The 112,619-nt window shown below is 71.7% G+C and carries 104 protein-coding genes, 2 tRNA genes and 1 riboswitch; of the genes, 44 read left to right on the top strand and 62 right to left on the bottom strand.

Going from position 1 to position 112,619, the window contains the following annotated elements; genetic code table 11:
* Window positions 1-11 precede the first annotated feature (11 nt).
* Window positions 12-368, bottom strand: coding sequence for an NADH-quinone oxidoreductase subunit A (locus AB4Y78_RS12495; RefSeq protein WP_007925610.1), 357 nt, complete (start codon window positions 366-368; stop codon window positions 12-14).
* 127 nt (window positions 369-495) lie between these two features.
* Between AB4Y78_RS12495 and AB4Y78_RS12490 the strand changes: the two genes are divergently transcribed.
* From AB4Y78_RS12490 to AB4Y78_RS12470, 5 genes are all read left to right on the top strand, one after another.
* Complete coding sequence (locus tag AB4Y78_RS12490) at window positions 496-2,148, top strand: M20/M25/M40 family metallo-hydrolase (RefSeq protein WP_441715382.1); 1,653 nt, start codon at window positions 496-498, stop codon at window positions 2,146-2,148.
* Between the two features lie 152 nt (window positions 2,149-2,300).
* Window positions 2,301-2,705, top strand: coding sequence for a DUF4870 domain-containing protein (locus tag AB4Y78_RS12485; protein WP_441715380.1), 405 nt, complete (start codon window positions 2,301-2,303; stop codon window positions 2,703-2,705).
* A complete protein-coding gene (locus tag AB4Y78_RS12480; protein ID WP_259910432.1) occupies window positions 2,702-3,154 on the top strand; it encodes a hypothetical protein in 453 nt (150 codons plus the stop codon). Before AB4Y78_RS12485 ends, AB4Y78_RS12480 begins: the two co-directional genes overlap by 4 nt.
* A 201-nt stretch (window positions 3,155-3,355) precedes the next feature.
* Window positions 3,356-5,227 carry a 2-oxoacid:acceptor oxidoreductase subunit alpha gene (locus AB4Y78_RS12475; protein WP_007925606.1) on the top strand — a complete coding sequence of 624 codons (1,872 nt, stop codon included), beginning with the start codon at window positions 3,356-3,358 and terminating at the stop codon, window positions 5,225-5,227.
* Between the two features lie 2 nt (window positions 5,228-5,229).
* Entirely contained in the window at window positions 5,230-6,330 is a 1,101-nt protein-coding gene (locus AB4Y78_RS12470) for a 2-oxoacid:ferredoxin oxidoreductase subunit beta (protein ID WP_441715377.1), read from the top strand.
* Between the two features lie 94 nt (window positions 6,331-6,424).
* On the opposite strand, the gene AB4Y78_RS12465 is transcribed toward AB4Y78_RS12470, so the two are convergent.
* Window positions 6,425-7,732 carry a D-arabinono-1,4-lactone oxidase gene (locus AB4Y78_RS12465; protein ID WP_441715375.1) on the bottom strand — a complete coding sequence of 436 codons (1,308 nt, stop codon included), beginning with the start codon at window positions 7,730-7,732 and terminating at the stop codon, window positions 6,425-6,427.
* A complete protein-coding gene (locus tag AB4Y78_RS12460; RefSeq protein ID WP_441715373.1) occupies window positions 7,729-8,889 on the bottom strand; it encodes an alanine racemase in 1,161 nt (386 codons plus the stop codon). Before AB4Y78_RS12460 ends, AB4Y78_RS12465 begins: the two co-directional genes overlap by 4 nt.
* Window positions 8,890-9,043: 154 nt before the next feature.
* On the opposite strand from AB4Y78_RS12460, the gene AB4Y78_RS12455 reads away from it, so the two are divergent.
* The 4 genes from AB4Y78_RS12455 to AB4Y78_RS12440 all read left to right on the top strand — a co-directional run bounded on the left by AB4Y78_RS12455 (window position 9,044) and on the right by AB4Y78_RS12440 (window position 12,969).
* Window positions 9,044-11,185 carry a PhoX family protein gene (locus AB4Y78_RS12455; protein ID WP_441715372.1) on the top strand — a complete coding sequence of 714 codons (2,142 nt, stop codon included), beginning with the start codon at window positions 9,044-9,046 and terminating at the stop codon, window positions 11,183-11,185.
* Between the two features lie 66 nt (window positions 11,186-11,251).
* On the top strand, window positions 11,252-11,998 hold the full coding sequence (locus tag AB4Y78_RS12450) for a class F sortase (protein ID WP_441715370.1): 747 nt from the start codon (window positions 11,252-11,254) through the stop codon (window positions 11,996-11,998).
* A 32-nt stretch (window positions 11,999-12,030) separates the two neighbouring features.
* Window positions 12,031-12,573 (top strand): EamA family transporter RarD, encoded by a 543-nt coding sequence (rarD, locus tag AB4Y78_RS12445; protein WP_441715369.1) that lies wholly within the window; start codon window positions 12,031-12,033, stop codon window positions 12,571-12,573.
* 39 nt (window positions 12,574-12,612) lie between these two features.
* Window positions 12,613-12,969 carry an EamA family transporter gene (locus AB4Y78_RS12440; protein ID WP_441715367.1) on the top strand — a complete coding sequence of 119 codons (357 nt, stop codon included), beginning with the start codon at window positions 12,613-12,615 and terminating at the stop codon, window positions 12,967-12,969.
* Window positions 12,970-12,991: 22 nt separating this feature from the next.
* Here AB4Y78_RS12440 and AB4Y78_RS12435 read toward each other — a convergent pair whose 3' ends face one another.
* The 17 genes from AB4Y78_RS12435 to AB4Y78_RS12355 all read right to left on the bottom strand — a co-directional run bounded on the left by AB4Y78_RS12435 (window position 12,992) and on the right by AB4Y78_RS12355 (window position 32,143).
* Entirely contained in the window at window positions 12,992-13,996 is a 1,005-nt protein-coding gene (locus AB4Y78_RS12435; RefSeq protein ID WP_441715365.1) for a polyprenyl synthetase family protein, read from the bottom strand.
* A 4-nt stretch (window positions 13,997-14,000) separates the two neighbouring features.
* Window positions 14,001-15,566: an NADH-quinone oxidoreductase subunit NuoN gene (gene nuoN / locus AB4Y78_RS12430; RefSeq protein WP_306512632.1), complete on the bottom strand. Its 1,566-nt coding sequence runs from the start codon at window positions 15,564-15,566 to the stop codon at window positions 14,001-14,003.
* On the bottom strand, window positions 15,566-17,212 hold the full coding sequence (locus AB4Y78_RS12425; protein WP_441715363.1) for an NADH-quinone oxidoreductase subunit M: 1,647 nt from the start codon (window positions 17,210-17,212) through the stop codon (window positions 15,566-15,568). Before AB4Y78_RS12425 ends, nuoN begins: the two co-directional genes overlap by 1 nt.
* On the bottom strand, window positions 17,212-19,095 hold the full coding sequence (nuoL, locus tag AB4Y78_RS12420) for an NADH-quinone oxidoreductase subunit L (protein ID WP_441715361.1): 1,884 nt from the start codon (window positions 19,093-19,095) through the stop codon (window positions 17,212-17,214). Before nuoL ends, AB4Y78_RS12425 begins: the two co-directional genes overlap by 1 nt.
* A 10-nt stretch (window positions 19,096-19,105) precedes the next feature.
* Window positions 19,106-19,405, bottom strand: a complete 300-nt coding sequence (nuoK, locus tag AB4Y78_RS12415) for an NADH-quinone oxidoreductase subunit NuoK (RefSeq protein ID WP_441715359.1) — start codon at window positions 19,403-19,405, stop codon at window positions 19,106-19,108.
* Entirely contained in the window at window positions 19,402-20,169 is a 768-nt protein-coding gene (locus AB4Y78_RS12410) for an NADH-quinone oxidoreductase subunit J (RefSeq protein WP_441737176.1), read from the bottom strand. The genes nuoK and AB4Y78_RS12410 overlap by 4 nt, the downstream gene beginning before the upstream one ends.
* Window positions 20,166-20,876, bottom strand: a complete 711-nt coding sequence (nuoI, locus tag AB4Y78_RS12405; RefSeq protein WP_441715356.1) for an NADH-quinone oxidoreductase subunit NuoI — start codon at window positions 20,874-20,876, stop codon at window positions 20,166-20,168. The genes AB4Y78_RS12410 and nuoI overlap by 4 nt, the downstream gene beginning before the upstream one ends.
* Window positions 20,842-22,245 (bottom strand): NADH-quinone oxidoreductase subunit NuoH, encoded by a 1,404-nt coding sequence (nuoH, locus tag AB4Y78_RS12400; RefSeq protein ID WP_441715354.1) that lies wholly within the window; start codon window positions 22,243-22,245, stop codon window positions 20,842-20,844. The genes nuoI and nuoH overlap by 35 nt, the downstream gene beginning before the upstream one ends.
* The gene (locus tag AB4Y78_RS12395) at window positions 22,242-24,614 is read right to left on the bottom strand and encodes an NADH-quinone oxidoreductase subunit G (protein ID WP_441737173.1); all 2,373 of its coding nucleotides are present in this window, start codon (window positions 24,612-24,614) and stop codon (window positions 22,242-22,244) included. The genes nuoH and AB4Y78_RS12395 overlap by 4 nt, the downstream gene beginning before the upstream one ends.
* Complete coding sequence (gene nuoF, locus AB4Y78_RS12390; RefSeq protein ID WP_441713959.1) at window positions 24,611-25,933, bottom strand: NADH-quinone oxidoreductase subunit NuoF; 1,323 nt, start codon at window positions 25,931-25,933, stop codon at window positions 24,611-24,613. The genes AB4Y78_RS12395 and nuoF overlap by 4 nt, the downstream gene beginning before the upstream one ends.
* Complete coding sequence (nuoE, locus tag AB4Y78_RS12385; protein WP_441713957.1) at window positions 25,930-26,787, bottom strand: NADH-quinone oxidoreductase subunit NuoE; 858 nt, start codon at window positions 26,785-26,787, stop codon at window positions 25,930-25,932. The genes nuoF and nuoE overlap by 4 nt, the downstream gene beginning before the upstream one ends.
* Window positions 26,787-28,139, bottom strand: a complete 1,353-nt coding sequence (locus AB4Y78_RS12380) for an NADH-quinone oxidoreductase subunit D (protein WP_007925570.1) — start codon at window positions 28,137-28,139, stop codon at window positions 26,787-26,789. Before AB4Y78_RS12380 ends, nuoE begins: the two co-directional genes overlap by 1 nt.
* The gene (locus AB4Y78_RS12375; RefSeq protein WP_387354799.1) at window positions 28,139-28,957 is read right to left on the bottom strand and encodes an NADH-quinone oxidoreductase subunit C; all 819 of its coding nucleotides are present in this window, start codon (window positions 28,955-28,957) and stop codon (window positions 28,139-28,141) included. Before AB4Y78_RS12375 ends, AB4Y78_RS12380 begins: the two co-directional genes overlap by 1 nt.
* Window positions 28,954-29,541: a NuoB/complex I 20 kDa subunit family protein gene (locus AB4Y78_RS12370; protein ID WP_007925568.1), complete on the bottom strand. Its 588-nt coding sequence runs from the start codon at window positions 29,539-29,541 to the stop codon at window positions 28,954-28,956. Before AB4Y78_RS12370 ends, AB4Y78_RS12375 begins: the two co-directional genes overlap by 4 nt.
* 19 nt (window positions 29,542-29,560) lie before the next feature.
* On the bottom strand, window positions 29,561-29,923 hold the full coding sequence (locus tag AB4Y78_RS12365) for an NADH-quinone oxidoreductase subunit A (RefSeq protein ID WP_007925566.1): 363 nt from the start codon (window positions 29,921-29,923) through the stop codon (window positions 29,561-29,563).
* A 78-nt stretch (window positions 29,924-30,001) separates the two neighbouring features.
* Window positions 30,002-31,312 (bottom strand): geranylgeranyl reductase family protein, encoded by a 1,311-nt coding sequence (locus AB4Y78_RS12360; RefSeq protein WP_387354795.1) that lies wholly within the window; start codon window positions 31,310-31,312, stop codon window positions 30,002-30,004.
* A 138-nt stretch (window positions 31,313-31,450) separates the two neighbouring features.
* Window positions 31,451-32,143 (bottom strand): demethylmenaquinone methyltransferase, encoded by a 693-nt coding sequence (locus AB4Y78_RS12355; RefSeq protein WP_441713954.1) that lies wholly within the window; start codon window positions 32,141-32,143, stop codon window positions 31,451-31,453.
* A gap of 41 nt (window positions 32,144-32,184) precedes the next feature.
* Here AB4Y78_RS12355 and AB4Y78_RS12350 point away from each other — a divergent pair, with 41 nt between their 5' ends.
* Window positions 32,185-33,486, top strand: coding sequence for an isochorismate synthase (locus tag AB4Y78_RS12350; protein WP_259910213.1), 1,302 nt, complete (start codon window positions 32,185-32,187; stop codon window positions 33,484-33,486).
* Window positions 33,487-33,490: 4 nt separating this feature from the next.
* Here AB4Y78_RS12350 and menD read toward each other — a convergent pair whose 3' ends face one another.
* The 7 genes from menD to AB4Y78_RS12315 all read right to left on the bottom strand — a co-directional run bounded on the left by menD (window position 33,491) and on the right by AB4Y78_RS12315 (window position 40,738).
* On the bottom strand, window positions 33,491-35,200 hold the full coding sequence (gene menD, locus AB4Y78_RS12345) for a 2-succinyl-5-enolpyruvyl-6-hydroxy-3-cyclohexene-1-carboxylic-acid synthase (protein WP_441713952.1): 1,710 nt from the start codon (window positions 35,198-35,200) through the stop codon (window positions 33,491-33,493).
* Window positions 35,201-35,227: 27 nt separating this feature from the next.
* Window positions 35,228-36,679 carry a hypothetical protein gene (locus AB4Y78_RS12340; RefSeq protein ID WP_282071786.1) on the bottom strand — a complete coding sequence of 484 codons (1,452 nt, stop codon included), beginning with the start codon at window positions 36,677-36,679 and terminating at the stop codon, window positions 35,228-35,230.
* Window positions 36,676-36,972 carry a hypothetical protein gene (locus AB4Y78_RS12335; RefSeq protein ID WP_282071784.1) on the bottom strand — a complete coding sequence of 99 codons (297 nt, stop codon included), beginning with the start codon at window positions 36,970-36,972 and terminating at the stop codon, window positions 36,676-36,678. Before AB4Y78_RS12335 ends, AB4Y78_RS12340 begins: the two co-directional genes overlap by 4 nt.
* 86 nt (window positions 36,973-37,058) lie before the next feature.
* On the bottom strand, window positions 37,059-38,048 hold the full coding sequence (locus tag AB4Y78_RS12330; RefSeq protein WP_441737170.1) for an o-succinylbenzoate synthase: 990 nt from the start codon (window positions 38,046-38,048) through the stop codon (window positions 37,059-37,061).
* Window positions 38,045-38,452 carry a VOC family protein gene (locus AB4Y78_RS12325; protein ID WP_007925548.1) on the bottom strand — a complete coding sequence of 136 codons (408 nt, stop codon included), beginning with the start codon at window positions 38,450-38,452 and terminating at the stop codon, window positions 38,045-38,047. The genes AB4Y78_RS12330 and AB4Y78_RS12325 overlap by 4 nt, the downstream gene beginning before the upstream one ends.
* 10 nt (window positions 38,453-38,462) lie before the next feature.
* Window positions 38,463-39,452, bottom strand: coding sequence for a GTP pyrophosphokinase (locus AB4Y78_RS12320; protein ID WP_441713947.1), 990 nt, complete (start codon window positions 39,450-39,452; stop codon window positions 38,463-38,465).
* A 23-nt stretch (window positions 39,453-39,475) separates the two neighbouring features.
* Window positions 39,476-40,738 carry an Nramp family divalent metal transporter gene (locus AB4Y78_RS12315; RefSeq protein ID WP_441713945.1) on the bottom strand — a complete coding sequence of 421 codons (1,263 nt, stop codon included), beginning with the start codon at window positions 40,736-40,738 and terminating at the stop codon, window positions 39,476-39,478.
* Window positions 40,739-40,812: 74 nt separating this feature from the next.
* Here AB4Y78_RS12315 and AB4Y78_RS12310 point away from each other — a divergent pair, with 74 nt between their 5' ends.
* Genes AB4Y78_RS12310 through AB4Y78_RS12295 form a run of 4 tightly spaced genes read left to right on the top strand, consistent with a single transcriptional unit; the run spans window position 40,813 to window position 45,294 of the window.
* Entirely contained in the window at window positions 40,813-42,234 is a 1,422-nt protein-coding gene (locus tag AB4Y78_RS12310) for a GntP family permease (RefSeq protein ID WP_282071781.1), read from the top strand.
* Between the two features lie 42 nt (window positions 42,235-42,276).
* Window positions 42,277-43,233, top strand: a complete 957-nt coding sequence (locus AB4Y78_RS12305; RefSeq protein ID WP_259910204.1) for a 1,4-dihydroxy-2-naphthoyl-CoA synthase — start codon at window positions 42,277-42,279, stop codon at window positions 43,231-43,233.
* Entirely contained in the window at window positions 43,233-44,381 is a 1,149-nt protein-coding gene (gene menE, locus AB4Y78_RS12300; protein WP_441713942.1) for an o-succinylbenzoate--CoA ligase, read from the top strand. The genes AB4Y78_RS12305 and menE overlap by 1 nt, the downstream gene beginning before the upstream one ends.
* 22 nt (window positions 44,382-44,403) lie before the next feature.
* The gene (locus AB4Y78_RS12295; RefSeq protein ID WP_441713940.1) at window positions 44,404-45,294 is read left to right on the top strand and encodes a 1,4-dihydroxy-2-naphthoate polyprenyltransferase; all 891 of its coding nucleotides are present in this window, start codon (window positions 44,404-44,406) and stop codon (window positions 45,292-45,294) included.
* A 27-nt stretch (window positions 45,295-45,321) separates the two neighbouring features.
* Here AB4Y78_RS12295 and AB4Y78_RS12290 read toward each other — a convergent pair whose 3' ends face one another.
* The 7 genes from AB4Y78_RS12290 to rsmI are packed head-to-tail and all read right to left on the bottom strand — an operon-like array spanning window position 45,322 to window position 51,132.
* Window positions 45,322-45,627: a DUF4229 domain-containing protein gene (locus tag AB4Y78_RS12290; RefSeq protein WP_282071775.1), complete on the bottom strand. Its 306-nt coding sequence runs from the start codon at window positions 45,625-45,627 to the stop codon at window positions 45,322-45,324.
* A gap of 14 nt (window positions 45,628-45,641) precedes the next feature.
* The gene (ccsB, locus tag AB4Y78_RS12285; RefSeq protein WP_441713937.1) at window positions 45,642-46,604 is read right to left on the bottom strand and encodes a c-type cytochrome biogenesis protein CcsB; all 963 of its coding nucleotides are present in this window, start codon (window positions 46,602-46,604) and stop codon (window positions 45,642-45,644) included.
* Window positions 46,601-48,163 carry a cytochrome c biogenesis protein ResB gene (gene resB / locus AB4Y78_RS12280; protein WP_441713935.1) on the bottom strand — a complete coding sequence of 521 codons (1,563 nt, stop codon included), beginning with the start codon at window positions 48,161-48,163 and terminating at the stop codon, window positions 46,601-46,603. The genes ccsB and resB overlap by 4 nt, the downstream gene beginning before the upstream one ends.
* Window positions 48,163-48,900, bottom strand: a complete 738-nt coding sequence (locus tag AB4Y78_RS12275) for a cytochrome c biogenesis CcdA family protein (protein ID WP_441713933.1) — start codon at window positions 48,898-48,900, stop codon at window positions 48,163-48,165. The genes resB and AB4Y78_RS12275 overlap by 1 nt, the downstream gene beginning before the upstream one ends.
* Entirely contained in the window at window positions 48,900-49,490 is a 591-nt protein-coding gene (locus AB4Y78_RS12270; protein ID WP_128277256.1) for a TlpA disulfide reductase family protein, read from the bottom strand. The genes AB4Y78_RS12275 and AB4Y78_RS12270 overlap by 1 nt, the downstream gene beginning before the upstream one ends.
* Window positions 49,491-49,500: 10 nt before the next feature.
* Window positions 49,501-50,277: a histidine phosphatase family protein gene (locus AB4Y78_RS12265; RefSeq protein ID WP_128277257.1), complete on the bottom strand. Its 777-nt coding sequence runs from the start codon at window positions 50,275-50,277 to the stop codon at window positions 49,501-49,503.
* 18 nt (window positions 50,278-50,295) lie between these two features.
* Window positions 50,296-51,132, bottom strand: coding sequence for a 16S rRNA (cytidine(1402)-2'-O)-methyltransferase (gene rsmI / locus AB4Y78_RS12260; RefSeq protein ID WP_441713928.1), 837 nt, complete (start codon window positions 51,130-51,132; stop codon window positions 50,296-50,298).
* 44 nt (window positions 51,133-51,176) lie between these two features.
* On the opposite strand from rsmI, the gene AB4Y78_RS12255 reads away from it, so the two are divergent.
* The 6 genes from AB4Y78_RS12255 to AB4Y78_RS12230 all read left to right on the top strand — a co-directional run bounded on the left by AB4Y78_RS12255 (window position 51,177) and on the right by AB4Y78_RS12230 (window position 56,357).
* A complete protein-coding gene (locus AB4Y78_RS12255) occupies window positions 51,177-52,727 on the top strand; it encodes a dolichyl-phosphate-mannose--protein mannosyltransferase (protein WP_441713926.1) in 1,551 nt (516 codons plus the stop codon).
* A gap of 41 nt (window positions 52,728-52,768) precedes the next feature.
* On the top strand, window positions 52,769-54,289 hold the full coding sequence (locus tag AB4Y78_RS12250; protein WP_441713924.1) for a TM0106 family RecB-like putative nuclease: 1,521 nt from the start codon (window positions 52,769-52,771) through the stop codon (window positions 54,287-54,289).
* A gap of 6 nt (window positions 54,290-54,295) precedes the next feature.
* Window positions 54,296-55,048 (top strand): DUF3152 domain-containing protein, encoded by a 753-nt coding sequence (locus AB4Y78_RS12245; protein ID WP_441713922.1) that lies wholly within the window; start codon window positions 54,296-54,298, stop codon window positions 55,046-55,048.
* Between the two features lie 147 nt (window positions 55,049-55,195).
* Window positions 55,196-55,675 (top strand): hypothetical protein, encoded by a 480-nt coding sequence (locus AB4Y78_RS12240; RefSeq protein ID WP_441713920.1) that lies wholly within the window; start codon window positions 55,196-55,198, stop codon window positions 55,673-55,675.
* The gene (locus AB4Y78_RS12235; RefSeq protein WP_441713918.1) at window positions 55,672-56,202 is read left to right on the top strand and encodes a YcnI family copper-binding membrane protein; all 531 of its coding nucleotides are present in this window, start codon (window positions 55,672-55,674) and stop codon (window positions 56,200-56,202) included. The genes AB4Y78_RS12240 and AB4Y78_RS12235 overlap by 4 nt, the downstream gene beginning before the upstream one ends.
* Window positions 56,199-56,357 (top strand): hypothetical protein, encoded by a 159-nt coding sequence (locus AB4Y78_RS12230; protein ID WP_441713916.1) that lies wholly within the window; start codon window positions 56,199-56,201, stop codon window positions 56,355-56,357. The genes AB4Y78_RS12235 and AB4Y78_RS12230 overlap by 4 nt, the downstream gene beginning before the upstream one ends.
* 21 nt (window positions 56,358-56,378) lie before the next feature.
* Here AB4Y78_RS12230 and AB4Y78_RS12225 read toward each other — a convergent pair whose 3' ends face one another.
* The 3 genes from AB4Y78_RS12225 to AB4Y78_RS12215 all read right to left on the bottom strand — a co-directional run bounded on the left by AB4Y78_RS12225 (window position 56,379) and on the right by AB4Y78_RS12215 (window position 57,641).
* On the bottom strand, window positions 56,379-56,588 hold the full coding sequence (locus tag AB4Y78_RS12225; protein ID WP_441713963.1) for a dihydrofolate reductase family protein: 210 nt from the start codon (window positions 56,586-56,588) through the stop codon (window positions 56,379-56,381).
* A 407-nt stretch (window positions 56,589-56,995) separates the two neighbouring features.
* Window positions 56,996-57,505, bottom strand: coding sequence for a DUF1990 family protein (locus AB4Y78_RS12220; RefSeq protein WP_441713914.1), 510 nt, complete (start codon window positions 57,503-57,505; stop codon window positions 56,996-56,998).
* A 60-nt stretch (window positions 57,506-57,565) separates the two neighbouring features.
* Window positions 57,566-57,641 (bottom strand) — tRNA-Ala (locus AB4Y78_RS12215).
* 86 nt (window positions 57,642-57,727) lie between these two features.
* Between AB4Y78_RS12215 and AB4Y78_RS12210 the strand changes: the two genes are divergently transcribed.
* Window positions 57,728-59,017: an AI-2E family transporter gene (locus AB4Y78_RS12210; RefSeq protein WP_441713913.1), complete on the top strand. Its 1,290-nt coding sequence runs from the start codon at window positions 57,728-57,730 to the stop codon at window positions 59,015-59,017.
* Between the two features lie 4 nt (window positions 59,018-59,021).
* Here the strand turns inward: AB4Y78_RS12210 and AB4Y78_RS12205 are convergent, their stop codons facing one another.
* From AB4Y78_RS12205 to AB4Y78_RS12195, 3 genes are all read right to left on the bottom strand, one after another.
* Window positions 59,022-59,852 (bottom strand): hypothetical protein, encoded by an 831-nt coding sequence (locus tag AB4Y78_RS12205; protein WP_128277259.1) that lies wholly within the window; start codon window positions 59,850-59,852, stop codon window positions 59,022-59,024.
* 26 nt (window positions 59,853-59,878) lie between these two features.
* Complete coding sequence (locus AB4Y78_RS12200) at window positions 59,879-60,412, bottom strand: GNAT family N-acetyltransferase (protein WP_441713911.1); 534 nt, start codon at window positions 60,410-60,412, stop codon at window positions 59,879-59,881.
* Window positions 60,413-60,542: 130 nt separating this feature from the next.
* The gene (locus AB4Y78_RS12195; RefSeq protein ID WP_441713910.1) at window positions 60,543-61,940 is read right to left on the bottom strand and encodes a UTP--glucose-1-phosphate uridylyltransferase; all 1,398 of its coding nucleotides are present in this window, start codon (window positions 61,938-61,940) and stop codon (window positions 60,543-60,545) included.
* Window positions 61,941-61,965: 25 nt separating this feature from the next.
* Here AB4Y78_RS12195 and AB4Y78_RS12190 point away from each other — a divergent pair, with 25 nt between their 5' ends.
* The 5 genes from AB4Y78_RS12190 (at window position 61,966) to AB4Y78_RS12170 (ending at window position 65,305) form a co-directional block, all read left to right on the top strand.
* Window positions 61,966-62,544: a 5-formyltetrahydrofolate cyclo-ligase gene (locus AB4Y78_RS12190; RefSeq protein WP_441713909.1), complete on the top strand. Its 579-nt coding sequence runs from the start codon at window positions 61,966-61,968 to the stop codon at window positions 62,542-62,544.
* On the top strand, window positions 62,541-64,064 hold the full coding sequence (locus tag AB4Y78_RS12185) for a potassium/proton antiporter (protein ID WP_441713908.1): 1,524 nt from the start codon (window positions 62,541-62,543) through the stop codon (window positions 64,062-64,064). The genes AB4Y78_RS12190 and AB4Y78_RS12185 overlap by 4 nt, the downstream gene beginning before the upstream one ends.
* A gap of 10 nt (window positions 64,065-64,074) precedes the next feature.
* A complete protein-coding gene (locus tag AB4Y78_RS12180; RefSeq protein ID WP_040881078.1) occupies window positions 64,075-64,347 on the top strand; it encodes an FmdB family zinc ribbon protein in 273 nt (90 codons plus the stop codon).
* A gap of 41 nt (window positions 64,348-64,388) precedes the next feature.
* Window positions 64,389-64,823 (top strand): hypothetical protein, encoded by a 435-nt coding sequence (locus tag AB4Y78_RS12175; protein WP_007926682.1) that lies wholly within the window; start codon window positions 64,389-64,391, stop codon window positions 64,821-64,823.
* Between the two features lie 113 nt (window positions 64,824-64,936).
* On the top strand, window positions 64,937-65,305 hold the full coding sequence (locus AB4Y78_RS12170) for an MscL family protein (protein ID WP_007926681.1): 369 nt from the start codon (window positions 64,937-64,939) through the stop codon (window positions 65,303-65,305).
* A gap of 96 nt (window positions 65,306-65,401) precedes the next feature.
* Here AB4Y78_RS12170 and AB4Y78_RS12165 read toward each other — a convergent pair whose 3' ends face one another.
* From AB4Y78_RS12165 to AB4Y78_RS12155, 3 genes are read right to left on the bottom strand one after another with little or no spacing between them, the layout of a single operon-like run.
* A complete protein-coding gene (locus AB4Y78_RS12165) occupies window positions 65,402-65,584 on the bottom strand; it encodes a hypothetical protein (RefSeq protein WP_007926680.1) in 183 nt (60 codons plus the stop codon).
* Window positions 65,581-69,234 carry a hypothetical protein gene (locus AB4Y78_RS12160; RefSeq protein ID WP_441713907.1) on the bottom strand — a complete coding sequence of 1,218 codons (3,654 nt, stop codon included), beginning with the start codon at window positions 69,232-69,234 and terminating at the stop codon, window positions 65,581-65,583. The genes AB4Y78_RS12165 and AB4Y78_RS12160 overlap by 4 nt, the downstream gene beginning before the upstream one ends.
* 10 nt (window positions 69,235-69,244) lie before the next feature.
* Window positions 69,245-70,471 carry an MFS transporter gene (locus AB4Y78_RS12155; RefSeq protein WP_441713906.1) on the bottom strand — a complete coding sequence of 409 codons (1,227 nt, stop codon included), beginning with the start codon at window positions 70,469-70,471 and terminating at the stop codon, window positions 69,245-69,247.
* A gap of 54 nt (window positions 70,472-70,525) precedes the next feature.
* Between AB4Y78_RS12155 and AB4Y78_RS12150 the strand changes: the two genes are divergently transcribed.
* The 7 genes from AB4Y78_RS12150 (at window position 70,526) to mnhG (ending at window position 77,104) form a co-directional block, all read left to right on the top strand.
* Window positions 70,526-70,597, top strand: a tRNA-Arg gene (locus AB4Y78_RS12150).
* Between the two features lie 422 nt (window positions 70,598-71,019).
* The gene (locus AB4Y78_RS12145; protein ID WP_441737166.1) at window positions 71,020-73,839 is read left to right on the top strand and encodes a Na+/H+ antiporter subunit A; all 2,820 of its coding nucleotides are present in this window, start codon (window positions 71,020-71,022) and stop codon (window positions 73,837-73,839) included.
* Window positions 73,836-74,279, top strand: a complete 444-nt coding sequence (locus tag AB4Y78_RS12140) for a Na(+)/H(+) antiporter subunit C (protein WP_007926673.1) — start codon at window positions 73,836-73,838, stop codon at window positions 74,277-74,279. Before AB4Y78_RS12145 ends, AB4Y78_RS12140 begins: the two co-directional genes overlap by 4 nt.
* On the top strand, window positions 74,276-75,907 hold the full coding sequence (locus tag AB4Y78_RS12135; RefSeq protein ID WP_306512574.1) for a Na+/H+ antiporter subunit D: 1,632 nt from the start codon (window positions 74,276-74,278) through the stop codon (window positions 75,905-75,907). Before AB4Y78_RS12140 ends, AB4Y78_RS12135 begins: the two co-directional genes overlap by 4 nt.
* On the top strand, window positions 75,904-76,467 hold the full coding sequence (locus AB4Y78_RS12130) for a Na+/H+ antiporter subunit E (protein ID WP_441713904.1): 564 nt from the start codon (window positions 75,904-75,906) through the stop codon (window positions 76,465-76,467). The genes AB4Y78_RS12135 and AB4Y78_RS12130 overlap by 4 nt, the downstream gene beginning before the upstream one ends.
* Window positions 76,464-76,730 (top strand): monovalent cation/H+ antiporter complex subunit F, encoded by a 267-nt coding sequence (locus AB4Y78_RS12125; RefSeq protein ID WP_007926667.1) that lies wholly within the window; start codon window positions 76,464-76,466, stop codon window positions 76,728-76,730. The genes AB4Y78_RS12130 and AB4Y78_RS12125 overlap by 4 nt, the downstream gene beginning before the upstream one ends.
* Window positions 76,727-77,104 (top strand): monovalent cation/H(+) antiporter subunit G, encoded by a 378-nt coding sequence (gene mnhG / locus AB4Y78_RS12120; RefSeq protein ID WP_007926665.1) that lies wholly within the window; start codon window positions 76,727-76,729, stop codon window positions 77,102-77,104. The genes AB4Y78_RS12125 and mnhG overlap by 4 nt, the downstream gene beginning before the upstream one ends.
* 67 nt (window positions 77,105-77,171) lie before the next feature.
* Here mnhG and AB4Y78_RS12115 read toward each other — a convergent pair whose 3' ends face one another.
* The 3 genes from AB4Y78_RS12115 to AB4Y78_RS12105 form a co-directional block, all read right to left on the bottom strand.
* Window positions 77,172-78,044: a C40 family peptidase gene (locus tag AB4Y78_RS12115; protein WP_441713903.1), complete on the bottom strand. Its 873-nt coding sequence runs from the start codon at window positions 78,042-78,044 to the stop codon at window positions 77,172-77,174.
* Window positions 78,045-78,046: 2 nt separating this feature from the next.
* A riboswitch (cyclic di-AMP (ydaO/yuaA leader) is annotated at window positions 78,047-78,226 on the bottom strand.
* A 113-nt stretch (window positions 78,227-78,339) separates the two neighbouring features.
* Window positions 78,340-79,050 carry a metal-dependent transcriptional regulator gene (locus AB4Y78_RS12110; RefSeq protein WP_128277262.1) on the bottom strand — a complete coding sequence of 237 codons (711 nt, stop codon included), beginning with the start codon at window positions 79,048-79,050 and terminating at the stop codon, window positions 78,340-78,342.
* A 43-nt stretch (window positions 79,051-79,093) separates the two neighbouring features.
* The gene (locus tag AB4Y78_RS12105; RefSeq protein ID WP_441713902.1) at window positions 79,094-80,290 is read right to left on the bottom strand and encodes an MFS transporter; all 1,197 of its coding nucleotides are present in this window, start codon (window positions 80,288-80,290) and stop codon (window positions 79,094-79,096) included.
* Window positions 80,291-80,332: 42 nt separating this feature from the next.
* Between AB4Y78_RS12105 and AB4Y78_RS12100 the strand changes: the two genes are divergently transcribed.
* From AB4Y78_RS12100 to AB4Y78_RS12090, 3 genes are read left to right on the top strand one after another with little or no spacing between them, the layout of a single operon-like run.
* Window positions 80,333-81,058 carry a hypothetical protein gene (locus AB4Y78_RS12100; protein ID WP_441713901.1) on the top strand — a complete coding sequence of 242 codons (726 nt, stop codon included), beginning with the start codon at window positions 80,333-80,335 and terminating at the stop codon, window positions 81,056-81,058.
* Window positions 81,055-81,795, top strand: coding sequence for an SDR family NAD(P)-dependent oxidoreductase (locus tag AB4Y78_RS12095; RefSeq protein WP_441713900.1), 741 nt, complete (start codon window positions 81,055-81,057; stop codon window positions 81,793-81,795). Before AB4Y78_RS12100 ends, AB4Y78_RS12095 begins: the two co-directional genes overlap by 4 nt.
* A gap of 1 nt (window position 81,796) precedes the next feature.
* Window positions 81,797-83,098, top strand: coding sequence for a hydroxyacid-oxoacid transhydrogenase (locus tag AB4Y78_RS12090; RefSeq protein WP_441713899.1), 1,302 nt, complete (start codon window positions 81,797-81,799; stop codon window positions 83,096-83,098).
* A gap of 97 nt (window positions 83,099-83,195) precedes the next feature.
* Here AB4Y78_RS12090 and AB4Y78_RS12085 read toward each other — a convergent pair whose 3' ends face one another.
* The 5 genes from AB4Y78_RS12085 to pdxH all read right to left on the bottom strand — a co-directional run bounded on the left by AB4Y78_RS12085 (window position 83,196) and on the right by pdxH (window position 90,719).
* Window positions 83,196-83,489, bottom strand: a complete 294-nt coding sequence (locus AB4Y78_RS12085) for a hypothetical protein (protein WP_007926655.1) — start codon at window positions 83,487-83,489, stop codon at window positions 83,196-83,198.
* A complete protein-coding gene (locus AB4Y78_RS12080; RefSeq protein ID WP_128277265.1) occupies window positions 83,486-83,803 on the bottom strand; it encodes a hypothetical protein in 318 nt (105 codons plus the stop codon). Before AB4Y78_RS12080 ends, AB4Y78_RS12085 begins: the two co-directional genes overlap by 4 nt.
* Window positions 83,804-84,350: 547 nt before the next feature.
* On the bottom strand, window positions 84,351-84,692 hold the full coding sequence (locus AB4Y78_RS12075) for a hypothetical protein (RefSeq protein ID WP_007926653.1): 342 nt from the start codon (window positions 84,690-84,692) through the stop codon (window positions 84,351-84,353).
* Window positions 84,689-89,833 (bottom strand): DUF6531 domain-containing protein, encoded by a 5,145-nt coding sequence (locus tag AB4Y78_RS12070; protein WP_441713898.1) that lies wholly within the window; start codon window positions 89,831-89,833, stop codon window positions 84,689-84,691. The genes AB4Y78_RS12075 and AB4Y78_RS12070 overlap by 4 nt, the downstream gene beginning before the upstream one ends.
* 181 nt (window positions 89,834-90,014) lie before the next feature.
* Window positions 90,015-90,719, bottom strand: a complete 705-nt coding sequence (gene pdxH / locus AB4Y78_RS12065; RefSeq protein WP_282070661.1) for a pyridoxamine 5'-phosphate oxidase — start codon at window positions 90,717-90,719, stop codon at window positions 90,015-90,017.
* A gap of 91 nt (window positions 90,720-90,810) precedes the next feature.
* Between pdxH and AB4Y78_RS12060 the strand changes: the two genes are divergently transcribed.
* Window positions 90,811-92,820 (top strand): acyltransferase family protein, encoded by a 2,010-nt coding sequence (locus AB4Y78_RS12060; RefSeq protein WP_441713897.1) that lies wholly within the window; start codon window positions 90,811-90,813, stop codon window positions 92,818-92,820.
* A 3-nt stretch (window positions 92,821-92,823) separates the two neighbouring features.
* On the opposite strand, the gene AB4Y78_RS12055 is transcribed toward AB4Y78_RS12060, so the two are convergent.
* Window positions 92,824-94,788 carry an acyltransferase family protein gene (locus tag AB4Y78_RS12055; RefSeq protein ID WP_169330618.1) on the bottom strand — a complete coding sequence of 655 codons (1,965 nt, stop codon included), beginning with the start codon at window positions 94,786-94,788 and terminating at the stop codon, window positions 92,824-92,826.
* Window positions 94,789-94,909: 121 nt separating this feature from the next.
* On the opposite strand from AB4Y78_RS12055, the gene AB4Y78_RS12050 reads away from it, so the two are divergent.
* Genes AB4Y78_RS12050 through serC form a run of 3 tightly spaced genes read left to right on the top strand, consistent with a single transcriptional unit; the run spans window position 94,910 to window position 98,009 of the window.
* Complete coding sequence (locus AB4Y78_RS12050; RefSeq protein WP_441713896.1) at window positions 94,910-96,016, top strand: citrate synthase 2; 1,107 nt, start codon at window positions 94,910-94,912, stop codon at window positions 96,014-96,016.
* Between the two features lie 14 nt (window positions 96,017-96,030).
* Window positions 96,031-96,882, top strand: a complete 852-nt coding sequence (locus AB4Y78_RS12045; RefSeq protein ID WP_441713895.1) for an LppX_LprAFG lipoprotein — start codon at window positions 96,031-96,033, stop codon at window positions 96,880-96,882.
* Window positions 96,883-96,887: 5 nt separating this feature from the next.
* Window positions 96,888-98,009 carry a phosphoserine transaminase gene (gene serC, locus AB4Y78_RS12040; RefSeq protein ID WP_282070657.1) on the top strand — a complete coding sequence of 374 codons (1,122 nt, stop codon included), beginning with the start codon at window positions 96,888-96,890 and terminating at the stop codon, window positions 98,007-98,009.
* 96 nt (window positions 98,010-98,105) lie between these two features.
* On the opposite strand, the gene AB4Y78_RS12035 is transcribed toward serC, so the two are convergent.
* The 5 genes from AB4Y78_RS12035 to AB4Y78_RS12015 form a co-directional block, all read right to left on the bottom strand.
* A complete protein-coding gene (locus tag AB4Y78_RS12035; RefSeq protein WP_441713894.1) occupies window positions 98,106-99,389 on the bottom strand; it encodes an MFS transporter in 1,284 nt (427 codons plus the stop codon).
* Window positions 99,386-99,823, bottom strand: a complete 438-nt coding sequence (locus AB4Y78_RS12030; protein ID WP_282070655.1) for a MarR family winged helix-turn-helix transcriptional regulator — start codon at window positions 99,821-99,823, stop codon at window positions 99,386-99,388. Before AB4Y78_RS12030 ends, AB4Y78_RS12035 begins: the two co-directional genes overlap by 4 nt.
* Window positions 99,824-99,985: 162 nt before the next feature.
* Window positions 99,986-101,467 carry an NCS2 family permease gene (locus AB4Y78_RS12025; RefSeq protein ID WP_441713893.1) on the bottom strand — a complete coding sequence of 494 codons (1,482 nt, stop codon included), beginning with the start codon at window positions 101,465-101,467 and terminating at the stop codon, window positions 99,986-99,988.
* Window positions 101,464-102,228 (bottom strand): DUF3027 domain-containing protein, encoded by a 765-nt coding sequence (locus tag AB4Y78_RS12020; protein WP_259910041.1) that lies wholly within the window; start codon window positions 102,226-102,228, stop codon window positions 101,464-101,466. Before AB4Y78_RS12020 ends, AB4Y78_RS12025 begins: the two co-directional genes overlap by 4 nt.
* 1 nt (window position 102,229) lies before the next feature.
* On the bottom strand, window positions 102,230-102,625 hold the full coding sequence (locus AB4Y78_RS12015) for a cold-shock protein (RefSeq protein WP_007929209.1): 396 nt from the start codon (window positions 102,623-102,625) through the stop codon (window positions 102,230-102,232).
* Between the two features lie 126 nt (window positions 102,626-102,751).
* Here AB4Y78_RS12015 and AB4Y78_RS12010 point away from each other — a divergent pair, with 126 nt between their 5' ends.
* Both AB4Y78_RS12010 and AB4Y78_RS12005 read left to right on the top strand, forming a co-directional pair.
* The gene (locus AB4Y78_RS12010) at window positions 102,752-104,062 is read left to right on the top strand and encodes an MFS transporter (protein WP_007929207.1); all 1,311 of its coding nucleotides are present in this window, start codon (window positions 102,752-102,754) and stop codon (window positions 104,060-104,062) included.
* 14 nt (window positions 104,063-104,076) lie between these two features.
* A complete protein-coding gene (locus AB4Y78_RS12005; protein ID WP_441713892.1) occupies window positions 104,077-106,278 on the top strand; it encodes a helicase-associated domain-containing protein in 2,202 nt (733 codons plus the stop codon).
* A 30-nt stretch (window positions 106,279-106,308) separates the two neighbouring features.
* On the opposite strand, the gene AB4Y78_RS12000 is transcribed toward AB4Y78_RS12005, so the two are convergent.
* Window positions 106,309-107,247: a hydroxymethylglutaryl-CoA lyase gene (locus AB4Y78_RS12000; protein WP_441713891.1), complete on the bottom strand. Its 939-nt coding sequence runs from the start codon at window positions 107,245-107,247 to the stop codon at window positions 106,309-106,311.
* A gap of 66 nt (window positions 107,248-107,313) precedes the next feature.
* Here AB4Y78_RS12000 and AB4Y78_RS11995 point away from each other — a divergent pair, with 66 nt between their 5' ends.
* Both AB4Y78_RS11995 and AB4Y78_RS11990 read left to right on the top strand, forming a co-directional pair.
* A complete protein-coding gene (locus tag AB4Y78_RS11995; protein WP_259910045.1) occupies window positions 107,314-107,637 on the top strand; it encodes a hypothetical protein in 324 nt (107 codons plus the stop codon).
* A 2-nt stretch (window positions 107,638-107,639) separates the two neighbouring features.
* Window positions 107,640-109,277 (top strand): DNA repair helicase XPB, encoded by a 1,638-nt coding sequence (locus AB4Y78_RS11990; protein WP_259910046.1) that lies wholly within the window; start codon window positions 107,640-107,642, stop codon window positions 109,275-109,277.
* A gap of 37 nt (window positions 109,278-109,314) precedes the next feature.
* Here the strand turns inward: AB4Y78_RS11990 and ehuA are convergent, their stop codons facing one another.
* The 4 genes from ehuA to ehuB are packed head-to-tail and all read right to left on the bottom strand — an operon-like array spanning window position 109,315 to window position 112,373.
* Window positions 109,315-110,094: an ectoine/hydroxyectoine ABC transporter ATP-binding protein EhuA gene (gene ehuA / locus AB4Y78_RS11985; RefSeq protein WP_007929201.1), complete on the bottom strand. Its 780-nt coding sequence runs from the start codon at window positions 110,092-110,094 to the stop codon at window positions 109,315-109,317.
* 13 nt (window positions 110,095-110,107) lie between these two features.
* Entirely contained in the window at window positions 110,108-110,791 is a 684-nt protein-coding gene (locus AB4Y78_RS11980) for an amino acid ABC transporter permease (RefSeq protein ID WP_238148197.1), read from the bottom strand.
* Window positions 110,791-111,492 carry an ectoine/hydroxyectoine ABC transporter permease subunit EhuC gene (gene ehuC, locus AB4Y78_RS11975; protein ID WP_265230713.1) on the bottom strand — a complete coding sequence of 234 codons (702 nt, stop codon included), beginning with the start codon at window positions 111,490-111,492 and terminating at the stop codon, window positions 110,791-110,793. The genes AB4Y78_RS11980 and ehuC overlap by 1 nt, the downstream gene beginning before the upstream one ends.
* A complete protein-coding gene (gene ehuB / locus AB4Y78_RS11970) occupies window positions 111,489-112,373 on the bottom strand; it encodes an ectoine/hydroxyectoine ABC transporter substrate-binding protein EhuB (RefSeq protein ID WP_007929197.1) in 885 nt (294 codons plus the stop codon). The genes ehuC and ehuB overlap by 4 nt, the downstream gene beginning before the upstream one ends.
* Window positions 112,374-112,619: the final 246 nt, after the last annotated feature.

The raw sequence follows: 112,619 nt of genomic DNA, 5'->3' as shown, positions 1-112,619 counted from the left end.
CGGTCACCACCTCAGGTCCACCGCAGCAGCCCGCGGCGCACGGCGTGCACGAGACCCAGCAGGACGACCCCGATGAAGATCGCCACCTCGAGCAGGCTGACGAGCCCGAGGTCGGTGCGCAGCACGAGGGCCCACGGGAAGAGGTAGACCGCGTCGACGGCGAAGACGACGTAGAGGAAGGCGTAGGCGAGGTAGCGCACCCGGGTCTGGGCCCAGTCCTGCCCGACGGGGTCGACACCGGACTCATAGGTCGTCAGCTTGGCGCGGGTGGGGGCCGCAGGGGCGATGAGGCGACGGGCGGTGTAGGCCGCGACGACGAGCAGCACGCCCACGACGAGCGTGCCGGCGACGACGAGGTAACCATCCACGCCCCGCACCCTATCCGCGCCGCCCGCCGAATCGGCGCCGGCAAGGCCACCACGGCGAGGCCCGATCCTCTAGGTTGCGACCCACCAGGTGGGCAACTTCGCCTACCGACCACGGGAGGAAAGACACGTGCGATCACGTACAGCAGCCGCCACCGCGGCCGCCGCGACCGCTGCCCTGGCACTCGCCACCGTCGCCACGGGCCCGAGCCACGCGGAGGAACCCACCGCGTCGGACCGGATGACCACCGCAGTCACCGTCGAGGGGGTCACCGAGCACCTGCAGGCCCTGCAGGACATCGCCGACGCCAACGACGGCAACCGCGGCGCCGGCACCTCGGGCTACGAGGCGAGCGCCGCCTACGTCGAGGAGACCCTCGAGGAGGCCGGCTACACGACGCAGCGGCAGGAGTTCTCCTTCGTCTACGAGGAGGTCCACGAGGACAGCCTGACGGAGGTCACCCCCGACGCGCGGACCGTCGAGGCGGTCCCGATGTCGTACAGCCAGCCGACCCCCGACGAGGGCGTCTCCGCCGAGCTCGTCGCGCCGAGCACCGCCACCGGCTGCACCGCCGACGAGTACGACGGGGTCGACGCCACCGACAAGATCGCCATCGTCGAGCGCGGCGTGTGCCCCTTCGGCGACAAGGCCATCGCGGCCAAGGCCGCCGGCGCTGACGCCGTGATCATCGCCAACAACACCGACGGCGTGCTCAACGGCACTCTCGGCGGCGTCGACGAGGACGGCGTCCCGGCCACCGGCATCACCCAGTCCGAGGGCGCGGCCCTGCTCGCCAAGATGGAGAGCGGTCCGGTGACGATGAAGCTCGTGCTCACCAAGACGATGGAGGAGCGCCAGACCTTCAACGTCATCGCGGAGACCGACGAGGGCAGCAGCGACGACGTCGTCATGGTCGGCGCCCACCTCGACAGCGTCCACGACGGCGCGGGGATCAACGACAACGGCTCCGGCACGGCGGCGATCCTCGAGACCGCGGTCCAGCTCAAGGCGGTCGGCGGCCAGCACCGCAACAAGGTGCGCTTCGCCTTCTGGGGCGCCGAGGAGCTCGGCCTGCTCGGCTCCGACCACTACGTCGCCGACCTGCAGGCCAACGACCCGCAGGGGCTGGAGAGCATCTCCTCCTACCTCAACTTCGACATGGTGGGCTCGCCCAACCACATCATCGGTGTCTACGACGCCGACCAGTCGACCTACGAGGCCCCGGTCGAGGTGCCCGAGGGCTCCGCCGACATCGAGGCCGTCCTCACCGACTACTTCGACGGCATCGACCAGGCCTGGGTCGACACCGAGTTCTCCGGGCGCAGCGACTACTCCGCCTTCATCGCGGCCGGCATCCCGGCCTCCGGTCTCTTCACCGGGGCCGACGGGATCAAGACGCAGGAGGAGGTGGCGCTCTTCGGTGGCACCGCGGGGATCCAGCACGACCCCAACTACCACACGCCGCAGGACGACATCGACAACATCAACAGCGAGGCGCTCGACGTCAACAGCGACGCCATCGCCCACGCGACGATCACCCTCGCCGAGCCGGTCGTCGAGGACCCCGGCACCGACGAGCCGGGCACCGACGAGCCGGGCACCGACGAGCCCGGCACCGGCGAGCCCGGCACCGGCGAGCCGGGCACGGAGGTGCCGGAGCGTCCCGACGTCGTCCAGACCGACGGCACCGGCACGGGTGGCGGCGCGGCCGGCGCCCTGCTGCTCGCCGCGCTCGGCGCGGGCGGCGTCCTCGTGGCCCGACGGCGGGCGCTGCAGGACTGACCCGGTCGCAGCACGGGCGAAGGGGGACGGCGCGGCCGTCCCCCTTCGTCGTGCCGGGGTGGGGCTGGCCCCACCGCGACCCGGCGGCGCACCGCATGGTCCCGGCACCCTCCGAGCGGGCAGAGTTGACCCCGACACCACAGGAGGCACCCATGACCGAGCACCCGCAGACCCCGCCCCAGCAGGGGGCGCCCTACACCCCGCAGCCGCTCTCGCCGACCGAGGAGCGCAACCTCGGGTTGATCGCCCACCTCGTGCCCGCGGTCCTGCTGCCGCTGAGCGCCGGCACCCTGGGCTTCCTCGGGTCGCTCGTCATCTACCTCATGTACAAGGACCGCGGGCCCTTCGTCCGCCAGCACGCGGCCAACAGCCTCAACGTGCAGATCATCACCGCGATCCTGCTGCTGGCCTCGACCGTGCTGATGATCGTCTTCATCGGCTTCCTGAGCTACGGTCTCGTCATCGTCGTCGCGACCGTCATCCACGTCATCGGCGCGGTCAAGGCCAACAACGGCGAGTGGTGGACCCCACCGCTCACCCCGCAGCTGGTGAAGTGACCGCGAGCGCGACCGGGGTCGTCGTCGCCGGGCACGGCGTCGCCTCCGGCCGGGCGGGCGACTCCCCCTTCGCCGCCGGGACGATCGAGCTCCAGGCACCGCACTTCCGGGCGCGGGGTCTGGAGCTCTCGGCGTACCTGCTCGCGACGGTCAACGTCGACCTCGCGCCGTGGCGGCTGGTCCTGCGGCAGCCGCGGTGGACCTTCGCCGACGTCGAGTGGACCCGGGTGCACCCGCCGGAGACCTTTTCCTTCGTCGAGTGCACGGTGACCCGTGCCGGCGCCGCCGTCGACGGGCTCGTCTACCACCCGCACCCGGAGACCAAGCCGATGCACCACCAGCCGTCGACGGTCGTCGAGCTGCTGCTGCCGCACCTGCCGGGGCTGACGCCGGGCGAGACCCTCACGCTGCAGGTCGACCCGCGTCAGGCCGTGCTCACCGACCGGTGACGAGCACCTCGGTCAGCTCGGCATCGACCCGGCGGCTCCGGACCCCCTTCGGCGTGGGTCCGGAGCCTTCGTCCATAACGTGACGTTATCCATCTCATAACGTGACCGACTGAAATCGGAAGGCAGGTCCGCCTTACCATGGACGGACGCCCCGGGGGACCCCGCGGCACGACCGACCTGCAAGGGGCACGACCACCCACCATGAGCAGCACAGCGACAGCCCAGGCCAAGGACCGCGTCATCATCCGCTTCGCCGGTGACTCCGGTGACGGCATGCAGATGACGGGAGACCGGTTCACCGCCGACAGCGCCGCGCTGGGCAACGACCTGTCGACCCTGCCGAACTTCCCCGCGGAGATCCGCGCCCCCCAGGGCACGATCCCGGGCGTCAGCTCCTTCCAGCTGCACTTCGCCAGCTGGGACATCCTCACCCCGGGCGACGCCCCCGACGTGCTCGTCGCGATGAACCCCGCGGCCCTCAAGGCCAATCTCGCCGACGTGCCCCGCGGCGCGACGATCATCGTCAACACCGACGAGTTCACCACGCGCAACCTCAAGAAGGTCGGCTGGACCACCAGCCCGGTCGACGACGACACCCTCGAGTCCTGGCACGTCCACGCCCTGCCCCTGACGTCGATCACCGTCGAGGCGCTCGCCGACTTCGACTCGCTGACGCGCAAGGAGAAGGAGCGGGCGAAGAACATGTTCGCCCTCGGCCTGCTGTCGTGGATGTACTCGCGCCCGACGAGCGCGACCGAGGACTTCCTCACCTCGAAGTTCGGCGCCAAGCCCGACATCCTCGCCGCCAACCTCGCCGCCCTGCGCGCCGGCTGGAACTACGGCGAGACGACCGAGGACTTCGCCGTCCCCTTCACCGTCGCAGCCGCACCCACCCCGCCCGGCACCTACCGCAACATCACCGGCAACACCGCACTCTCCCTCGGCCTCGTCGCCGGTGCGCACCGCGCCGGCCGCCCGCTCGTGCTCGGCTCCTACCCGATCACTCCTGCGAGCGACATCCTCCACGCCCTCTCCGGCTTCAAGCGCCACGGCGTGACGACCGTGCAGGCCGAGGACGAGATCGCCGGCATCGGCGTCGCGCTCGGCGCCTCCTTCGGCGGCGCGGTCGGGGTGACGACGACGTCCGGCCCGGGCGTCGCGTTGAAGTCGGAGACGATCGGCCTGGCCGTGAGCCTCGAGCTGCCGCTCGTCATCGTCGACGTCCAGCGCGGCGGGCCCTCGACCGGCCTGCCGACCAAGACCGAGCAGTCCGACCTGCTGCAGGCGATGTTCGGCCGCAACGGCGAGTCGCCCGTGCCGATCATCGCCCCGCAGACCTCGGCCGACTGCTTCGACGCGGCCCTGGAGGCCGTGCGGATCGCGACGGTCTACCGCACCCCCGTCTTCGTGCTCTCCGACGGCTACCTGGCCAACGGTTCCGAGCCCTGGCAGGTGCCGCAGGTCGCGGACCTGCCGAGCTTCCCCGCCGAGCTGGCCACCGAGCCCAATGCCACGGACGCGAAGGGCAATCCCACCTTCCACCCCTACGTCCGGGACGAGGCGACGCTGGCCCGCCCGTGGGCGGTGCCCGGCACGCCCGGTCTCGAGCACCGCATCGGTGGCATCGAGAAGGACGCCGTCACCGGCAACATCTCCTACGACCCCGACAACCACGACCTCATGGTCCGCACCCGCCAGGCCAAGGTCGACAAGATCGCCGACTCCATCGGCGACCTCGAGGTCGACGACCCGAGCGGCGAGGCCAAGGTCCTCGTCCTCGGCTGGGGCTCGACCTACGGGCCCAACCTCGCGGCGGTGCGCCGCCTGCGCTCGGCCGGCAAGGCCGTCGCCCACGCGCACCTGCGCCACCTGAACCCCTTCCCGGCCAACACCGGCGAGGTCCTCGCCCGCTACGACCGCGTCATCGTCCCCGAGATGAACCTCGGGCAGCTGGCGATGCTGCTGCGCGCGAAGTACCTCGTCGACGTCCGGTCCCACACCTCGGTCCGCGGCCTGCCCTTCAAGGTCGCCGACCTGGCCGAGGTCATCGACGCAGCCCTCCAGGAGGTCTGAGCATGAGCATCGATCTCGGCATCCCCACGGTCGCCTCCGGCACGGACGGCGTCCCCACCCTCCCCGAGGGCGAGAAGCAGACCCGCAAGGACTTCGCCTCCGACCAGGAGGTGCGCTGGTGCCCGGGGTGCGGCGACTACGCCATCCTCGCGGCCGTCCAGGGCTTCCTGCCCGAGCTGGGCCTGCGCAAGGAAAACATCACCTTCGTCTCCGGCATCGGCTGCTCCTCGCGGTTCCCGTACTACCTCGACACGTACGGCATGCACTCGATCCACGGTCGCGCGCCGGCGATCGCGACGGGTCTGGCGACGAGCCGCCCCGACCTGTCCGTGTGGGTCGTGACGGGTGACGGCGACGCCCTCTCGATCGGTGGCAACCACCTCATCCACGCGATGCGGCGCAACGTCAACATGACGATCCTGCTCTTCAACAACCGCATCTACGGCCTGACCAAGGGGCAGTACAGCCCGACCTCGCAGCCGGGCCTGGTGACGAAGTCCTCGCCGATGGGCAGCGTCGACGCCCCCTTCAACCCGATCTCGCTCGCGCTCGGCGCGGAGGGCACCTTCGTCGCGCGGACGATGGACTCCGACCGCAAGCACCTCACCGAGGTGCTCAAGGCGGCGGCCGCCCACCGCGGCACGTCGATCGTCGAGATCTACCAGAACTGCCCGATCTTCAACGACGGCGCCTTCGAGCTCATCAAGGACGTCGAGCAGCAGAAGGCACGCCTGGTCCACCTGCGCGACGGCGAGCCCGTCGCCATCGGTGACGAGGGCGAGCGCGAGCTGCTGGTCCGTGGCGAAGGGGGGTCCGTCCGCTTCGTGCCGGAGGCCGAGGTCGCCGGCCAGGGCCTCGCCGACCACGTCGTCGTCCACGACGTGACGCTCTCCGACCCGAGCCAGGCCTTCTCGATCAGCCGGCTCGACTCCGAGTCGATGACGCACGTGCCGATGGGCATCTTCCGCGCGGTCGAGCGCCCCACCTACGACGACCAGACCCGCGCCCAGGTCGAGTCGGCGGTCGACCTCGCCGGCGGCCCGGCCACCGACGACGACCTCCAGTCCCTGCTCCACGGCAAGGACACCTGGACCGTCGAGTGACCCCGCGCGCATTTCCCTAGGGAAATACGGACCCAGGGCGCATTTCCCTAGGGAAATACGGACCCAGGGCGCATTTCCCTAGGGAGATGCGCGGTCAGGGGCCGAGCACGCGGTCCAGGTAGTCGTTGGTCAGGACCCGCTCGGGGTCCAGCCGGTCCCGCAGGGCGACGAAGTCGCCGTGACGCGGGTAGAGGTCGGCGAGCTGCTCGGCGCCCAGGCCGTGCACCTTGCCCCAGTGCGGGCGGGCGGCGTGCGCTGCCACGATCTCCTCGAAGGCCGCGAAGTAGGCCCGGTGGTCACCCCGGTGGTACTGGTGCACCGCGACATAGGCATTGGCCCGCTCGTACCCCGTCGACAGCCACATGTCGTCGGGCGCGGCCACCCGCACCTCGACGGGGAAGCTGATCGGCTCGCGGTGCCGCTCGACCCAGGCGACGAGGTCGGTGAGCACGTCGGCGACGGCCTCGCGCGGCACGGCGTACTCCGACTCGACGAAGCGCACCGTCCGCGGCGTCACGAAGACCTCGTGCGAGGGCGCCGTGTACGACCGCTCGGTGAGCGCCCGGGCCGCGACCGCGTTGAAGGGCAGCACCGCCCGCGGCACCGCGGTGAGCACCCGGTTGGCCGCGCCGAAGACGGTGTTGGACAGCAGCTCGTCGTCGAGGCGACGCCGCCAGGGGGCGAGCGGCTCGTCGACGTCGTCGGCGACGAGGTCGTTGGCCTTGGTCTGCACCCGCCGCGTCCCGGGGAACCAGTAGAGCTCGAAGTGCCGGTGGGCGTCGAAGTGCTCCTGGATGCGCGGCAGCACCGCGTCGAGCGAGTCCGGCCGCTCGACCGCCCGCAGGCGGTAGGCCGGCAGGCAGGCCAGCTCGATCTCGGTGACCACCCCGAGGGCCCCGAGGCCGACGCGGGCCGCGCCGAAGAGCTCGGGGTCGCTCTCGTCGACCCAGCGGCTCGCGCCGTCGGGGGTGACGAGGCGCAGACCGACGATGCCGGCGGACAGCCCCGGCAGGGTGGCCCCGGTGCCGTGCGTGCCGGTCGAGGTGGCCCCGGCGAGGGTCTGGGCGTCGATGTCGCCGAGGTTGGGCATGGCCAGCCCCAGCAGGTCGAGGGCCCGGTTGAGGACGCGAAGGGGGGTCCCCGCCAGCACCCGCACGCGGCCGGTGGCCCGGTCGGCGGCGATGATGCCGCTCAGGTGCCTCAGGCTCAGCCGGGTGTCGCCGGCCTGCGCGATGGGCGTGAAGGAGTGCCCGCTGCCGACGGGGCGGATCCGCCGCCCGGCTGCGGCGCTCGAGTGCACCATCTCGACGAGCTCGTCCTGGGTGCGCGGGCTGAGCACGGCCGCCGAGTCGGTGACATTGCCCGCCCAGTTCGACCAGCTGGCGCTGTGGCGGCCGGTCATCCGAAGGTCCTTCCCTCGCCGCGGTAGGTCGGGACGACGTCGACGACCTCGTCCCCGCTGATGACGACGTACTCGTCGAAGCGCTCGGCGAGCTCGCCCGCCTTGGCGTGCCGCCACCACACGCGATCACCGATCGCGAGGTCACGAGCGGCCTTGCCCCGCAGGGGAGTCTGCACCTCACCTGCACCCTCGGTGCCGATGAGTCGCAGGCCCTCCGGGTGGTGCACCGACGGGACCCTCGAGTCCCCGGCCGGCCCCGAGGCGATGTAGCCGCCGGAGAAGCAGGTGACGACGTCGGCCGCCGGGCGCCGCACGACGGGCAGGGCGAAGGCCACCGCGGGGTGCGGGGTGAAGGCGTCGTAGCCGTCGAAGAGCGTCGGCCCGATGAGCCCGGACCCCGCGGCCAGCTCGGTGAGCGAGGGGTCGGCCCCTGCCACCTCGAGCGAGCCGGTGCCACCGCCGTTGACGATCTCCAGCGGGCCGACGACGGACTCGACGGCCGAGCGCACCCGACCGCGACGGCGTCGCAGCGAGGCATCGCTGCGTGCCTTGACGAGCCGGACCGCCGGCGAGCTGTCGGGCAGCCCGGCGATCTGGGCGTCGTAGAACATCACGCCGACGACGGCGAAGCCGGCCGCCCACGCGGCCTGCGCGACCTTCGCCGCGGCCCGCGGGCTGCGCGTGGGGCTCCGCCGCACCCCGAGGTGGACCGGGCCGATACGCAGGGAGGCGTCGACGTCGACGACGACGCGCAGCGGGACCCCCTTCGGCAGCCAGCGGCGCAGCGCGTCGACGTGCTCCAGCGAGTCGACGACGACGGAGACCTGGGTCAGAGCATGCTCGTCCGCGGCCAGCCGGTCCAGCGCCTCCCGGTCGGTCGTCGGGTAGGCGACGAAGACATCACGCACGCCCTCGCCCACGAGCCACAGCGCCTCGGGAAGGGCGTAGGACATCACCCCCGCGAAGCCCTCGCGGCGGGCCAGCGCCCGCTCGAGCAGGTACCGCACCCGGATCGACTTGCTCGCCACCCGGATCGGCCGGCCGGCAGCCCGCCGCACGAGGTCGGCGGCATTGGCGTCGAAGGCATCGAGGTCGACGACGGCGAAGGGGGCCGACCGCCCGGCCGTCGCCCGGTCCCACACAGCAGCTCTGCTCACGCCATTGATGTTACCCGCAGGTCACTACATGTGACATTCGGGTGAGCGTCACCTGCACGCCACCTCGGCGACGCCCGGGGTGACCTTCGCCTCCCTAGGTTTTCGCCCGTCCCTTGCGCCACCCCGCCCACCCCGGGCCCTCGGAGGAGAAGTCATGACGCCACCCCGCAACGACCGCACCCTGCTGCCGCTGGCCGCAGGCCACCGGGACGGCGGCCGCTCCGCCGCCACCTGCCTGTGGAAGTGCAACGACGCGTGCAGCAAGCCGGTCCCCAACACCTCGGACAACGAGTACTTCGGTGACGTCGTGGCCGCGTCGCGCCGCTCGGTGCTCAAGGCCGGTGGCGCCGCCGCCGCGCTCGCCGGTCTGACGACCGCCGCCGGCACCGCGCTCGCCGAGCCCGCCGTCGCCGCCCCCGGGCCGGGCAAGACCGCCCCCTTCGGCTTCACCGGGATCGACCCGGTCAACGCCGGCACCGACGAGGTCGTCGTGCCCGAGGGCTTCCGCTGGGCCCCGATCATCGCCTGGGGCGACCCGGTCCTCGCCGGTGCCCCCGCCTTCGACTTCGACCACCAGACGGCCGCCGCCCAGGCCGGCCAGATGGGCTACAACTGCGACTACGTCGGCGTCCTGCGCAACGGCAGCGCCAACCAGGCCGTGCTCGTCGTCAACAACGAGTACACCAACAACGAGCTGATGTTCCACGGCTACACCGACGCCGCGTCGCTCACCGACGACCAGGTGCAGATCACGATGAACGCCCACGGCATGACCGTCGTGGAGATGACCCGCAAGAACGCCAACAGCAAGTGGGTCTACACCAAGGCGGCCCCGCTCAACCGACGCATCACCGCCGAGACCCCCTTCGAGCTCGTCGGTCCGGTCCGCGGCAGCGACCTCGTCAAGACCTCCGCCGACCCGGCCGGCACGACGCCGCTCGGCACCTTCGGCAACTGCGCCGGCGGCACCACCCCGTGGGGGACCATCCTCTCCGGCGAGGAAAACTTCAACGGCTACTTCACCCAGCCGGCCGCACCCTCCGACGACCTGGCCGGCGAGGCCGCCGCCCGCTACGGCCTGGCCGGTGGCAGCGCCGCGCAGCACAACTGGGACCGCCTCGACGACCGCTTCGACCTGACCAAGGAGCCCAACGAGGCCCACCGCCACGGCTGGATCGTCGAGGTCAACCCCTTCGAGCCCGACGCCAAGCCGCGCAAGCTGAGCGCGCTCGGCCGCTTCAAGCACGAGGGCGCCAACGTCGTCGTCGCCGGCGACGGCCGGGTCGTCGTCTACATGGGTGACGACGAGCGCTTCGACTACATGTACAAGTTCGTCTCCGCGGCCACCTACGTCGAGGGCGACGTCGCCGCCAACCGCACGCTCCTCGACGAGGGCGACCTGTACGTCGCGAAGTTCACCGGCAACGGGACCGGGGGCGGGCTCCACGACGGCACCGGCGAGTGGCTGCCCCTCGTCGTCGACGGCGAGTCCCAGGTCGACGGCATGAGCCTCGAGGAGGTCCTCGTCTTCACCCGGCTGGCCGCCGACAAGGTCGGCCCGACGAAGATGGACCGCCCCGAGGACGTCGAGGTCAACCTCGTCAACGGCCGCGTCTACGCCGCCCTGACCAACAACTCCAAGCGCGCTCCCGGTCAGGTCGACGAGGCCAACCCCCGCGCGGAGAACAAGCACGGTCAGGTCCTCGAGATCACCCCGCGCTCGGGCGACCACACGGTCACCGGCTTCGACTGGAAGCTCGTGCTCATCTGCGGCGACCCGAGCGACCCGGAGACCTACTTCAACGGCTACGACAAGTCGCAGGTCAGCCCGATCTCCTGCCCCGACAACGTCGCCTTCGACAGCTCGGGCAACCTGTGGATCTCGACGGACGGCAATGCGCTCGGCCACTGTGACGGCATGTACCTCATGCCGCTCGAGGGCGAGCACACCGGCCACCTGCAGCAGTTCCTCTCCGTCCCGGCCTTCTCCGAGTGCTGCGGCCCGCTCATCGAGTGGGACGACCGCGTCGTCTTCGCGGCGATCCAGCACCCGGGCGAGGACGACGGCGCGAGCACGACCAATGTCCGCAGCCGCTTCCCCTACACGGGCAACACGCAGCCGCGTCCCGCGGTGATCATGGTGTGGCCCGAGGCGAGCAACGAGCCGAAGCCCCCGAAGGAGCCCAAGCCCCCGAAGGAGCCCAAGCCCCCGAAGGAGCCCAAGCCGCCCAAGGGCCACAAGCCCCCGAAGGGCGACACGCCCCGCGGCCCGGTCATCGAGACCGACCGCGTCTGACCCCACCACCCGGGCGGGCCGTCCGCGACCGCGGGCGGCCCGCTCCCCCATGACAAGGTGAGACCCATGCCCCGCCACCGCCCCTCCCGCCGCGCTCTCGCCGCCGGCGCCCTGCTCGCCCTGGCCGTCACCGGCTGCGGGGCGGGTGGTGACGACCCGCAGCCGTCCGGGACCTCCCCTTCGTCATCGGCGACGTCGAGCACGAAGGGGGCGACCCCCACCTCGTCGTCGACCGGCGCCACCTCGTCGTCGGGCACCTCGAGCACGAGCCATGCCCCCGACCCCGACGTCACGGTGACGCCTGCGGCCGACGCGCCGCAGACCGCCGCCGAGGCGAAGGCCGGCCGGTCCGCTGCCGACGCCTCCGCCCCCGCGACCACGCTGAGCATCCCCGCGGTCGGCCTGTCGACGAAGATCGGTCCCCAGGGCCTGCGCGACGGCAAGGTCAACCCGCGCGCCGGCGAGGTCATCTGGTTCACCGGCTACGACCGGGTCCGGCCGGGGGCCACCGGCACGACCGTCATCGCCGGCCACGTCATCTCGGGCGGGAGGGCCGACTCCTTCGCCGCCCTCGAGCAGCTGTCCAAGGGCGACGGCGTCGTCCTGTCCTACCCCGGCGGAGCCCACCTGCGCTTCGAGGTGACGAGCACCGACATCGTCGACAAGGACGAGCTGACGACGAGCCAGGACGTCTGGGGGGACAACTCCGACACCCGCCGGATCGTCCTCGTCACGTGCGACGACGAGCTCGGCTTCCGCACCGACGGGCACCGCAAGGCCAACTTCGTCGCCGTCGCAGAGCTGCCCGCCTGAGGCCGGACCGGCGGCGGGAGTAGCCTCGGCCGGTGACCCCTCAACGTGACGCGCGCGGCGTCCTCGCCGCCTGGCTCGCCTACGGCATCTGGGGGCTCTTCCCCCTGTACTTCCACGCTCTCCGGCCGGCCGGCGCCGAGGAGATCCTCGCACACCGCGTCATCTGGACCTTCGTGCTGTGCGTGCTCGTCCTGCTGCTGCGCCACGAGCTGGTGGCCCTGCTGCGGCAGCTGCGCGGGCGCCTCGCCCTGGGCGTCGGTATCGCCGCCTACCTCATCGGCGTCAACTGGTTCGTCTACGTCTACGCGGTCGGCACGGGGCGGACCAACGAGGCGGCCCTGGGCTACTTCCTCAACCCGATCGTCACGGTCGCCCTCGGGGTGCTCGTGCTCGGCGAGGGGCTGCGCCGCCTGCAGTGGGTCGCGGTGGCGATCGGCGCGATCGCGGCGCTCTACCTCACGGTCGCCGGCGGCGGGCTGCCGTGGATCTCGCTGGTCCTCGCGCTGAGCTTCGGTGGCTACGGCCTGACCAAGAAGCGCCTCGGGGCGACCCTGCCGGCGCTCCAGTCGCTCTAGGCGGAGACGATCTTCCTCCTGCCGCCCGCGCTCGCCCTCGTGTGGTGGCTGGGCGCCGGGGGCGAGTCGACCTTCACTATCGACACCCCGTGGCACCCGCTGCTGCTCGTCTCGGCCGGCGTCGTCACCGCGATCCCGCTCCTGCTCTTCGCCGAGGCGGCCCGACGCATCCCGCTCGTGACGATCGGGCTGATCCAGTTCATCACCCCGGTGCTGCAGCTCGTCGTGAGCGTGACGCTGCTCGGCGAGCACCTCGAGCCGGCCCGGTGGGTGGGCTTCGCGATCGTGTGGGTGGCGCTGGCCTGCCTCACGGTCGACTCGCTGCGCACGGCCCGTTGCCGGCGCCGCCCCGCCCCGGGCGAATGCGAGTCGCTGGAGCCGGTCGAGCCGGTCTGATCGGGCCTCAGGGCGGGCCGGATCAGCCGACCCGGTGGACCACGCCTTCCATGAGGGCGACGAGAGCCGTCTTGGCGTCGCTCTCGGGCAGGCCGGCGAGCGAGTCGGTCGCCCGCCGCCCGACGGCGAGGGTCTCCTCGCGGGCCTGCGCCATCGCCGGGTGGCGCCGCAGCAGCTCCAGGGCCCGCTCGACCCGCTCGGGCTCCTTGAGCTCCGAGCGCAGCAGCTCCTGCAGCTCGGCGTCGGCCGGGTCGGTGGAGGCGAGCGCGTTGAGCACCGGCAGGGTCCGCTTGCCCTCGCGCAGGTCGGTGCCGGGCGTCTTGCCCGTCTCACCGGACTCGCTCGCGATGTCGATGAGGTCGTCGGCGAGCTGGAAGGCGACGCCGAGGTGCTCGCCGTACTCCGTGGCCAGCTCGACGACCTCGGGGCTGCACCCGCCGTACATCGCGCCGTAGCGGGCCGCCGTCGCCACGAGCACCCCGGTCTTGTCGGCGAGCACCCCGCGGTAGTACTCGCGCGGGTCGGTGCCGTCTGGGCAGGGGCGGTCGTCACGGATCTGGCCCGAGCACAGGCGGATGAAGGTCTGCGCCTGGATCTTCACGGCGTCGGCACCGAGGTCGGCGATGATGTCCGACGCGGTGCCGAAGAGCAGGTCGCCGACCAGGATCGCCGTCGAGTTGTCGTAGCGGGCGTTGGCGCTCGGGGCCCCGCGGCGCAGGTCGGCCTCGTCCATGACGTCGTCGTGGTAGAGGCTCGCGAGGTGGGTCAGCTCGACCCCGGCCGCGGCGGCGATGACCCGGTCGTTGATCCCCTCGCCGAGCTCGGCGACGAGCATGGTGAGCATGGGGCGAAACCGCTTGCCGCCGGCCTTGGCCAGGTGGAGGTTGGCCTCGGTGATGAAGTCGTCCTCGCTGCGGGTGCGCTCGACGATGAGCGCCTCCACCTGCTCGAGACCGGCCTGGAGGCGGGAGGTCAGGTCCGTGCTCGCGCCCGGGAGGGCGAGCACGGGCGGCGTCGAGCTGGTCACTGCGTCACCTCGTGATGAAGATGCTGGACTGCTCGGCTAGCTCGAGCAGCGGGCCCGGGAAGACACCGAGGGCGATCGTAGCGATGACGCCGATGACGATGACCACCAGGGACAGCGTGGCGGGTGCGGCGGCGGTCACCTCGCCCGTCGGCTCGGTGAAGAACATGAGCACGATGATGCGCACGTAGACAAAGGCGGTGATCGCCGACATGAGCACGCCGATGACGACGAGGACGACGCCGGCCAGGCCGGCGTGCTCGACCGCCGGGAGGAAGGCGACGACCTTGGAGGTGAACCCCGAGGTGAGCGGGATCCCGGCGAAGGCGAGCATGAAGAGGGCGAAGGCACCGGCGAGGTAGGGGTGGTTGCGCCCCAGACCGGCCCACTGGGACAGGTGGGTGGCCTCCGCGTCGCGCTCGCGCACGAGGTTGACGACGGCGAAGGCGGCGATCGTAGTGATGCCGTAGGCGACGACGTAGAAGAGCACACCCTCGACCGCCGAGCGGTCGAAGCTGATGAGCGCCACGAGGATGAAGCCGGCGTGGGCGATCGAGCTGTAGGCGAGCAGTCGCTTGATGTCGGTCTGGGTCACCGACAGCACCGAGCCGGCGACCATCGTCAGGGCGGCGATGACGATGACGCCCGTCCGCCACTCCCACCGGGTCGTCTCGAGCCCGACGTAGACCAGGCGCAGCAGCGCGCCGAAGGCGGCCGCCTTGGTGCACGCGGCCATGAAGCCGGTGACGGGGCTCGGGGCGCCCTGGTAGACGTCGGGCGTCCACGAGTGGAAGGGGACGGCGCCGACCTTGAAGAGCAGCCCGACGAGGACGAGGACGACACCCGGGAGCAGCAGCCCCTCGAGCTCGCCGGTGGAGGTCGTCGCCGCGGCCGCGATCTCCGGCAGGCCGATCGACCCGGCGTACCCGTAGAGCAGGGCCGCGCCGAAGAGGAAGAAGCCGGAGGAGAAGGCGCCGAGGAGGAAGTACTTCAGCGCCGCCTCCTGGGAGAGCAGCCGACGGCGGCGGGCCAGGCCCGACATGAGGTAGAGCGGCAGCGACAGCAGCTCGAGCGCGACGAACATCGTCAGCAGGTCGTTGGCCGCGGGGAAGAGCAGCATGCCGGCCAGCGCGAAGAGGGCCAGGGGGAAGACCTCGGTCGTCGACCAGCCCTTGCGGGCGGCCTGCGCCTCGAGGTCGGAGCCCGGGCTCGCCGCACCCATGGGGGTGAAGGCATCGGCGCTGTCGCCACCGAGGCGGTCGGCCATGACGAGCAGGCCGAGCCCGCCGAGGACGAGCAGGGCGCCCTGGAGGAAGCGGGTCGGGCCGTCGACCGCGACGGTGCCGCCGACGGTCACCCCGACGTGGTCACCGGTGAGGAAGAGCAGCGTGGCCATGGAGGCGACCACGGACAGACCCGTCACGGCGAGGTGTGCGACGTGCTTCGCCCCGCGGGGGACGAAGGCCTCGACGAGGACACCGACGAAGGCACCGACGAGCAGCACGATCATGGGCGCGAGGGCCTGGTAGCTGATGTCGACGGCCTCGAAGGCCTCGGGCACGGTGGGGGGCATCAGTGGTCACTCCCGGAGTCGAGCTGGAGGCCGGCGGGCACGGTCGGGATCGTGTCGCCGACCCCGACGATCTCGAGCGTGCGCTCGACCGCCGGGTTGAGCACCTCGAGGGCCGGCCCGGGGAAGAAGCCGAGCACGACGAGGGCGACGACGATCGGGGCGACGACGGCCTTTTCCCGCCAGCCGAGGTCGGGCACGGCGGCGGCGAGGACACCGGGGCGACGCCCTTCGTCGAGGTCGGCACGGACGAAGGGGAGCTCGCTCGCCTCGTCGGTGGCCTCCTGCGCGTCGGTCCCGGCGGTGCCGACGACCGGCGGCGGGCCGGTGAAGACCCGCTTGTAGAAGAGCAGGACGTAGATCGCGGCGAGCACGACACCGAGCACGGCGAAGGCGGTCGCGACCGGCTCGCGGGGCCAGGCACCGGCGATGACGAGGAACTCCGAGACGAAGGTCGACAGACCCGGCAGCGAGAGCGTCGCCAGGCCGGAGAGGAGGAAGACACCGGCGAGCACCGGGGTCACCCGCTGCCAGCCGCCGTAGGCCTCGATGTCCTGGCTGCCGCGGCGCGCGATGAGCATGCCGGCGACGAGGAAGAGGCCGGCCGTCGCGAAGCCGTGGTTGACCATGTAGAAGTTGGCGCCGACCTGGGCCACCGAGGTGAAGGCGAAGATGCCCAGGACGATGAAGCCGAAGTGGCTCACCGAGGTGAAGGCGATCAGACGCATCATGTCGCGCTGGCCGATGGCCAGGATCGCCCCGTAGAGGATCGAGACGACCGCGAGGGTCACGACGACCGGGGTCGCCCACAGGCTGGCCTCGGGGAAGAGCTGGAGGCAGAAGCGCACCATGCCGTAGGTGCCGACCTTGTCGAGCACGCCGACGAGCAGGGTCGCCACGGCCGGGCGGGAGGCCGCCGCCGCGTCGGGCAGCCAGGTGTGGACCGGCCACATCGGCGCCTTGACCGCGAAGGCGATGAAGAAGGCGATGAAGAGCCAGCGCTCGGTGCTGCCCCCGATCTCCAGGCCGGTGAGGTTGGCGACGAGGAAGCCGTCGGGTCCACCGGGGCCCTGCAGGTACAGGGCGATGACCCCGACGAGCATGATGAGCCCGCTGGTGAGGGAGAAGAGCAGGAACTTCACGGCTGCGGCCTGGCGGTGCGCGCCGCCGTACATCCCGATGAGGAAGTACACCGGGATGAGCATCGCCTCGAAGAAGACGTAGAAGAGGAAGACGTCGGTCGCGGCGAAGACGCCGATCATGAAGGGCAGCAGCACGAGCAGCAGGGCGAAGTAGCCCTTGTGCCAGGCCCCGCCCTCGGGGGCGTCGTCCCACGCGGCGAGGATGCACACCGGCACGAGGACGAGCGCCATGAGGATGAGCGCGAGCGAGATGCCGTCAACGCCGAGCGAGTAGCTGACGCCGAGCTGCGGGATCCACTCGTGCTGCTCGACCATCTGGAACTGCTCGGTGCTGCCGCGGGTGAAGCTCGTCGCGGTCGCGATGATGCCGAGCACCAGGGTGACCAGGGCGGAGCCCAGAGCGATGGGTCGGGCGAGAGCCGCACTGCTCGACGGGAGGACCGCCACCACGGCCGCGCCGGTGAGCGGCACGACCATGAGCAGGGAGAGCCAGGGCAGGTCGTTCATCAGTTGATCACCCACAGGGCTGCGAGGAAGACGACGACGCCGGAGAGCATCGTCAGGGCGTAGGAGCGGGCGAAGCCGTTCTGGGCCCGCCGCAGCCAGCTCGACGCCGACTCGATGCCGCGGGAGAGCCCGCCGACGCCGGCGCCGTCGATACCGCCGGTGTCCATGGACACCAGACCGCGGGTCAACGAGATGCCGGGCCACTGGAGCAGGGTCGCGTTGAGCTCGTCCTGGTAGAGGTCGGCCCGGGCGGCGCGCGTGAGGGCCGAGCCCTCGGGCGCGACCTGCGGGACCTCGCGGCGGCCGTAGACGAGCCAGGCCCACACGGCGCCGATGGCGACGACGACGAGGGTGCCGGCCATGAGGACCGGGATCGGCAGGACCGGCTCGTGGTGCTCGACGTGGCCGAGCACCGGCTCGAGCCAGGTCGTGATCGGCGCGACGGTCGCGAGGACGAGACCGAGCAGGGCCGAGCCGACGGCGAGGACCATCATCGGGATCGTCATCGTCAGCGGCGACTCGTGCGGGTGCACGTCGTCGGTCCAGCGGCGCTTGCCGTGGAAGGTCATGAAGAACAGGCGCGACATGTAGAAGGCCGTGATGCCGGCACCGATGAGCGCGGTGAGCCCGAAGACCCAGGGCCGCCAGCCCTCACCGACGAAGGCGGCCTCGATGATCTTGTCCTTGCTCCAGAAGCCGGCGAAGGGGGGCACCCCGAGGATCGCCAGCCAGCCCAGGCCGAAGGTCACCCAGGTGATCTTCATGACCGCCGAGAGCCCGCCGAAGCGGCGCATGTCGACCTGGTCGCCCATGCCGTGCATGACCGAGCCGGCGCCGAGGAACATCCCGGCCTTGAAGAAGCCGTGGGTGATGAGGTGGAAGATCGCGAAGGCGTAGCCGACCGGGCCGAGGCCCGCGGCGAGCATCATGTAGCCGATCTGGCTCATCGTCGAGGCGGCCAGGGCCTTCTTCATGTCGTCCTTGGCGCAGCCGACGACCGCACCGTAGACGAGGGTGATCGCACCGACGATGACGACGGCGAGCTGCGCATCGGGCGCGGCCTCGAAGACGTGGTGGCTGCGCACGACGAGGTAGACGCCGGCGGTGACCATCGTCGCGGCGTGGATGAGCGCGGAGACGGGGGTCGGGCCGGCCATGGCGTCACCGAGCCAGGACTGGAGCGGGAACTGCGCCGACTTGCCGCACGCACCGAGCAGGAGGAGCAGGCCGATCGCGGTGACGGTGCCCTCCCCCGCGCCGCCCACGGTGGCGCCGACGGTCGCGATGTCGAGCGTGCCGAAGGTCGCGAGCATGAGCGTCATCGCGAGGATCAGGCCGACGTCACCGATGCGGTTGGCGATGAAGGCCTTGTTGGCCGCGGTCGCGTAGGCGGGGTTGTGGTTCCAGAAGCCGATGAGCAGCCACGACGCGAGGCCGACGCCCTCCCAGCCGACGAAGAGCAGCAGGTAGGAGTCGGCGAGGACGAGCACGAGCATCGACGCGACGAAGAGGTTGAGGTAGGCGAAGAAGCGTCGCTTGTCCGGGTCGTGCTCCATGTACCCCAGCGAGTACACGTGGATGAGCGAGCCGACGAAGGTGATGAGCAGGACGAAGGCGAGCGACAGCGGGTCGACGACGAGGCCGGCGGTGACGTCGATGTTGCCGGCGGGCACCCAGTCCCACAGCTCGAGCCGGCCCGACCGGTCGTGGGCGTCGGTGCCGAGCATCCCGACGAAGATCGCGGCGCCGACGGCGAAGGAGCCCCACGACAACGCGGTCGCGAGGAGCGGGCCGAAGGAGTCGGTGAGCCGGCCGCCGAGCAGGAGCACGGCGGCGCCGAGCAGCGGCAGCGCGACGAGCAGCCAGGAGAGTTCGGTGAGCAAGGTGACTCCCTTACAGCTTCAGCAGGTTGGCGTCGTCGACCGAGGCCGACCGGCGGGCACGGAAGACGGCCATGATGATGGCCAGTCCGACGACGACCTCGGCAGCCGCGACGACCATGACGAACATGGCGATCACCTGGCCCTCGACCGACCCGTGCATGCGGGCGAAGGTGACGAAGGCGAGCGAGGCGGCGTTGAGCATGAGCTCGATGCCCATGAAGACGACGATCGCATTGCGCCGCAGCAGCACGGTCGCGCTGCCGATCGTGAAGAGGATGACCGCGAGGTAGATGTAGTTCATCGGGCTCATCGCTCCTGCCCCCCGTCGGTCGTGGTCTCGGCGTCCTCGAGCTGGGTGTACCGCGTCGGCGTGGTGACCTGGTCGCGGGCGACGAGCACCCGGTTGAGCGAGAGCTCGCTGATGCTGCCGTCGGGCAGCAGCGCCGGGGTGTCGACGGCGTTGTGCCGGGCGTAGACGCCGGGGACGGGCAGACCGGCCAGGTGCTTGCCGGAGCGGAAGCGCTGGTCCATCCACTCCTTCTGCGTCGGCTTGGCGATGATCCGCTCGCGGTGGGCGAAGACCATGGCGCCGATCGCGGCGACGGTGAGCAGGCCGGCCGTCACCTCGAAGAGCCAGACGTACTTGCCGAAGACGAGGTAGGCGATCGCCTCGACGTTGCCCGGGTTGGTGTTGACCTCCGCGAGCGAGGGGTCGCCGGAGTAGGAGACCCGGCCGATGGCGCCGCAGAGCAGCGCGACGACGGCGAGCGAGAGCACGAGGGTGAGCACGCGCTGGCCCTTGAGCGTCTCGACGAGGGAGGACGAGTGGTCGACACCGACGAGCATGACGACGAAGAGGAAGAGCATCATCACCGCGCCGGTGTAGACGAAGATGTGCACGACCCCGAGGAAGTCCGCCTCCTGCAGGAGGTAGAAGACGCCGAGGACGATCATCGTCGTCACCATGCCGATGGCCGCGTGCACGGCCTTGCGGGCGAAGAGCAGGGCCAGCGCGCCGGGGACGGCGATGCAGCTGAGGACCCAGAAGACGACGGCCTCACCGGTGCCGGTCATCGGGCCTCCTCCGTGTCGTGGCCGCTCGCGTCGTGGCCGCTCGCGTCGTGGCCGCTCGCGTCGTGGCCGCTCGCGTCCGAGCCGCTCGCGTCGCGGTCGCTCGTGTGCTGGTCGACCCACCGACGCTGCTCGTCGGTGGCCGTCGCGACCTTGCCCTGGTAGTAGTCGCGCTCCTCCGTGCCGGCGACCATCGGGTGCGGCGGCGGGAGCATCCCCTCCTGGAGGGGCGCGAGCAGCTGCTCCTTGGTGAAGATCAGGTCGGCGCGGTTGTTGTCCGCGAGCTCGTACTCGTTGGTCATCGTCAGCGCCCGCGTCGGGCAGGCCTCGATGCACAGGCCGCAGAAGATGCAGCGCAGGTAGTTGATCTGGTAGATGTGCCCGTACCGCTCACCGGGGCTGAAGCGCAGCCCCCGCTCGTCGTCGTTGCCGCGGCCCTCGACGAGGATCGCGTCGGCCGGGCAGGCCCAGGCGCACAGCTCGCAGCCCACGCACTTCTCGAGACCGTCCGGGTGACGGTTGAGCTGGTGCCGGCCGTGGAATCGCGGCTGGGTGGGCCACTTGACCTCGGGGTACTCCTGGGTCGCCACCTTGCGAAACATCGTCGCGAAGGTGACCCCGAAGCCCGCCACGGGGGCGAAGAGGTCGGCGAAGAACCCTCCCTTGGCGTCGTCGTCAGCCACGGTGCTCCTCCTCGGAGGTCGGCGCATTGGTCGTCGTGGACGGGGTGGGCGCCGGCGCGGAGCCGATGGCGGCGCCGGCCGGGGGCGCCTCGACGAGGCGCTGCCCGGGCATCGGGGGCACGGGGTAGCCCCCGGCCCACGGGTCGATCTCGTCGGGCACCTCGGCCGCGGCCCGCTCGGCCTGCGAGCGCGCCTCGACCTTGCTCTCCCAGATCCACGTGGACCCGAGGACGAGCACGCCGAGCACCGAGACGATGATCAGCGAGGAGACGGGGAACTCGACGCCGAGGAGGCCGACGGTGCCGTCGCCGAAGAAGCCGGCGTCCGCGCCGCGGATGAAGGCGACCGCGATGACCCAGGCGACGGTGACGGGGATGAGGAACTTCCAGCCGAAGCGCATGAACTGGTCGTAGCGGGTCCGGGGCAGGGTGCCGCGCAGCCAGACGAAGAAGTACATGAAGAGCCACAGCTTGACGGTGAACCACAGCAGGCCCCACCAGCCGGTGTTGAGCATGCCGTCACCGATGGCGGCGATGCCGGGAGGGGCCTGCCAGCCACCGAGGAAGAGGGTCGTCGCGAGCGCCGAGACGGTGAACATGTTGATGTACTCCCCGAGGAAGAACATCGCGAAGCGCATCCCGGAGTACTCGGTGAAGTAGCCACCCACGATCTCGCCCTCGCCCTCGGCGAGGTCGAAGGGCAGCCGGTTGGTCTCGCCGACCATCGTGATGACGTAGATGACGAAGGAGACGCAGGCGGGGACGACGTACCAGAGGTCGCTCTGGGCGGCGACGATCTCACTCGTGCTCATCGAGCCCGCGTACATGAAGACCGCCACGAGGGCCAGGCCCATCGCGATCTCGTAGGAGATGAGCTGGGCCGTCGCGCGCAGGCCACCGAGCAGCGGGTAGGTCGACCCGGCGGACCAGCCACCGAGGACGATGCCGTAGGCCGCGACGCCCGCGACCGCGAGGACGAGCAGCGCGGCGACCGGCAGGTCGGTCAGCTGCAGCGGGGTGTGGTGGCCAAACATCCACACCATCCCGCCGAGCGGCATGATCGAGAAGGCGACGAAGGCCATCGACGCGAAGATCACCGGGGCGATGGTGAAGATCAGGGCGTCGGCCCCCTTCGGCCGCACGTCCTCCTTGAGCATCGACTTCATGCCGTCGGCGAGGGTCTGCAGCAGGCCGAAGGGGCCGTTGCGGTTGGGGCCGGGACGCTGCTGCATCCGGCCGATGACGCGGCGCTCGAACCAGATGACGAGCAGCACGGAGACGAGCAGGTAGACGAAGAGGAAGAGCGCCTTGACGAGGGAGAGCCACAGGGGCGTGTCGCTGAAGTCGGCGGCCACCGGCTTGTCGGCCGCGGCGACGAGGAGGTCGAGCCCCGTCATGCCGCACCCCCCTTCGTCACGGAGACGATGGCTCCGGCCTGTCCGGCGAGGCCGCGCAGGTCGCAGCTCTCGGAGTTGGTCGGCAACCACACGACGTGGTCGACCATGTCGTGGATGGCGACGGGCACGGTGACCCGCAGGTCCTCGCCGCTCACGGTGACGAGGTCACCGTCGACGATGCCCATCCCCTGCGCGGTCACCGGCGAGATGAGGGCGCGGGGCGCCTTCGCGGTGCCGGCGAGGAAGGGTTCGCCGTCCTGCAGCGAGCCCTTGTCGAGCATGAGCCGCCAGGTGGCGAGCACGAGCTCGCCGACACCGGGCTCCGGGACGGGGGCGCGACGCACCCGCGGCGGGTAGCCCTCGGCGCGCGGCGTGACCGTGTCCTCCATCGAGCGGCGGGCCTCGGCGGTCGTGCGCGTGCCGAGGAAGGCGCCCATCTCGTCGGCGAGCATGTGCAGCACCCGGTGGTCGGGCAGGGCGCTCGTCGCGAGCGCCGCCTCGAAGGGCCGCACTCGGCCTTCCCAGTTGACGAAGGCGCCGGCGCGCTCCGCGTGCGGAGCGACGGGCAGGATGACGTCGGCGTGCTCGGTGACGCTGCTCGGCCGGATCTCGAGGGAGACGACGAAGGCCCGCTCGATGGCCTGCGCGGCCCCCGGCAGTCCGAGGTCGTCGACGTCGACACCGCCGACGAGCAGGGCGCCGACGCGGCCGTCCGCCGCAGCGGCGACCATGCCGGCCGTGTCACGGGCTCCGGCATCGGGCAGGCACCCGGCCTCGATGGCGCCCCGCTCGCCCGCGCGACGCGGGACCCAGGCCAGGCGCGCGCCGGTCGCCGTGGCGAGCTCGGCGGCAGCGGCGAGCGCGCCGGGCACGGTGGCCAGACGCTCGCCGACGAGGATGATCGGTCGCTCGCCCCGCAGCGCGGCGTGGGCGGCGACGACCGGGTCGGTGTCGGTGCCGGGGCCGATCTCACCGGCGAGCGCGGTGAGCACCTCGGTCTCGGTGCCGGGCGCGCTCGGGATGAGGGTGCCGCCGAGCTTGTCGAGACCACGGGTGGCCAGGGGGGCGACGGAGTAGACGGCGGTGCCGGCTTTGCGGTGCGCCTTGCGCAGGCGCAGGAAGAGGATCGGGCTCTCCTCCTCGGGCTCGAGCCCGGCGAGCAGCACCGAGCCGGCGCGGCCGATCTCGTCGTAGGTCACGCCCGTCTCAGGCGTCGTGCCGGCGACGTGGCGCAGCAGGAAGTCGCGCTCGTCCGCCGAGTGCGGGCGGGCCCGGTGGTCGATGTTGCCCGTGTGCAGCACCGTGCGGGCGAAGGCGGCGTAGGCGTGAGCGTCCTCGACGCTCACCCGGCCGCCCACGAGGACGCCGTGGTCGGTGGCGGCGCGCAGTCCGGCCGCGGCGGCGGCCAGGGCCTCCCGCCAGGAGACGACCCGCAGCTCACCGTCGGCGTCGCGGACCATCGGCAGCTGGAAGCGGTCGCCGAGGTCGGCCGAGACGAAGGCCCAGCGGCCCTTGTCGCAGTTCCACTCCTCGTTGACCTGCGGGTCGTTGCCGGCCAGGCGCCGCAGGACGGTGCCGCGACGGTGGTCGGTGCGAAGGGAGCAGCCGTCGGCGCAGTGCTCGCAGACGTCGGGGGTGGAGACGAGGTCGAAGGGTCGGGAGCGGAAGCGGTAGGCCGCCCCGGTCAGCGCCCCCACCGGGCAGATCTGCACGGTGTTGCCCGAGAAGTAGGACTCGAAGGGCTGCTCCTCGTAGATCCCGACCTGCTGCAGGGCGCCCCGCTCGACGAGCGCGATGAAGGGGTCGCCGGCGACCTGGTCGGAAAAGCGGGTGCAGCGCGCGCACAGGACGCACCGCTCGCGGTCGAGCAGCACCTGCGAGGAGATGTTGACCGGCTTGGGGTAGGTGCGCTTGACGTCCTCGAAGCGCGAGGTCGCCCGGCCGTTGCTCATCGCCTGGTTCTGCAGGGGGCACTCGCCACCCTTGTCGCAGACCGGGCAGTCGAGCGGGTGGTTGATGAGCAGCAGCTCCATGACGCCCTGCTGCGCCTTGTCGGCGACGGGCGAGCTGTGCTGCGTGCGCACGACCATGCCCTCGCTGACGGTCATCGTGCAGCTGGCCTGGGGCTTGGGCATCGGCTTGACGTTGCCCTCGCGGTCGGGCGTCGCGACCTCGACGAGGCACTGCCGGCAGGCGCCGACGGGCTCGAGGAGGGGGTGGTCGCAGAAGCGCGGGATCTGGATGCCCGCCTCCTCGGCCGCCCGGATGACGAGGGTGTCCTTGGGGACCTCGACCGGCACCCCGTCGATACTCACCGTGACCAGCTCGGGGGTCGCGGGGGCGGTGTTCTTGTCGCTCGTGACGGTCATGCGTTCACCTGCGCGCTGTCGTGGTGGGCGAAGAGCGTCGAGGCGGCCGGCGGAAAGAGCTCGGCGGCCGGGGTGTGGCAGCCGGCCTCGAACTCCTCGCGGAAGTGCTTGACCGCCGAGGTGATCGGGCTCGTCGCGCCGTCACCGAGGGCGCAGAAGGAGCGCCCGAGGATGTTGTCGCAGATGTCGACGAGCTTGTCGATGTCCTCGGGGGTGCCCCGGCCGTGCTCGATCCGCTCGAGGATCTGCGCGAGCCACCACGTGCCCTCACGGCACGGCGTGCACTTGCCGCAGGACTCGTGCTTGTAGAAGTCGGTCCAGCGGCTCACGGCGCGCACGACCGAGACGGTGTCGTCAAAAATCTGCAGTGCGCGCGTGCCGAGCATCGACCCGTGCGCGGCCACCGACTCGAAGTCGAGGGGCACGTCGAGGTGGGCGTCGGTGAAGATCGGCGTGGACGACCCTCCGGGCGTCCAGAACTTCAGCGGGTGCTCCGGGTCGCGCATGCCCCCGGCCATGTCGATGAGCTCGCGCAGGGTGATGCCGAGCGGTGCCTCGTACTGACCGGGCCGCTTGACGTGGCCCGAGAGGGAGAAGATGCCGAAACCCTGGGACTTCTCGGTCCCCATGTCGGAGAACCAGTCGGCCCCCTTGCCGACGATGAGCGGCACCGAGGCGATGGACTCGACGTTGTTGACCACCGTCGGGCGGGCGTACAGACCGGCGACGGCCGGGAAGGGGGGCTTGAGACGGGGCTGGCCGCGGCGCCCTTCGAGGGAGTCGAGCAGGGCCGTCTCCTCACCGCAGATGTAGGCACCGGCACCGGCGTGGACGGTGACGTCGAGGTCGAAGCCGCTGCCCTGGATGTCCTTGCCGAGGTAGCCGGCCGCGTAGGCCTCCTCGACCGCGCGCATGAGGCGGCGGTAGACGTGGACGACCTCGCCGCGCAGGTAGATGAAGGCGTGGTTGCAGCCGATGGCGGAGCTCGTGATCGCGACGCCCTCGACGAGGAAGTGCGGGGCGGCCATGAGCAGCGGGATGTCCTTGCACGTGCCCGGCTCGGACTCGTCCGCGTTGACGACGAGGTAGCGGGGGCCGCCGTCCGGCGGGGGCAGGAAGCCCCACTTCATGCCGGTGGGGAAGCCGGCGCCGCCACGACCGCGCAGGCCGGAGTCCTTCATCGTCTGCACGAGGTCGGAGGGGTCCTCGCCGAGGGCCCGGCGCAGGGCGGAGTAGCCGTCGTGCTCCTCGTAGGTGGCCAGGGCCCACGACTGCGGGTGGTCCCAGAACCTCGTGAGGATCGGCGTCAGCGTCGTCATGCCTGCCCCTCCTTGCCGTCACTCGTCGGGCGCTCGTCCGGCTCGTTGGCCGGGGTGTCGACGGAGGTCTGCTCGCCGGTGGCGGTGCCCTCGGTCGACGCGTCGTTGGTCGGCGCCGCGTCGGGGGTGGCGTCGCCGCTGTCGGGAGCCGTCCACCCTTCGCGTCGCGCCAGCTCCACCCCGCGAAGGGAGGCCGTCCCGGCTCCGACGCCCTCGTCGGCCAGCCCGTCGGGGAAGCCGGCGAGCACGCGCGAGACCTGCTTGAAGGTGCACACCCGGCTCGGCCCGCGCGTCGGCGCCACCGGCGCACCGGAGCGCAGGTCGTCGACGAGCTGCACCGTGGAGTCGGGGGTCTGGTTGTCGAAGAACTCCCAGTTGGTCATGACGACCGGGGCGTAGTCGCACGCCGCATTGCACTCGATGCGCTCGAGGGTGATCTTGCCGTCCTCGGTCGTCTCGTCGTGGCCGATGCCGAGGTGCTCGCTCACCGTCTCCCAGATCGCGTCGCCGCCCATGACCGCGCACAGCGTGTTGGTGCACACGCCGACGGTGTAGTCGCCATTGGGGTGGCGCTTGTACTGGGTGTAGAAGGTCGCGACGCCCGAGACCTCGGCCGTCGTCAGCCCGAGGGCGCTCGCGCAGAAGTCGATGCCCCGGCCGGTGACGTAGCCGTCGATGCTCTGCACGAGGTGCAGCAGCGGCAGCAGCGCCGAGCGCCGCTGCGGGTACCGGGCGATGACCGCCTTGGCGTCCGTCGACAGCTGCTCGAGGACGTCCGCGGGGTAGGGCTCCTTGCTCTCCGACGGCACGTGCAGGTGCCCCGAGGCGGTCTGCTCTCCGTAGTGGTTGACCATCAGCGGTCCACCCCTCCCATCACCGGGTCGATCGAGGCGACCGCGACGATGACGTCGGCGAGGTTGCCCCCTTCGCACATGGCCGCGACGGCCTGCAGGTTGTTGAAGCTCGGGTCCCGGAAGTGGGCCCGGTAGGGGCGGGTGCCGCCGTCGGCGACGACGTGGCAGCCCAGCTCCCCCTTCGGCGACTCGATGCCGACGTAGGCCTGCCCGGGCGGCACGCGGAAGCCCTCCGTCACCAGCTTGAAGTGGTGGATCAGCGACTCCATCGAGGTGCCCATGATCTCGCGGATGTGGTCGAGGCTGTTGCCCTGCCCGTCGCCACCGACCGCCAGCCGGGCGGGCCAGGCGATGCGCTTGTCGGCGACCATCGTCTCGCCGGGGTGGCGCTGCAGCTCGTCGGTGACCTGCTCGACGATCTTCAGGCTCTCGCGCATCTCGTCGAGGCGGATGCACAGGCGGTCGTAGGCGTCGGCACCCGTGCGGGTGATGACGTCGAAGTCGTACTTCTCGTAGCCGCAGTAGGGCGTCAGCTTGCGCAGGTCGTGCGGCAGGCCGGTCGAGCGGAGCACCGGACCGGTGATGCCCAGCGCGGTGCACCCGGTGAGGGAGAGGACCCCGACGTCCTTGGTGCGGCCCTTGAGGATCGGGTTCTCCAGCAGCAGCTTTTCCAGCTCGCCGATGCCCTTGCGCACCTGCGGCACCATCTCGCGGATCTTGTCGATCGCGCCGTGCGGCAGGTCCTGGGCGACACCGCCCGGGCGGATGTAGGCATTGTTCATCCGCAGGCCGGTGATGTTCTCGATGACCGACAGGATCCGCTCGCGCTCGCGGAAGCTGATCGTCATGATCGTCGTCGCGCCCATCTCCATGCCACCGGTGCCGAGACAGATGAGGTGGCTGGAGATGCGGGTCAGCTCCATCATGAGCACCCGGATCGCGCTCGCGCGCTCGGGGATGTCCGCCGTGATGCCGAGGACCTTCTCGATCGCCAGGCAGTACGCGGCCTCCTGGAACATCGGCGTCAGGTAGTCCATCCGGGTGCAGAAGGTGACCCCCTGCGTCCAGGTGCGGAACTCCATGTTCTTCTCTATGCCGGTGTGCAGGTAGCCGATGCCTGCGCGGGCCTCGGTGACCGTCTCGCCGTCGAGCTCGAGGATGAGCCGGAGCACCCCGTGGGTTGACGGGTGCTGCGGGCCCATGTTGAGGACGATCCGCTCCTCGGGGTTCATCCCGAGCTCGCCCATCTCCTGGTCCCAGTCGCCGCCGGAGACGTTGACGACGTGACCCTCGGCGAGGTCGTCGGCGCCGGGAGTGGCATGCACCCCGGTGTGCGTGCGTGTGCGAGCCATCAGCTGTACGACCTCCGCTCGTCGGGCGGCGGGACGGTGCCGCCCTTGTACTCCACCGGGATGCCACCCAGCGGGTAGTCCTTGCGCTGCGGGTGCCCGGCCCAGTCGTCGGGCATGAGGATGCGGGTGAGCGCCGGGTGCCCGTCGAAGACGACACCGAACATGTCCCACGTCTCCCGCTCGTGCCAGTCGGCCGCGGGGTAGGTGGCGACGACGCTCGGGATGTGCGGGTCGGCATCCGGCGCGGTGACCTCGACCCGCAGGCGGCGACCGCCGTGGGTGATCGAGAGCAGGTGGTAGACGACGTGCAGCTCCGCGCCCTCGTCCTGGGGGAAGTGCACCCCAGAGACCGACATGCACATCTCGAAGCGCAGGTCCGGGCGGTCGCGCAGCGCCCGCATGACGACCGGCAGGTCCTCGCGGCGCACGTGCAGCGTCAGCTCGTCGGCGTGGACGACGACCCGCTCGAGCAGGTCGCCACCCGTGGCGTCGGCGAGCCGGTCGACGACCTCGTCGTACCAGCCGCCGTAGGGGCGCTGGGCGGCGCCGGGGAAGGCGACGCTCGTGCGCAGCCCGCCGTAGCCCGAGGTATCCTGCCCCTCCCGGGCACCGAACATCCCGCGACGCTCGTCCCGCACGACGGGGGCGTGCGCGGGGTCGACCTCGCCGGCCCCCTCCCCTTCGACGTTGCTGTACTCGACCGGCTGGTTGCCGCCGGTCAGGCCCTGCGTCGACGGGAAGCCCTTGTTGGCCGTGCCGCTCAGGCCGACGCCGTCCGGGTGGACGCCCTCGGCGGGCGTGTCGAGCTCGTCACTCATGCGAGGAGGTTCCTTCCGAGCAGGCCCTCGTGGTCGTGCGTCGGGGGCTGCAGCTCCGTCGGGGTGGCGCCCAGCGCGGCCTGCTCGGCGGCGCGGGCAGCGGCGACCCGGTTGACCCCCAGCGGGGTGCTCTGGATCTGCTCGTGCAGGGTGATGATCGCGTTGAGCAGCATCTCCGGCCGCGGCGGGCAGCCCGGCAGGTAGATGTCGACGGGGATGATGTGGTCGACGCCCTGGACGATCGCGTAGTTGTTGAACATGCCGCCCGAGCTGGCGCACACACCCATCGAGATGACCCACTTCGGGTTGGCCATCTGGTCGTAGACCTGGCGCACGACCGGGGCCATCTTGTTGCTCACGCGACCGGCGACGATCATCAGGTCGGCCTGGCGCGGCGTCGCCGCGAAGCGCTCCATGCCGAAGCGGGCCAGGTCGTAGTGCGGCGTGCCGACGGCCATCATCTCGATGGCGCAGCAGGCCAGCCCGAAGGTCGCGGGCCAGATCGACGCCTTGCGCATGTAGCCCGCAAGGTTTTCGACGGTCGTCAGCGCGATCCCGGCCGGCAGCTTCTCTTCGATCCCCATTGATCCTTCTCCGTCCTCGTCAGTCCCACTCGAACCCACCGCGACGCCACACGTAGGCGTCGGCGATGAAGAACGCGTTGAACAGGAAGAGCACCACGGCACCGAGCGTGAACGCCCCCAGCTCGTCGAAGGCGACGGCGAAGGGGTAGAGGAAGAGCGCCTCGATGTCGAAGATGATGAACAGCATGGCGGTGAGGTAGTACTTCACCGGGAAGCGGCCGCCCTCCTCCGCCTGCGGTGTCGGCTGGATGCCGCACTCGTACGCCTGGGCCTTGGCGACGTTGTACCGCGCCGGACCGACGACGAGACTCGTCCCGACCGACACCAGGGCAAAGCCGAGGCCGAGCGCGAAGAGGATGAGCAGCGGGATGTACGGGTTCATCACTGCGCCTCGCTTCCTGATCTGTGATGCACGCCACGCACGATCCTAGGGGTGACCCGCGACACGATCGCGGCCGGCTCACGCATTGGGGGCCACCTTCGTCATGAGGTGCACCAGACGGTCGTCGAGACCGCCGCCCTTCTCCTCCGGCAGGTTGGCCATGAGCTTGAGCATGAACTTCATGAGCGTCGGCCGCGGCAGGCCGTACTTCGTCGCCAGTCGCATGATCTCGGGGCGGCCGATGAGCTTGGCGAACTGCGCGCCGAGGGTGAAGTAGCCACCGTGCATGTCCTTCATCCGGCCGATGTACGAGGCGAGCACCCGCTCGCGCTCCGCCGCGCTCGGCCGCGCCAGCGCCTGGACGATCGTCTCGGCCGCGGCGTGCCCGGCCTCGAGCGCGTAGTCGATGCCCTCGCCGTTGAAGGGGTTGACCATGCCACCGGCGTCGCCGACGAGCATGAGGCCGTCGGCGTAGAGCGGCTGCCGGTTGAAGGCCATGGGCAGGGCCGCGGCGGTGATCTCGCCGGTGATCGTGTCCTCGTTGATGCCCCACTCCGCCGGCATCGTCTCGACCCAGCGACGCATGACGTCCTTGTAGTCGGTGCGGCCGAAGGCCTCGGAGGTGTTGAGGACACCCAGGCCGACGTTGGAGCGACCGTCACCGAGGCCGAAGAGCCAGCCGTAGCCCGGCATGAGGATGCGCCCCCCTTCGGGCGTCGTCGACCACAGCTCGAGGTGGCTCTCGAGGTAGGCGTCGTCGTGACGGGGGGTCTCGTAGTAGGCGCGCACCGCGACGGCCATCGGCCGGTCCTCGCGCTTCTCGCGGCCCATCTTCACCGACAGGCGGGAGGAGACGCCGTCGGCGGCGACGACGACCGGCGCCCGGTAGGTCTCGGTCTCACCCGTCGCGCGGCCCCGCTCGTCGACGACCTTGGCGACCACGCCGACGATGCGGCCGCTCTCGTCGCGGACTGGCTCGGAGACGTTGCGCCCCTCGAGCAGCTCGGCACCGCACGCCGCGGCGTGCCGGGCCAGCACCTCGTCGAGGTCCGCACGGGCCCGGACCATGCCGTACCCGGGGAAGGAGGTGACGTCCGGCCAGTCGAGCTGCAGCCGCATGCCGCCACCGATGATCCGCAGGCCCTGGTTGCGGGCCCACCCGTCCGTCTCGGACAGGGGCACACCGAGGTTGATGAGCTGGCGCACCGCGCGCGGGGTCAGGCCGTCGCCGCAGATCTTGTCGCGGGGGAAGCGTGACTTCTCGAGCAGGACGACGTCCTTGCCCGCCTTCGCCAGCCAGGCGGCGGTGGCGCTGCCACCCGGCCCGGCTCCGACGACGATGACGTCGACACTGCGGTCACCATCGGCCGCAGGCAGTGCACTGGTCACGGAAGTTCCTCAGCTGCTTGTGAAGCATTTCACGATCGCGGGAGACACTACCCGCCGGAAACCTTGCCGCTCACGCAGGTACACCTAACCTTTGGTCGCCCGGTCCCGTGGTCGCGTTCAGGCTTCGCTCGTGCCTCGCTACGCCTTCACCGCTCGATGGAGCGCGACGACCCCACCCGTCAGGTTGCGCCACTCCACCTCGGACCACCCGGCGCCGGCGACCATGCGGGCGAGCGGCTCCTGCGCGGGCCAGCTCTGGATCGACTCCGCGAGGTAGACGTAGGACTCCGGGTTGGAGCTCAGCCGCCGCGCGACGGGCGGGAAGGCCGCCATGAGGTACTCCGAGTACACGGTGCGGAAGGCCTTGTTGACCGGCTGGCTGAACTCGCAGATGAGCAGCCGACCCCCCGGCCGGGTCACGCGCAGGAACTCCTCGAGCGCCACCTCCGGCCGCACGACGTTGCGGAAGCCGAAGGACATCGTCACGACGTCGAAGGAGGCGTCGGCGAAGGGGAGGCGGGTCGCGTCGGCGGCGGTGAAGTCCAGCTGCGGGCTCTGCTTGAGCCCCTGCCGCAGCATCCCGAGGGAGAAGTCGGCGGAGACGACCTGGGCGCCCGCACGCCGCAGCGGCAGCGAGGAGCTGCCGGGGCCGGCGGCGATGTCGAGGATCCGCTCACCCGGCCCGGGGTCGATGGCCGCGAGGACGGCCCGACGCCACAGCCGCGTCTGACCCAGCGACATGACGTCGTTCATCAGGTCGTACTTCGCGGCGGTCTCGTCGAACATCGCGGCGACGTCCTTGGGGTCCTTCTGCAGGGTGGCGCGGCTCATGTCCTCATCTTCGCACCCGCGGTCGTAGGCTGTTGCCCGCCATGACCTCACCTTCGCCTGCCGCCGACCCCACCCCCGTCGGCACCCCGCACCCCGCGCTGGTCGTGCGCACCGTCTCCGTCCCCGTCTCGCGCGTCGGCGACCTGCTCGCCCTCCTGCCCGAGCCGCAGGACGCCGGCGACATCGTCTCGTGGGTCCGCAGGGGCGAGGGCTTCGTCGGGTGGGGCCGGGTCGCGACCTTCCGCGCCACCGGTGCCGACCGCTTCGAGCGCGCCCAGGAGTGGTGGCGGGCCGTCACCGCCGAGGCCATCGTCCGCGACGACGTGGACGAGCCGGGCACCGGCCCGATCGCCTTCGGCTCCATGGCCTACTCACGTCGGTCGGAGACCGAGTCGGTGCTCGTCGTCCCCGAGGTCGTCGTCGGCCGCCGGGGGGACCTCGCCTGGGTGACGACCACGACGACCGACGCCACGGTGCCGCCGGCCGACGAGCCGCTCACGCCGCAGCCCGCCCCGACCAGCCCCGGCGAGGTCGACTTCGTCGACCGTGACCTCGACGCCCCCTCGTGGGCGCTCGCCGTCGAGGAGGCCGTCGCCCGGATCAGCGCCGGAGCGCTCGACAAGGTCGTGCTCGCCCGAGCCGTCCAGGCCAGCGCCTCCCGCCGCATCGACCCGCGGTGGGTCCTCACCCGGCTCGCGGAGGACTACGACACGACCTGGGTCTTCGCCGTCGACGGCCTCGTCGGCGCGACGCCCGAGATGCTCGTGCGCCTCGAGCGCGGGCTGGTCACCTCCCGCGTCCTTGCCGGGACGATCCGCCGCACCGGGGACGACAGCCACGACCTGGCCCTCGCCGGGTCGCTCGCCCGGAGCAGCAAGGACCTCGAGGAGCACGAGTACGCGGTGCGGTCGGTGGCCGACGCGCTCGCCGCGCACACGTCGTCGATCAACGTGCCGGACTCCCCCTTCGTCCTCCACCTCAACAACGTCATGCACCTGGCGACGGACGTCGCCGGCGTCGTCGACGACCGGTCGACCTCGCTGGCCCTCGCCGCCTCGCTGCACCCCTCCGCCGCCGTGTGCGGCACCCCCACCCGTGACGCCGACGACGTCATCGCCGAGCTCGAGCAGATGGACCGCGGGCGCTACGCCGGCCCCGTGGGCTGGATGGATGCCTCCGGCGACGGCGAGTGGGGCATCGCGCTGCGCTGCGGGTGGTACGAGAGCGCGCAGTCGCTGCGGCTGTACGCCGGCTGCGGGATCGTCGCCGGCTCGGTGGCGGCCGACGAGGTCGCCGAGTCGATCGCCAAGCTGCTACCGATGCGCACCGCGCTGGGCGGCTGAGTCCTCAGCCGAGCGCCGCGGCCACGGCGGCCCGCACCCGCTGGCCGGCTGCCCGCCGCCCGCTGCCGCTCACGGGCACCCGGATGACCCGGATGCCCGGGCTGGGCTGACGGAGCAGCCCGGCGAGCTCGTCGGTGGTCCAGGCGGTCGTCGCCGGCACGCCGTGGGCCGCGCAGAGCAGACCGATGTCCGTCCCGGTGGGCGTGGTGAAGAGCCTCGACAGCGACCCCGCGAGCTCCGGCGCGCCGTACTCGAGCGTGGTGAAGATGCTGCCGCCGTCGTCGTCGAGCACGACGATCGTCAGGTCCGGCCGCGGCTCGGCGGGGCCGATGAGCAGGCCGTTGGCGTCGTGGAGGAAGGTCAGGTCCCCGAGCAGCGCGACCGTCGGCGCGGGGCGGGAGAGGGCGAGCCCGATCGCCGTCGAGACGCAGCCGTCGATGCCTGCGAGCCCCCGGCTGGTGACGACCTCGACATCGGGCCGTGGGTGGGCGACCCCGTGGGCGAGGTCGCGGGCGACGCTCGAGCTGCCGACGAAGAGCGCGGCGCCCGGCAGCAGCGTCTCGTGCAGGGCGCGAGCGGTCGCGGGCCCACCGGCCTCAATCGGGACGGCGGCGGCGATCCGCTCTCCGGCCTCCAGCCAGGTCCTGGCGAAGGGGGTCACCCCCACCTCCTCCCCCGTGAGCCGCAGTGCGGCGAAGGGGTGGACCGCGGAGGCCGCGTGCGCGGCATCGGCCCAGCCGTCCGCGCCGGGCTCGCCGGAGGTGACGACCTCGACGCGCAGCCCGGGGGCGCGGGTAAGCGCCGGGACGGACCGGCCGAGGGTCGGTCGCCCGACGACGAGCAGGCGCCGGGGCAGGTGCTCCCCCACCCAGTCGGTCGCCGTGAGGAGCAGGTCGCCGTGGGGCAGGACGAGGTGGTGCGTGCCCGGCCCCGGCTCGGCGATGACCGGGGCGCCGTGGTGGGCGGCCCAGTCGAGGGCCGCCCGTCGCTGCTCGGCGGTGGGCAGCTCGCCGATGACGACGAGCGTGTCCGGCTCGTGCGGCAGCGGTGACCCGGCCCCGTCGGTCACGGTCGCGGGGGCCGGCAGCTCCACCCGGGGGCAGGCGTCCGACGGCTCGGGAGCCGCCGGGTCCGGGCCCGCCGACCCGACGAGCGACGCCGGGGCCAGCGGGTCACGGTAGGGCAGGTCGAGGTGCACGGGGCCAGCGGACCCGGGTCCTGCCAGGGCGCCGGTGGCCGCCGCGACGGCCCGCGCGGCCGCGGTGCGCCAGGCCGGCTCCTGCCTGGCGGGGTCGCTCGGCGTCTCGAGCTCGAGCGCGAGGCGCACGTGGCCGCCGAAGACCCCGACCTGGTCGGTCGCCTGGTTGGCCCCGACACCACGCAGCTCGGGGGGCCGGTCGGCGGTGAGCAGCAGCAGCGGCACGGCACCGTGGTGGGCCTCGAGCACGGCGGGGTGGAGGTTGGCGACGGCGGTGCCGCTCGTCGTGACGACGGCGGCGGGGCGTCGTGAGGTCTTCGCCAGACCGAGCGCGAGGAAGGCTGCGCTGCGCTCGTCGACACGAACGTGCAGCCGCAGCCGGCCCTGCCGCTCGAGCTCGTGCGCGGCGTACGCGAGCGGCGCCGAGCGGGAGCCGGGGCAGAGGACGAGCTCGCCGACACCGAGTCGGACGAGCTCGTCGAGGAGCACGCGGGCGCCGGTCGTCGAGGGATGCACCCGCACGATCCTGCCACCGCACGGATCTCACCGGCGCGCGACGTCGTAGTCGGTCGTCACCGTCGCCCCGGGACCGTCGCCGAGGTAGGGCACCGCGTCGGCGCGCCAGGCGGTGATCGACGGGTCGTCGCTGGCGTCGACGAGCTGCGCGGTCTCGGCGTAGCGACCGTTGTCGTGGGCCTGCGTCGCCCGCCCGTCCTCGCCGAGCTCGTCGGCGAGGGAGCGCTCGACCGTCACCCAGCTCGCCCGGTCGGGGTTGTCCGCCCCCTCGAGCGCGGGCACGGGGTCCTCGGTGTGCTCGATGCTGAGGACCGAGACCTCCGGTGGCACGTCGAGCGAGGCGATCGGTGCCCCCGAGGTGACGACGTGGGTAACGCCGAGGCGATCGCGCAGGCGCGGGTCCGCGGCGAGCGCCGCGGCGACGAGTCCGCCCTGGCTGTGACCGGTCAGCATGACGCGCGGCGGCCCGGTGTCGCCGACCCGGCGGCGGGAGTCCTCGAGCGCGCTCACCACGGCCGTCATCGTCGCGGTCTGCCGCCCGGCGACGAGGAGCACGTTGCTCGTCATGTCCCACGGGTTGTCGCCCGACCTCGGGTCGAAGGTCTGGGTGCCGGGCACGTCGACGACCCACGCCCACCCGCCGTCGGGCTGCGGGATCCCCGTGACGCGCACCCGAGACCGACCCGACGTCGGCCCGTCCCCCGCGACGAGATCGGCGATCCCGCGCGGGCGCACCCCGACCTGCGGCTCGCGGGCGCGCACGGTCGCGTGCCGCCCGGACTCGTCGAGGACCACCCCGCGCGTCGCGGCGAGCACGACGCCGAGCGCCTCCGTCTGGGTGCGCGGCGGGTAGACGGCCCCGGCTCGTCCGCTGCGCCAGGCGAGCCACAGCCCGAGTACCGGCAGTCCCTGCCCGAGTCCGAGCAGGAGCCCGTCGAGGCCGTCGGCGGCGGCCGGGACGATCCACGGGTGGTCGAGCACGATCTGGTCGATCCCCTCGCCGAGCCCCAGACCGACGCCCACCACGGCGTCGCGCGCGCCGGGGACCGCGAGCACGAGCGGGACGACCGGAGCGACGGCCAGCCCGACGCCGAGTGCCACGGGGGCGATCGTGCGCCCCACCCAGGCACCCGCCTGCGTCGCGATGCCGTCGGCGAGCGACTCCACCGCCTCCTCGGCCCCGCGGTAGGTCCGGACCGCCGTCGTCGTCGCGAGCGCGGTCGCCGTGACGTCAGCAGCGGCACCGGCGGCACCGTGCGGCCCGATGCAGCCGAGCAGCGCACCCTCGGCGGCGAGGTACTCCACCGGGGCGAGCAGCCCGGCCAGCGCGAGCCGGGGGTCCGTGGCGGCGAGGCCGATCGACGCCGCGACCTCGCCGAGGTCGAGCGCCAGGCTGCGCAGGCGACGAGCCGACTCCTCGAGCTCGTCGAGCCCGACAGACAGGCCGGCCGCTCCACCCGACACCTCGATGGCGCTCACCGGCCGACCCCCGCGGTCAGGTCGACGGCACCGACGAGGTCGAGCCTTTGCTCCGCGACGTGCTGCAGCGTGCGCACGCGCTGCGCAGCCCGACGCACCCGCTCGGCGAGAGCCGCGATGTCGTCGGCGTGCTCGACGACCCGCTCACGGTGCAGCGTCGCGGCCTCGCCCCGCCAGGTCGTGGCGGTCGCGACCCGCACCTGCAGCGACGTCACCTCGAGCCGTGCGGCACAGCGCTCGAGGCGGTCGGCGGTCGTCGTCAGCTCCCCCGGGAGCAGTGTCCCCGTGTCCATGGGTCCACCTCACCGCGGCTCGGCCACCTCCGCCGGACTCGCCTGCGGACTGTGCACGGGCGGACGCGCCGGGCGCCGGCTGTGGATCAGGTGCGCGCCGCGCTCGCAGCCCGCACCCGCTCCCGCCACCAGTCCACCCGTGCGGGCGCCGCCGCGTGCCGGGCGAGCAGGTCCGGGTCGACGACGACCTCCCGGACGGGCAGCGCCCCCTCCGCCGGCAGCAGAGGCTCCCGGCTGACGTCGGCGGCCAGGAGTGCGCCCGTCCCGAGACCGCACGCGTGCCCGAGGTCGGGCAGGGCCGCCGCGAGCGCGACCCCGGCCCGCAGACCGACGCTCGAGTCGATGGCTGAGGAGACGACGGCCGGCAGCCCGCAGTCGGCGACGACCTCGAGCGCGTGGGCGACTCCTCCGAGCGGGGCGACCTTGACGACGACGACGTCCGCCGCCTCGAGGCGAGCGACCTCGAGCGGGTCCTCCGCCTTGCGGATCGACTCGTCGGCCGCCACCGGCACGTCGACCCCGCGCCGGGCGAGCTCGACCCGCAGCCGGGCGAGGTCGTGCACGTCGGCGCAGGGCTGCTCCGCGTACTCCAGGCCGAAGTGGGCCAGTCGGGTCAGCACGTCGACGGCCTCGGTCAGGGACCAGCCGCCGTTGGCGTCCACCCGCAGTCGGGCGTCGGGCCCCATGGCCTCGCGGACCGCTGCGACGCGGTCGAGGTCGTCCTGCTCGCCCTGGCCCCGCTCGGCGACCTTGATCTTCGCCGTCGTGCACCCGTCGTAGCGGGCGACGACCTCGGCGACGTCGGCTGCGGGCACGGCGGGCACGGTCGCGTTGACCGGCACCCTGGCCCGCCGCGGCTCCGGCCAGCCCTGCCAGGCCGCCTCGACGGCCGCGTCGAGCCAGCGCGCGGCCTCCTGCGGTGCGTACTCGACGAAGGGGGCGAACTCCCCCCAGCCGCGCGGCCCCCGCACGAGCGCGACCTCGCGCTCGGTGACGCCACGAAATCGGGTGCGCAGGGGCAGGGTGACGACGTGCAGCCCGTCGAGCAGCTCGTCGACGGCGACCGCGGGGCTCATCGGTCTCGGCTCGAGAGCACGCAGAACTCGTTGCCCTCGGGGTCGGCGAGGACGGTCCATGTGACCTCGTCGTCGTCCTGGCCGACGGCGGCGCGGGTGGCTCCCTTCGCCAGCAGTGCCTCGATCTCGGCATCGCGGTCCTGACCGACGTGCGGTGCGAGGTCGATGTGGAGACGGTTCTTGACCGTCTTGCCCTCGGGTACCGGGACGAAGGAGAGCATCGAGCGCCGCGCCAGCCACGTGGCCGTGTCGTCGACCGGGTCCTCGCTCGCCTCTGGTGGCAGCACCTCGCACTCGTGCTCGTCCTCGTAGCCGATCCGCCACCCGAGTACGTCGGCCCACCAGCGGGCGAGGGCCCGGTGGTCGCGGGCGTCGACGGTCAGGGAGTAGAGGTGCAGGGCCATGCCCCCGACGTTAGTCCGACAGCCGGGCGAGCCGGGCCCGCAGGAGCGCGAGCCGGTGGGCATTGCCGTGCAGCTCGATGTACCGCTCGCCGTAGACGGACAGGAGTGCGTCGTCGAGACGGCGCACGGCGCCGGGCGGGTAGCGGTAGCCCATGTGCGCGTCGATCGCGGGCACGTCGACCTCGCGCAGCACCTCACGCAGCTCGGAGAGCGAGCTGATGCCGAGCTCGAGGAGCAGCCCGCTGATCCACGCGTAGTGGTCGGTGCGCGACCACCCGGCGTCGACGAACTGCCCGGCGAGGAAGGCGGCGAGGTCGGTCGCCCCGATCCGCGGGTCGTCGTCGTCCTCGGTCGGCGAGGACAGCTCGTCACGGTGCCGGTCGCGGATCGAGGAGAACTGCTGGTCGGCGAGCTCGAGCAACCCGGCGGCGAGCGTGAAGCGGCGGTCGAAGTCGGGCGCGTGCTCCGCGGAGACCGACCCCTTGTAGCGCACGTCGTGCTCGAACTCCGCCCACGCGTGCTGGAGCACCGTGCGGATCTGCACCGACGCGGGGCGCTCGCGCGGGATGCCCGGCTCCTCCCGGTCCTCGCCCAGCCCCACGAGCAGGTGACGGCTGGAGTATCCGAAGCGGCCGGCCGCCGCCGTCTCCTGACCCATGTCGCGGTCCTCGAGCACCGTGAGCTGGGAGGAGAGCAGCTGCGCCACGGCGTCGACGTCGGCGAGGACGTAGGTGACGACCCGGACCCCGATCTGGTCGGTGATGTCGGTGAGCGGCTTGGGGTGCGCCAGGCGCCCACCCGGCAGCCGCCGCGCGGCCTTGCCCGCGAAGGACTCGACCGTCTTGGTCCGCCCGCTCACGGTCAGGTAGTTGATGCCCGCGTCGTCGAGCAGCCGGGTCACCAGCGCCACGTAGGCGTCGGTGACCCCCCGCAGCTCGTCGATGCTCGCCGCGTACCGCTGGACTGCCCGGCGCACCCGGGTCGACTGTGTGGTCGCCATGGGGACAGCCTGCCCGACGCGGGTCACATGACCTTGCTGATCGCCTTGGTGAGCTCGTTGACGGCCAGGGCGGCGAAGGCCGCCGCGCACAGGACGAGGGCGACGTTGGCCGGCCAGCGGTTGCGCCACTGCTCCGGCACCCGGTCGGTGTTGAGCAGCCAGAGCAGGGTGACCGACAGGAAGGGCATGAAGAGCGCGCCGAGGACGCCGTAGGCGAGGATCAGCCAGATCGGCTTGCCGAGGAAGAGCATCGCCATCGGTGGGATCGTCAGCCACAGGATGTAGGCGCGGTACCAGGTGCCTCCGGCGCGTCGCGCCGGGTCGTCCTCGGCCAGGCCGCGCAGGTGACCGACGAGGTCGGCAAACATCAGCGAGACGCCGTTCCACACCCCGAGCAGCGAGGACATCGCCGCCGCGAAGAAGCCGACGAGGAAGACCTTGCCGGCCCAGTCGCCGTACCGGTCTGCCAGGACCGTCGACAGGTCGAGCAGCCCCTTGTCCCCGTCCTCGACGGCGATCTGCGCCGAGTAGAGCAGCTCGGCACCGACGACGAGGGTGGCGAGCACGAAGATGCCGGTGATGACGTAGGCGACCGTGTTGTCGATGCGCATGACCCGCACGTGTCCGGGGGTGTCCCAGCCCTTCTCGCGCAGCCAGTAGCCGTAGGCGGCCAGGGTGATCGTGCCGCCGACACCGCCGGCGAGCGCCAGCACGTTGACCAGGCCCCCGTCGGGGATCCACGGCTTGATGCCGGCGAGCACGTCGAGCAGGTTGGGCAGCGTCATGATCGCGGCGCCGCACATCGTGACGAACATCAGGCCGACGAGTGCCGCGCAGACCTTCTCGAAGACGCCGTAGCGGCCGAGCCAGACGAGGGCGGCGCCGGTCAGACCGGCGATGATCCCCCACCACGTCACCCCGAGGACCGGGAAGAGGGAGTGGAGCGGCAGCCCCGTGCCGGCCATCGCCGCCGCGCCGTAGACGAAGCCCCAGATGACGATGTACGGCACGAAGTACACGTGCGTCCATCGACCGAGGCTGGACCACCCTTCGAAGATCGTGCGTCCGCTCGCCAGGCTGTACCGGCCGGCGCCCTCGACGAGGACGATCTTCATGATGCAGCCGACGACGACGCACCACATGAGGCCGTACTCGTACTTGCTGCCGGCGATGAGGGTTGCGACGAGGTCGATCGCGCCGACACCCGTCGCGGCCACGACGATGCCGGGGCCGACGAGCGACCACCTGCCGGTGCTGACCTGGGGTTCGCGTGCTGGGGTGGACACGTGCTGCTCCTGCCGTGGACTGCTGGGTCGATGCCGACGTGTGAGTGTAGTCACAGCCACGTAGGGTCTCTCGGGTGGACATCGCACTGACGCTCGTCGCGATCGCCCTGGCGATCGTGCTCATCCTCCGGTTCAAGGTCGACCCGGTGATCTCGCTGATCATCTCGTCGGTCTTCCTCGGTCTCTCCGCCGGCGTCGGGGCCGCCGACACCGTCGCGGCCATCACGACCGGCTTCGGCGAGATCATGGGCGAGGTCGGTCTGCTCATCGGCTTCGGCGTGCTCATCGGCTCGCTGCTGCAGGCGACGGGGACCTTCCGCGCGCTCGTCGAGGTCATCGCCCGCCGGGTCGGGCGCAAGCTGCCCTACGCGATGGCCGCGGCGCTCTCGGCGGTCTTCCCCTCGATCTACGTCGACGTGCAGGTCGTCCTCGCCTCCCCGATGGCCCGCCAGGCGGCGCCCGTCGTCGACCGGCGCAAGGGCCTGCCGTGGCTGGCCGGCGCGATCGGCATCGGCATCTTCGCCGGCTACGTCTTCGTCGTGCCGGGCTTGGCCGCGGTCGCCGTCGCCGGGCAGCTGAAGCTCCCGCTCGGCGAGTACCTGATCTTCGGCGCCCCGATCGGCATCGCCACGGCCCTGCTCACGACCTTCCTCTTCCGGATGCTGCTGCAGACGAGCTTCTGGGACGAGCGCACCGACATCGACCCGGACGAGGAGGAGCACCCCGACAACCCGGGCCACGCCGCCTACCTCGCCCGCGGGGAGATCGGGCACGAGAGCACCGGCAGCTCCGCCGACGCCGACCTCGACGACCCTGACGCCGTGCCCGAGCGGGCCCTGCGCCTGCCGCTGCTGCTGCGCCTCACCCCGATCCTCGTCCCGCTCGTGCTCATCGCCTTCGGCGCCTTCATGGACCTCTTCGACGCGAGCAACGGGGCCATCGCCTTCGTCGGTGACGCCAACATCGCCCTCTTCGTCGGCCTGCTCATCGCCTTCGTCATCGGCCGCTCGACGCTCGGCTCGGACGGCACCGAGCAGGCCCTCTCGGGCGGCTTCCGCACGACCGGCGAGATCCTGCTCATCACCGGCATCGGCGGTTCGCTCGGCGCCGTCATCACCGAGACCGGTCTCGACAAGACCCTCGAGGGCCTCTTCTCCGCCGACGCCGGCGCCCCGGTCCTCGTCACGGTGCTGCTCGCGTGGTTCATCGCGGCGCTGCTGCACTTCGCCATCGGCTCGGTGTCGGTCGGCGCGATCACCGCCTCGGGCATCATCGGCCCGGTCGTCGCCTCGACCGGTGTCTCGCCGGTCGTCGTCGCGCTCGCCATCGCCTCCGGCGCGATGTTTGCCCTGCACGTCAACAGCAACTTCTTCTGGATGTTCAAGAGCCTGCTCGGGCTGTCGACCAAGGGCGCGCTCAAGACGCTCACCCTGGCCACCTCGCTGGGCGCCGTGGTCTCGCTGCCGATGGTCCTGCTCGTCAGCCTCGTCGCCTGACGGGGGCGCCCCCTTCGACCTGCGGTCGTTAGGCTCGCCCCCGTGAGCGCACTGGACAACGTCAGCGAGACCTTCGACCCGCAGGCCTGGGAGGTGGTCCCCGGCTTCGAGGACCTCACCGACCTCACCTACCACCGCGCCAAGGACGTCGGCTGCGTGCGCATCGCCTTCGACCGGCCGGAGATCCTCAACGCCTTCCGGCCGCACACCGTCGACGAGCTCTACCGCACCCTCGACCACGCCCGCCGCACCCCCGATGTCGGCGTCGTCCTGCTGACCGGCAACGGCCCGACCCCACGCGAGGGCAGCAGTGCGACGACCGAGGGCTGGGCCTTCTGCACCGGCGGCGACCAGCGCATCCGCGGCCGCTCCGGCTACCAGTACGCCGCCGACCCCGGTGGCGACGACTCCGCGGCCGGCATCGACGAGCGTCGGGTCAAGGCCGAAGGGGGGCGCCTCCACATCCTCGAGGTCCAGCGCCTCATCCGCACCATGCCCAAGGTCGTCATCGCGCTGGTCGGCGGGTGGGCCGCCGGCGGCGGGCACTCGCTGCACGTCGTCTGCGACATGACCCTCGCCAGCCAGCACGCGCGCTTCAAGCAGACCGACGCCGACGTCGGCTCCTTCGACGGCGGCTACGGCAGCGCCTACCTCGCGAAGATGGTGGGGCAGAAGCGCGCTCGCGAGATCTTCTTCCTCGGCCGCGCCTACACCGGCCAGGAGATGTACGAGATGGGCGCGGTCAACGCGGTCGTCGACCACGCGGAGCTCGAGGTCGAGGGGCTGCGGATGGCCCGCGAGATCATGGCGAAGTCGCCCACCGCGATCCGGATGCTCAAGTTCGCCTTCAACCTCACCGACGACGGGCTCATGGGCCAGCAGGTCTTCGCCGGCGAGGCGACCCGCCTGGCCTACATGACCGACGAGGCGGTCGAGGGGCGTGACCAGTTCCTCGAGAAGCGTGACCCGGACTGGTCGCCCTTCCCTTGGTACTTCTGATGCCCATCACCCCACTCCCCCTGCCGCCCGGCCCGGCCGCGCTCGAAGCGCTCCCTTCGCTCGAGCAGGCGCTGACCGGCACCGCGCCGATCCACCCGCACGCCCCCGGCGAGCACCCGAGCCTGCCCGAGGGCGAGCTGCCCGACGACCTGGCCGTCGCCATCGCGACCTCCGGCTCGACCGGCACGCCCAAGCTCTCGCTGCTCACCGCCGCCAACCTCATCGCGAGCGCGGAGGCCACCGCCCAGCGGCTCGGCGGGCACGGCCAGTGGCTGCTCGCGCTGCCGCCGCACCACATCGCCGGGCTGCAGGTGCTGCTGCGCAGCATCGCCGCCGGCACCACCCCGGTGGCGCTCGACCCGTCGGCGGTCACCCCCTTCGCGCTGGTGGAGGCGGCGGCGGGCATGCACGCGCAGCGGCGCTACACCTCGCTCGTGCCGACCCTGCTCGCCCGGCTCGTCGACGACCCGCTCGGACTCGAGGCGCTGCGGCGCTTCGACGCCGTCCTCGTCGGTGGGGCCGCCACCCCGGCGGCGCTGCTCGACCGCGCCCGGTCTGAGGGCGTGCGCGTGGTGACCACCTATGGCATGTCCGAGACCGCCGGCGGTTGCATCTACAACGGGCAGCCGCTCCAGGGGGTCGCCGTGCGCACCGACGCCGCCGGCGCCCTCGAGATCGGCGGCCCGGTCGTCGCCCACGGCTACCTCGGGGTCGAGACCGGAGCCTTCCGTGACGAAGGGGGCCAGCGCTGGTTTCGCACCGGCGACCTCGGCTCCGTCGACGGCCGGGGCCGGGTGAGCGTCACCGGCCGCGCCGACGACCTCATCAACACCGGCGGCCTCAAGGTCGCGCCGCGCGTCGTCGAGGAGGCCGTCCTCGCCCATGTGCCCGCCGTGACCGAGGCGGTCGTCGTCGGCGTACCCGACCCCGAGTGGGGCCAGGCCGTCGCGCTGGCGGCGGTCACCTCGCCGGGCGGACCGCCGCCCGGGCCGGTCCCGGACGCCGGGGTCGCCGAGATCCGCGAGATGCTGCGGCCCCACCTCGAGGCCGCCGCGCTCCCCCGCCGCGTCGTCGTCGTGCCCGAGCTGCCGATGCGCGGGCCGGGCAAGCCGGACCGGGCCGCCGTGGCGCGTCTGGTCGGGGGCTGAGCGCCTCGTAAGATCGCCTCTCGTGGCCACCATCAAGCAGTGGGTCGCCGGCGCCCGTCCGCGAACCCTCCCCGCAGCACTCGCCCCCGTCATCGTCGGTACCGCTGCGGCAGCGGCCAACCGTGATCTCGAGGAGGGGACGAAGGGGGCCAACCTCGGCCTCGCACTGCTGGCGCTCATCGTCTCGTGCTGCCTGCAGATCGGCGTCAACTACGCCAACGACTACAGCGACGGCATCCGCGGGACCGACGAGGAGCGCGTCGGCCCGGTGCGGCTCGTCGGGCAGCGCCTGGCCAATCCTGACAACGTCAAGATCGCGGCCTTCTCCTTCTTCGGGCTCGGCGCCTTCGCCGGCTTCGCGCTCGTCGCGCTGAGCCAGGCGTGGATCCTCCTGCCGATCGGCGCGCTGGCGATCCTCGCCGCGTGGCGCTACACCGGCGGCGACAACCCCTACGGCTACCGCGGCCTCGGCGAGGTCTACGTCTTCGTCTTCTTCGGGCTGGTCGCCACGCTCGGCACGCAGTTCACCCAGATCGGGGGCATCACCGCGGTCGGTGTGCTCGGCGCGATCGCGGTCGGCTCGCTCGCCAGCGCGATCCTCGTCGCCAACAACCTGCGCGACATCCCCACCGACTCGGTGACCGGCAAGACGACGCTCGCCGTGCGCCTCGGCGACGCGCGCACCCGGCAGCTCTACCTCGGGCTCTTCGCCGTCGCCGTCGTGTGCACCCTGCTCATGGCGATCTGGCGACCCTGGGCCCCGATCGGCCTCATCGGGCTGGTCATCGCGTGGCCCGGCATCCAGGCCGTGCGCGGCGGAGCGACGGGCAAGGAGCTCATCCCGGCGCTGGCCCTCACCGGCTTCGCCGAGCTCATGTGGGCGGTCTGGCTCTTCGCGCCGCTCGCGCGCTGAGACCCCGGCGAGTCGAGCGCTCACACCTCAGCGGAAGGTCTCGGGCTCCTCGCCCTCGGGCGCCGACTCCCGCTCGTGCGCAGCGTCCTCGACGGCCTCGTCGGAGTCGGGGCGCTCCGAGCGGGCTCGCGCCTTGGCCTCCTGGCGCGCCTGGATCTGCTCGATCATCTCCGCGCGGAAGGGCCGCAGCACGATCGCCGAGACGACCATCGACAGCAGGGCCGCGATGACGACGAGCCAGGGCAGCTCGTTGGGCTCGCGCAGGCCGACGAGCCACAGCAGCGAGAGGCAGCCGAAGAAGATCAGCATGCGGAGCAGGGTGTAACGGACCACGGGTACTCAGAACCTCACTGCGCGTAGCTGTGCTGGCCGATGAAGTAGAAGTTCACGACCGTGTAGTTGATGACGATGCACGCGAAGCCGGCGATGGCGATCCAGTTCGCGGTGCGGCGCGAGGTGTTCTTCGTCGCGCGGGCGTGCAGGTAGGCGGCGTAGACGGTCCAGATGACGAAGGTCCACACCTCCTTGGGGTCCCAGTTCCAGTAGGCGCCCCACGCCTCGCGCGCCCAGATGGCGCCGGCGATGAGCGTGAAGGTCCACAGCGGGAAGCCGATGATGTGCAGCGAGTAGGAGAACTTCTCCAGCGCCGGGGCCTCGGGCAGCTTGCGCCAGAAGCGCTCGTTGCCGACGCCGCGGTCGCTCATGAGGTACAGCGCGCTGACGATGGCGCCGACGACGAAGATCCCGACCGAGAGCGTCGCCACGGTGACGTGGATCGGCAGCCAGTAGGACTTCAGCGACGGGACGACCTCGTCGGCCTCGACGTACCAGGCGGTCGAGGCGACCATGAGCAGCAAGACGACGAAGGCGGTGACGAAGACCCCGAGCCACCGCACGTCACGCCGCAGCCCGGCGACCGAGTAGACGGCCATGGCGAAGAAGGCGCCCGCGACGCTGAACTCGAAGAGGTTGCCCAGCGGGAAGCGCTCGACGGCGAAGCCGCGGCAGGCGAAGGAGACGAGCAGGAAGAAGGCGCCGAGCCACGACAGCGAGCCGGCGATGCCGGCGGCCTTGCGGGCCCGCGCGGAGGTCTCGGCGGGCTCGGCGGCGGGGGCGGCGCCCCCTTCGGCCGTGGCGTCACCCTCGCCGCCGCCGACGGTCGCGGGCACCTTGGCCTCGACCTCGGCCTGCTCGCGCACGGGCACGGCCTGCGAGAGGTAGAAGGCGTAGCAGAGCATGGCCACGGTGATGACCAGCGCGGCCGAGGCCAGCGCGTAGTTGGCGTACTGGGCCAGCATCTCGTTCGTCATGATGTCCTCGATTGTCCCACGAGCTCGTCGCGGATCTCCTCGACGACCTCGAGGAGGCCCTCGTCGTCGTCCTTGCTCATGCCGCCGACGTCGACCCTCACGACGTCGCCCTCCTGGACGAGTCGCACGAAGACGCGGCGGCGCTTGATCGTCAACGTCGCGATGAGCCCGGCGAGGGCGAAGAGCGCCGACCACAGGGTCAGCCCCTTGCCCGGGTCGTGCCGGACCGAAAATCCGGCGAAGCGCTCGACCCCGTCGAAGGTGATGGTGCCGCGGTCGCCGGGCAGCTTCGCCCCTTCGCCGGGGGTGAGCCACAGCCGCATCTGGTCGGAGCCGTCGGCCGTCTCGACCTTGGTCATCGACGCGGTGTCGAGCGTGAAGACCGACTGCGGGCGCCCGTCGGGGAAGAGCTCGCCGGTGTACATGCTCATCGCGAGCGCGGGGCTCTTGGTGTCGGGGAAGACCGAGATCGGCCCCTGGTCGGGGTCGATGTAGGCGGTCGGCAGGAAGAGGCCGACGAAGCCGAACTGCTCGGGCGAGGCCGCCCCGACCTTGATCGCGCCGGTCGAGCGGTAGTTGCCGTCCTGCGCGAGGAAGGGGGTGGCCCCCTGGTAGAGGACCTTGCCGTCGTCGTCCTTGACGGTCACGACGGGCGCGTAGCCGTTGCCGAGGAGGAAGACGGTCGCGTCCTGCATCTCCAGGGGGTGGTTGACCTTGACGCTGTCGGTGAAGGCATTGCCGTCGGCCTCGGTGACCTTGACGTGGGCCTCGAAGTCGCGCGGCTGGCCGAAGGTCTGCGCCGTCGGCTCTCGGTCGTTGAAGTCGGCGGTCATCTCCTCGACCTCGATGGCGAAGGGAGACAGCGAGGACTCGTCGACGAGCGGGCCGGGGGCGAAGGTGTCGTAGCGGGTCACCGTGTTGACGAAGGAGTCGCCCGAGGGGACGACGACGTCGGCCTTCCAGCCCCACAGGTGGCCGACGGCGACGCCGATGATCAGGGTGACGAGCGCGGTGTGGAAGACGAGGTTGCCCGTCTCCTTGGCGTAGCCCTTCTCCGCGGAGACGGAGACGTCGTCGTGGCTCGCGACGCGGAAGCGCCGCCGGCGCAGCACCCGGGTCACCGCCTCACGGGCCGACGCCAGGTCGCCCGCGAGCTCGCCGGAGGCGTGGGCCTCCAGACGCGCCAGACGCTTGGGGGCGCGCGGCGGCTTGCTGCGCAGCGCCCGCCAGTGCACGCCGGTGCGGGGGACGATGCAGCCGATGAGCGAGATGAAGAGCAGCAGGTAGATCGCGGAGAACCACGGCGAGCTGTAGACCTCGAAGGCGCCGAGCTTGTCGAGCCAGGGGCCGGTCGTCTCGTGGCGGGCGATCCAGTCGGCGGTGCGGGCGGGGTCGATGCTGCGCTGGGGGAAGACCGACCCCGGCACGGCACCGACGGCCAGCAGCAGGAGGAGGAAGAGCGCCGTGCGCATGCTGGTCAGCTGCCGCCAGGCCCATCGCAGGTAGCCGACGACGCCCAGGCGTGGCTGGGTCACCTCGGGCCGGGTCTCGCGGGCCATCAGATGAAGACCTCCATGTCGCTGAGCAGGCGGGTCTGCAGCCACTGGGTGAGCGCGTCCCACGCGCCGGTGAGCAGCAGCAGGCCGACGATGATGAGCAGGACGGCGCCGGTGACCTGGATGGCCCGCTGGCGTCGGCGCAGCCAGGCCGAGACCGGAACCCACCGCTCGTAGGCCGCCGCGATGAGGACGAAGGGCAGGCCCAGCCCCAGGCAGTAGGCGACGGCGAGCACGACGGCTCGGGTCGTCGACGCGTCGCCGGCGAGGTTGAGGGTGAGCACGGCCGCGAGGGTCGGGCCCATGCACGGGGCCCACCCCAGGCCGAAGACCGCGCCGAGGACCGGCGCCCCGGCGAGGCCGGCGGCGGGCCGCACGGGCAGGCGCCAGGTGCGCTGCGACCCGGCGCCAAGGAAGACGAAGGCCATGAGGATGACGAGCACGCCGCCGATGCGCATGAGCAGTTCGCGCTGCTCGCCGAGGACCTGGCCGATGCCGGCGACGAACATCGACAGCAGGATGAAGACGGCGGTGAAGCCGAGGATGAAGAGCAGCGTGCCGAGCACCATCCGGCCACGGCTGCGCCGCTCGAGCGCCACGTCGGACAGCCCGGTGACGTAGCCGAGGTAGCCGGGCACGAGCGGCAGCACGCACGGCGTCGCGAAGGAGACGAGACCCGCGAGCGCGGCGACGAGCACGGCCAGCGGCAGGGCACCGTCGGCGATCTGGTCGCTGAGCATCAGTCGCTCTCGGCCAGGGTGTCCTCGACGGCGCCGACGAGGGTCTGGGTGGTCACCGGGCCGAGGACGACGGCGGCGATCCGCCCGTCGCGGTCGAGGATCGCGGTCGACGGCTGGGTCGTCATCTTGCCTTGCATGTCGATGGCGGTCTTGCCTGACTTGTCGTAGACGGAGGGCCAGGTGAAGCCCCACTCCTCGCCCTGGGCGCGACCGGTCTCCTTGGAGGACTCGCGGTAGTTGATCCCGACGAACTCGACGTCCTCCCCCTTCGTCTCGTCGAAGGCCTCGACGAGGTGGGGGGCCTCCTTGGCGCACGGGCCGCACCAGCTGGCCCAGAGGTTGACGACGACGACCTTGCCGCGCTGGTCGGCGCTGTCCCAGGTCGCGCCGTCGATCGTGTCGCCGGCGAGCTGCACCGGCTCGCCCCGCTCGTCGGGGGCGAAGAGGGTCATCGACCCGTCGCCGTTGCGCGAGCCGACCTCCTTGGCTGCCTTCTCGGAGGCGGACTCACCGCAGGCGGCGACCCCGCCGGCGAGCGCGAGGGCGCTCACCGCGGCGACGAGGGTGCGGGTCAGTCGGTGGTGTCTCATCGAAGGGGGGTCAGGCTCCGGGGGTCGTGGCGGCGTGGGCGTAGAGGTGCGCCGCCGGTTCGCTGTAGGTGACGTCGGTGACCTCGTCGCCGGTGAAGGTCACCGAGGTGAGGGAGGCCAGGTTGCACTGGCGCCGGCGCGGGTCGTGCCAGAGGTTGCGCTGCTCGAGGACGCTGCGGATGGTCCAGATCGGCAGCTGGTGGCTGACGATGAGCACCTCACGGCCGCGGGCGTGGTCACGGGCGTCCTCGATGGCGGCCATCATCCGCTTGCCGATGACGCGGTAGGGCTCGCCCCAGGTCGGCTTCGTGGGGTCACGCAGCCACCACCAGCGGCGCGGGTCGAGGAGCAGCCGCTTGCGGAAGCGCCGCCCTTCGAACTTGTTGCCCGCCTCGATGACCCGCGGGTCCACGATCGCGGTGAGTCCGTGGCGCTCGAGCGTCGGGGCCGCGGTCTCGGCGGTGCGCTCGAGGGGGCTGTGCACGACGAGACCGAGGTCGGCGTCGGCGAGGTGCTCGGCGACGGCCTCGGCCATCTCGCGGCCCAGCGCCGACAGGTGGTAGTCGGGCAGGCGGCCATAGAGGACCTTGTGCGGGTTGTCGACCTCGCCGTGGCGCAGCAGGTGCACGACGGTGCGCTCGGTGCCGGGGCGGGCGCCGTGCTCGGCGTGTGCCTCGCGGGCTCCGGCGGCGGCTTCGCCGGCGGCGTCGGCCGCCTGGGCAGAGGTCTCCGCGGTCTCGGTGTCGACGGGCAGGTCGGTGCCGGACTCAGGCATCGGCTCGGTCATGGCCGGGATTGTCCCACCTCAGTCTGAGAGGGACCTGCGGTGGTCGACGACGGCGTCGTAGAGCGCCTTCTTGGAGTGGCCGGTGGAGGTCGCGACGGCCGCGCAGACGTCCTTGAGCCGGGCCCCGCGGTCCTTGCGGGAGAGCACCTCGGCGACCGCGTCCTCGATGGAGATGCTCGTGCGCTCGGCCCCGCCGACGACGATGGTGATCTCACCCTTGACCCCCTCGGCGGCCCATCCGGCGAGCTCGGCGAGCCCGCCGCGCCGCACCTCCTCCCACGTCTTGGTCAGCTCGCGGCAGACCGCCGCCGGGCGGTCGGCGCCGAACACCTCGGCCATCGCCTCGAGGGAGGCGGCGATGCGGTGCGGCGCCTCGAAGAAGACCATCGTGCGCCGCTCCTGCGCGACCTCCTCGAGGAGGCGACGGCGCTCACCGCCCTTGCGCGGCAGGAACCCCTCGAAGGTGAAGCGGTCGACGGGCAGCCCCGACACGGCCAGCGCCATGAGCACGGCACTCGGTCCGGGCACGCACGTCACCTGCTCGTCGACGTCGATGCACGCGCGGACGAAGCGGTAGCCCGGGTCCGACACCGACGGCATGCCGGCATCGGTGACGAGGACGACCCGCTCCCCCTTCGTCACGGACTCGAGGAGGTCTGCGGTGCGGGCCGCCTCGTTGTGCTCGTGGTAGCTGACGACCCGCTCGGGCAGGGTGACGTCGAGCTTCGCGGCGAGGGCGCGCAGCCGCCGGGTGTCCTCGGCTGCCACGACATCGGCCCCGGCGAGCTCCTCGCGCAGGCGGGGGCTGGCGTCGCGCGGGTCTCCGATGGGTGTGGCGGCGAGGACGAGTGGCATGGCTCCATCATCCCAGCCCTGCTCGCTCGCCTACGATGACGCCCATGGACCGGGGGCAGCAGCTGCGCGAACGCCTGCTCGGCTTCCGGCCCACCGAGACGCTGTGGGGCTGGGCCGGCCCGCTCCTCTTCGCCGCCATCGGCGGCCTCCTCCGCTTCTGGGCCCTCGACCGCCCCCACCAGCTGGTCTTCGACGAGACGTACTACGTCAAGCAGGGCGTCTCGATGCTCGACCACGGCGTCGAGATGCAGTGGAACGGCGACGGCGAGCAGGTCGACCCGCTCTTCACCCACGGCACGACGGCCGTCTTCAACACGACCGAGGGCGACATGGTCGTCCACCCGCCGGTCGGCAAGTGGGTCATCGCCTTCGGCGAGTGGGTCTTCGGCTCGACGTCGAGCTTCGGGTGGCGCTTCTCCGTGGCGTTGCTCGGGACGATCTCGATCCTCATGGTCGGCCGGATCGCCCGCCGCCTCTTCCGCTCGAGCTGGCTCGGGGCCATCGCCTCCTTCCTCATGGCCTTCGAGGGGCACCACTTCGTCCACTCCCGCACCGGCCTGCTCGACATCATCCTCATGTTCTTCGCGCTGGCCGCCTTCGGCGCGCTCCTCATCGACCGCGACTGGGGGCGGGAGCGACTGGCGGCCAAGGCCGCCCGTCTGCCCGCGAGCTTCGCCACGGGCCCGTGGCTGCTGTGGCGCCCGTGGCGCCTCGTCGCCGCCATCTTCCTCGGTCTGGCCTGCGGCACGAAGTGGTCCGGCCTGTACTTCTTCGCCGCCTTCGGCCTGATGATCGTCTTCTGGGACATCGGGGCACGGAGGGCGGCGGGCGCCCGCCACTGGATCATCGCCGGCATCGGCAAGGACGGGGTGTGGGCCGGCCTGTCGATGACGGCCGTCGTCCTCGCCACCTACCTCGCGTCGTGGGTCCAGTGGTTCCGCACCGACATCGGCTACAACCGCACCTGGGCGGTGGACAACCCCGAGCGGGGCGTGCAGTGGCTGCCGCCGGCGCTGCGGTCGCTGTGGGAGTACCACGTCGTGGTCCTCGACTTCCACGACGGCCTGACCAAGCCGCACACCTACGACTCCAACCCATGGTCGTGGATGGTCCAGTCCCGCCCGACGTCCTTCTTCTACGAGTCGCCGACCCAGGGCATGACCGGCTGCGACGTCGAGAAGTGCTCCAAGGCGATCACCTCGCTCGGCTCCGTCTCGATCTGGTGGCTGGCGACCGCGGCCCTCTTCTTCCTCGTCTACCACTGGGCCTTCAAGCGCGACTGGCGCGCCGGGGCGGTCCTCGCCGGCTTCGTCGGCGGGTGGCTGCCGTGGTTCTTCCTCCAGCACCGCACGATCTTCACCTTCTACACGATCGCCTTCGAGCCCTGGGTGGTCCTCGCGGTCGTCTTCGTGCTCGGCCTGGCCCTCGGCCCACCGGGCGCCGACGCGCGACGCCGCCGCATCGGCGAGCTCGTCGTCGGGGCCTACCTGCTCCTCGTCCTGGCCAACTTCGCCTTCTACTGGCCGATCTGGACCGCGCAGGTCATCCCCTACGACCACTGGCGCTGGCGCATGTGGTTCCCCAGCTGGGTGTAGCGGAGGCACGCGTGTCAGTCACCCCTCGTACCCTCGGGGGCATGGACCTCCCCCTCGTCGACGGCGCACCGCAGACCGCGGTCATCACCGCCGGCGACCTGCGCCACGGACGAGAGTGCGAGTACGGCCTGCTCGTCGACCTCGACGTGCGCCTTGGGCGACGCGAGCCGGTCGTCGCCACCGTCGACCCGCTCCGTGAGCGCTTCGGCGACCTCGGCCGCGAGTACGAGCAGGAGGTCACCGCCGCCCTGAGCGCGCAGGTCGGCGCCGGGGTCGTCGACGCCCGCCGCCTCGGCCCCGACGAGGTGCTCGCCGCCCTGCGCGACCCCGCGACGCGTCTCGTCCACCAGGCCGCCGTGCGCGGGGAGCGCTTCGTCGGTCGTGCCGACCACCTGCTGCGCGGGCTCGACGACCTGTGGGTCGTCGCCGAGACCAAGCTCGCCCGCCGGGCCCACCAGCACGCCCAGCTGCAGGTGGCCGCCTACGCCCGGGCCCTCGCCGACGCGGGGGTGGCGGTTGCTCCCTTCGTCCGGCTCATCCTCGGTGACGGCACCGAGGTCGACATCCCGCGCGAGGAGCTCGCCGACGAGCTCGCCACGGTCCACACCCGCCTCCTCGAGGTGCTCGACACGCACGCCGCCGAAACGGGGCCGGTCGTGTGGGGCGACCCGCGGTGGCGGGCCTGCCTGTTTTGCGATGCCTGCCGGGCCGAGCTCGCCGTCCGCGAGGACGTCGGTCTGACCGCGGGGGTCCGCGCGACGACCCGCGCCCGGCTGCTCGACGCCGGCGTGACGACGGTGACTGCCCTCGCCTGGCGCACCGAGCCGGTCGAGGGCATCGACCCCGAGCAGCTGGCGACCCTGCGCAGCCAGGCCCGCCTGCAGATCGTCGAGCCGACGCCCGAGGCACCCCTGCCCTACGAGGTCTTCGCCCCCGAGCGCCTCGCCGACCTGCCCGCCCCCAGCGAGGGTGACGTCTTCTTCGACTTCGAGGGTGACCCGGTGTGGCGCGGCGACTCGGCGACCGACCAGGGCCTGGAGTACCTCTTCGGCTCGCTGACCGCGAGCGGCGACTTCGTCCCCTTCTGGGCCCACGACCGCGAGCAGGAGCGGGCAGCGCTCATCGGCTTCGTCGACTGGCTGCGCGCCCGGCTCGAGCGCTGGCCCGACCTGCACGTCTACCACTACTCCGGCTACGAGCGGGCTGCCCTCGCGCGGCTCGCCGCCCGGCACGCCGTCCGCGAGGCGGAGGTCGCCGAGATCCTCGACGGCGACGTCTTCGTCGACCTCTACGCCGCGGTCAAGTCGGCCGTGCGCATCGGCTCGCGTTCCTACTCCATCAAGCGGCTCGAGCCGCTCTACATGGGCGACGAGCTGCGCGACGACTCCGGCGTGACCGCCGGCGGTGACTCGATCATCGAGTACCAGCGATACCGCGAGGCGGTCGCGGCCGGCGACGAGACCACGGCCGCCGAGCGCCTCGAGGACCTGCGGCAGTACAACGAGTACGACTGCCTCTCGACGCTGCGGCTGCGCGACTGGCTGCTCGCCCACGCGGGCTGACCCGTCATGTCCCTCCGCCGTCGCCGGGTCGCCGCCGCGGCACTCACCGTCTGCGTCGTCGTCGTGGGGGTCAGGGCGGCCCGTGGCGACGGTGAGCCGACGACGCAGGTGAGCCCGGTGAGCACCAGCACGACGACCGCCACCACGACGGCGGCGCCCTCGCCGACGACCTCGGCGCGTCCGACGCTGCCCGACTACCGCTCCACCGGAGACTTCTCCCGCAGCCCGACCGGCACCCCGGTGCGCGGTCGCAGCACCGGCCGGCTCGTCACCTACCGCGTCGAGGTCGAGCGCGGCTCGGGCGTGACGACGAGCGAGTTCGCCGCCACGATCGACCGGACCCTGCGCCACGAGCGGGGCTGGACGCGCGGCGGCCACTGGCGCTTCCAGCGGATCGTGCGCCACGAGCCCGACGTGACGATCCGCCTGGCCACCCCGCGCACGGTCGACCGCGCCTGCGGCGCCGCCGGTGCCGACACCGACGGCTACACCTCCTGCCGGGCCGGCTCGGTCATCTGGCTCAACCTCGACCGCTGGTACATCGGGGTCCCCCACGTGCCCAACCTGCACACCTACCGCGCCTACCTCATCAACCACGAGGTGGGCCACGCGCTCGGCCGCGGCCACGAGCGCTGCCCGGGCCGGGGCCGACCCGCGCCCGTCATGGTCCAGCAGACCCTCGTGCTCGGCGGGTGCACCCCCAATGCGTGGCCACGCACGCCCGGGGGCCGCGAGATCACCGGCCCACCGGCCGAGTAGGTTGTCAGCCATGGTCGTGCCGGGCAGGGGTGTGGTGCGCTGCGCCCGCGCCGCCGCCTGGGCCTGCGCGGCCGGCGGCCTGTCGGTCGGCGCCCACGTCGTCGGTGGCGGCGGGCTCCTTCGGCCGGTGGCGCCGCCCTGCTCGCCGTGACGCTCCTGTGGGGCGGGCTGCTGCTCACCCGGTGGCGACTCGGTCGCACCGCCCTCACCCTGTCACTCGGCCTGACCCAGGCCGTCGTCCACGCGCTGCTCAGCGCCAGCGAGCACCCCCCTGTCTGCGCCTCTGCCGGCGGCGGCCACCACGGCATGGTCACCACCTGCGCCGACGGGTCGATGGGGCACTCTCCCGGCGCGGCGATGCTCCTCGCGCACGCGGTCGCCGCGCTGCTCCTCGCGCTCGTCCTCGCCCGCGGTGAGGACGCCGTCTGGTTCGTCGCCGGGCTGCTGCGGCCCTGCCTGCCCACGGTCACCCGGCTGCGGGTGCCCTCCCTTCGCTCGCCTGCCCCTGAACCCTGGGGCGGGCTCCCCCGCTCGGTCACCGTCCTCGGTGGTGTCGGACGGCGCGGTCCACCGGTCCGCCGCGCCCTGCCCTGGTCACCAGCACACGTCACCGAAGGACCGTCATGACCCGTACCACCCTGCGCTCTTGCGCTGCCCTGACCCTCGCCCTCGCCGCCACGGCCGCGACGGCACTGCCCGCCTCCGCGCACGTCCGCGTGACCCCCGATGCCACGGCCTCGGGCGGGTACGCGGCGCTCACCTTCCGCGTGCCCAACGAGTCGGACACGGCGTCGACGACCAAGCTCGTCGTCACCCTGCCGCAGGACCGACCGCTCGCGACCGTCTCCGTCCGCCCCGTCCCGGGCTGGACGGCGAAGGTCACGACTGCACAGCTCCCGGAGGTCGTCACCGCCAACGACCTCAAGCTCACCGAGGCACCGCGGACGATCACGTGGACCGCCGACTCCACCGCCGCCGGCATCGCGCCCGGCGAGTACCAGGAGTTCGCGATCAGCGCCGGCCCCCTGCCGACGCCCGGCGAGCTCGTCCTGCCCGCGCGTCAGACCTACTCCGACGGCGAGGTCTCCGACTGGTCGGACGTCGCCGAGGAGGGGGCGACGAGCCGGAGCACCCTGCGCCGAGCTTCGAGGTGACCGAGGCGCCGGAGGGCGGCCACCACGCCACCCCCGAGGACGAAGGGAGCGAGATCTCGTCCTCAGACACCCTCGCCCGCACCCTCGGCGGGCTGGCGCTCGTCGTCGCGCTGCTCGGGGCCGGGGTCGCCGTGGTCGGGCGGCGGAAGGCCTGACCCGATCCGGTGCGGCCCGGCTCAGCCGGGCCGCACCACCCGGTACCGCGAGGCGACGACGCCGTTGCCGAAGGTCCGGCTCGACACCTGCTCGAGATCGATCCGGGACAGCCCCTGCGGCCAGTAGGGGCGGCCACCCCCGACGACCACGGGCAGGACGAAGGGCCGGTACTCGTCGATCAGGTCGAGGGCCGCGGCCTCCGCGGCGAGCTCGCCGCCCCCGAGGGCGATCTTCCCCTTCGCCGGGCTGGGCGCGCAGGGCGGCGATCTCGTCGGCGAGGCCGCGCGTGGCCAGCCGGGTGTTGGTGCCCGTCACTTGGGTGAGCGTGCGCGAGAAGACGACCTTGGGCACCGCCCGCCACATCTGCGCCCACTCGACCGTGGAGTAGTCGGACTCCGGCTCCTGGTCCGCGGTCTCCCAGTACGACATCGTCTCGTGCAGCCGCCGCCCGAGCAGGTGCACCCCGATGCCCCGCAGCTCCTCGGTGTGCCCCGCGAAGACCTCCTCGTCCGGCTCCGACCAGTCGAAGCCGCCACCCGGCCCGACGAAGTAGCCGTCGAGCGAGATGTTCATCGAGTAGGTGACGAGGCGGGGCGTCGGTGCCATGGACCGACGCTACTGGCGAAGGGGGAGCCCGTCACCCCTCGTCGTCGGCGAGCGCCGCCAGGTAGCGGTCGGTGATCCGCGACTGGACGCGCCGCCCCACCTGTCCCGCGAGGCGGGCCAGGTGGGACGCCGGACGGGAGACGGCGGTGATGGTGAGGGTGACGTCGCCCGTTTCGCCCAGCTCCACGACGAACGACTCCTCGCCGCTCTCGGGGTGCCCGGGGAGGGTGCCGTAGGCGAAGCCGCGACGGGTGGGCTCGTCGACCACGTCCACGACCCGCACCGGCGCACGCAGGCCCAGCCGCCCCACGCCCAGGCGCAGCTCCGCGACCGCTCCGGTCTCGACCCGCTCGTGCGATGCCGTGACGGCGAGCCCGGCTCGACGGTGCATCTGCCACGTCAGCAGGGCATCGGCGGCCCGCTCGAAGTCCGCCCACCCCCGTCCGACCCGGCGGCTGCGGCGCAGCTCGTCGAACCCGGCCGGCACCACGCCCGTGCGCGTGCACCCGACAGCGGCGTAGGTGAGGGCGCGCTGGTCCATGCTCGCCATGCTGGCACGGGGACACGACGAAGGCCCCCGGCGATCCGCCGGGGGCCTTGCTGGTGGAGCTGAGGGGATTCGAACCCCTGACCTTCTCATTGCGAACGAGACGCGCTACCAACTGCGCCACAGCCCCGAGAACGTCGGTAACCATAACACCGTGATGACGCGTCGCCACAATCCGTGCGGTTACAGTCGACACACCCGACCCGAAGGACGTGCATGAGCGACAAGCGCCGCCCGAAGGGGGTCCGGTTGCCCCGTCTCCCCCGCCGGCTGCCGCAGCTGCCCCAGCTGCCGGCACCACCTCCGCAGGAGCGACAGATCGTCATCCAGACAACCCCTCCCGGTGCGGGCGGCAGCGGGGCGGTGCCGCCGGCCTTCCGGGCCGCCTCGGAGTGGGTGTGGCGCTCCCTCGTCATCGGCGTCGGCATCATCGCCCTGCTGTGGCTCATCTCGAAGCTCTCCGAGGTCGTCTTCCCCGTCATCATCGCCCTGCTGCTCGCGGCCCTGCTCGAGCCGGCCTTCCAGCGCCTGCGCGCCGTCCTGCCGCGCGGCCTGGCCGCCGGGGTGACGGTGCTCGGCACGCTCGCGGTGCTCATCGGTCTCTTCAGCTTCGTCGGCAACCAGTTCGCCACCCAGCTCGACGACATCGTCAGCCAGGTGAGTCAGGGCGTGGACGAGTCGCGCCGCTGGGCGGTCAACACCTTCGGCCTGACCGAGGGCCAGATCACGACATGGGTCTCCGAGACGTGGAGCCGGCTCACCGAGGGTGACGCCCTCTCCTCGCGCGCCGCCCAGGCGGGGCTGACGGTCGGGCACCTGCTCACCGGCTTCTTCCTGGCGATGTTCTCGCTCTTCTTCTTCCTCTACGACGGCGCGGGCATCTGGGCGTGGGTCGTGCGCCTCTTTCCCCGCGGTGCCCGTGCCAAGGTCCTCTCCTCCGGGGCGATCGCGTGGAACCAGCTCAAGGCCTTCACCCGCGCGACGATCCTTGTCGCGGGCACCGACGCCCTCGGCATCGGGCTGGGCGCCTTCGGCCTCGGCGTCCCCTTCGCCTCGGGCATCGCCCTGCTCGTCTTCATCGGTGCCTTCATCCCGATCGTCGGCGCCCTGATGTCCGGCTTCGTCGCGGTCGCCCTCGCTTTCGTCGCCAAGGGCCCGATCACGGCGCTCATCATGCTCGGCATCGTCATCGCCGTGCAGCAGGTGGAGTCCCACCTGCTGCAGCCGCTGCTCCTCGGCCGGGCCGTGCGCGTCCACCCGCTCGCGGTCATCCTCGGCATCGCGACGGGCATCGTCGTCGGTGGTGTCATCGGCGCCCTCGTCGCCGTGCCGCTCGTCGCGGTGCTCAACGCGGTGGGGCACAACCTGCTCGACCCGGTGCCCGAGGACGTCAATGAGCCCGCGGACCTCGCCGACCCGCAGGAGCGCTCCGAGATCCGGGAGGACATCGCGCAGGACACCGCCCGCTCGAGCATCGAGCCGGGCGAGTCCCCCTTCGACGTCTAGTCGGTCAGCCCCAGCCGGCGATGGCCGGCAGGTCGTCGTCCTCGACGTCGATGACCTGCGGGGTCTCGTCGTCGGCGGCCGGCGCAGCGGTCGGAGCCGGGGCGGGCTCCCGTCGGGCGGCGGCCTTCATCGTGTAGACGGGCCGCGGGACCGGGGTGGGCTCCCAGGTGCCGGGCTCCGGGGTGGTGGCGATGGGCTCCTCGACCTCGTCCATCTCGGCGGCAGCCGCTGCCGCGACCGCGGGAGCCGCGACGTCGTAGATCCGCTCGGCACGCCGGCGCGGGGCGGGCGACGCCTCGCGCGCGGCGGGCTCGGCCCGACGCGGGGTGGGAGCGGTGGCGGTGGCGGTCCGACGCTCCTGCGCCCGGGCACGACCGCGCGCCTCGCGCTCGGCCTGCACCGCCTGTCGCAGCCAGCCGAAGGCAGCGACGGTCCCGACGAGCCAGGCGAGGGCGACCCACCAGGTCAGCGGGCCGAAGGCAGCGACGAGCGTGACGACGGGCAGCAGCACGAGCATCGTCAGCAGCACCAGACCGCGGACCCGACGCGGCGCACCGACGACGGGCTCGACCATGCGGGCCCGGGCGGGGGCCCCGGCGTGCTTGACGGTCACCTCGGGGCGCGCAGTGCGCGCCGGGGTCACGGCGTAGGAGCGCGGCGTGGGCTCGGTGGCCTCACGACGCAGTCGGTGGTCGTCGAGCACCCGCATCGCGGCGGAGAAGCGGTCGACGGATCGCACGGTGGAGAGGTGGTCGCGGCGCTTGATCCAGTACTGGAGGAGGTAGACAGCCCAGATCGCCACGACGAGGACGAAGATGAGGCTGCTCGGCTGCACGGACCCAACGCTAGGCAGCCACGTCGTCAGGGTGGTGCAGGCTGGTCGGTGTGTCGCGCACGTGACGCCTGATGTTGGTGTGACAGACGTGCTCGCAGCCCTCCGGGACCCAGCTCGTCGGTGACGACGGCGAAGCTGCGGTGGTCGCGCCAGGCGCCGTCGATGTGCAGGTAGGCACGCCGCAGCCCCTCCTCGCGCAGGCCGAGCTTGGTCGCGACGGCCAGGCTCGGCGCGTTGTCGGGGCGGATCTCCAGCTGCACCCGGTGCAGTGCCCGACCCTGCGGGTCCATGAGGTGGTCGGCGAGCATCGCCACGGCCGTCGGCGCGATGCCCCGCCCGGCGACCTCGCGCCCGACCCAGTAGCCGATGCTCGCGGAGCGCAGCGCGCCCTCGACGATGCTGCTCGCCGCGACGAGACCGACGATCGCGGCGTCGACGACGATCGCCAGGGTGAGCCCGGTGCCGGACCTCGCCTCGGCGTCCAGGGCCCGCACGTACCCGCGGAAGTCGGCGGCGATGTCGCGCCGCGGCACCCGCCCGGTGGCGTCGTGGGGTCCCACGGCGTCAGCCAGTCGGCATTGCGGCGGCGCAGTGCGATGAACTCGTCACGGTCACCACGCAGGAGCGGACGAAGGGAAACCCCCTCGCCGTGCACGGTGGCGCCGGTGAGCGCGACCTCGCGGCGGCGCCTCACCGGGGCAGCTCGACCCGCCCTTCGAGACGGGCCCCCTCCGGCAGGGTCGCCGGCTCGGTGGCGACGACCTCGACGTCGCCGACGGCGCGCACGTCCGCGCCGAAGGTGACGTCACCGGTCACCTGCAGCGAGGTGCACTCACGCAGCGACGGCACCCCCTGCGGGAAGCGGTCGTCGAAGTCGTGGATGAGCTTGTACGTCGGGTCGAGCCGCACCGTCGGGTCGCCGCGGTCGATGGTGGAGACGACGCGCCACCGCTCGTCGAGCTCGAAGACGTCGGAGCGCAGCAGGAGCAGCTCGTTGGTCGTCTTGACGGGCCGGAAGCGCGAGCGCGGTACCCGCAGCGCGACGCTGCCCTCGAAGGCCTCGACTGCCGAGCCCATGGCCGACTCGATCTGGATGACGGGGGTGGAGTCGGGCCGGGTCGGGTCGACGGTCTTGCGGTTGACGATGATCGGCAGGCCGAGGTCGCCGTCGCGCTCGCGCAGCAGCTGGTCGAGCCGGTCGAGGTCGACCCACAGGTTGTTGGTGTTGAACCACTGGTGCCGGCGGATGTCCTGGAAGTGCTCCTGGTCGTCGTCGACGACCATCGCCGACTCGCGCAGGACGAGCTGGCCGTCACTGCGGCGCACCGCGAGGTGGCCGCCCTTGCGGTCGTTGAGGGTCCGCTCGGCGACCTCGACGGCGAAGGGGATGCCCTCCGCCACCATCCAGGCCGCGATGTCGGGGTCGCAGGTCGCGCCGAGGTTGTCGGAGTTGGAGATGAAGGCGTAGCGGATCCCGGCCGCGCGCATGCGATCGAGCAGGCCGGAGGCGGCGAGCGCGACGTAGACGTCGCCGTGACCCGGCGGGCACCACTCGAGGTCGGGGTCCTCCGCCCACGTCACCGGGGCGAGGGTCTCGGCGTCGAGCTTGGGCTCCATGTTTTGCAGGAAGTCCAGGGGCAGTGCCTGGTCGGCCATCTGCGGGTACCGCTCGAGGATCTCGAGCGAGCGCTCGCGGGTGCGGAAGGAGTTGAGCAGCACGAGCGGCGGCCGCGCCCCGAAGCGCTCCTCGAGGGCGATGAGCTGGCGGACGATGACGTCGAGGAAGGTCTGTCCGTCGCGCGCGACGAGTGCCGCCTTGGGCCCGGCCATGCCCATGCTCGTCCCGAGGCCGCCGTTGAGCTTGACGACCGCGACCCGGGCGAGGGCCTCGCGGCGCGCCTCGTCGTCGACCTCGAGGGCGGCGAGCTCGGGCACGTCGACGAGCGGCTCGAGGGTGTCCTCGCGGACCATCCCCTGCTCGCCTGCCGCCAGCTGCTCCCAGTAGTGCTCGAAGACGGTGATCGCCCGCTGGTCCACCCCCGCTGCAGCCATCCGCTCGACGGCCCTCGCACACCCCTCGCGACTCATGGTGGTCACCTTACGATGTCGTCCCATGGCACTCGGCGCACGATCGAAGGGGGAGACCCGCCGCCTCCTGCGGGCGCGGCGGCGCGAGATCGTCGCCACCCGTGACCTCGTCGCCGACGGCGCCGCGATCGCCGCCCAGCTCGAGGCGTCACCGCCGGCCGGGTGGTCGGCCACGACGCCCGGGACGGTGCTGTCGTACGAGTCCCTCCCCCACGAGCCCTCGACGGTCGCGGTCAACGACGCCCTGCGGGCTCGCGGCCACCGCGTGCTCGTGCCGATCACGCTGGCCGACATGCAGCTGGACTGGTGCGACCTCGACGACCCGGGGCGGACCCCCTTCGGCATCGACGCACCGACCGGGGCCGACCTCGTGCTCGCCCCGGGGCTGGCCGTCGACCGCGACGGCACCCGCCTGGGCCAGGGCGGCGGCTGCTACGACCGGGTGCTGCCGATGCTCGCCCCGCACGTGCCCGTCGTCGTGCTGCTGCACCCCGGCGAGCTCGCCGACGAGGCGCTGCCACGGGAGCCGCACGACGTGTCGGTCGGCTGGGTGCTGAGCGCCCTCGGGTGCGGCCCCGTGGCCCCCGACGGGACGACGAGGTGATCTCGAGCGGGCAGACGCCCGGCTTCGACCTCTCGGAGCTCTCGCTCGCCCTGCTCGCCGGCTCGCTCGTCCTCGTCGTCGCCGTGGCGGCCGTGCGCCTGGCCAACCGCGCCGGGCTGCCGACCCTGCTGCTCTACCTCGCGATCGGGCTCGCCCTCGGCCAGGAGGGCCTGGGCATCCCCTTCGACTCCGACCAGGCCGCGCAGGTGCTCGGCTACTGCGCGCTCGTGCTCATCCTCGTCGAGGGTGGCCTCACGACGTCGTGGTCCTCGATCCGGGCCTCGGTGGCACCGGCCCTCGCCCTGTCGACCGTCGGGGTGCTCGTGTCGGTCGCGGTCGTGGCCGTCGCGCTGCACGAGATCCTGCACACCGACTGGCAGATCAGCCTGCTCATCGGCGCGATCCTCGCCTCGACCGATGCCGCCGCCGTGTTTTCCGTCCTGCGCGTCGTGCCGCTGCCCCGCCGGCTGTCGGGGATGCTCGAGGCCGAGTCGGGCTTCAACGACGCCCCCGTCGTCCTGCTCGTCACGGCCCTCTCGCTGCAGCTCGCCGACCCCGCGGAGGCCGAGCCGTGGTGGCAGATCGGGCTGCTCGCCGTCGCCGAGCTCACCGGTGGCGCGCTCATCGGGCTCGCGATCGGCTGGCTCGGGGGCAAGCTCATGCGACAGCTCGCGTCGGGCACCTCCGGCCTGTTCTCCCTCGGGGTCGTCGGCATCGGCGTGCTCGCCTACGCGGCGGCCTCGACGGCGCACACCTCGGGCTTCATCGCCTGCTACCTCGCGGCGCTCGTCCTGGGCAACATGCACCTGCCGCACCGGCAGTCGGTGACCGGGTTCGCCGAGGCGCTCGGTTGGCTGTCGCAGATCGGACTCTTCGTCATGCTCGGCCTGCTGGCCCGCCCCTCCGGCTTCGTCGACGAGGTGCCCCGCGCGATCCTCGCCGGGCTGGTCCTGCTCCTCGTCGCCAGGCCGCTCTCGGTGATCGTCTCCCTCACCCCCTTCGGCGTACCGTGGCGGGAGCAGGCCTTCCTCTCCTGGGCCGGCCTGCGCGGGGCCGTGCCCGTCGTCCTCGCGACGGTGCCGATCACCAACAACGTGCCGGGTGTCGAGTGGGTCTTCGACCTCGTCTTCATGCTCGTCGTCATCTTCACCCTCGTGCAGGCGCCGCTCATGCCGCGGGTGGCCCGCGCCCTGCGGGTCACCGAGCCGGGCCGGGCCGCTGACGTCGTGGTCGAGGCCATGCCGCTCGAGGAGCTCGGGGCGGAGATGCTCGACGTCGCCGTCCACGAGGGCTCCCGTCTGGCCGGGGTCGAGGTCTACGAGCTGCGCCTGCCGCAGGGGGTCAACGTCTCCCTCGTCGTCCGCGGCGCGGAGACCTTCGTCCCCGACGCGCACACCCGGCTGTGGACCGGTGACCGGCTGCTCGTCGTCACCCCCGGCGCGCAGCGCGAGCGGGCCGAGCACCGGCTGCGCTCGGTCGCCCGCCACGGACGCCTGGCCGGCTGGCACCGCGACGTATGATGGCAGTGCCATGCCTACCTATGCCTACGCCTGCGCCGACTGCGGCCACGCCTTCGACATCGTCCAGTCCTTCAGCGACGACGCGCTGACGACGTGCCCGCAGTGCCAGGGCCGTCTGCGCAAGCAGTTCAACGCCGTGGGCGTCGTCTTCAAGGGTGGCGGCTTCTACCGCAACGACTCGCGGTCGACGAGCGCGAGCAGCGACTCCGCGACCAGCTCGAGCTCCTCCTCCGACTCGTCCACAGGCTCGACCGCCTCGACGACGTCGTCCACCGCGAGCTGACGCCGCTCCCACACGCCTTGGGCCGGCCCTAGCGTCGGGCCATGGCCACCTCGCGTCTCGCGCAGCACCTCCCGTCCCTCTTCGGGCCCTCCCGTCGGGCGGCCTGGCGGCTCTCGCTCGCGCGCCGGCTGCTCGCCGTGAGCGCGATCCTCCTCGCCCTCCAGCTCGTCCTCGGGGCCACCGGCGGCGAGTCCACCGAGCCGGTCACCGACCCGGTCGGTGACGGACCCCAGCTGACCCTCCCCCTCGCCCTGCCCGGCGACCACCTCGCGACGGATGACGAGGTCGACGTCTACCTGGCCGGTCGCGCGACCCCGCTCGCCACGGGCGCTCGGGTCACCGGCACCTCCGAGGGCGCGTCCGGGCAGTCCGTGGCCCGGGTCGTCCTGCAGCCGGACGAGATCCGCACGATCCTGCGCAGCATGGGGCCGGGCGGGGCTTCCGAGGGCGGGTTCGTCGTCGTGACGACGGGCTGACGGACGCGCCACGGGGGTCTCTTGCGGCGCAATGTGAGTCCGGATGGTTCACACTGTCAGGCGAGTGACGTTCGCGCGTCACGCCCCTGTACCCCATCCGAAGGGAGACCCTCATGAAGGGCTTCAAGGACTTCCTCATGCGTGGCAATCTCGTCGAGATCGCCACCGGTCTGATCATGGCGACCGCCTTCGCGGCCGTCGTCACCAATTTCACCAACTTCCTGCTCGAGGTCGTCGGTCGCATCACCGGCGGCAAGGAGTTCAACTTCGATGACATGGAGATCCTCGGTTTCCAGACCATCGGTCCTCTCCTGACCGCCCTCGTCGCCTTCCTCATCATGGCCGCGGTCGTGTACTTCGGTGTCATCAAGCCCTACACCGCGATGCGCCAGCGCTTCGTCGCGGCCGAGGAGGAGACCACCGACGAGTCCGTCGAGCTGCTCCGCGAGATCCGCGACTCCCTGCGCGCCGGCCGCGCCTGAGTCACGCCACACGGGTAGACCCCGGCCGCACGGTGATCCGTGCGGCCGGGGTCTTCTGCTGTGCGCCCGCGGGCGCGGCGCGGCGCGAGGAGGGCGTCACTCCCAGTGCGGCGGACGCTGCTCCTGCAGCCAGCGGTCGTGCTCGTCCTCGTCGGGGCGCTCGCCCCACCCGCGGTCGGTGTCGTCCGAGGTCTGCTCGGGGGTCGAGCGGCGGCGGGGCGCGACCCGCGGCGTCTCCGTGGTCCCCTCCTGCGGGGTCTGCTCCGGCTGGTCGGTCATGACGCGTCTCCCTCCTGGGCGATGGCCTCACGCACGGCCCGGGTGACCAAGGCCTCCTGACGGGCCGGATCGGCGAAGATGTCGACCGCCCACAGCCTCAGGTGGTGCCAGCCGAGGTCGGTGAGCCGCTCGACGAGGATCCGGTCCCGCTGCCGGGTCGAGGCCAGGCCGGCGTAGCCGGGCCCGTCGACGTCGACGGCGACGAGCATCCGGCTACGGTCGCGCGGGTCGGCGACGGCGATGTCGACCCGGTGCTCCCCGGAGCCGACGTCGGTGGCGACGACGAGCCCGCCGTCGCGCAGCCGCCGGACGAACCCGGCGAGCAGTGGGCTCAGCTCTGCGTCCTCTGCGCTGCCTCGCGGACCACCGACCGGCGACGGGGCGGCGATGCCCTCGAGCAGCGTGCGCAGGGCCCGGTGCCCGGGCAGCGATCCCCGCTCACCCCCGAGGTCCTGCGGGTCGATCGTCGTCACCCAGACGATGGTCCGGCGGGCTCTGGTCGCGGCGAGCAGGACCAGCTCGGCACCGGTGACGCCACTCAGCGCGCCGAGGCGCTGGATGACCCGTCCCTGCGGCGAGCGGCCGAAGCCGACCGAGACGATGACCGCGTCGCGCTGCTCGCGCTGCCACCGGTCGGCCGGCTTGATGACGAGGGGCTCGGGCAGGTCACGCAGAGCCTGGGCGATCTCAGGGTCGGACTGGCTCGCCTCGGCCACCGCGTCGGCGATGCGGTCGGCGTGCCGCTGGCCGAAGGTCACGACACCCAGCGAACGGCGGGGCTTTCGCTGGAGGTGCTGGCGGACCCGGGCGACGACGGCCTCGACCTCCGCCGTGGTCGACTCGACGAGACCGGTGCGCTCGTCGAGGACACCCACGCCCTCGACGCGCTCGAGGTGCACCGCGTCGTGGGGTGCCGGGGCCGGCGGGTGCACGACCTCACCGGCGGTGGCGGCGCCACCGAGCAGGGTGTCCACGCGCGGTCGCGGATAGGCGCTGTCGCGGAGCGCGCGCGTGGGCAGGACCCGCGCCGTCAGGTCGGCGAGCGAGGTCCGCGGCCGGCCGGGGGCGGGCACGCCGGCGTCGGCGGTCCACGTGTCGGGGGGCAGCTGTCCGCGGTCGCCGATGACGAGCAGCTGGCTCCCTCGGGCGATGCCCGAGAGGGTGCGGGCGAGGGTGGTGCGCGAGGCGTCGTCGACGACGACGAGGTCGAAGGTCTGGTCCCGGGGCAGCACCTGCCCGACGACGAAGGGGGCCATGGCCCAGGCCGGTGAGGCGGCCCGCAGCAGCCCGCCCCAGCGACCGAAGGCACGGTTCCACGGCAGCGACGGGCGCAGCCCCTCGTGGGCGGCAGCCACCTCGCGGGCGGCTGACCGGTGCCGTCGCCCGTCGGCGTGGAAGCGCTCGCGCTGTCGGGCGGCGACACGAGCAGCGTTGGCGCCCAAACTCGCCCGGTCGGCCTCGACGAAGGTCCGCAGCGCCTCGTCGAGCTGCTCGCCGGTCACGCCGGCGACCCGCTCGTCCTTGCCCGCCTCGGCGAGCACCGAGGTCCACCACACGAAGAGCACCTCGTCCGCCACGGACGACGGCGCGACGCGGCGCGACGCGAGGTCGTCGAGGAGGTCACCGAGGCCGCGCTTGCGCAGGTCGTCGAGGTCGTCGATGACCTGCGGCACGGCCCGCGCGCCGGCCACGTCCTTGCCGAGCTCGTCGAGGCGGGCGGTGAGCTCCTCCCACGGGGTGTCGAGCAGATCGCCCCCCTTCGCCGTGTCGCCGATGACGGCACCGACGTGCGTGAGGTCGGCGTAGACCCGCTCGTAGGCGGTGTGGGCGCGGTCCATCTCTGCCGGGATGCGCGGTCGACCGCCGCCACCGGTGAGGCGGGACCAACTGCTGCGCTGGCGCGCGGCGAGCTGGAGGGCGGCGTGCAGGTCCTCCGGCGGGCGCCCGGGCCGCAGCAGGCGGCGCGCCTGAGCACGCAGGCGGCGCCGCTCGACGACCCCGAGGGGTTCGCCGTCGACGGTGAGGCCCTTGGGTCCGGTCGCCGCGAGGAGGTGGTCGAGGGGGGTGTCGAAGACCTCCGGCCGGAAGACGTCGACGGTGTCGCGGATCTCCTCGATGCCGGCGAGGAAGCGCCCGTGGTCGGCCGGGCAGGACGCCCGCGGCTCGGCGATGTCGGCGAAGACCTCGCGCACCGTCGTGCGCAGCTGGGCGAGGGTGCCCTCGGGTCCGCGCAGCCGGTCGATCGCGGCGAGCACCTCGTCGACGTCGGCGGCGCTGTGCAGCCGGGCCCCGGCCCACGGCTCGTCCTGCCGCCCGGGCCGCCAGGCCTTGCGTGTGGCGACACCGGTGAGCTGGGTGACGAGGGCGTCCCTCCCTTCGGCATCAAGCGAGGTGAGGACTCGGCCGGTGAGCCGCACGCGCGAGCGCGGGGCGGGACGGCGGGTGCTCAGACCGACGATCGCGTCGTGGGCGTCGGCGATGGAGACCCCCCACGGGGGCCGCGGCTCGTGCCGGGCGTGGGTGTGCCCGTCAAGGACCTTGGCCGCGGCGGCGGCCCGGCGCCCCGGGCGGTCAAAGGAGCGCTCGCTCTCCGGGAGGCGGCGCGGCCAGCGCTCGACGACGATGGTCGGGTCGACCTCGGCGGCGGGGTCGGTGACGTGGACGAGCAGGTCCTCGAGGCCGGCGGAGGCGAGCTCGTGCGCCACGGCGTCGATGGCGGCGGTCTTTTCGGTGAGGAGGAGGACGCTGCGGCGCTCCCCCGCGGCCTGTGCGATGACTGCCGCGACGAGCTGCGCGATGCCGGTGCCGGGCGGGGCGTCGACGTAGAGGTCCTGCCCGTCGGCGACCCGGTCGAGCACGGCCTGCTGGTCGGCGGTGATGTCGAGGACGGCGCTGTCGGCGACGCTCGGCGGCTCCTGCTCCGGCGCTTCGACGGGCCGACCCCGCAGGAGGGTCGCGGCCGGGCCGTCGGCGGTGAGCTCGCCGAGGTCGGTCAGGTCGGCGAGCGCCTCCGCCTTGCCGTAGGGGTAGGCGGCGATGACGATGCGCGAGGTGATGTTGAGCTCGGGCAGGTCGGCGCACATCTCGCGCAGCGCGTCGAGCACCGGTGTGGGGTTGAAGCCGCGGCCGTCTCCCCGGCCGAGGTCGGCGAGGGCTTCGCCGTCGATGTCCCGACGCAGGGCGCGCCGCAGGTAGGTGAGCAGCGCCGGGTTGACCTCGGCGCGGGGTGCGAGGTCGAGCGCGAAGTCCGACCCGGGCCGCAGCCGCCGCAGGGAGGCGCGTCGCAGGATGACGGGCGCGAGCGGGCGGTCGACCTCCCCGGGCACGTGCCAGGAGGCGGAGCCCATGGCGAGGAAGCAGGTGTGCACGCCGTGCTCCTGGGCGATCCGCTCGACGTGCTCGGTCAGCTCGGCGGCGCGGCGCTGCACCCGCAGCAGCGCGCCGGGCTCGCGCACGAGGTCGGAGAGGCGGGCGTCGCGGCCCGAGAGGAGCATGGCGATGCCGCCGGGGTGGGCGGTCGTCAGGTCGACGACGTGCGGGTCGCGGGCCGGCCAGAGGAGCGTGTTGGGGCCGCCGAGCTCCATGAGCTCACGGCGCTGGGGGGACACGTCTGCCGGCACCGGGGCAGGGGTCGTCGGCGGCAGGGTCACGGCCCCAACGCTAACAATTGCGACCGCGTCCGAGCGGGACCAGCAGGCCGACGAGCAGCGCCGCGCCGCCCGCGAGGAGGGCGAGGGCGGGGTAGCCCCACCAGCCGACGACGACTCCCGCGAGCGCGCCGCCTCCGCCCCCGGCCAGCCCCATGGCCACGTCGGCGAGGCCCTGCGCCGCAGGCCGCTGGCGAAGGGGGATCGCCCCCGTCAGCAGGGTCGACCCGGCGATGAGGGTGCACGACCAGCCGAGGCCGAGGAGCACGAGCGCGAGGGTCAGCACCGCGGAGTGGCCCTCGGGTGAGGTGGCCGCGAGGACGCTGGCGGTGAAGAGGATCGCGGCGCCCAGCCCGATGACGGCCCGGCCACCCCACCGGTCGACGGCCCAGCCGGCGACGGGCGACAGAGCGTACATGCCGACGACGTGCAGCGAGATGACGAGCCCGATCACCTCAAGGGTCGCGTGGCCGTGCCGCATGTGCAGCGGGGTCATGATCATCACCGAGACCATGACGGTGTGCCCGAGTGCCATGGCGAGCACCCCGGTCAGGGCGTCGGGGTGGGATCGGATGACGGCCCAGCCGCGGGTGGGCGGCTCCCCGGGGCCGGGTTCGTCGTGGTCGACGTGCAGCTCGCGGGCGGTGAGCAGCGGGTCGGGGCGCAGCGCGACCAGGAGGACGAGGCCGGCGAGGAGCACCGCCACGAGCGAGAGGACGTAGGGCCCGACGAGCACGGGCAGGTGCAGCCGCTCCGCCACCCACCGTCCCGGACCGGTGAGGTTGGGGCCGGCGACGGCGCCGACGGTCGTCGCCCAGACGACGATCGACAGGTGCCGGCCGCGGTGGTCCTCGTCCGCGAGATCGGTCGCGGCGAACCTCGCCTGCGAGTTGGCCGCCGTCGCACCGCCGAAGAGCAGGAAGCCGGTGATGAGCAGCGGGAAGGACCCGATCGCCGCCGCGCCCACGATGAGCAGTGCGCCGCCGACAGCGAGGGCGTACCCGAGGACGAGGCCGGGGCGTCTCCCCTGCGTCGCCATGACCCGGGCGACGACGATGGCGGCGAGCGCACCGCCCAGGGTCTGCGCGGTGCCGCCCAGACCTGCCCAGGCCTCGCTGCCGGAGACATCGGCCGCGAGGAGGGCCCCGACCGCGGCGCCGGCGCTCACCCCGACCCCACCGATGATCTGCGAGCCCGCCAGGGTGGCGATGGTGCGCCGCTGCAGCGCCTGGGTGGTCACCGAAGGGAGTATGACGCGTACCCTGTCCCTCGGCGTGGTCCCGCACCGCGCCGGGCCTCCGTAGCTCAGGGGAAGAGCACTTCTCTCCTAAAGAAGGTGTCGCTGGTTCGAATCCAGCCGGGGGCGCCCCTAGATTCCGGGGTTTTCGCCACCGTGCGGGCCCTCGTCCGGGTCAACTCGCCCGCTCCTCAGGCGCCCGGCGGCGTTGATGTCACCCGGTCCCCCTTCTCCGGGCAACCAGGTGACAGCAAGCCCGCCAGGTGACATCAACGATGCCAGGCGACGCCGGGGCGCACTGATCCTCGACGCGTGCGGCCCCCATCTCGGCCACCCGCGCATCACGCCCTTCGACACAACACGCCGTCGCCCTCGCCTGCACCGCCGCAGACGCCCTCTCGAAGCCCTGTTCGAGGGCGTCAAGAGGGTGGCAGGAGATTCCTTCGGGAACCTGCCGAGCCGGGCACCTGCCGCGCGTGCCCCCGGCACCGGCGGCGCGGTCACCTGCCGTTAAACTAGGAGCCCGTCCCCGGACTCGTCGAGAGGCCTTCGTGACCCTGCTGCTGCTTGCCCACTTCGCGGCGGCAGCAATTGCGCCCGGACTGGCCAAGAGCCTCCACCGCCGGTCCTTCCTCGTCCTGGCCCTCGTCCCCGCGGCCACCTTCGTCTGGCTCCTCGCCCAGTCAGGCACCGTCACCGAGGGCCACACCCTCGTCGAGCAGATCCGCTGGGTCCCCCAGCTCGGCATGGACTTCTCCCTGCGCCTCGGCACCCTCCAGTGGCTCCTCGGCCTGCTCGTGAGCGGCGTCGGCGCTCTCGCGCTCGTCTACTGCGCCTGGTACTTCAAGCCCGACGACCCCAGCCTGTGGCGCTTCACCGGGGTCTTCACGGCCTTCGCGGGCGCCATGCTCGGGCTCGTCCTCGCCGACAACCTGCTCGCGCTCTACGTCTTCTGGGAGCTGACGACGGTCTTCTCCTACACCCTCATCGGGCACAATCCGGTGCGCTCGGCCAACCGGCGCTCGGCGATGCAGGCCCTGCTCGTCACGACCTTCGGTGGCCTGGCGATGCTCGTCGGCACCGTGATCATCGGCCAGACGTCGAGCTACACCATCAGCGAGATGCTCGTATCGCCGCCGCCGGTCGGCGCCCTGACGACCGTCGCTGCCCTGCTCGTCCTCGCAGGCGCGCTCACCAAGTCCGCGCAGATCCCCTTCCACTTCTGGCTGCCCGGCGCCATGGCCGCACCCACCCCGGTGAGCGCGTACCTCCACGCCGCGTCGATGGTCAAGGCCGGCATCTACCTCGTCCTCCTCCTCGAGCCAGCCTTCGCCGACGTGCCCGGCTGGCGCCCCGTGCTCGTCGTCCTCGGCCTGTGGACGATGATCGTCGGCGGCTGGCGGGCGCTGCGGCAGGACGACATCAAGCTTCTGCTCGCCTACGGCACGGTGAGCCAGCTCGGCTTCATGACCGTGCTCTCCGGCATCGGCTCCAAGGCCGCCGCCCTCGCCGCGCTCGGCCTCGTCCTCTCGCACGCCCTCTTCAAGTCCGTGCTCTTCTTCACCGTCGGCATCATCGACAAGGGCACGGGCACCCGCGACCTCACCCAGCTCCACGGCATCGGCCGCACCGCCCCGGTGCTCGCCGTCGTCGCGACGATCTCGGCCGCCTCGATGGCCGGCCTGCCGCCGCTCGTCGGCTTCGTCGCCAAGGAGTCGGCGCTCACCGCCGCCATCGAGTCCGCCCACGGCCCGCTGTCGACGGCGACCGGCTGGCTCACCGTCGCCGGCATCGTCGCGGGATCGGTGCTCACCGTGGCCTACTCCGCCCGCTTCGTCTGGGGTGCCTTCATGACGAAGGGGGAGACCAGCGCCGCCCCGCGGCCCACCCCCTTCGACGCACCGCGCCCCCTGCTCATCGCCCCGGTGCTGCTCGCCGCCGCCACCGTCGCGGCCGGCTTCCTCGGCGACCCGCTCACCGAGCTCTTCCACCCCTACACCGCCTCGCTGCCGGGTGAGGAGCCCGAGCACCTCGCGCTGTGGCACGGCCTGACCCCCGCCCTCGGGCTGTCCGCCGTCGCCATCGCCGGCGGCCTGACGCTCTTCGCGCTGCGGGCCCCCTTCGCTCGGCTGCAGGCGCGCCTGCCCGACGTCGCCGACGGCGAGCGCGTCTACCAGCGCTTCATGAAGGCTCTCGACCGCTTCGCCGTCGAGGTCACCGCCCTCTCCCAGGGCGGCTCGCTGCCCACCTACCTCGCCGCGATCTTCCTCGTCGTCATCGCCCTGCCCGGGGTCGTCGCCGCAACCGCCCTGCCCGGCGCGCAGGTGCGCCTGTGGGACACCGTCGCCCAGGCCGTCGTCGCCGCCCTCGTCATCGCCGGCGCCGTCCTCGCCGTGCGCGCCCGCAACCGCCTGCAGTCGGTGATGTTCGTCGGGACCACGGGCTACGGCCTCGCGCTGCTCTTCCTGCTCCACGGCGCACCCGACCTGGCGCTGACCCAGGTACTCGTCGAGACCTTCAGCCTCGTCCTCTTCGTGCTCGTCCTGCGCAAGCTGCCCGAGTCCTTCCGCCGCCGCCCGCGCTCCGCCCGCCGCTCGTGGCGTCGCTCCTGGCGGCTCGCCCTCGCCGGCTCCATCGGTCTGGCGATCTCGACGCTCACCGTGGTCGCGGCCAATGCACGAGTGCACGAGCCGATCTCCACGGCCTTCCCGCAGGAGGCCTACGACTTCGGTCACGGCCGCAATGTCGTCAACGTGACGCTCGTCGACATCCGCGCCTGGGACACCCTCGGCGAGATCTCCGTGCTCGTCGCCGCCGCCACCGGCATCGCCAGCCTCGTCTTCGTCCGCACCCAGGACGTCGAGCGCTCGTGGACCCGCCGCCGCAACCAGGGCGCGGTCATGGCCTCAGTGGTGCGCGAGCGCCGCTCGGTCATCCTCGAGACGGCCACCCGGCTCGTCTTCCACGTGATGATCCTGCTCTCCCTCTACCTGCTCTTCGCCGGCCACAACCAAGTCGGCGGCGGATTCGCCGGCGGCCTCGTCCTCGGCCTCGCCCTGCTCGTGCGCTACCTCGCCGGTGGCCGCGCCGAGCTCGACCGTGCCGCCCCGGTGAGTGCCGGTCTCGTCCTCGGCGCCGGGTTGGCCATCTCCGCGGTGTCCGCCCTCGCCCCCCTCGCCTTCGGCGGCACCGTCCTGCAGTCCGCCGTCCTCGAGGTCGACCTGCCGATCTGGGGCCACGTCAAGATCGTCTCCGCGCTCGCCTTCGACATCGGCGTGTACCTCATCGTCATCGGGCTCGCCCTTGACGTCGTCCGCTCGCTCGGCGCCGGCATCGACAAGCAGGCCGAAGAGGACGAGGTGACCGCATGACCGCCATCGCGCCCAACCTCAGCCTCGTCGTCGTCGCCGGCTTCCTCATCGCCACCGGTGTCTACCTGCTCCTCGAGCGGGCCCTGACCCGGCTGCTGCTCGGCATCGTCCTCGCGAGCAACGGCGTCGCCACGCTCTATCTCGTCGTCTCCGGACCGGCCAAGGGCGCCCCCTTCGTCGGCTCGAGACCGGCCGAGGAGATGAGCGACCCGCTCCCCCAGGCCATGGTGCTCACCGCGATCGTCATCGCCCTGGCCTCCGTCGCCTTCGTCCTCTCCCTCGCCTACCGCCAGTGGCGGATCACCGGCAGCGACGACGTCCCCGACGACGCCGAGGACGAGCTGATCAAGCGGCTCGCCGAGCGCGACGAGGTCTCGAGCACCTACGACCCCGACACCCAGTCCACGACCGAGGCAGACGAGGAGGACGCCACCGCATGAGCTCCGCCAACCTCCTGCCGCTGCCGGTCCTGCTCCCCCTGCTCGGAGCAGCGCTCACCCTCGTCGCCCGGCGCCACCGGCGCACCCAGGTCGCGATCAGCCTCGGCGTGCTCGCCGCGAGCCTCGCCGTCGCCGTCACCCTCATGTACCGCACCCACGAGGAGGGCCCGATCGCCCTGTGGCTCGGCGCGTGGAGCGAGCCCCTCGGCATCGCCCTCGTCGCCGACCGGCTCTCGGCGCTCATGCTCCTCGTGAGCAGCTTCGTCATCCTCGTCGTCCTCGTCTTCGCCATCGGGCAGGGCGTCGCCGACGGTGACGATGACTCCCCCCTCGCGATCTACTTCCCCACCTATCTCGTGCTGTCGGCCGGCGTCTCCAATGCCTTCCTCGCCGGTGATCTCTTCAACCTCTTCGTCAGCTTCGAGATGCTGCTCTTCGCCTCCTTCGTCCTGCTCACCCTCGGTGGCAGCGGCGCGCGCATCCGGGCCGGGACGACCTATGTCATCGTCTCGATGGTCTCCTCCTTCCTCTTCCTCGCGGCCATCGCGGCGACCTACGCGGCGGCCGGCACGGTCAACCTGGCGCAGCTCTCCCTCCGCCTGCCCGACATCGACCCCACGGTGAGCCTCGCCCTGCAGCTCATGCTGCTCACGGTCTTCGGGATCAAGGCGGCCGTCTTCCCGATGTCCGCGTGGCTGCCCGACAGCTACCCGTCGGCGCCCGTGCCCGTCTCCGCGGTCTTCGCCGGGCTGCTCACCAAGGTCGGCGTCTACGCCATCGTGCGCACCCAGTTCCTGCTCTTCCCCGACTCACCGCTGCACCACCTGATCATGATCGCGGGACTGCTGACGATGCTCGTCGGCATCCTCGGAGCCGTGGCGCAGCCGGGCATCAAGCGGATGCTCTCCTTCACGCTCGTCAGCCACATCGGCTACATGCTCTTCGGCATCGGCCTGGCGAGCGAGCTCGGCCTCTCGTCGGCGATCTTCTACATCGCCCACCACATCACCGTGCAGACCGCGCTCTTCCTCATCACCGGGCTCATCGAGCGGGTCGGCGGCTCGACGGTCATCGACCGGCTCGGTGGCCTCGCCGCGACCTCCCCGGTCCTGGCCATCCTCTTCTTCGTCCCCGCGATGAACCTCGCCGGCATCCCGCCCTTCTCCGGCTTCGTCGGCAAGGTGGGGCTGCTCCAAGCCGGAGCCGAGGACGGCAGCGCCGTCGCGTGGACACTCGTCGTCGGGTCGGTCGTCACCTCCCTGCTCACCCTCTACGCGGTCGCCAAGACGTGGAGCCACGCCTTCTGGCGCCCGCGCGCCGAGGACGAGAGCGACCGCGCCTTCGCCTTGCCGACCCTCACCCCGTCCTTCGGCCGGCTGAGCGACGCCATCGGGGCCGTCGTCGCCGCGCAGCGCCCCTCCACCCCCATCGCTCCACCGCCGCCCGCTCAGCCCGTCGAGCGGCCGATGCCCCCGCTGATGCTCGGCGCCGCGAGCGCCGTCGTCGTCTTCAGCCTCGGCCTCTCGCTCTTCGCCGGGCCCCTCTTCGCCTACACCGACGCCGCGGCCCAGCAGATGATCACCCGTGACGGCTACGTCAAGGCCGTCCTACCGCAGGAGGGGCCGTGAAGGACGCCGACACGAGCACGGCCGCTGCCACCCGGCGCGGCGGCTGGCAGCCCCGCGCGATCATCGCCCTCGCCATCGTCTGGGTCCTCCTGTGGGACCGGGTCACCCTCGGCAACGTCGTCAACGGGCTGATCATCGGCGCCGTCGTCACCCAGATCTTCCCGCTGCCGTCGGTCCAGTACTTCGGCCGGATCCACCCGTGGCCGCTCGTCCAGCTCATCGCGCGCTTCCTCGTCGACCTCGTGCAGGCCGCCGTCCAGGTCGCCGCCGCCACCCTCAGCCCGCGCCCCGCGCAAGGCGGGTCGATCGTCGCCGTCCAGCTGCGCACCCGGTCGGAGTTCTACATGACGATCGTCTCGGCCCTCGTCTCCCTCGTGCCGGGCTCGATCGTCGTCGAGGCCCGACGCCGCGCGGGCATCCTCTACGTCCACGGCTTCCACGTCACGACCCCCCAGGAGCTCGAAGAGCTGCGCCGGGACGTCCTCGCCGTCGAGACCCGCGTCGTGCGGGCCATCGGCACCCGCGAGGAGATCACCCTCTGCTCCGAGGAGGAGGCATGAGCATCATCCTGGCCATCGCCCTCGGCATGCTCATCTGCGCCGCCGCGCTCGTGCTGGTGCGCGTCGCGCTCGGCCCGACCAACCTCGACCGGGCGCTCAGCCTCGACGTCCTCATCGTCATCGTCACGGGCATCATCGCCACGCAGATCCTGCGCACGGACGACCCCGGGCCGCTGCCGATCATGGTGGTCTTCAGCCTCACCGGCTTCGTCGGCTCGGTGTCCGTCGCCCGCTTCATGGCCCGCAAGCAGGACGACGCATGAGCTGGCAGGAGATCTGTGACCTCGCCGGGGGCATCAGCCTGCTCCTCGGCTCGACGATCGCCCTCGTCGGCGCGATCGGTCTGGCCCGGCTGCCCGACATCTTCGGCCGCATGCACGCGGCGACCAAGCCGCAGACCCTCGGCCTGCTGCTCATCCTCGTGGGCCTGGCTCTCAACGTGCGCACCTGGGCCTCGGTCGCCACGCTCTTCATCGTCGTCGGCGCCCAGGCCCTCACCGCCCCGGTGACAGCCCACATGCTCGGCCGCGCCAGCTACCGCACCGGCGCCTCCGAGGACGACCTGCTCCACCACGACGAGCTCGGCGAGGACTACCGCCGCATGACGGAGCAGCAGGCCACCGGCGACGAGGCCTGACCGCACGACGAAGGGGGCGGAGGGAGATGATCTCCCTCCGCCCCCTTCGTCATGGGGTGGGCCTGACTCAGACGCGGCCGTACCCGGAGACGCCGTCGAAGATCGGACGGATCGAGATCGACTTGCCAGTGCGCGGTGCGTCGATCATCATGCCGTCGCCGACATAGATGCCGACGTGCCACGAGGGCGAGCCGAAGAAGACGAGGTCACCCGGCTGCGGGTTGGACACGGGGGTCGCGGCGGCCTGCTGGGCCGTCGTGACGCGCGGCAGCGACTTGCCCGCCTTGGCGAAGACGTACTGGGTGAAGCCCGAGCAGTCGAAACCGGAGGGGGTGGACCCGCCATAGACGTAGGGGACGCCGATGTACTGCTTGGCGATGGAGATGACGTCGGAGCTCGCGGAGGAGGCCGCGGCGGGGGCGGGCTCGCTCTTGGCCGGGGCCGGGGCCGGGGCCTGACGCTCCTGCGAGCGGCTCGGCGAGGTGGACTCGGTGCGCTCGCTGGCCTGCTCCTCGCGGGCGGCCTGCTCCTGCTCCTGCTCGCGCTGACGCTCGGCGGCGGCCTCCTGGCGGGCCTGCTCGCGCTCGGCGCGGGCCCGCAGCTGGGCCGGGGTCGGGCCGGTCGGCTTGGCGACGGGCTCGACCTCGATCTTGCCGAAGGCGGCGTCGGTCGCCTTCGACGACGTCGTCGTGGCGGGCGCGGTGACCGCGGCGGCGGGAGCGGCCGGGGCGGAGGCGGTCTGGACCGGGGCGGCGTCGACCTCGGCGGCCGAGTCGGCGGCCTGGGCGGGGATGGCGATCGCGGCGATCAGACCACCGGAGGCGGCGATGACGGCCGAGCCCTTGGCGAGGGGCGTGCCCGCCTGGCTGACGATCTGGCCGAGCTCGGACACGGGGTTGTAGCGACCGGCGGCGCGGTGGCGCCCGACGTTGTGAGACAAGGTGATGACCTCTATCCCGCCTACGGGGTCAGCTGTCGGGTTCGAGCCAGAGGTCTGGCCCGGCCCTGCGACACCGGACCGACCTAGCGGTCCGCTGCGTCCCAGGACTTCACCCCGAGGAGCATCCTCGATGCCCCGCAAAACGTGGGTCCCCCGCTCCTGTCATGCGGTGTCGTGCAGATCCGTCGGGTGCGGTGACAGGACTCAGCGTCCGCGTGACGGGTCCGCCCAGGGGGAGCGGACCATCAGACCGTACCCGCAGATCACGGCAATGTCACGCCGAGGTCACGAGAGGTCACGGAGCGACCAGCTCGACGAAGACGTGCTCGGCGACGTCCTTGGGCAGCGACACCGCGTCGCCCGGCTGGGCACCGACCCGCGCGACGATGACGCGGTCGCCCTCGGGGGTGACATCGACGACCTCACCGGGGCGCAGCCGCGCCTCGGTGAGCAGCTCCAGCGCCTCGTGGTCGACCTGGGCCGGCTCGCCGATGCGGCGCACGCGGTACTGCCCCGTGGGCTTGCCCTGCGCGACCTGGACGAGGCTCTGCAGACCCTCGAGGTAGTCGATGCTCGCCTCCTCGTCCGAGAGCAGCTCGTCGAGGCCGGGGATCGGGGTCCCGTAGGGCGACTCTCGGTGCTCGGGCAGCATCGCGAGGATCTTGCGCTCGACGCGCTCGCTCATCACGTGCTCCCACCGGCAGGCCTCGTCGTGCACGTGCTCCCACTCGAGACCGATGACGTCGGCGAGCAACCGCTCGGCGAGGCGGTGCTTGCGCATCACCCGCGTGGCGAGCAGCCGCCCCTCGTCGGAGAGGACGAGCCGCCGGTCCTCGCCGAGGCTGACGAGGCCATCACGCTCCATGCGCGCCACGGTCTGCGAGACGGTCGGGCCGGAGTGGCCGAGCCGCTCGGCGATGCGGGCGCGCATCGGCGGGATGTTTTCCTCCTCGAGCTCGAAGATCGTGCGGAGGTACATCTCGGTGGTGTCGATGAGGTCCTTCACGAGCCCCATCATGCCCTGCCCGGCGGCGCCGCGGGCCGCCGCGTCAGGCCGCGGAGCGCTCCCGGTCGGCGCGTGGGATCCACAGGCTCGTCCAGGCCAGCCCCGCGAGGCCGAGGGCCCCGAGCGCCACGGCGGCGGCGGGCAGCGAGACGAGGGTGGTGACGGCGCTCAGGCCGAGCGAGCCGCCGGCGTGCCCCACCTCGCCGGTGAGCCGCCAGGCGCCGAGGAACTGGGCCCGGTCGCGGCTCGGCGCGGCGTCCGCGCCGAGGGTCATGACGATGCCCGACCCCAGCCCGTTGCCCAGGGCCATGGCGAGCGCGACGGCGAGCAGCTCCCCCTTCGTGTCGGCGAGGGGCAGGGCGACGAAGGAGAGCGAGACGACGCCCAGCAGCGCCCCGACGACCCACATCCGACCGAGCCGGTCCATGACCCAGCCACCGGGGTAGACGAGGACGAGCTCCGCGAGACCGGCGACGGCGAAGATCTGCGAGGAGTCGACGCCGTCGAGGCCGATGTGCAGCGCCCACAGCGGCAGGATCGCCAGCCGGGCGGAGCGCAGCGCCGAGATCACCGTGACGCCCAGGCCCTGGGTGAGCAGCAGGCGCGCGTGCCGCCGGATGACCCGGAAGACCCCGGTGTGCGGCTCCTGCGCGCGGGCCCGCTCGTGCTCACCGGTGAGGTCGGGTGCGGTGAGGACGGTCAGCACGGAGCCGGCGGCGAGGAGCACGGCCAGCCCGTAGGCCCCCTGCAGGCCGAAGGGGGCGATGGCCAGCGACCCGACGACCGGCCCGAGGAGCAGCCCGGCCCGCATCGACCCACCGAGCAGGGACATGCCACGGGCGAGGAGCTGCCGCGGCAGGACGTCGATCATGAAGCCCTGCCGGGCGAGGAAGAAGGCGGAGGAGGCGAGCCCGCTGACGAGCAGCGCGACGCCCATGAGCCACAGCGAGGGCGCCCACCCCGCGACGGCGAGCGCCGCGACGTCGAGCAGGCCAGCGCGGACGAGGGTCGCGCGCTCGCCGATGCGGGCGACGAGGGCCCCGGCGGGCAGGACCCCGACGAGCTGCCCGACCCCGGTGAGGGCGACGACGAAGGCGGCGGTGCCGAGGCTCGCGCCGAGCTCGTCGGCCCGCAGCGCAGCGACCGGGATGACGGCGCCGGTCGCGGCGGCGGAGAGGAAGGTCGGCCCGAAGGCGGGTACGGCGATGCGCCTCCAACCGAAGGTCTCGCGCGTACTCATCCCCCTCATCCTCTCCTGCCGGCTCGTCGCTAGGTTGGGGTGGTGCACACCACAGCCGAGACGACGACCGTGTCCCCCCTGCGCGCTGGCCCACCGGGCACCGGCAACGGCGGCTGGGTGTGCGGGCTGCTCACCGAGCGCCTCGACGACCTCGTCCCCGCGGAGGGGGACCTGACGTCGGCGACGGTCCGCCTGAGCGCGCCGACGCCGCTCGGGCGTCCGCTGCGGTGGGAGGTCGACGGCACGGTCGCCGACGGCGCCGAGCTCGCGGTGCACCTGCTCGACGGCGACACACTGCTCGGCACGGCCCGCCGCACGACCGCCCCCGACCTGACGGTCCCCGCACCGGTCGACCTCGAGGCGGCCCGGACCGCGGCGGCCGGCGTCGACGCGAGCGACCACCCCTTCCCCGGCTGCTACGTCTGCGGGCCCGAGGCCGAAGGGGGCCTGCGCGTCTTCGTCGGGCCGGTCGCCGGCCGCGACGACGTCCTCGCCGCGCCCGTGACCCTGACCGAGGAGGGCCTGCCGCCGGTGCTCGCAGCGCTGGACTGCCCGGGCGCCTTCGCCGTGGGCTTCGGCGAGGAGGCCCTGCTGCTCGGCACCCTCACCGCCACCGTCCACGCCGACGTGCCCGTGGGCCGCGAGCTCGTCGTCGTCGCGTGGGAGATCGGGCGCGAGGGCCGCAAGCGCCACAGCGGCACCGCCCTGCTCGACGGCGAGCGGGTGCTCGCGAGCGCCGCCGCCACCTGGATCGTGGTGGCCCGATGAGCCGCCCGCTCGCCCTCGTCACCGGCGCCAGCTCCGGCATCGGGGCCGCCACCGCGCGTGCACTCGCCGCGGCCGGCCACGAGGTGGTCTGCGCGGCCCGCCGCACCGACCGCATCACCGACCTCGCCACCGAGATCGACGGGCGCGCCGTCACCTGCGACGTCACGGACGCGGCCTCCGTCGCGGCGTTGGCCGCCGAGATCGGCGACCGCCTCGACGTGCTCGTCAACAATGCGGGCGGCGCCTTCGGCCTCGACCCGGTGGCCACCGCCGACATCGAGGACTGGCGAGCCATGTACGAGGTCAACGTCATCGGCACCCTGCGCGTGGTGCAGGCGCTGCTCCCTTCGCTCGTCGCTGCGGAGGGGGTCATCGTCAACGTCGGCTCGACGGCCGGCCGGGTCTCCTACGAGGGCGGCGCCGGCTACACCGCGGCCAAGCACGCGCTCGCGACGATGACGGAGACGATGCGCCTGGAGCTCGTCGACCAGCCGGTGCGCGTCACCGAGATCGCGCCGGGGATGGTGCACACCGAGGGCTTCTCGCTCACCCGCTTCAAGGGTGACCGCGAGCGCGCGGAGCAGGTATACGCCGGCGTCGCAGAGCCCCTCGTCGCCGAGGACGTCGCCGACGCGATCACGTGGATGGCCACCCGCCCCCCGCACGTCAACGTCGACCTGCTCGTCATCAAGCCCCGCGCGCAGGCCGCCCAGCACAAGGTCCACCGGGAGAGCTGACATGACCGACCTGCCCACGCCCACCACGCCCGAGGCCGTCTTCACCTATGCCGCACCGCGGCTGAAGTTCGGCCCCGGCGCCGTCCGCGAGATCGGCCACGACGTCGCCGGGCTCGGCGGCCGCCACGTCCTCGTCGTCACCGACGCGCGGCTTGCCGCCACCGGCCACCCCGAGCGGGTCGCCGAGGCCCTCCGCTCGGCCGGCCTGCGCGCCGAGGTCCACGACTCGGCCGCCGTCGAGCCGAGCGACGCCTCCCTCGCGGCCGCCGTCGAGAGGGCGAAGGGGGCGGCCCCCTTCGATGCCGTCGTCGCCGTGGGTGGCGGGTCGAGCATCGACACGGCCAAGGCGGTCTCGCTGCTGCTCACCAACCCCGGCGAGCTCATGGACTACGTCAACGCTCCGGTCGGCGGCGGGCGGGCGCCCGAGCAGCCGGTGCTGCCCCTTGTCGCCGTGCCGACGACGACGGGCACCGGTGCGGAGTCGACGACGGTCTGCGTCCTCGACGTGCTCGCGGCCAAGGTCAAGACCGGCATCAGCCACGAGCGGCTGCGCCCCGTGCTCGCCGTCGTCGACCCCGAGCTGACCGCCACCCAGCCGCCCGGGGTCACCGCCTCGGCCGGGATGGACATCCTCTGCCACGCCCTCGAGTCGTGGACCGCGCGGCCGTACACGAGCTACGAGCACAAGACGCCTGAGCAGCGGGTGCCCTACTGCGGCTCCAACCCGATCTCTGACCTCTATGCCGAGAAGGCGATGCGCCTGCTCGGCGGCGCCTTCCGCGGTGCCGTCGCGGGCGAGGAGCGGGCCCGCACCGACATGGCGCTCGCGGCGACCTTCGCGGGGATGGGCTTCGGCAACGCCGGTGTCCACGTGCCGCACGCCAACGCCTACCCGGTCGCCGGGCGGGTCCACGACCTGGGCTCGGCCTTCCGCCCCGACGGGTACGACGTGGGGGAGGCGATGGTCCCGCACGGTATGGCGGTCGCCTCGACCGCTCCGGCCGCCTTCGCGATGACCTTCGCAGCCGACCCGCAGCGCCACCTGACCGCCGCCGCCTGGCTCGACCCGCAGGGCCTCGACGCCGACGTGCCCGAGCCCGAGCGGCTCTCCGCTGTGCTGCGTCGGCTCATGCGCGACATCGGGCAGCCCTCGGGGCTCGCCGAGATCGGCTACGCCGAGGGGGACGTCGACGGCATCGTGTCCGGGACGATGCAGCAGCAGCGCCTGCTGGCGACAGCGCCCCGCGTCGTCACCGAGGAGGACCTCGCCGGGGTGGTGAGGGCTTCGATGCACCACTGGTGAGTTTGGCGATTGATGCTCCGCGGCGACACACCAAGGCTGATATTCCCCACACTGCCACCAGCCGAGAGTTGAACGACAACCCTCCGTAGCGAAGCAGTTACAGGTACGTCAGCCACCCTTCGCTGTAATAGCGCACTCTCGAGGGCGCGAGAGCGCGCTCGATCTCAGCCGCAAGCGACATTCCCCGCGCGTCCAGCTCATCGATATGGCCAGCGAGCGAGCGCCGCTCACTCAGGCCAAGGGGGACAACAACTTGATAGTCAGCGTTCCACGCGACGATGCGAGCGACCAAGTCAACAGGGAGCCCGGCCCGGTCGATCACAAGGTGGCCTTCGGACTCTTCGCGCAGGGAAGGATCAATGTAGTCGGCGGAGAGCGTCAAGTACCTCATGGCTTCCACGCCCGATGGAAGATCACGCCTGTGTCGGGGTTTATCGGCTCTTCACCCACGATGAGGGTGCCGATCCGACCTGAAGTCTGCAACTGCCCCTGCCAGCGCAGGACCAGGTTGGGGTCAATTGCAGAATCGGACGGTCTTGCAGGAACCACCGTCGTGTTGCCGTCGAACTCGCTGAGTGTCCCGACGGCGACACCCGATGGCGAGGCCGCGATCGGGTGTCCGCCCATGGACGATGGCAATGTGCCGGTCACCGGGTCTAGGACCAACACAAGGCTGTTCGGAAAAGTTGTCGCGATCTGCAGCATCAGCCGCCACCACCCAACCGATTCATCCTTGCGATGAACAGCCCTTGCTCCCGACTGCAAGCCAAGCAGTGGGGGTACACCTCGAAGGGCCCATCACTCTGCGAAATCGGCGGTTGGGGATCTGGGATCGCGCCCCCCGACTTGGTCCCTGAGGTCCTTACCCCGCATCGATGACAGCCCGTATCACTCATGATCTCGTTCAACTCGTCGCGCTGCCCTCGCGTGAAGTCCCGAGTCGTCGCCTGGGATCGAGCGGCGAGCAAATGGGCCCGGAGACAACAACCCGTCACCTGTCCTTGCGGCAACACCACTTACGGGAATCGAAACCGCCGCCCTCAAGGGCGCGACTGGAGGCTCCGTCGGCCACTCGGGTCGCGTCGATTCCACAGGCCGAGGTTCAGGGTGTGAGCCGGTCTCGTAGTCGTGGGCAGCCATGTCGTAGGTGGTGGCGAAGGCTTGAGGCAGGGCTGTCGCGCTGGATGTCGACCAGCCCAGAAGCGCCGCACAGACGACGAAGAAGCCGACCACGCGCCCCAGGCACAAGCCGTCACGCGTCATCGCGCATCGCTTCCAACGCGAGCCGAGCCAACTCTCGTATGCGGTGCCATTCAAGCGAGTGACGAAGCGCCCCCGCATCCCAGGGCACATTATCGCTCGAGAGCGCGCGGTCGATGTCCGAAAGGCGATCCTGAAGTTCTCGGTCGGAGATCTCAAGTAGTGGACTCAGCACCCTCCACACGTCGTCGAACTCAAGCCCGAGTTCGTCGATCGATCCCTCAATACCGAGGTTTCGCAGGTACTGCAGTTGGTCGTCCGCAGGGGAACTCAGTCTGCGCAGAACTCCCTGGGCAGCTTCGAGCCAGTGTTCACGGGGCGTCGATATCGTCATCGGATGATCCCGCCGAGGTCGCCGTTGGGCCCGACCACGCGCCAGTACGGATCAGGCCCGTGGTGTCCCCCGCCGGGGTGCCAACGGATTTGGGGTCCAGTCGGGTTGCCAGCATCGTTGTACTGACGGAGTACCCATCCCTGGCCTTGCCGACTTCCCTTGCCGAGGGTCTCTACTTGCCAACCAGGCGTACGGCCAATCATCGATTCGACCTGAGCCGGCGACTTTCCCACGAGCAACCGCGGGTTGGTCATCACGTCGTCAACGGACTCCAAGCACTTCCCGACCGGCCGTAGTGCCTTGGAACCCGTGTTTGCGGCGACTGGCGACGGGTTAGTCAGTCCCGCTCCCTTCTTGACCGGCGGTCCGGGAAGGAGGTCCGTGAGGCACGGGCCGACCTTGGCATACTGGCCGTTCGTGATGTGTTGTGGAGCGTTGAGTGCGTCGAGCGGAACAAAAATGCTGATGCCGAAAGATGTGGCGTTGGCCGCGTAAGTCTCCGTGCGACTCGCTTCGTATGTCGGGGTCCCGGTCGGGACGGTGCTATAGGTGAAGGCCCCTGGCTCGAGGAAATCCGATGCGCGAATACCCTTGAACAAGTCACCCCCAGTTAGGAGGTCGCCAGGCACCAAGGCCACATCGGCGAGCCCAGCCGCTCCGTGACCAACTCCCGCTCCTAGGTCTTCCAACCAGCGCGGGATTTCCCCGGATGGGTCGACCATCGTCAGAGGCCCTGCGTTGACGTACAAGTACGGGTTGCTCGCAGGGTTGGGCGGGCCGAGCGTGATCGGGTCCGGAGCGAAGAAGGCGCCGATGCCCAGGTAGTCCCGGGCCCGTAGGTGGATCGTGCCGGTGAAGGTATCGGTGTACTCGCCGGTGTACCCGATCTCCGGGGCCACCCGAGTCGCGGACTTGCTGGGAGTCTCCTGCCGGCCAAACGCTTGGTAGTCGTGGCGATAAGCCGTCGCACCGTCCGGCTTGAGCACCTCCCTCACCGAGCCCTGACGATCCGACACGAAGTACGAGCGACCGTAGGCACCGGAAGGGTGCGAAGAACTGAGCGGCGCCCCGGTGGGGTCATACCGGTAGGTGCGGGTTGGCTCCTCTCCTGCAGGGCCCTGCTGGGCCAGTTTGGGCAGTGGGTTGTTGTTGTCCCACGCCAGCTCCGTCGTCGACCCGTTGCGCGTCACCCCCACGCGGTTGCCGAAGGCGTTGTAGGTGTACGTCGCCTGCCAGGGTTCGTTTTTGACCATCCGACCCAGCGGGTCGAACTCGATGTCGCCATCAGCGTTGCCTGTGGGGTATCCATCCGCATCGAACGCCACTGTCGGGGCGGACGGCTCGGCGCCGGCCCTCGCGTCCCACAGTTTGATCGGCTGGTCCGCGTCGTCGTAGCGCACGCGAGCGTCAACCCCATTGCCGTGTTGAGTCCGCGTGATCCCCGAGGTCTCGTTGTAGGAGTACGTGTCCACGTCCGTCGCCCCTGTGCACGACGTCGCGTTGTGGCACTCCTTGGTCAGACGATCCGAGAGATCGTGGTCGTAGCTCGTGGAGGCGACCGTGGACCCGCGGGAGACCGTCTCCCTTACGGGATTTCCGTTCGTGTCGTAGAGGTACTGGTATCTGCTGATCAAAGAACCAGATTGGGTGGTGTGGATGTCAGTAGCGGCACCAACAGAGTTGTATGCCCGCGTCTGCGAGACGCCACTGGCGGCCGGGTAGGTGATGTTCGTCAGGTTGTCGTCTCTGTCGTAGCCGAACCTGGTGGTCTCCGAATTGCTGCTCGAGGTCGCGATGCGGCCGTCGGTGTCGAAGCCAAAGGTCACCGCGCCGTGGGTCGGCAACGTGCGAGATGCCACCTCCCCCCAAGGGGAGTACGAGTACGCGAACACCCCCATGGGGCCGGCCATACCCGTGAGCTGGTGCGCAGCGTCATAGGTCAACGTCGTGGTACCCGTCGCATCGACGACTTTGGTGAGATCCCCCCCGGGCGAGTACGCGAAGGTGGACGACGAAGCGGCGCTGCTTGTTGTCGTCGACGTCTGAAGCCCACGTGCGTCGTAACCGGTGCGGATCGTGTACTTGTCCATCAACGCACCGCCGTTGGCATGACCGCGGGCTGTGATGGTCTTGATCAGGTGACCTTCCTCGTCGTACGTGAAGGTCTCCTTGCGGCCGAGGGGGTCAGTCGTAGCCGTGACTTCGCCGCGAGGCGAGTGCGTGTACGTGGTGCTCTTACCTCGACCATTTGTCAACTTCGTCAGGTTGCCGACGGAGTCGTACGTCCAGGAAGTGGTCGCAGAGGCAGGCGTTGTGACACTCAACGTCCGCCCCAGCCCGTCGTGGGTCCACGTGGTCTTGCCACCTCGTGGCGATGTCCGACTCAGCACCCGGTTCTCACCGTCGAACGTCGTCCGCGTGCTCTGACCGAGAGGGTTGACCTGCGTGATCACGTTGCCCGCCGGGTCGTGATCGAACTTCGTGACGAAATCATCCGCCGCGGTGGTTGCATTGCCTCGCGGCGACGTCACAGACGCCAGCAGACCGTTCGCGTCGTACGTGTACGACGTCACGGACAGGCCCGACGGCGACGTCTTCTTCGTCAGATTCCCGTCCGCGTCGTACGTCAGGTTGCGCTGGCCGAGGCCAGGCGCCTTCACGCCGACCTGACGTCCGTTGACGTCGTAGCTATACGACGTGACCCGCGCCAGCGGATCCACAACCCGAAGAGTGTTGCCGTCACCGTCGTAGCTGACCGAGGTCACGCGCCCATCAGGGTCGGTGATCTTGGTCGGAGCCCCATACCCATCCCGGGCGTAGGTGGTCGCCGCGCCGGTGGGGTCGATCTCCTTGGTGAGCCGTCCTCGCGAGTCGTATTGATAGGTCCAGCGGAAATCTGCAGCGACGGCACCCTTAGCGTTGCCGCGCGCCGTCGTCATCGAAGCCATCAAGTTGCGTGAATCGTAGGAATAGGCCGTCCTGGCCCCCGTCGCGTCCGTTTCCGATGTCAGGTTCCCGCGAGAGTCATAGACAAACGACTCGTAGGCTCCAGCCGCGTCGGTCTTCTTGACGATGCGATCAAGCCCATCTCGTTGCAGTACCTCCTTCGTCAACACAGCACCAGTTGTCGATTCCGTCTGCGAAGACATCAATCGACCGTCGACGTCGTAGGAGAGAGTCGACTTCGCGCCATCCGTGGCAGTCACCGAAGTGACGTTCCCGGCCTCGTCGTAGGCAATTCGCTTCGTGTAGTCAGCCGGGCGGGCGGCAGCAGCCGCCCGCGGGTCCGCCACACTGGCAACGCGTCCGGCTGCGTCATAGGTATAGGACGTGACCTCGCCCCCCGGAGCGGTCATCGACGCGAGCTGCCCAAATATGTCGTACGACATCGACGTCACGCCGCCCCCGGGGGCGGTCGTCGAGGCCAACAGGCCGAGCGAGGTCCACGTGTACTTGGTCACCTCCCCCTTTGGAGAGGTGACGGATGACAGGCGGTTGCCTGCGTACGCCATCGTGGTCTTGTTGCCGCGGTAGTCCGTGCGTGAGGTGACTTGGTCCTTCGCGTTGTACGTCAACGTCTGCACGGCCGCGGTCTGCCCCGGGGCAGTCCGCGTGAGCACGTTGCCTCGCGCGTCGAAGGTCTGGCGCACCTTCGTCGGCCCGCCGGCGTCGATGACCGTCTGGTTGAGATCCTGGTCGTACTCGAAAGACGTGACATTCCCCGCGGGATCCTGCTTGCTCATCAGGACACGGCCCACATAGGTGTCGACCCACTTGCCGCCGTTCGGATCCGTCACCGTGGCGACGTCACCGCTGCTGTCCCACGTCAGTGTCCACACCTTGCCGGCCCCATCGACCTGACGGGTCACTCGCCCCGAGGCGTCGTAGGTGTTCTCGACAAGGACCCGTCCACTGGGTGCGGTCACTCGATCGAGTCGACCTGCGGCGTCGTACCGATACGACGTGACCTTCCCGCGCACGTCAGTTACAGACGTCAGTCGACCCGAGGCGTATCCATAAGAGATCTCGCGACCGTCCCAGGTGCGGGCCTTGGTGACCCGGCCACCGCTCGTGGTGAAGGTCGTCGAGCGGCCCACCGCGTCGGTCACCTTCGACACCACTCCACCGGTGGCCGTCACCGAGACGCCGACCCCCGACGCGTCGGTCACCTTCTGCAGGTCACCAGAGCTTGAGAACCGGTGCTCGCTGCCACCCGGTAGCCGCAACACGAACCCTGTCGACGACTGCGTCAACGAGCCGGACGCACCAGGTGGCGTCACCCACGACGTGCCAACCTTCTTGAAGCGAGCCACCGTCCCGTCCGGAGACCGCCACGCCGTCTCGCTCGTGCTCACGTCGAGCCGAGAGCCGTAGAGCCACGACCACCCCTTGCCAAAGCCCACGTCGGAATTCGACTGGGACGCGTACGACCTCGCGACCTCACCCGAGACCCCCGGACCAACCCCGGCAACGTCGACGAAGGATTCGAAAAAACCTCCAGTGGCGGTGTTCACCGGGTCGAGCGCATAGCCCTGCGCATCGGGGCACGAACAGGGTCCCGACTGCTCCGCCGGAACCGTCGGCAATGTCGAACTTGACGCAAAGACAGCCGGGTGCGATTGGCTTCGCCAGGTGGATATCCACACCGAAGAGTTCACGTGACGCATCCTGTACAACACGTAATACTCATGGCCCGGCTCGAGCGAGTGGGATGAACTCAACATTTCCGAATTGATCAACCCAAGCCAAACGCTCAAGTCTGAAGTTTCGTTCGCGCTGAACAATTTCATCGGCGAGCTCGCAAGTTGCTCGGATTCAGTTCGAGGATCCGAGGCATCAATCAGGTACGCCTCGATGCGCCAGCCGACGCCCGCGGGCGGCTGGTCGTCGACCAGTACAGCGAAGAAAAGCGTCCCCCAGTAAAAGGATGAGCCGCCAGGTGGCGCCGCCACAGGTTTGTAATCCTCATTGACATACCTCACGGGCTCCGCTGCAACGGCATGGGTTTGCGTCGTCGAGTTACGAGACAGGCCGCTAGAACCCAAACCCAAAGGCACGTTCGTTTCGATCGCGTACCCCGGACCCGCGAGCCCGACCACAACGGCAACAAGCCACACCGACACCACAAGACGACGCAACACAGCAAGCCCTCCCCGCGCGATGCCGTCGCTCCCCCGGTTGGTGCACGAGCAGCGAGTCACATCTTGGCAGAGCAAGCGCACCCCGGCGACCGGGCGCGGGAGTCAGTCGAAACCACACCAGCGATTCATGTATTCGCCGCCTTCGCTCGGGCTCGCCCGTCCGTTCGCCAACGCCGACCTGTCAGGGCTGGAGGCGCTCAACCCGCCAGGCGGCGGGCTCGTCGAGCCCCCCTTCGCCCACCCTCGACCAACGGAAGCGGTCGTGCAGCCGGTTGCTCCGACCGGCCCACGCCTCGACCTCGTCGCAGACGATGCGCCAACCGCCCCAGTGCTCGGGGCGGGGCACGTCACGGCCCTCGTAGCGAGACTCGACGTCGGCCCAGGCGCGCTCGAGCGGCTCGCGGCCGTCGATGGGCGCCGACTGGTGCGAGACCCACGCGCTCAGCTGGGAGCCACGGGGGCGCTCGGCGAAGTAGGCGTCGATCTCCGCCGCGCCGATGCGCTCGGCGCGTCCGCGGAAACGGATCGCACGAAACATCGACGGCCACGTCAGGGTCGCCGCGACGAAGGGCGAGGCGGCGAGCTGCCGGCTCTTGGTCGACTCCAGGCTCGTGACGAAGCCCGGCCCGCGGGCGTCGAGGAAGCGCATGAGCACCGTGCGCACATCGGGTCGGCCCTGCTCGTCGACGGTCGCGACGGCGAAGGACAGCGGCTCCGGCACGTCGCCACGGTCGACCTGACGGGCCCGCGCAGCGTCCACCCACGACGTCACGAGGGCGAAGGGAGCGGCCGGCACCTCCCCTTCGGTCAAGCCCTCGCCGGAGTAGTCCACGTGGTCCGGCCGCGGCGGGGTGCGGGGGATGATCCCATCGGGGGAGGCACTCATGGGCGCCAGCGTACGGCTGTCTCCCCCAGCGCCACCGGACCGGCGGGTAGCCTGCCCGGGACCACAGTCCCGCCCATCCTCTGGAGTCCGCATGCGCCCTGCCGCCCCGCGGCGCACCCGCCGTCAGCGCACCTGGTGGCGCGACCTGGTGAGCACGGACCTCGACCAGATGGGCCGCTCGTACCGACCGGCGATCGACGGCTACCGCGGGCTCTTCATCATCCTCGTCATGCTGTACCACTTCGGGGTCACGCAGCTGAGCGGCGGATGGGTGGGCATCAACCACTTCTTCACCTTCTCCGGCTTCCTCATCGGCGGCATCCTCATCAAGGAGTGGCAGCGGCGGGGCCGGATCGACGCCGTGCGCTTCTACCTCCGGCGCGCTCGCCGGATCGTGCCGGCACTCGTCCTGCTCGTCGTCGCGGTCCTCGTGCACACCCTGCTCGTCGACTCCGGCGACCGGCCGCAGACCGCGGGCGATGCCTTCGCCAGCCTGACCTTCTGGCAGAACTGGCGCCTCATCGGCCGCGACGACCAGTACTTCGACGTGCTCGTCGAGCCCAGCCCGCTGCGGCACGTGTGGACCCTGGGGGTGGAGGAGCAGTTCTACCTCCTCGCGCCCTTCCTCGTCGCTGCCGTCCTCGTGCTCCGGCGCCGGTGGGCGCGCACGGCCGCCGTCCTCGGCCTGGCCGGGGTCAGCGCCGCGTGGACCGCGATGCTCGCCGACGGCGGCGCGACCGGCTCGCGCCTCTACTACGGCACCGACGTGCGGGCCCAGGCGATCCTCGTCGGCGTCGCCGTCGCGATGCTCCTCACGCCCGACCGTCGTGGTGACGCCCCCCGGCTCGGCCGATCCACCGCCGAAGCCATCGGCTGGGCCGGCACCCTGCTGTCGATCTCGGCCTTCTTCGTCCTCGACGAGACCGGCCGGTGGATCTTCGAGAGCGGCGGCATGCTCCTCTTCGCCGTCATGGCCGCGTGCATGGGCGCATCAGCGCTCGACCCCCGCCCGCTGCTCATCAACCGGATCATCAGCTGGTCGCCCCTCGTGCACCTCGGCCAGATCTCGTACGGTCTCTACCTCTTCCACTGGCCCATCTCCCTGTGGTTGCCCGTGGACGGGCTCCCGCTCGTCGTCGCGATCGCGATCAAGCTCGCCCTGGCCTGGGTCTGCGCCGTGCTGTCCTACCGCCTCGTCGAGCTGCCGGTGATGATCGACGGCTTCCGCGCACTCGTCCCCCGCAGCCTGGGCCGCACCGCCCGGCAGTGGGCTCCGGCCGGAGTCGTCGCCGCGCTCGCCGCCGTGGCCTACGCCCTGAGCACGGTGTGGTCCCCGCTCATCGACGGGGACTGGGACGGTCGCCCCCTCGCCGCCGCGGCCGAGTACCAGCAGCCGGCGCAGGACCTGCGCGTCTCGGTCGTCGGCAGCTCGATCGCGCAGTCGATCCGCGACGGCTTCGACGGGGGCGACCACCCGGGCCTGGACGTCAGCGGCCACACGCGCCGCGGGTCCTGCAACCCCGTACCCATCACCTTCAAGTACCTCGGTGGTGGTGAGGTCGAGGAGGACGCGACGTGCGCCGCCTGGCGCGAGAGCTGGCCCGACGAGGTCCGCGGGGCGGACGCCGACATCGTCCTGTCCCCCATCGAGACCGCCCTGACCCAGCCGATCGTCCTCGACGGCCGCACCGTCGAGCCGGGCACCGAGGCGCATGCACGCGAGGTGCGCCGCGCTCTCGATGCCCTGCTCGAGCAGACCCGCCGCGCCGGCGCCCGCCAGCTGCAGCTCATCAATGCCACCTGTCACGACGACCCGGCCACCGTGCGTGACGGCGAGGAGCTCGGCGCGGTCAAGATCGACCCGTCGCCCACCAACGAGGTCGTGTCCCGCTGGGCGAAGGGAGTGCAGGACCAGCGCGGTGACGTCTCCGTCGCGGTCCTCGACCTCAACTCCGCCGTGTGCGGGGAGGGGTACCGCTCGCAGATCAACGGCGCCGAGCTCTACGCCGACCGGGTGCACTTCTCCCGGCAGGGCTCCGAGCTCGTGTGGACCTGGCTCGCGCCCGAGATCGTCACCGCCTGGGGCTTCCGGGACGCGTGAGGGTCACCGGTCGGCGTAGTTCCTGCTGACCTGCCCCAGCAGCCACTTCCACAGCATCGGGGTCACCTCCGGCGAGAAGTGCAGGAAGTCGTTGTAGACCTGCACGCCGTGCAGCTCCTCGGGGTACCCGTCGGCGCACAGCGCACCGTCGAGGTCCACGACCCGCACGTCGTCGGGGTGGGTCTCGGCCCAGGACTCGACGAGCCCGTTGAGGATCTCCGGGTTCTTGTACTCCGCGAGCATCTGCGGCTCCGACTCCAGGACCGCCTGCACCTCGTCCGGGATGTCGTCGGGGGGCAGGCGGCAGGGCACGTTGACGATCTGCACCTGCTCGGCCCCGGCTCCCTTCGCCTGGTCGTAGACGGTCTCGAAGCGATCGGTGATGACCTGACGGAAGCGCGGGTCGTCGAGCCAGAGCCGCTCGCCGTCGACGATGTGCGGCAGCCCGACGAGGGGCGAGGCGAAGAGCATGAGCACCTGGTCGTCGGCGGCCTCGAAGTCGGTGGTCCACTGCTTCTTCTGCGTGACGCACCACGGCTCGGTCTTCTTCGACAGACCGGGAGCCCAGCTGATCGGCTCGTCGAGGAGGTCGCAGCCCTCCCGTGCGTGGTTGTCGATCTGCACCCCGGGGAACTGCGCCGCCGGGAAGCGCTCGCCGAGGAAGTAGGGCACCGAGTCGCCGAGGATGCCGATCCGGGTGGGCGCGTCCGGGACGTACTCCACCTGCCCGTCGACGATGTCCGGCAGGTCGGCCACGGTCGCCGTCGGCGCGGTCGACTGCTGCTCCGGCGCGGTCCGCACGAGCCCGAGGCCGAGGACCGCGACGAGGACCACGGGCAGGACGGCGGCGAGCAGGGGCTCGCGCGTCCGCGGCAGGACCCCACGGATCCCGCGCGCGATGACCGGCTCCTCGAGGTAGGTGTACGAGACGTGCGCGATGGCGACGGTGAGAGCCATCCCGACGACGAAGACCGCGATGGTGCTGTCACCCAGCGAGGTCTGGGCCAGCATGACGTAGATCGGCCAGTGCCAGAGGTAGAGGCCATAGGTGCGCTCCCCGACGAAGGCCAGCGGCGCCCAGGAAAACAGCGTGCGTGTCGGGTTGGGCCGCGGGTCGGCGCAGGCGAGGACGAGCAGGACGCTGCCGATGCCGAAGAAGAACATCCCACCGTGGTTGAACATCCACCCGGTGTACGGCGTGATGATCGCGAAGCAGATGACCGACGACACGAGGCCGACGAGGCCGCCGACCCAGATGAGCGGCATCGGCAGGTCCGGCGGGGCGATGCCCTTGCCCTTGGGAGCGCGCAGCACACCGATCGCGGCACCGAGGAAGAGCGCCTGGGCCCGGGTGTCGGTGCCGTAGTAGAGCCGCGGGTAGTCCGACTGGTCGTGGAAGCCGAGCATCGCGGTCCACACCGCGGAGGCGACCGCGCCCAGCACGAGGACGGCCATCGAGATGCGGCGGTTGCGGAAGAGCACGTACAGGCCGATGAGGACGAGCGGGGCGACGATGTAGAACTGCTCCTCGATCGCCAGCGTCCACGCGTGACGAAGGGGAGAGGCGCCGCCAGCCGTCCCGAAGTACTGGTCCTCCTGGTGGATGAGTCGCCAGTTCATGACGTACCCGAGCGTCGCCAGGACGTCGCCGCCGAGCTTGCGGCGGATGCCTTCGGGAGCCGCGAGCGCGCCCCAGGCCATGACGACGAGGAGCATCACGAGCAGTGCCGGCAGCAGGCGGCGGATCCGCCGCTTGTAGAAGCCCCACACGTCGATCGAGCCGTAGCGGGACTGCTCGGCCGTCAGCAGACGCACGATGAGGAACCCGGAGAGGACGAAGAAGAGGTTGATCGTCACCCACATGCCCTCGAGCTGGGTCAGCCCGAAGTGGAAGGCGATGAACAGGAGGATGAAGACGCCTCGCAACCCGTCCAGAGCCGGGCTGTACCCCGTACGCACCTTCGACACCTGTGTCCCTCCCTCGCGGCCCGCCGTGCGGCATGCTACCCGTGGCAGGTCTTCGGCACGTTCGAGGTGCGTGCGACACTGATCGCTGAGCAGCTCGACGCACGAACGAAAGAGGCACCCGATGACGGACACCGAGGTCAAGCACGGTCTGGAGGGCGTCGTCGCCTTCGAGTCGGAGATCGCCGAGCCCGACAAGGCCGGCGGCAACCTGCGCTACCGCGGGGTCGACATCAACGATCTCGTCGGCAAGGTCTCCTTCGGCCGTGTCTGGGGCCTGCTCGTCGACGACTCCTTCGACCCGGGCCTCCCCCCGGCCGAGCCCTTCCCGCTGCCGGTCCACAGCGGCGACATCCGTGTCGACGTGCAGTCGGCCCTCGCACAGCTGGCTCCTCTGTGGGGCTTCAAGCCGCTCCTCGACATCGACGACACGCAGGTGCGCGACGACCTGGCCCGCGCTTCGGTCATGGCGCTGTCCTTCATCGCCCAGTCGGCGCACGGGCAGCACTCGGCGATGGTGCCGCAGGCCCGGGTCGACGAGGGCAAGAACATCGTCGAGCGCTTCATGATCCGCTGGCGCGGCGAGCCCGACCCCAAGCACGTCGAGGCGATCGACGCCTACTTCATCTCCGCGGCCGAGCACGGCATGAATGCCTCGACCTTCACCGCGCGCGTCATCGCCTCGACCGGCGCCGACGCCGCCGCCTGCCTCTCTGGGGCCGTGGGCGCGATGTCCGGCCCGCTGCACGGTGGCGCCCCCTCGCGGGCGCAGCACATGATCGAGGGCGTCGAGCGCACCGGCGACGCGACGAAGTACGTCAAGGAGGCACTGGACCGCAAGGAGCGCCTCATGGGCTTCGGGCACCGCGTCTACCGGGCCTACGACCCGCGCGCGGCCGTCCTGCGCGACACCTGCCAGCGCCTCGGCGCCCCGCGCTACGAGGTCGCCCTCGAGCTGGAGAAGGCCGCCATCGCCGAGCTCGCGGACCGCTACCCGGAGCGCAAGATGGAGACCAACGTCGACTACTGGGCCGCGGTCCTGCTCGACTTCGCCGACGTCCCCGGCGAGATGATGACCCCGCTCTTCGTCTGCGCCCGCACCGCCGGCTGGTCGGCCCACGTGCTCGAGCAGAAGCGCACCGGCCGCCTCATCCGCCCGAGCAGCAAGTACACCGGTCCCGGCCCGCGTCCGGTCACCGACGTCCACGGCTACGACCAGCTGCCCGGCTGATGCGTACCGTCGCGATGGCCCTTGCCGCCACCGCCACCCTCGCCCTCGCGGCGTGCGGTGGCGACGGGGGCCCGGGCCCGACGGCCGGCAGCACCTCCAAGGACGCCCCGATCCCCTCGTCGACGCCCTCGGCCTCCGCCTCGTCCACGGCGCCGTCGTCGACGTCGAAGGGAGCCGGGACCACGAGCTCGTCGAGCCAGCGGTCCCCGTCGAGCTCCGCCCCCTCGTCCACGTCGACCGACACGGGCGCGCCCTTCGACGCGGACGAGTTCACGAGCAAGCTCGAGGCCGCGGTCGACGCCAACCCGACGGTGGCTCTCGACGTGCGGATCGGGCCGAAGGACTCCCCCGCGGCCACGGCCACCGGGAAGCAGGACCTGGCAGACAACGCCCTGGAGATGGAGGTCTCCGTCGGGTCCCAGCAGCTGACCTACCGCCTCGTCGACGGCCAGTACTACCTCGCCCAACCACCCAAGTGGGTCCCGGTGACCAAGGACTCGACCAACCCCCTCATCCAGCAGGCCCTGAGCCAGACGGAGCTGCTGAGCATGCGGACCCAGCTCGACGCCTTCATCGCCGGCGTCGAGTCCGCGGGCGACAAGGGCACCGAGGAGGTCGACGGCGTGTCGACGACCCACTACACCGCGACGGTCCGCACCGCCGACGTCCGTCGCGAGCTGGGCCTGGACCAGGACCCCAACGGACCGGCGACGGCCATCTACGACGTGTGGCTCGACGACGACGACCTCATCCGCAAGATGTCCTTCACGCAAAACGGCGCCGAGGCCGAGCTCATCGCCACGGACTGGGGCGAGCCGCTCACCATCAGCAAGCCCACGTCCTCCGAGCTGGCGAAGGTCGGTTGACGTCCGTGACCGCCGACATCATCATCCCCGAGGAGCTGCGGCCCCGCGACGGCCGTTTCGGCTCGGGCCCCTCGCTCGTCCGCCCCGAGCAGCTCGACCACCTCGTCTCCCTCGGCCGGACCGTCCTCGGCACCTCGCACCGTCAGGCGCCGGTGCGCTCCCTCGTGGGCGGGCTGCGCGAGGGGCTCGGCGAGCTCTTCGCGCTGCCCGACGGCTACGAGGTGGTCCTCGGCAACGGCGGGTCGACCGCCTTCTGGGACATCGCCGCGCTCGGGCTGGTCCGCGAGCGGGCCCAGCACCTCGTCTTCGGCGAGTTCTCGAGCAAGTTCGCCGCGGTGACCCGCCGCGCCCCCTTCCTCGCCGAGCCCGACGTGCGCTCGGTCGACCCTGGGTCGCTCATCGCGCCCGGGCCGGTCGCCGGCGTCGACGCCTACGCCTGGCCGCACAACGAGACCTCGACCGGCGTCATGGCGCCGGTGCAGCGCCCGGCGGGGGTCGACGACGACGCCTTGGTCCTCGTCGACGCGACCTCCGGCGCGGGCGGCCTCTCGGTCGACATCGCGCAGACCGACGCCTACTACTTCGCACCGCAGAAGTCCTTCGCCTCGGACGGCGGCATCTGGTTCGCGATCCTCTCCCCTGCCGCGATCGCGCGGGCCGAGGAGATGGCGGCCACCGACCGGTGGATCCCCGACTTCCTCTCGCTGACCGCGGCGATCGACAACTCGCGCAAGGACCAGACGCTCAACACGCCGGCGGTGGCGACCCTGGCCCTCATGGCCGAGCAGGTGCGCTGGCTCAACGAGTCCGGCGGCCTCCCCTTCGCCTCCGGCCGCACCGCGGACTCCTCCTCACGGATCCACGCGTGGGCCGAGCAGGGCGATGCGACGAGCCTCTTCGTCGCCGACCCGGCCGCCCGCTCGCAGGTCGTGACGACGGTCGACTTCGATGACGACGTCGACGCGGCAGCGATCGCGGCGACCCTGCGTCATCACGGCATCGTCGACGTCGAGCCCTATCGCAAGCTCGGTCGCAACCAGCTGCGCATCGCGACCTTCCCAGCGGTCGACCCCGACGACGTCACCGCGCTGCTCGCCTGCATCGACCACGTCCGCGAGCGCATCTGAGGCACCCGCGCGCGGGTCACAGCAGGGCCGAGAGCACGGCCACGAGGACGAGCGAGCCGAGGACGGCCCACGTCATGATCCGCCGAAACCGGGGCGTCATCGGGCGGCCTGCGGGACGTCGTGGGTGGGCGCGGAGGAGACGCGCACGCGCGGGCGGCGCTGGCTGGGGTAGGTCACCTCGACATTCTCGTGCCGCGCGAGCCAGAAGGACACCGCGACGAGCGTGATCCCGACCGCGACAGCCCCGATGCCGATCGTCCACCGGGGCCCGAGCACGTCACCGACCCAGCCGATGAGCGGCGCGCCGATGGGGGTGCCGCCGAAGAAGATCGCCATGTAGAGCGCCATGACCCGGCCGCGCATCACCGGGTCGGTGCGCATCTGGACCATGGCATTGGCCGTCGTCATCGTCGTGAGGGCGGTGAGGCCGCACGCGGCGAGTGCGACGGCAAAGGTGGCATAGGTCGGCGCGAGGGCGGCGAAGCCCGCGGCGAAGGTGAAGCCGACGAGCGAGAGCAGCAGCACCCTCAGCCGCGGCTCGCTGCGGCGCGCGGCGAGCAGGGCGGCGCTCAGCGAGCCGATCGCCATGATCGAGCCGAGCAGCCCGTAGTCCTCGGCGCCGCGCTCGAAGACCTGGGTGGCCATGAGCGCGATGGTGATCTGGAAGTTCATGCCGAAGGTGCCGAGGACGAAGATCAGCACCATGACGAGGACGATGTCGGGGCGGCCGCGCACGTAGCGCAGCCCCTCCAGGGCCGAGCCGCGACCGGTCGAGCGCGGTGCCGGCGTCAGCTCGCTCGCGCGCATGAGCAGCAGCGCGACGAGCACCGAGACAAAGGTCAGGCTGTTGGCGAGCAGCGCCAGCCCCGACCCCACCCAGGCGATGACGAGACCCGCGACGGCGGGGCCCACGAGGCGACCGAGGTTGAAGGAGGCCGAGTTGAGCGCCACCGCGTTGGCCAGGCGCTCGCGCGGCACCATCTCGGAGACGAAGGTCTGCCGCGCCGGGTTGTCGAAGGCGGTCGCGATGCCCGTCATGAGGGCCAGGCCGTAGAAGTGCCACAGCTGGGCGCTGTCGGTGACGACGAGGACACCACCGATGAGCGCGCTCAGCGCGAGCAGGGTCTGCGTGAGCAGCAGCAGCGCCCGCTTGGGGTAGCGGTCGGTGACCGCGCCGGTCCACGGCGCGAGGAGCAGCATCGGCAGGAACTGCAGGCCGGTGACGATGCCGAGCGCCGATGCGGAGTGGTCGGTGAGCTCGGTGAGCACGACCCAGTCCTGGGCGACGCGGCCCATCCACGTGCCGACGTTGGAGACGATCGCGCCGAGCGCGTAGATGCGGTAGTTGCGGATCGAGAGGGAGGCGAAGGTGGGGCTCATCGGGCGGCGATCCGCTGCAGCAGGTCGGTGGCGGCCCGCAGGGTCGCCTGCTCGTCGCCGGTGAGCTCGGCGACCCGCTCGGTCATCCACTTGTCGCGGCGGCGGCGGGTGAGCGTCAGCGTGGCGCGCCCCTCGGCGGTGAGCTCGACGAGCACCCGGCGCCCGTCCTGCGGGTCGTCGTGCCGCTCGACGAGGCCTTCGTCGGCGAGGCAGCCGACCGTGCGGGTCATGCTCGGGGCCGAGACCTTTTCGACGTCGGCCAGGGCGCGCGGGGTGAGCGGCCCGTCCTCGAGCCGCGACAGGACCGAGAACTGGTGCGGCGCAATGGCGTCGGTGCTCTCGAAGCGGACCCGCCGACTGATCCGCATGCACGCGAGGCGCAGGTCCTCGCTCAGGCTGCTGATGGCCTCGTGGCCCACCTCGTCACCGGACACGGATCTCCCTTCGCTCTCCAGAACACGTTAGCACAACTCATTACCTGTGCTAACTATTCCCACGTGCCCCGGGATTCTCGGGTGACCCGGAAAACCCCCGCTTCGCAAGGGTTTGGAACTCTTGCGAAGCGGGGGTAAGTCCTGCGAAGTGAGAGGGACCCGTCACTCGACGCCGAGGATCCCCTTGATGGGGTCGATGCCGAAGTACAGGACGAAGAGGCCAGCGACGAGCCACATGAGCGGGTGGATCGTCGCCGCGCGGCCACGCACCGCCTTGATGAAGACGTAGCTGACGAAGCCGGCGCCGATGCCCGCGGTGATCGAGTACGTGAAGGGCATGAGGGCGATCGTCAGGAAGGCCGGGATCGCGATCTCCAGGTCCTCCCAATCGATCTCCTTGACCTGCTGCATCATGAGGAAGCCGACGAGCACGAGCGCGGGGGTGGCCGCCTCGTAGGGCACGACTGCGACGAGGGGCGACAAGAAGGTCGCGAGCAGGAAGAGCACGCCCGTGACGACCGAGGCCAGACCGGTGCGGGCCCCCTCGCCGACACCGGAGGCCGACTCGATGTAGCTCGTGTTGGAGCTGACCGCAGCAGCACCACCGGCCGCGGCGGCGAGCGAGTCGACGACGAGGATCCGCTGCGAGTTCGGCGGGTTGCCCTCCTCGTCGAGCAGGTCGCCCTCCGCGCCGACGGCGACCATCGTGCCCATCGTGTCGAAGAAGTCCGCGAGCAGGATCGTGAAGACGAGCAGCGCCGCCGAGACGAGCCCGATCTTGTCGAAGGAGCCCAGCAGGTTGAAGTCGCCGAGCAGGCCGAACTGCGGCGTGGCGGCGATGGAGTCGGGCACCTGCGGGACGTTGAGCCCCCAGCCGGTCGGGTTGACCAGCTCACCCGCCTCGTTGGTCTGCGAGCCGATGCTGAAGACCGCCTCGACGACCATCGCGAGGATCGTCGTGCCGAGGATGCCGTAGAGGATCGCGCCCTTCACGCCGCGCACGTGCAGCGCGATGATGATGAAGAGGCCGATGACGAAGACGAGCAGCGGCCAGCCGGCGAGGAAGCCGCCGACACCCAGCTCACCCAGGGGACCCCCTTCGGCCTTGCGGACGAAGCCGGCGTCGACGAGGCCGACGACGGTGATGAAGAGGCCGATGCCGACGGAGATGGCCGTCTTGAGCGGCGCCGGCACGGCGTGCAGCACCGCCTTGCGGAAGCCGGTGAGCACGAGCAGCAGGATGATCAGGCCCTCGAGGACCACGAGGCCCATCGCGTCCGCCCAGGTCATCTCCGGCAGCTTGGCGATGCCGAAGGCGACGAAGGCGTTGAGCCCCAAGCCCGCGGCGAGGGCCAGCGGGTAGTTGGCCACGACCCCCATGAGCAGCGTCATGACACCCGCCACGAGGGCGGTGCACGCCGCGACCATCGCGAGGTTGGGCTCGTCGCCCCCACCGAGGAAGCCGCCCGTCGAGTCGGCCTGGGTCCCGATGATCAGCGGGTTGAGGACGACGATGTAGGCCATCGTGAAGAAGGTCGCGAAGCCACCGCGGACCTCCCGGCCGATCGTCGAGCCACGCTCGTGGATCTTGAAGTACCGCTCGATCGCGGAGCCCTCCGCAGGGGGCGCAGTAGGCGTGCTCACAGGGTCTCCAGCACCTCGTCGTCCAGGATCGGTGTCCCGACTTTCTCCGGCTCGGGGGCGTCCATGTCGACCTCCGAGTGCGCGCCGCAGCCGTGGTCCCTGCTGACGACCGTGCCGTCGCTCGGGCTCCACTCGTTGGCGCAGACGCCGAAGACGGAGCGCAGCGCGCCCGCCATCGGCAGGAAGTAACCGCAGCCGTCGCACCGCGCCGGCGCCTTGACGGCGACCTCGGCGGTCGGCCCGTGGCTGCCGTCGTACCACCGCTGCGCGGCCCGGTCGCGGCCCTCCGCGGAGAGCACCCGGGGGCGGCCGAGGCCGAGCTCCCACAGCGCGACGGCGTCGACGTCCTCCTCGCCCGTGGCCTCGAAGCCGGCCTCGAGGTTGGGGTCGTCGTCGACCTTGGGCGTCACGTCCCCCGGGCCGACGTCGCCGGGCGCGAGGCGCTCGGCCCACGGCAGCCACTCCGGGGAGAGGATCGCGCCGTCGCCGGGCAGCAGCTGCGACTCGCAGACGGTCGCGCTCTTGGAGCGCGGGGCGCGGGTGACGGTGACGGCCCAGTTCCAGCCGCCGTACCCGGGCAGGGTCGCGGCGAACCAGTGGGTGCCGAGCCGCTCGGCGTCGAGGGTGAAGCCGACGTGCTCGCCGACGCCCTCCCCCTTCGTCGCCTCGAGCAGCTCACGGCGGGCCGGCTCGACAGCAGCCGCGAGGACGGCATCGGCCTTCGGCCGGGCCTTGCGGGTCCGGGTGGTGGTCTCGGTCATCTCAGCCCTCCAGGTCGTCGGCGACCCGGCGCAGGACCTGCGCGACCTTGGCGCCCTGCGCCTTGTCGGGGTAGCGCCCGCGACGCAGGCCGTTGCCGACGTTGTCGAGGAGCTTGATGACGTCCTCGACGATGGCGGCCATGTCCTCGGCACCCTTGCGGTCGCGCTGGCGCAGGTTGGAGCTGACGCTCGGGGGCGCGTCGAGGACCTTGACCGACAGCGCCTGGGCGCCGCGGCGCCCCTCGACGATGCCGTAGTCCACGCGGGTGCCGCCCTTGAGGGTCGTCGTGCCCTCGGGCAGGGCGTTGGCGTGGAGGAAGATGTCCGCGCCGTCATCCCCGGAGATGAAGCCGAAACCCTTCTCCGCGTCGTACCACTTGACCTTGCCAGTAGGCACCGTGCACCTCTTGCTCGCATACGAAAGTGTGTGGGCGCACGGGACCGTGCACCACCGACAAGGCTAACCCGTGCGGGCCAAAACCCGGTGGTGGGATGTCGGCGGTCTGGGGCAGCATTGCCCCTCGTGACCACGCTGCCCAAGGACCTCGCCGCCCACGAGATCGGGCCGGGTCTGGCCGGCTTCTGGCGGGCGCTGCCGCGCGAAGGGCGGTTCCTCCTCTCCACCGTCGCGCTCCAGCACCTCGGGCGGGGCATGACTCTGCCCTTCACCGTGATCTACCTGCACGAGGTGCGGCACTTCTCCCTCGACGCGGCGGGCACGATCATGGCCCTGCTCGCCCTCGTCGCGGCGCTCGCCGCGGGCCCGATGGGCAGCCTCACCGACCGGCTCGGCGCCCGGTGGATGCTCATCAGCGCCGGGGTCGCCCAGAGCCTCGGTGCGGTGGCGATGGCCTTCGCGACCTCGTTGCCCGTGGCCGTGCTCGGCGCCGTGCTCATGGGGCTCTCGCAGAGCATCGGCTGGTCGGCGTCCAACACCTTCATCTCCGCGCTCGTGCGCGGGCCGCTGCGGCAGCGGTACTTCGGGGTCAACTTCGCCCTGCTCAACCTCGGCATCGGGGTCGGCGGGCTCATCGCGGGCGCCTTCGTCGACGTCGCCCGGCCGGTGACCTTCGAGGCGATCTTCCTCCTCGACGCCGTGCTCGTGCTCATCCCGGGCATCTGGCTGCTCGGCCCGCTGCGGCACGTGCACGCCCGCGCCGAGCACCCGGGCGACGGCTCGTCCGCCGCCACCTACGCGACGGTCCTGCGGCTGCCCGGCATGCGGTGGGTGCTGCTCCTGGCGATCCTCACGAGCTTCGTCGGCTACGGGCAGTTCGAGGCCGGCGTGCCCGCCTTCGCGCGGACCATCTCGCAGGTGGGCACCGAGACGATCGGCGTGCTCTTCGCGTGCAACACCGCGGTGATCGTCCTGCTGCAGTTCTGGGTGCTCCACCGCATCGAGGGCCACCGGCGCACCCGCATCGGCCTGCTCATGCTCGTCATCTGGCTCTGTGCCTGGGGCGCGATGGGCCTGAGCGGCCTCCTGCCCGACACCCTCGCGGCGGCGGCGCTCGTCGTCCTCTTCGGGGCGCTCTTCGGGCTGGGCGAGACCCTGCTCCAGCCGACGCTGCCGGCGATCACCAACGACATGGCGCCCGACCACCTGCGCGGGCGGGTCAACGCGGCCCAGTCGACCGCCTTCATGGGCGGCGGGGTCCTCGGGCCGCTCGCCGCGGGCTTCCTGCTCGACCGCGACCTCGGGGGCCTCTTCATCGGCATCATCATCGGGGGCCTGGCCGTCACCGCGTGGGTCATGCTGCGGCTCGAGCGGATCATCAGCCCGGCGGTCAACGGCGTCCTCGTGACCGCCGGCGACGAGCAGCCCGTCCGCTGAACTACCGTGAGGCGGTGCGATCACTCGCCGAGGACATCCGCCACCGCTCCGACGTCGAGCTCGTGGCCCTGCTCGACCTGCGCCCGGACCTGGCCCGGCCGCAGCCGGCCGACCTGACCGCCCTCGCGGCCCGGGCGAGCACCCGGGCCAGCACCGCCCGCGCCGTCGACCACCTCGACCTGCCGCACCTCACCGCCCTGCAGGCCTGCGCGGTGACGGGCAGCACCGACCCGGCGGTCATCGCCCCCCTCCTCGGCACGGACGAAGGGGGCGCCGCCCCCTTCGTCGAGCACCTCACCACCGCCGCCCTGCTGTGGCGGTCCACCGACGGGCTCGCCCTCTCCCGCACGGTCGTCGACGTGCTCGGCCCGCACCCCGCAGGCCTGGGCCCGACGGCCCGCAGCCTCGGCCACGCCCTCCCCGACGACCTCGCGGGAGCGGTGGCCGATCTCTCCCCCGAGGCGCGGCGGGTCCTCGAGCGGGTCGCCCTGCACGGCCCGACCGCGACGGTGCCCACCGACCCCGCGAGCCGCGCCGGCCGGGCCGTGGCCGAGCTCGTCGACACCGGTCTCGTCGCGGCGCCCGACGCCGAGCACGTGCTCGTGCCCCGCGAAGTGGCCCTCGTCGTGCGCGGCGGCCGTCTCGTCGACGCACCCCTCGACGAGACGACGTCGACCGCGCGCACCCTCTCCCCCGACGACGTCGACCGGGCCGCGACCGCCGCCGCGACCGAGCTCGTCGCGCTCGTCGACGAGCTGCTCGAGCACCTCGACGAGACGAGCCCGCGGGTGCTGCGCAGCGGCGGGATGGCCGTGCGCGACCTGCGATCGCTCGCCGGTCGGGTCGACCTCGACGAGCAGGCGACGACCTTCCTCCTCGAGCTGGCGCTCGGGGCCCAGCTGCTCGCCGACGACCACGCCCTCGAGCCCACCTGGCGGCTGACGAGCGTCGTCGACGAGTGGCGGGCACGCTCGACCGCTGACCGGTGGGCGGCCCTGGCCGGGCCGTGGCTCGACTCGCTCCGGGCCAGCGTCGTCCCGGCCCCCGAGGACGGCGGGCGGGTCAACGCCCTGTCCGAGGGCATGGTCTGGCCGCCCGTCCGGGCGCTGCGCCACGAGGTGCTCGACATCCTCGCCGCGCTGCCCGAGGGCAGCGCCCCCGACCTCGAGGAGGTGATGCGCCGCCTGCGTCACCGTCGGCCACGCCGCATGCCGCACGGGGCCGACGAGGCCGTCGCCGCCCTGCTGCGCGAGGGCGAGCAGCTCGGGGTGACCGGGCGCGGTGCCCTGGGCTCCTTCGGGCGGCTGCTCACCACCGACGCCGCGCGGGCCGGTCAGCACCTGGCCGAGCTCGTCCCGGAGCCCGTCGACCGGCTGCTGCTCCAGGCCGACCTCACCGCGATCGTCCCCGGCACACCCGTCCCCCAGCTCGCCGCCCTGCTGCGGCGCAGCGCGACCCTCGAGTCACGGGGTGGGGCGAGCGTGCACCGCTTCACCGAGACCTCGCTGCGGGCCGCGCTCGACGCGGGCTGGACCGCCGACGACCTGCTCGACACGCTCAGCCACTACAGCGCCGGGCCGGTGCCGCAGCCCCTCGACTACCTCGTGCGCGACGTCGCCCGACGCCACGGCCAGCTGCTCGTCGGCGCCGCGGGCAGCTACCTGCGCAGCGACGACCCCACGCACCTCGAGGCCCTGCTCACCCACCGTGAGCTCTCCCACCTGCAGCTGCGGCAGCTCGCCCCGACCGTGCTCGTCAGCCCGGTCGGGCCGACGGTCCTGCTCGAGGCGCTGCGCGAAGTGGGGTCCGCACCCGCGCTCGAAGGCCCCGGAGGCATCGTCTCGAGCCGACCGGGTGCTCCACGCATCACCCCGCGCCGAGCCCGCCCGGTCACCGAGGTCGCGCCCGAGCCCTCCGACGAGGTCGTCCGTCGCCTGCGCGAGGGCGAGGCCCGCGCCGACCGGCAGCGCGCCCTCCCGCACGACGACGGGCCGGTGATCCCCGCCCTCGACCCGGCGAGCAGCGCGGCCCTGCTCCGCGAGGCCGCCGCCGACCGCCTGCCCGTCTGGCTCGGGGTCACCGATGCCGTCGGCGCCACCCGCCGCCTGCTCTTCCACCCGACGAGCATCGATGGAGGCCGCGTCGGTGGCGAGGTCGACGCCGTGCACCAGGTCTTCTCCCTCCACCGGATCACGGGCGTCGTCATCGACGGGTGAGGCACCCCCTTCGCCAGGGGCGGCGGCCGGTCACCCGCCGGACAGGGCCTTGACCACCCGCGAGGGCGACGGGCGGCCGAGCTGCTCGGCCATCCACACGCTCGTCGCGACGAGGGCGTCGAGGTCGATGCCCGTCTCGACGCCGGCGCCGTCGAGCAGCCACACGAGGTCCTCGGTGGCGAGGTTGCCGGTGGCCGACTTCGCGTAGGGGCAGCCGCCGAGGCCACCGGTCGAGGCGTCGACGACGGTGACGCCGGCGCGCAGCGCGGTGAGCGTGTTGGTCAGCGCCTGGCCGTAGGTGTCGTGGAAGTGCACGCCGATCCGGTCCACGCCGATGCCGCGCTGGCCGAGGGCCTCGAGCAGCGCCTCGACGTGACCCGCCGTGCCGGTGCCGATCGTGTCGCCGATGGAGAGCTGGTCGCAGCCGAGGTCCATGAGCTCGGCACAGGCATCCGCCACCCGGTCGACGGGCACCGGCCCCTCCCACGGGTCGCCGAAGCACATCGACACGTAGGCCCGCACCCACAGGCCGGCGTCCTGCGCGCGCCTGACGACGGGGCTGAACATCTCGACCGACTCCGCGCGCGAGCGCCCGAGGTTCTTGTGGGCGAAGGTCTCCGTCGCGCTGCCGAAGATCGCGACCGCCCCGACGCCCGCCTCGAGGGCCCGGTCGAGGCCGCGCTCGTTGGGCACGAGCACAGGACGAAGCGGGCCCCGCCCCGCCTCGCCGAGGTCGGCGAGCAGGTCGGTCGCGTCGGCGAGCTGGGGAACCCAGCGCGGCGAGACGAAGGACGTGGTCTCGACGGTCTGCAGGCCGGCCGCGATGATCCGGCGGATGAACTCCGCCTTCGTCGCCGTGGGGACGGTCGCTGCCTCGTTCTGCAGCCCGTCCCGGGGGCCGACCTCGTAGACGGTGACCTTGTCGGGCAGACCGGCCATCGGCTGGGTCTGCGGCAGTGCACGACTCATGAGGTCATCCTCCCATCACGTACCGTGGGCCCGTGGCCTGCCCGTGCAGGCGAGGGAGGAGGCACCGTGAGCACGGACCCGTACCCGGATCACGTCCCGGGTCACGCACCCCTGCCGCCTCCGCCGAACCCCTACCCGCCGCCCCAGCCGCCCAACTCGTCGGCGATCGTGCTCATCGTCTTCAGCGGGCTGGCGCTCCTCAGCGGGTACTGCTGCTACATCGGCATCCCGAGCCTCGTCTTCGGCATCCTCGGCGTGACCCAGCACGCGAGCGACCCGGAGGGGGCCGCCCGGATGACCCGCATCGGGTGGGTCGTCTTCGCCGCCCTCGTCCTGCTCACCCTCCTGGTGATCGGCGGCTTCTTCGTCTACGCCGTCATGGAGAGCTGACCGTGGCACTCGACGGGGCGCTCATCGTCCAGAGCGACAAGACCCTGCTGCTCGAGGTCGACCACGAGCGGTCGGCGGAGGCACGCCGGGCCATCGCCCCCTTCGCCGAGCTGGAGCGCGCCCCCGAGCACATCCACACCTACCGGGTCACCCCGCTCGGCCTGTGGAATGCCCGCGCCGCCGGCCACGACGCCGAGCAGGTCGTCGACGCCCTCATCACGCACTCGCGCTACCCCGTGCCGCAGGCACTGCTCGTCGACGTCGCCGAGACGATGGACCGCTACGGGCGGCTCGTGCTCGACAAGGACGGCGACCAGCTCGTGCTGCGCACGACCGACCGGGCTGTGCTCACCGAGGTCATGCGGCACAAGAAGATCCGGCCGCTGCTCGGCGAGCAGCTCTCCCCCGACGAGGTCGTCGTCCACCCCTCCGAGCGGGGCACCCTCAAGCAGGAGCTGCTCAAGGTGGGCTGGCCGGCCGACGACCGTGCCGGCTATGTCGACGGCGAGGCGCACCCCATCTCCCTGACCGAGGACGGGTGGACCCTGCGGCCCTACCAGCAGCAGGCGGTCGACGGCTTCTGGGACGGCGGCTCCGGCGTCGTCGTCCTGCCCTGCGGCGCCGGCAAGACGCTCGTCGGCGCCGGGGCGATGGCCGCGGCCAAGGCGACGACCCTCATCCTCGTGACCAACACGGTGAGCGCCCGCCAGTGGAAGCAGGAGCTGCTCGAGCGCACCACGCTCACCGAGGACGAGATCGGCGAGTACTCGGGTGCCCGCAAGGAGATCCGCCCCGTCACCATCGCGACGTACCAGGTGCTCACGCTCAAGCGCAAGGGCGCATACCCGCACCTCGACCTGCTCGACGCCCGCGACTGGGGGCTCGTCGTCTACGACGAGGTGCACCTGCTGCCCGCCCCGATCTTCCGGATGACCGCCGACCTGCAGGCGCGCCGGCGACTCGGGCTCACCGCCACCCTCGTGCGCGAGGACGGCCGCGAGGCCGACGTCTTCTCCCTCATCGGGCCCAAGCGCTACGACGCGCCGTGGAAGGACATCGAGGCCCAGGGCTACATTGCCCCCGCCGACTGCGTCGAGGTCCGGGTGACGCTCACCGACGCCGAGCGGATGGCCTACGCCACCGCCGAGGCCGACGACCGGTACCGGCTCGCCTCGTGCTCGCCGGTCAAGCTCGGCGTCGTCCGCGAGCTCGTCGAGCGGCACCGCGGCGAGCCGACCCTGATCATCGGGCAGTACCTCGACCAGCTCCACGAGCTGTCGGAGCAGCTCGATGCCGACCTCATCACCGGCGAGACGCCCGTCAAGCAGCGGCAGGAGCTCTTCGCCGACTTCCGCGAAGGGCGCTCCAGCCTCCTCGTCGTCTCCAAGGTGGCCAATTTTTCGGTCGACCTGCCGGAGGCGAGCGTCGCGATCCAGGTGAGCGGCACCTTCGGCTCCCGGCAGGAGGAGGCGCAGCGGCTCGGCCGGGTCCTCCGCCCGAAGGGGGACGGCCGCACCGCGCACTTCTACACCGTCGTCACCCGCGACACGGTCGACGCGGAGTTCGCCGCCCACCGCCAGCGCTTCCTCGCCGAACAGGGCTACGCCTACCGCATCCTCGACGCCGACGACCTCGCCTGAGGCTGCATCGCCCGACGGCAACGCAGGGTGGACGGAGTCAGAGGATCGACGTCAGGAAGCGCTTCGTCCGCTCGTGGGTCGGGTTGCCGAGGACCTCGTCCGGTGGCCCCTGCTCGAGCACCTGACCGCCGTCGAACATCATCACCTTGTGCGAGACGTCGCGGGCGAACGTCATCTCGTGCGTGACGATGAGCATCGAGATGTCCGTCGAGTCGGCGACGTCGCGCAGGACCTGCAGCACATCGCCGACGAGCTCGGGGTCGAGCGCTGACGTCACCTCGTCGAGCAGCAGGATCTTGGGGTCCATCGCGAGCGCCCTGGCAATCGCCACCCGCTGCTTCTGCCCACCCGACAGGCGGCTGGGGTGCTCCTCCGCACGGTCCTTGAGCCCCACCTGGTCGAGCAGGGCGAGACCGCGCTCGCGCGCCTCCTCCTTGCTCCGCCCGAGGACGTGCACGGGCGCCTCGGTGACGTTGTCGATGACCGACATGTTGGGGAAGAGGTTGAAGTGCTGGAAGACCATGCCGATCTTGCGGCGGGTGGCGGCGACCTCCTTCTCGCGCAGGCGGATCCGTCGGCCGTCGCGCCGGTCGTGGGTCAGCGGCTGACCGTCGATCCAGATGTAGCCACCGGTCAGCTCCTCGAGCGTCATGACGAGGCGGAGGATCGTCGTCTTGCCCGACCCGCTCGGGCCGATGAGCGTGACCCGCTCGCCCTGGGCGACGTCGAAGTTCAGCCCGGACAGGACGGTGTGGTCACCGAAGGACTTCTCGACGTCCTCGAAGCGGATGACGGGCTGGCCCGGCGAAGGGGGCATCCCCCCGGTCTGGTCAGTAGACAAGAGCTTTTTCCAATCTGCGGACGGCGAAGGCGGTGACGAGGCTCGCGACGAGGAAGATCAGGCCCGCGATGGTGAAGGCCTCGTTGTACCGGAACGTGGAGTCGCCGGCCTGCTGGGCGACGGTGACCATCTCGAGCACGGAGATCGCGAAGAGATAGGGCGTGTCCTTGAACATCGAGATCGTCCAGTTGCCGAGCGCGGGCAGGGTCGCGCGCAGGGCTTGCGGCAGGACGATCGCGCGCCAGGTGCGACCGAGCGGCAGGCTGAGCGCACGCGCAGCCTCCCACTGGCCCCTGTCGACGGAGGCGATGCCGGCGATGTACGACTCGGCCATGTAGGTCGCGTAGTGCAGCCCGATGACGGCTGTGCCGACCCACAGCAGGTCCCAGCTGACCGGGACGAGGTAGCTGACGAACATCAGCTGGATGATGAGCGGGGTCATGCGCACGACGTCCATGACCCAGCGCAGTCCGGCCGCGAGTGCCCGCGGGAGGGACTGGGTGGCGACGGCGAGCAGCAGCCCGACGACGACGGCGACGGCGGTGCCGACCACGGTGATGAGCAGGGTGGCTCGGACGAAGGCCGAGAGCAGCTCCGGGAGCATCTCGGCGGCCGCCTCCCAGCTCCAGAACTCCTCGAAGGTGATGGCGGGGACCATCGTGGGAGATGTCATCACAGGGCCACCCCCGCACCGGCGTGTGCGCCGCGGACCGGGAGGCCCAGGCGGCGACGGGCTCGCTTCTCGAGCTGGCGCAGGGCCTGGGAGAAGACGAGCGCGATGAGGTAGTAGATGACGAGCCCGACGCCGAAGGCGAGGATCGTGTCGCCGGTCGACGCGCGCAGCTCGTCGATCTCGTAGGTGAGGTCCTGCAGCCCGATGAAGAGCGCCACGGCGGTGCCCTTGATGAGCATGACGAGCAGGTTGTTGTAGCCCGAGAGCATGAGCACCCAGGCCTGCGGCCAGATGATCCGTCGCATGCGGGTCAGGGGCGACATGTTGAGCGCGGTGGCGCCCTCCCACTGGCCGCGGTCGACGGCATTGATCGAGCCCCGCACGATCTCCGCCCCGTAGGCGCCGTAGTTGAGGCCGAGCGCGATGACGCCGGTGAGCACGGCGTCCATGCTCACGCCGAAGAGCGGCATGACGTAGTACAGCCAGAAGAGCTGGACGACGAGCGAGGTGCCGCGGAAGAACTCGACGACGACGGCGGCCAGCCAGCGCAGCGGAGCGACCGGGCTGATGCTCACCAGCCCGAGGACGACGGACACGAGGAAGGCCACCAGGGCCCCGCCGAGGGTCAGCTGGAGCGTGACCAGCACGCCCTCGATGATCCTGGGCAGGGCGTCCTGGAGGTCCTCGATCCGGTCGGTCACTCCGCGTCCGGCAGCTCGCCCTTGCAGAGCTGCTCGGTCGTCAGGTCGCCCTTGGGCCGCTCAGCGTCCGTGAAGCCGAACTCGCCAATGACGTCCGTGTAGGCCTTCTCGTCGCCGGTGATCTTGGCCAGCTCCTTGTTGTAGGCCTCACGGAGGGTGTCGTCGCCCTTCTTGAAGACCGTGGCGCCGGCGCCGACCTGCTCCTTGCCGTCGACGACGGCGACGAAGGGTTCAGTCACCTCGACCTTCGCGTCGGGGTTCTTCTCGTCCATGGTCCGCAGCGAGATGCCGGTCAGGGCGAAGACGTCACTGCGGCCCCGGGTGACCGCCTCCATGCCGTCCTGCGGACTCTTGACCTGGGTGGCCTTGATGTCGAGCGCCTTGGCGTAGTCCGACTCGATGGCACCGCTCATGGTGGTGAGCTTTGCGCCGGACTTCTTGACGTCGTCGAGCGTCTTGAGGTTCTTGGGGTTGCCCTCGGGCACCATGAGCGCCGTCGTGTAGACGATCTCCGGGTCGCCGAAGTCTGCCTCCTTGCACCGGTCGGGCAGGATCGACATGCCCGCCGAGATCGCGTCGTAGCGGCCGGCCTTCAGGCCGGGGATGAGGGCACCCCACTCGGTCTTGACGCCCTTGACCTCGTCGATGCCCATCTCCTTGAAGACCTTCTTGTGCAGGGCGATCGTCGCGCCGGTGAGCTCCCCGTCCTCCTCGAAGGAGTAGGGCTCCTCGCCGGCGAAGGCGACGGTGATCGTCCCCTTCTCCTGCAGCTCGGCCAACTTGTCGCCGGACGAGCTGTCCGATCCGGAGTCGCCGCAGGCCGCGAGGGCCAGGGCGAGGGTGAGAGCGGCCGTCCCGGCCAGAGTTCGAGTGTGACGCACGAGTTCCTCCCCGTCGGAGGGTCTTCCCCGGGTCCGTCCCGATCCTCCGATCACCTCCACCCGACCAAAAGACACGGCCGAAGGGGGGCGTGGGCCCGGCGGATTCATGGGGTGCTCGCAACACCGTGTGGATTTGGCCCTGGTGGTTAGGCCTCCTGGAGTAGATCACGAAGACGCTCGGCTGGGGTTGCCCAGTCGAGCGTCTTTCGTGGTCTGGCGTTGAGCTCTTGGGCGACGTACTCCAGC

The sequence above is a fragment of the Janibacter sp. RAF52 genome (genome assembly GCF_052114035.1).
In the GTDB taxonomy this organism is placed as follows: domain Bacteria; phylum Actinomycetota; class Actinomycetes; order Actinomycetales; family Dermatophilaceae; genus Janibacter; species Janibacter hoylei.
Note: the sequence above shows the minus strand (reverse complement) of the source record. Positions and strands in the feature narration are given on the sequence as shown.

What these genes read in the sequence shown, in the direction of transcription:
- nuoE (WP_441713957.1), bottom strand. Translation starts at nt 26,787, where the DNA reads ATGGTCAACCACTACGGAGAGCAGACCGCCTCGGGGCACCTGCACGTG.
- nuoF (WP_441713959.1), bottom strand. Translation starts at nt 25,933, where the DNA reads ATGACGACGCTGACGCCGATCCTCACGAGGTTCTGGGACCACCCGCAG.
- AB4Y78_RS12380 (WP_007925570.1), bottom strand. Translation starts at nt 28,139, where the DNA reads ATGGCTCGCACACGCACGCACACCGGGGTGCATGCCACTCCCGGCGCC.
- AB4Y78_RS12450 (WP_441715370.1), top strand. Translation starts at nt 11,252, where the DNA reads ATGCCCCGCCACCGCCCCTCCCGCCGCGCTCTCGCCGCCGGCGCCCTG.
- AB4Y78_RS12365 (WP_007925566.1), bottom strand. Translation starts at nt 29,923, where the DNA reads ATGAACCCGTACATCCCGCTGCTCATCCTCTTCGCGCTCGGCCTCGGC.
- AB4Y78_RS12275 (WP_441713933.1), bottom strand. Translation starts at nt 48,900, where the DNA reads ATGCTCAGCGACCAGATCGCCGACGGTGCCCTGCCGCTGGCCGTGCTC.
- AB4Y78_RS12050 (WP_441713896.1), top strand. Translation starts at nt 94,910, where the DNA reads ATGACGGACACCGAGGTCAAGCACGGTCTGGAGGGCGTCGTCGCCTTC.
- AB4Y78_RS12195 (WP_441713910.1), bottom strand. Translation starts at nt 61,940, where the DNA reads ATGAGTCGCGAGGGGTGTGCGAGGGCCGTCGAGCGGATGGCTGCAGCG.
- AB4Y78_RS12175 (WP_007926682.1), top strand. Translation starts at nt 64,389, where the DNA reads ATGGCCACCTCGCGTCTCGCGCAGCACCTCCCGTCCCTCTTCGGGCCC.
- AB4Y78_RS12020 (WP_259910041.1), bottom strand. Translation starts at nt 102,228, where the DNA reads ATGACCGAGACCACCACCCGGACCCGCAAGGCCCGGCCGAAGGCCGAT.
- AB4Y78_RS12220 (WP_441713914.1), bottom strand. Translation starts at nt 57,505, where the DNA reads ATGGACCAGCGCGCCCTCACCTACGCCGCTGTCGGGTGCACGCGCACG.
- AB4Y78_RS12320 (WP_441713947.1), bottom strand. Translation starts at nt 39,452, where the DNA reads ATGGCGACCACACAGTCGACCCGGGTGCGCCGGGCAGTCCAGCGGTAC.
- AB4Y78_RS12410 (WP_441737176.1), bottom strand. Translation starts at nt 20,169, where the DNA reads ATGACCGGCACCGGTGAGGCCGTCGTCTTCTGGGTCCTCAGCTGCATC.
- AB4Y78_RS12265 (WP_128277257.1), bottom strand. Translation starts at nt 50,277, where the DNA reads ATGACCGAGCCGATGCCTGAGTCCGGCACCGACCTGCCCGTCGACACC.
- AB4Y78_RS12395 (WP_441737173.1), bottom strand. Translation starts at nt 24,614, where the DNA reads ATGACCGTCACGAGCGACAAGAACACCGCCCCCGCGACCCCCGAGCTG.
- nuoH (WP_441715354.1), bottom strand. Translation starts at nt 22,245, where the DNA reads ATGACGGGGCTCGACCTCCTCGTCGCCGCGGCCGACAAGCCGGTGGCC.
- pdxH (WP_282070661.1), bottom strand. Translation starts at nt 90,719, where the DNA reads ATGAGTGCCTCCCCCGATGGGATCATCCCCCGCACCCCGCCGCGGCCG.
- AB4Y78_RS12475 (WP_007925606.1), top strand. Translation starts at nt 3,356, where the DNA reads ATGAGCAGCACAGCGACAGCCCAGGCCAAGGACCGCGTCATCATCCGC.
- AB4Y78_RS12235 (WP_441713918.1), top strand. Translation starts at nt 55,672, where the DNA reads ATGACCCGTACCACCCTGCGCTCTTGCGCTGCCCTGACCCTCGCCCTC.
- AB4Y78_RS12135 (WP_306512574.1), top strand. Translation starts at nt 74,276, where the DNA reads ATGAGCTCCGCCAACCTCCTGCCGCTGCCGGTCCTGCTCCCCCTGCTC.
- nuoN (WP_306512632.1), bottom strand. Translation starts at nt 15,566, where the DNA reads ATGCCCCCCACCGTGCCCGAGGCCTTCGAGGCCGTCGACATCAGCTAC.
- AB4Y78_RS12465 (WP_441715375.1), bottom strand. Translation starts at nt 7,732, where the DNA reads ATGACCGGCCGCCACAGCGCCAGCTGGTCGAACTGGGCGGGCAATGTC.
- AB4Y78_RS11980 (WP_238148197.1), bottom strand. Translation starts at nt 110,791, where the DNA reads ATGACATCTCCCACGATGGTCCCCGCCATCACCTTCGAGGAGTTCTGG.
- AB4Y78_RS12060 (WP_441713897.1), top strand. Translation starts at nt 90,811, where the DNA reads ATGCGCCCTGCCGCCCCGCGGCGCACCCGCCGTCAGCGCACCTGGTGG.
- nuoK (WP_441715359.1), bottom strand. Translation starts at nt 19,405, where the DNA reads ATGAGCCCGATGAACTACATCTACCTCGCGGTCATCCTCTTCACGATC.
- AB4Y78_RS12140 (WP_007926673.1), top strand. Translation starts at nt 73,836, where the DNA reads ATGACCGCCATCGCGCCCAACCTCAGCCTCGTCGTCGTCGCCGGCTTC.
- AB4Y78_RS12190 (WP_441713909.1), top strand. Translation starts at nt 61,966, where the DNA reads ATGGCACTCGGCGCACGATCGAAGGGGGAGACCCGCCGCCTCCTGCGG.
- AB4Y78_RS12250 (WP_441713924.1), top strand. Translation starts at nt 52,769, where the DNA reads ATGGACCTCCCCCTCGTCGACGGCGCACCGCAGACCGCGGTCATCACC.
- AB4Y78_RS12375 (WP_387354799.1), bottom strand. Translation starts at nt 28,957, where the DNA reads ATGAGTGACGAGCTCGACACGCCCGCCGAGGGCGTCCACCCGGACGGC.
- AB4Y78_RS12370 (WP_007925568.1), bottom strand. Translation starts at nt 29,541, where the DNA reads ATGGGGATCGAAGAGAAGCTGCCGGCCGGGATCGCGCTGACGACCGTC.
- AB4Y78_RS12080 (WP_128277265.1), bottom strand. Translation starts at nt 83,803, where the DNA reads ATGCTGCAGATCGCGACAACTTTTCCGAACAGCCTTGTGTTGGTCCTA.
- ehuA (WP_007929201.1), bottom strand. Translation starts at nt 110,094, where the DNA reads ATGCCCCCTTCGCCGGGCCAGCCCGTCATCCGCTTCGAGGACGTCGAG.
- AB4Y78_RS12270 (WP_128277256.1), bottom strand. Translation starts at nt 49,490, where the DNA reads ATGAGACACCACCGACTGACCCGCACCCTCGTCGCCGCGGTGAGCGCC.
- AB4Y78_RS12095 (WP_441713900.1), top strand. Translation starts at nt 81,055, where the DNA reads ATGAGCCGCCCGCTCGCCCTCGTCACCGGCGCCAGCTCCGGCATCGGG.
- AB4Y78_RS12470 (WP_441715377.1), top strand. Translation starts at nt 5,230, where the DNA reads ATGAGCATCGATCTCGGCATCCCCACGGTCGCCTCCGGCACGGACGGC.
- nuoI (WP_441715356.1), bottom strand. Translation starts at nt 20,876, where the DNA reads ATGCGCCGACCTCCGAGGAGGAGCACCGTGGCTGACGACGACGCCAAG.
- AB4Y78_RS12035 (WP_441713894.1), bottom strand. Translation starts at nt 99,389, where the DNA reads ATGAGCCCCACCTTCGCCTCCCTCTCGATCCGCAACTACCGCATCTAC.
- AB4Y78_RS12125 (WP_007926667.1), top strand. Translation starts at nt 76,464, where the DNA reads ATGAGCATCATCCTGGCCATCGCCCTCGGCATGCTCATCTGCGCCGCC.
- rsmI (WP_441713928.1), bottom strand. Translation starts at nt 51,132, where the DNA reads ATGCCACTCGTCCTCGCCGCCACACCCATCGGAGACCCGCGCGACGCC.
- AB4Y78_RS12105 (WP_441713902.1), bottom strand. Translation starts at nt 80,290, where the DNA reads ATGAGTACGCGCGAGACCTTCGGTTGGAGGCGCATCGCCGTACCCGCC.
- AB4Y78_RS12455 (WP_441715372.1), top strand. Translation starts at nt 9,044, where the DNA reads ATGACGCCACCCCGCAACGACCGCACCCTGCTGCCGCTGGCCGCAGGC.
- AB4Y78_RS12000 (WP_441713891.1), bottom strand. Translation starts at nt 107,247, where the DNA reads ATGAGTCGTGCACTGCCGCAGACCCAGCCGATGGCCGGTCTGCCCGAC.
- AB4Y78_RS12245 (WP_441713922.1), top strand. Translation starts at nt 54,296, where the DNA reads ATGTCCCTCCGCCGTCGCCGGGTCGCCGCCGCGGCACTCACCGTCTGC.
- resB (WP_441713935.1), bottom strand. Translation starts at nt 48,163, where the DNA reads ATGGCCCGCGAGACCCGGCCCGAGGTGACCCAGCCACGCCTGGGCGTC.
- AB4Y78_RS12090 (WP_441713899.1), top strand. Translation starts at nt 81,797, where the DNA reads ATGACCGACCTGCCCACGCCCACCACGCCCGAGGCCGTCTTCACCTAT.
- AB4Y78_RS12180 (WP_040881078.1), top strand. Translation starts at nt 64,075, where the DNA reads ATGCCTACCTATGCCTACGCCTGCGCCGACTGCGGCCACGCCTTCGAC.
- AB4Y78_RS12355 (WP_441713954.1), bottom strand. Translation starts at nt 32,143, where the DNA reads ATGAGCCGCGCCACCCTGCAGAAGGACCCCAAGGACGTCGCCGCGATG.
- AB4Y78_RS12045 (WP_441713895.1), top strand. Translation starts at nt 96,031, where the DNA reads ATGGCCCTTGCCGCCACCGCCACCCTCGCCCTCGCGGCGTGCGGTGGC.
- AB4Y78_RS12485 (WP_441715380.1), top strand. Translation starts at nt 2,301, where the DNA reads ATGACCGAGCACCCGCAGACCCCGCCCCAGCAGGGGGCGCCCTACACC.
- AB4Y78_RS12165 (WP_007926680.1), bottom strand. Translation starts at nt 65,584, where the DNA reads ATGACCGACCAGCCGGAGCAGACCCCGCAGGAGGGGACCACGGAGACG.
- AB4Y78_RS12085 (WP_007926655.1), bottom strand. Translation starts at nt 83,489, where the DNA reads ATGAGGTACTTGACGCTCTCCGCCGACTACATTGATCCTTCCCTGCGC.
- AB4Y78_RS12350 (WP_259910213.1), top strand. Translation starts at nt 32,185, where the DNA reads ATGACCTCACCTTCGCCTGCCGCCGACCCCACCCCCGTCGGCACCCCG.
- AB4Y78_RS12170 (WP_007926681.1), top strand. Translation starts at nt 64,937, where the DNA reads ATGAAGGGCTTCAAGGACTTCCTCATGCGTGGCAATCTCGTCGAGATC.
- AB4Y78_RS12210 (WP_441713913.1), top strand. Translation starts at nt 57,728, where the DNA reads ATGAGCGACAAGCGCCGCCCGAAGGGGGTCCGGTTGCCCCGTCTCCCC.
- mnhG (WP_007926665.1), top strand. Translation starts at nt 76,727, where the DNA reads ATGAGCTGGCAGGAGATCTGTGACCTCGCCGGGGGCATCAGCCTGCTC.
- AB4Y78_RS12335 (WP_282071784.1), bottom strand. Translation starts at nt 36,972, where the DNA reads ATGGACACGGGGACACTGCTCCCGGGGGAGCTGACGACGACCGCCGAC.
- AB4Y78_RS12075 (WP_007926653.1), bottom strand. Translation starts at nt 84,692, where the DNA reads ATGACGATATCGACGCCCCGTGAACACTGGCTCGAAGCTGCCCAGGGA.
- menE (WP_441713942.1), top strand. Translation starts at nt 43,233, where the DNA reads ATGCCCATCACCCCACTCCCCCTGCCGCCCGGCCCGGCCGCGCTCGAA.
- AB4Y78_RS12325 (WP_007925548.1), bottom strand. Translation starts at nt 38,452, where the DNA reads ATGGCCCTGCACCTCTACTCCCTGACCGTCGACGCCCGCGACCACCGG.
- ccsB (WP_441713937.1), bottom strand. Translation starts at nt 46,604, where the DNA reads ATGACGAACGAGATGCTGGCCCAGTACGCCAACTACGCGCTGGCCTCG.
- AB4Y78_RS12330 (WP_441737170.1), bottom strand. Translation starts at nt 38,048, where the DNA reads ATGAGCCCCGCGGTCGCCGTCGACGAGCTGCTCGACGGGCTGCACGTC.
- AB4Y78_RS12425 (WP_441715363.1), bottom strand. Translation starts at nt 17,212, where the DNA reads ATGAACGACCTGCCCTGGCTCTCCCTGCTCATGGTCGTGCCGCTCACC.
- AB4Y78_RS12255 (WP_441713926.1), top strand. Translation starts at nt 51,177, where the DNA reads ATGGACCGGGGGCAGCAGCTGCGCGAACGCCTGCTCGGCTTCCGGCCC.